At 71.7% G+C, this 113,527-nt stretch carries 107 protein-coding genes, 1 tRNA gene and 1 riboswitch (2 of these 109 cut by a window edge); of the genes, 80 read left to right on the forward strand and 28 right to left on the reverse strand.

Translation table 11 applies throughout. The annotated features are described in order from the left end of the window. The 9 genes from NIE79_RS07895 to NIE79_RS07935 form a co-directional block, all read left to right on the forward strand. Nucleotides 1-4,558 carry the final stretch of a LamG-like jellyroll fold domain-containing protein gene (locus NIE79_RS07895; RefSeq protein ID WP_238677914.1) on the forward strand. The gene continues 5,360 nt to the left of window position 1, outside the view, so only the last 4,558 of its 9,918 coding nucleotides appear in the window; the start codon falls outside the window, past its left edge; the stop codon is at nt 4,556-4,558. Nucleotides 4,559-4,586: 28 nt separating this feature from the next. Next, nucleotides 4,587-4,979, forward strand: coding sequence for a hypothetical protein (locus NIE79_RS07900; protein ID WP_238677915.1), 393 nt, complete (start codon nt 4,587-4,589; stop codon nt 4,977-4,979). Nucleotides 4,980-5,067: 88 nt separating this feature from the next. Continuing rightward, nucleotides 5,068-7,413 (forward strand): DUF8189 domain-containing protein, encoded by a 2,346-nt coding sequence (locus NIE79_RS07905; protein WP_238677916.1) that lies wholly within the window; start codon nt 5,068-5,070, stop codon nt 7,411-7,413. A 96-nt stretch (nt 7,414-7,509) separates the two neighbouring features. Continuing rightward, nucleotides 7,510-8,253, forward strand: coding sequence for an ArsR/SmtB family transcription factor (locus NIE79_RS07910; protein WP_238677917.1), 744 nt, complete (start codon nt 7,510-7,512; stop codon nt 8,251-8,253). A gap of 61 nt (nt 8,254-8,314) precedes the next feature. Continuing rightward, nucleotides 8,315-8,962, forward strand: a complete 648-nt coding sequence (locus NIE79_RS33965; RefSeq protein ID WP_238677918.1) for a cytochrome P450 — start codon at nt 8,315-8,317, stop codon at nt 8,960-8,962. Then, nucleotides 8,959-9,756: an isocitrate lyase/PEP mutase family protein gene (locus NIE79_RS07920; RefSeq protein ID WP_238677919.1), complete on the forward strand. Its 798-nt coding sequence runs from the start codon at nt 8,959-8,961 to the stop codon at nt 9,754-9,756. Before NIE79_RS33965 ends, NIE79_RS07920 begins: the two co-directional genes overlap by 4 nt. 424 nt (nt 9,757-10,180) lie before the next feature. Next, nucleotides 10,181-11,149 carry a DUF5715 family protein gene (locus NIE79_RS07925; RefSeq protein ID WP_238677920.1) on the forward strand — a complete coding sequence of 323 codons (969 nt, stop codon included), beginning with the start codon at nt 10,181-10,183 and terminating at the stop codon, nt 11,147-11,149. A gap of 4 nt (nt 11,150-11,153) precedes the next feature. Beyond that, nucleotides 11,154-12,743 (forward strand): asparagine synthetase B family protein, encoded by a 1,590-nt coding sequence (locus NIE79_RS07930; RefSeq protein ID WP_238677921.1) that lies wholly within the window; start codon nt 11,154-11,156, stop codon nt 12,741-12,743. Nucleotides 12,744-12,804: 61 nt separating this feature from the next. Then, complete coding sequence (locus tag NIE79_RS07935; protein ID WP_238677922.1) at nt 12,805-13,632, forward strand: MerR family transcriptional regulator; 828 nt, start codon at nt 12,805-12,807, stop codon at nt 13,630-13,632. A gap of 4 nt (nt 13,633-13,636) precedes the next feature. Here NIE79_RS07935 and NIE79_RS07940 read toward each other — a convergent pair whose 3' ends face one another. Continuing rightward, nucleotides 13,637-14,848 (reverse strand): ArsB/NhaD family transporter, encoded by a 1,212-nt coding sequence (locus NIE79_RS07940; protein WP_238677923.1) that lies wholly within the window; start codon nt 14,846-14,848, stop codon nt 13,637-13,639. Nucleotides 14,849-15,099: 251 nt separating this feature from the next. Here NIE79_RS07940 and NIE79_RS07945 point away from each other — a divergent pair, with 251 nt between their 5' ends. Next, nucleotides 15,100-16,110 carry a linear amide C-N hydrolase gene (locus NIE79_RS07945; protein ID WP_238677924.1) on the forward strand — a complete coding sequence of 337 codons (1,011 nt, stop codon included), beginning with the start codon at nt 15,100-15,102 and terminating at the stop codon, nt 16,108-16,110. Nucleotides 16,111-16,185: 75 nt separating this feature from the next. On the opposite strand, the gene NIE79_RS07950 is transcribed toward NIE79_RS07945, so the two are convergent. Continuing rightward, nucleotides 16,186-17,631: an LVIVD repeat-containing protein gene (locus NIE79_RS07950; protein ID WP_238677925.1), complete on the reverse strand. Its 1,446-nt coding sequence runs from the start codon at nt 17,629-17,631 to the stop codon at nt 16,186-16,188. Between the two features lie 138 nt (nt 17,632-17,769). Between NIE79_RS07950 and NIE79_RS07955 the strand changes: the two genes are divergently transcribed. The 4 genes from NIE79_RS07955 (at nt 17,770) to NIE79_RS07970 (ending at nt 23,029) form a co-directional block, all read left to right on the forward strand. Next, nucleotides 17,770-18,477, forward strand: a complete 708-nt coding sequence (locus tag NIE79_RS07955) for a DUF305 domain-containing protein (protein ID WP_238677926.1) — start codon at nt 17,770-17,772, stop codon at nt 18,475-18,477. 47 nt (nt 18,478-18,524) lie between these two features. Further along, a complete protein-coding gene (locus tag NIE79_RS07960) occupies nt 18,525-19,745 on the forward strand; it encodes a sensor histidine kinase (protein WP_238677927.1) in 1,221 nt (406 codons plus the stop codon). Next, a complete protein-coding gene (locus NIE79_RS07965; protein ID WP_112587120.1) occupies nt 19,742-20,407 on the forward strand; it encodes a response regulator in 666 nt (221 codons plus the stop codon). Before NIE79_RS07960 ends, NIE79_RS07965 begins: the two co-directional genes overlap by 4 nt. Nucleotides 20,408-20,554: 147 nt before the next feature. Continuing rightward, on the forward strand, nt 20,555-23,029 hold the full coding sequence (locus NIE79_RS07970; RefSeq protein WP_238677928.1) for an ABC transporter permease: 2,475 nt from the start codon (nt 20,555-20,557) through the stop codon (nt 23,027-23,029). Nucleotides 23,030-23,121: 92 nt separating this feature from the next. Here the strand turns inward: NIE79_RS07970 and NIE79_RS07975 are convergent, their stop codons facing one another. Both NIE79_RS07975 and NIE79_RS07980 read right to left on the reverse strand, forming a co-directional pair. Next, nucleotides 23,122-24,384: a nucleotide sugar dehydrogenase gene (locus tag NIE79_RS07975; protein WP_238677929.1), complete on the reverse strand. Its 1,263-nt coding sequence runs from the start codon at nt 24,382-24,384 to the stop codon at nt 23,122-23,124. 125 nt (nt 24,385-24,509) lie between these two features. Continuing rightward, nucleotides 24,510-25,880 (reverse strand): serine/threonine-protein kinase, encoded by a 1,371-nt coding sequence (locus tag NIE79_RS07980; RefSeq protein WP_238677930.1) that lies wholly within the window; start codon nt 25,878-25,880, stop codon nt 24,510-24,512. A 537-nt stretch (nt 25,881-26,417) separates the two neighbouring features. Between NIE79_RS07980 and NIE79_RS07985 the strand changes: the two genes are divergently transcribed. The 10 genes from NIE79_RS07985 (at nt 26,418) to NIE79_RS08030 (ending at nt 34,214) form a co-directional block, all read left to right on the forward strand. Continuing rightward, complete coding sequence (locus NIE79_RS07985) at nt 26,418-27,050, forward strand: RNA polymerase sigma factor (RefSeq protein ID WP_238677931.1); 633 nt, start codon at nt 26,418-26,420, stop codon at nt 27,048-27,050. 16 nt (nt 27,051-27,066) lie between these two features. After that, complete coding sequence (locus NIE79_RS07990) at nt 27,067-27,867, forward strand: hypothetical protein (RefSeq protein WP_238677932.1); 801 nt, start codon at nt 27,067-27,069, stop codon at nt 27,865-27,867. A gap of 157 nt (nt 27,868-28,024) precedes the next feature. After that, on the forward strand, nt 28,025-29,260 hold the full coding sequence (gene egtA, locus NIE79_RS07995) for an ergothioneine biosynthesis glutamate--cysteine ligase EgtA (RefSeq protein ID WP_238677933.1): 1,236 nt from the start codon (nt 28,025-28,027) through the stop codon (nt 29,258-29,260). 80 nt (nt 29,261-29,340) lie between these two features. Then, entirely contained in the window at nt 29,341-30,678 is a 1,338-nt protein-coding gene (gene egtB / locus NIE79_RS08000) for an ergothioneine biosynthesis protein EgtB (RefSeq protein ID WP_238678060.1), read from the forward strand. 43 nt (nt 30,679-30,721) lie between these two features. Further along, complete coding sequence (gene egtC / locus NIE79_RS08005; protein WP_238677934.1) at nt 30,722-31,498, forward strand: ergothioneine biosynthesis protein EgtC; 777 nt, start codon at nt 30,722-30,724, stop codon at nt 31,496-31,498. 21 nt (nt 31,499-31,519) lie between these two features. Further along, nucleotides 31,520-32,485, forward strand: a complete 966-nt coding sequence (gene egtD, locus NIE79_RS08010; RefSeq protein WP_238677935.1) for an L-histidine N(alpha)-methyltransferase — start codon at nt 31,520-31,522, stop codon at nt 32,483-32,485. Between the two features lie 217 nt (nt 32,486-32,702). Beyond that, nucleotides 32,703-33,290, forward strand: a complete 588-nt coding sequence (locus tag NIE79_RS08015; RefSeq protein ID WP_124816196.1) for a TMEM165/GDT1 family protein — start codon at nt 32,703-32,705, stop codon at nt 33,288-33,290. A 39-nt stretch (nt 33,291-33,329) separates the two neighbouring features. Next, a complete protein-coding gene (locus NIE79_RS08020) occupies nt 33,330-33,692 on the forward strand; it encodes a DUF1622 domain-containing protein (RefSeq protein WP_238677936.1) in 363 nt (120 codons plus the stop codon). Continuing rightward, complete coding sequence (locus NIE79_RS08025; RefSeq protein ID WP_238677937.1) at nt 33,692-34,012, forward strand: hypothetical protein; 321 nt, start codon at nt 33,692-33,694, stop codon at nt 34,010-34,012. Before NIE79_RS08020 ends, NIE79_RS08025 begins: the two co-directional genes overlap by 1 nt. Before the next feature lie 4 nt (nt 34,013-34,016). Next, on the forward strand, nt 34,017-34,214 hold the full coding sequence (locus tag NIE79_RS08030) for a hypothetical protein (protein WP_238677938.1): 198 nt from the start codon (nt 34,017-34,019) through the stop codon (nt 34,212-34,214). Nucleotides 34,215-34,308: 94 nt separating this feature from the next. On the opposite strand, the gene nhaA is transcribed toward NIE79_RS08030, so the two are convergent. Next, a complete protein-coding gene (gene nhaA / locus NIE79_RS08035; protein WP_274523792.1) occupies nt 34,309-35,667 on the reverse strand; it encodes a Na+/H+ antiporter NhaA in 1,359 nt (452 codons plus the stop codon). A 339-nt stretch (nt 35,668-36,006) separates the two neighbouring features. Between nhaA and NIE79_RS08040 the strand changes: the two genes are divergently transcribed. Continuing rightward, nucleotides 36,007-37,470 (forward strand): tyrosine-protein kinase domain-containing protein, encoded by a 1,464-nt coding sequence (locus NIE79_RS08040; RefSeq protein WP_238677940.1) that lies wholly within the window; start codon nt 36,007-36,009, stop codon nt 37,468-37,470. Here NIE79_RS08040 and NIE79_RS08045 read toward each other — a convergent pair. After that, nucleotides 37,451-38,005 carry an arsenate reductase/protein-tyrosine-phosphatase family protein gene (locus NIE79_RS08045; protein WP_238677941.1) on the reverse strand — a complete coding sequence of 185 codons (555 nt, stop codon included), beginning with the start codon at nt 38,003-38,005 and terminating at the stop codon, nt 37,451-37,453. The genes NIE79_RS08040 and NIE79_RS08045 overlap by 20 nt on opposite strands. Before the next feature lie 168 nt (nt 38,006-38,173). Here NIE79_RS08045 and NIE79_RS08050 point away from each other — a divergent pair, with 168 nt between their 5' ends. The 4 genes from NIE79_RS08050 (at nt 38,174) to NIE79_RS08065 (ending at nt 43,202) form a co-directional block, all read left to right on the forward strand. Next, a complete protein-coding gene (locus NIE79_RS08050) occupies nt 38,174-39,421 on the forward strand; it encodes a glycosyltransferase family 4 protein (RefSeq protein WP_238677942.1) in 1,248 nt (415 codons plus the stop codon). Between the two features lie 103 nt (nt 39,422-39,524). Beyond that, nucleotides 39,525-41,303 carry a DUF4012 domain-containing protein gene (locus NIE79_RS08055; RefSeq protein WP_238677943.1) on the forward strand — a complete coding sequence of 593 codons (1,779 nt, stop codon included), beginning with the start codon at nt 39,525-39,527 and terminating at the stop codon, nt 41,301-41,303. Between the two features lie 13 nt (nt 41,304-41,316). After that, the gene (locus tag NIE79_RS08060; protein WP_238677944.1) at nt 41,317-41,946 is read left to right on the forward strand and encodes a hypothetical protein; all 630 of its coding nucleotides are present in this window, start codon (nt 41,317-41,319) and stop codon (nt 41,944-41,946) included. 692 nt (nt 41,947-42,638) lie between these two features. Next, nucleotides 42,639-43,202, forward strand: coding sequence for a hypothetical protein (locus tag NIE79_RS08065; RefSeq protein ID WP_238677945.1), 564 nt, complete (start codon nt 42,639-42,641; stop codon nt 43,200-43,202). Nucleotides 43,203-43,570: 368 nt separating this feature from the next. Here NIE79_RS08065 and NIE79_RS08070 read toward each other — a convergent pair whose 3' ends face one another. Both NIE79_RS08070 and NIE79_RS08075 read right to left on the reverse strand, forming a co-directional pair. Further along, complete coding sequence (locus tag NIE79_RS08070) at nt 43,571-45,010, reverse strand: MFS transporter (protein WP_372471424.1); 1,440 nt, start codon at nt 45,008-45,010, stop codon at nt 43,571-43,573. 85 nt (nt 45,011-45,095) lie between these two features. Continuing rightward, nucleotides 45,096-45,332: a hypothetical protein gene (locus NIE79_RS08075; RefSeq protein ID WP_112587077.1), complete on the reverse strand. Its 237-nt coding sequence runs from the start codon at nt 45,330-45,332 to the stop codon at nt 45,096-45,098. A gap of 148 nt (nt 45,333-45,480) precedes the next feature. Between NIE79_RS08075 and NIE79_RS08080 the strand changes: the two genes are divergently transcribed. Further along, entirely contained in the window at nt 45,481-46,641 is a 1,161-nt protein-coding gene (locus NIE79_RS08080) for a geranylgeranyl reductase family protein (protein ID WP_238677947.1), read from the forward strand. 85 nt (nt 46,642-46,726) lie between these two features. After that, complete coding sequence (locus tag NIE79_RS08085; protein ID WP_238677948.1) at nt 46,727-46,900, forward strand: hypothetical protein; 174 nt, start codon at nt 46,727-46,729, stop codon at nt 46,898-46,900. 57 nt (nt 46,901-46,957) lie between these two features. On the opposite strand, the gene NIE79_RS08090 is transcribed toward NIE79_RS08085, so the two are convergent. After that, nucleotides 46,958-48,748, reverse strand: a complete 1,791-nt coding sequence (locus NIE79_RS08090; protein ID WP_238677949.1) for a bifunctional metallophosphatase/5'-nucleotidase — start codon at nt 48,746-48,748, stop codon at nt 46,958-46,960. 187 nt (nt 48,749-48,935) lie between these two features. Here NIE79_RS08090 and NIE79_RS08095 point away from each other — a divergent pair, with 187 nt between their 5' ends. After that, complete coding sequence (locus tag NIE79_RS08095) at nt 48,936-49,838, forward strand: SDR family oxidoreductase (protein WP_238677950.1); 903 nt, start codon at nt 48,936-48,938, stop codon at nt 49,836-49,838. Between the two features lie 40 nt (nt 49,839-49,878). Here the strand turns inward: NIE79_RS08095 and NIE79_RS08100 are convergent, their stop codons facing one another. Then, nucleotides 49,879-50,538, reverse strand: coding sequence for a nucleotidyl transferase AbiEii/AbiGii toxin family protein (locus NIE79_RS08100; RefSeq protein ID WP_238677951.1), 660 nt, complete (start codon nt 50,536-50,538; stop codon nt 49,879-49,881). Further along, on the reverse strand, nt 50,535-50,876 hold the full coding sequence (locus NIE79_RS08105; RefSeq protein WP_238677952.1) for a hypothetical protein: 342 nt from the start codon (nt 50,874-50,876) through the stop codon (nt 50,535-50,537). Before NIE79_RS08105 ends, NIE79_RS08100 begins: the two co-directional genes overlap by 4 nt. Before the next feature lie 692 nt (nt 50,877-51,568). On the opposite strand from NIE79_RS08105, the gene NIE79_RS08110 reads away from it, so the two are divergent. The 11 genes from NIE79_RS08110 (at nt 51,569) to NIE79_RS08160 (ending at nt 64,096) form a co-directional block, all read left to right on the forward strand. Continuing rightward, complete coding sequence (locus tag NIE79_RS08110) at nt 51,569-52,132, forward strand: hypothetical protein (RefSeq protein ID WP_238677953.1); 564 nt, start codon at nt 51,569-51,571, stop codon at nt 52,130-52,132. Nucleotides 52,133-52,749: 617 nt separating this feature from the next. Beyond that, nucleotides 52,750-56,022 (forward strand): formate dehydrogenase, encoded by a 3,273-nt coding sequence (gene fdh / locus NIE79_RS08115; protein WP_274523768.1) that lies wholly within the window; start codon nt 52,750-52,752, stop codon nt 56,020-56,022. After that, nucleotides 55,994-56,980 carry a 4Fe-4S dicluster domain-containing protein gene (locus NIE79_RS08120; protein ID WP_238677954.1) on the forward strand — a complete coding sequence of 329 codons (987 nt, stop codon included), beginning with the start codon at nt 55,994-55,996 and terminating at the stop codon, nt 56,978-56,980. Before fdh ends, NIE79_RS08120 begins: the two co-directional genes overlap by 29 nt. After that, the gene (gene nrfD / locus NIE79_RS08125) at nt 56,977-58,206 is read left to right on the forward strand and encodes an NrfD/PsrC family molybdoenzyme membrane anchor subunit (RefSeq protein WP_238677955.1); all 1,230 of its coding nucleotides are present in this window, start codon (nt 56,977-56,979) and stop codon (nt 58,204-58,206) included. The genes NIE79_RS08120 and nrfD overlap by 4 nt, the downstream gene beginning before the upstream one ends. Before the next feature lie 13 nt (nt 58,207-58,219). Then, a tRNA-Sec gene (locus NIE79_RS08130) sits at nt 58,220-58,315 on the forward strand. 23 nt (nt 58,316-58,338) lie between these two features. Then, on the forward strand, nt 58,339-59,643 hold the full coding sequence (gene selA / locus NIE79_RS08135; RefSeq protein ID WP_238677956.1) for an L-seryl-tRNA(Sec) selenium transferase: 1,305 nt from the start codon (nt 58,339-58,341) through the stop codon (nt 59,641-59,643). A gap of 2 nt (nt 59,644-59,645) precedes the next feature. Next, nucleotides 59,646-61,430, forward strand: a complete 1,785-nt coding sequence (gene selB / locus NIE79_RS08140; protein ID WP_238677957.1) for a selenocysteine-specific translation elongation factor — start codon at nt 59,646-59,648, stop codon at nt 61,428-61,430. Nucleotides 61,431-61,482: 52 nt separating this feature from the next. After that, nucleotides 61,483-62,223 carry a hypothetical protein gene (locus tag NIE79_RS08145; RefSeq protein WP_238677958.1) on the forward strand — a complete coding sequence of 247 codons (741 nt, stop codon included), beginning with the start codon at nt 61,483-61,485 and terminating at the stop codon, nt 62,221-62,223. A gap of 58 nt (nt 62,224-62,281) precedes the next feature. Next, nucleotides 62,282-62,479 (forward strand): hypothetical protein, encoded by a 198-nt coding sequence (locus tag NIE79_RS08150; RefSeq protein WP_030327722.1) that lies wholly within the window; start codon nt 62,282-62,284, stop codon nt 62,477-62,479. Between the two features lie 80 nt (nt 62,480-62,559). Next, entirely contained in the window at nt 62,560-63,837 is a 1,278-nt protein-coding gene (locus NIE79_RS08155) for a hemolysin family protein (protein ID WP_238677959.1), read from the forward strand. Nucleotides 63,838-63,910: 73 nt separating this feature from the next. Beyond that, nucleotides 63,911-64,096 (forward strand): hypothetical protein, encoded by a 186-nt coding sequence (locus NIE79_RS08160; RefSeq protein WP_036410487.1) that lies wholly within the window; start codon nt 63,911-63,913, stop codon nt 64,094-64,096. Between the two features lie 5 nt (nt 64,097-64,101). On the opposite strand, the gene NIE79_RS08165 is transcribed toward NIE79_RS08160, so the two are convergent. Further along, nucleotides 64,102-64,752 (reverse strand): hypothetical protein, encoded by a 651-nt coding sequence (locus tag NIE79_RS08165; RefSeq protein ID WP_091397931.1) that lies wholly within the window; start codon nt 64,750-64,752, stop codon nt 64,102-64,104. A 133-nt stretch (nt 64,753-64,885) separates the two neighbouring features. Here NIE79_RS08165 and NIE79_RS08170 point away from each other — a divergent pair, with 133 nt between their 5' ends. Further along, nucleotides 64,886-65,089, forward strand: a complete 204-nt coding sequence (locus NIE79_RS08170; RefSeq protein ID WP_196923073.1) for a hypothetical protein — start codon at nt 64,886-64,888, stop codon at nt 65,087-65,089. Nucleotides 65,090-65,097: 8 nt separating this feature from the next. Here NIE79_RS08170 and NIE79_RS08175 read toward each other — a convergent pair whose 3' ends face one another. The 3 genes from NIE79_RS08175 to NIE79_RS08185 all read right to left on the reverse strand — a co-directional run bounded on the left by NIE79_RS08175 (nt 65,098) and on the right by NIE79_RS08185 (nt 66,765). Next, nucleotides 65,098-65,574 carry a hypothetical protein gene (locus NIE79_RS08175; RefSeq protein WP_238677960.1) on the reverse strand — a complete coding sequence of 159 codons (477 nt, stop codon included), beginning with the start codon at nt 65,572-65,574 and terminating at the stop codon, nt 65,098-65,100. Further along, nucleotides 65,571-65,783: a phosphatidylethanolamine-binding protein gene (locus NIE79_RS08180; RefSeq protein ID WP_088948250.1), complete on the reverse strand. Its 213-nt coding sequence runs from the start codon at nt 65,781-65,783 to the stop codon at nt 65,571-65,573. Before NIE79_RS08180 ends, NIE79_RS08175 begins: the two co-directional genes overlap by 4 nt. A gap of 100 nt (nt 65,784-65,883) precedes the next feature. Continuing rightward, complete coding sequence (locus NIE79_RS08185; RefSeq protein WP_238677961.1) at nt 65,884-66,765, reverse strand: universal stress protein; 882 nt, start codon at nt 66,763-66,765, stop codon at nt 65,884-65,886. A gap of 112 nt (nt 66,766-66,877) precedes the next feature. Between NIE79_RS08185 and NIE79_RS08190 the strand changes: the two genes are divergently transcribed. From NIE79_RS08190 to NIE79_RS33615, 16 genes are all read left to right on the forward strand, one after another. Next, nucleotides 66,878-67,624, forward strand: a complete 747-nt coding sequence (locus tag NIE79_RS08190; protein ID WP_238677962.1) for an SAM-dependent methyltransferase — start codon at nt 66,878-66,880, stop codon at nt 67,622-67,624. Between the two features lie 71 nt (nt 67,625-67,695). Next, nucleotides 67,696-68,868 carry a PP2C family protein-serine/threonine phosphatase gene (locus NIE79_RS08195; RefSeq protein ID WP_238677963.1) on the forward strand — a complete coding sequence of 391 codons (1,173 nt, stop codon included), beginning with the start codon at nt 67,696-67,698 and terminating at the stop codon, nt 68,866-68,868. Between the two features lie 56 nt (nt 68,869-68,924). After that, a complete protein-coding gene (locus tag NIE79_RS08200; RefSeq protein WP_238678061.1) occupies nt 68,925-69,386 on the forward strand; it encodes a MarR family winged helix-turn-helix transcriptional regulator in 462 nt (153 codons plus the stop codon). A gap of 296 nt (nt 69,387-69,682) precedes the next feature. Next, the gene (gene clsA / locus NIE79_RS08205; protein WP_238677964.1) at nt 69,683-70,315 is read left to right on the forward strand and encodes a cardiolipin synthase ClsA; all 633 of its coding nucleotides are present in this window, start codon (nt 69,683-69,685) and stop codon (nt 70,313-70,315) included. After that, the gene (locus tag NIE79_RS08210; RefSeq protein ID WP_238677965.1) at nt 70,312-71,256 is read left to right on the forward strand and encodes a DUF881 domain-containing protein; all 945 of its coding nucleotides are present in this window, start codon (nt 70,312-70,314) and stop codon (nt 71,254-71,256) included. Before clsA ends, NIE79_RS08210 begins: the two co-directional genes overlap by 4 nt. Further along, a complete protein-coding gene (locus NIE79_RS08215; protein ID WP_030327710.1) occupies nt 71,253-71,585 on the forward strand; it encodes a small basic family protein in 333 nt (110 codons plus the stop codon). Before NIE79_RS08210 ends, NIE79_RS08215 begins: the two co-directional genes overlap by 4 nt. Before the next feature lie 11 nt (nt 71,586-71,596). Next, nucleotides 71,597-72,604: a DUF881 domain-containing protein gene (locus NIE79_RS08220; protein ID WP_238677966.1), complete on the forward strand. Its 1,008-nt coding sequence runs from the start codon at nt 71,597-71,599 to the stop codon at nt 72,602-72,604. Nucleotides 72,605-72,664: 60 nt separating this feature from the next. Further along, the gene (gene gcvH, locus NIE79_RS08225; RefSeq protein WP_091397961.1) at nt 72,665-73,045 is read left to right on the forward strand and encodes a glycine cleavage system protein GcvH; all 381 of its coding nucleotides are present in this window, start codon (nt 72,665-72,667) and stop codon (nt 73,043-73,045) included. Nucleotides 73,046-73,259: 214 nt separating this feature from the next. Beyond that, nucleotides 73,260-73,712: an oxoglutarate dehydrogenase inhibitor Odhl gene (gene odhI, locus NIE79_RS08230; RefSeq protein WP_007071101.1), complete on the forward strand. Its 453-nt coding sequence runs from the start codon at nt 73,260-73,262 to the stop codon at nt 73,710-73,712. Between the two features lie 50 nt (nt 73,713-73,762). Continuing rightward, nucleotides 73,763-74,464 (forward strand): transcriptional regulator FtsR, encoded by a 702-nt coding sequence (gene ftsR / locus NIE79_RS08235; RefSeq protein ID WP_203121165.1) that lies wholly within the window; start codon nt 73,763-73,765, stop codon nt 74,462-74,464. 185 nt (nt 74,465-74,649) lie between these two features. Beyond that, nucleotides 74,650-75,114, forward strand: a complete 465-nt coding sequence (locus NIE79_RS08240) for a bifunctional nuclease family protein (protein ID WP_030327706.1) — start codon at nt 74,650-74,652, stop codon at nt 75,112-75,114. A 159-nt stretch (nt 75,115-75,273) separates the two neighbouring features. Beyond that, nucleotides 75,274-75,870, forward strand: a complete 597-nt coding sequence (locus NIE79_RS08245; protein ID WP_238677967.1) for a MerR family transcriptional regulator — start codon at nt 75,274-75,276, stop codon at nt 75,868-75,870. 258 nt (nt 75,871-76,128) lie between these two features. Beyond that, complete coding sequence (locus tag NIE79_RS08250; protein WP_238677968.1) at nt 76,129-76,527, forward strand: group I truncated hemoglobin; 399 nt, start codon at nt 76,129-76,131, stop codon at nt 76,525-76,527. Nucleotides 76,528-76,529: 2 nt separating this feature from the next. Then, nucleotides 76,530-77,711: a globin domain-containing protein gene (locus tag NIE79_RS08255; protein WP_238677969.1), complete on the forward strand. Its 1,182-nt coding sequence runs from the start codon at nt 76,530-76,532 to the stop codon at nt 77,709-77,711. A 52-nt stretch (nt 77,712-77,763) separates the two neighbouring features. Further along, on the forward strand, nt 77,764-78,459 hold the full coding sequence (locus tag NIE79_RS33610) for a DivIVA domain-containing protein (RefSeq protein ID WP_112587029.1): 696 nt from the start codon (nt 77,764-77,766) through the stop codon (nt 78,457-78,459). 118 nt (nt 78,460-78,577) lie between these two features. Beyond that, nucleotides 78,578-79,537, forward strand: coding sequence for an SAM-dependent methyltransferase (locus NIE79_RS33615; RefSeq protein WP_308193153.1), 960 nt, complete (start codon nt 78,578-78,580; stop codon nt 79,535-79,537). 15 nt (nt 79,538-79,552) lie between these two features. On the opposite strand, the gene NIE79_RS08270 is transcribed toward NIE79_RS33615, so the two are convergent. Further along, a complete protein-coding gene (locus NIE79_RS08270; protein WP_238677970.1) occupies nt 79,553-79,831 on the reverse strand; it encodes a DUF1905 domain-containing protein in 279 nt (92 codons plus the stop codon). Between the two features lie 28 nt (nt 79,832-79,859). After that, nucleotides 79,860-80,516, reverse strand: coding sequence for an SDR family oxidoreductase (locus NIE79_RS08275; RefSeq protein ID WP_238677971.1), 657 nt, complete (start codon nt 80,514-80,516; stop codon nt 79,860-79,862). 118 nt (nt 80,517-80,634) lie between these two features. On the opposite strand from NIE79_RS08275, the gene NIE79_RS08280 reads away from it, so the two are divergent. The 3 genes from NIE79_RS08280 to gcvP all read left to right on the forward strand — a co-directional run bounded on the left by NIE79_RS08280 (nt 80,635) and on the right by gcvP (nt 85,705). Then, nucleotides 80,635-81,702, forward strand: coding sequence for a MerR family transcriptional regulator (locus tag NIE79_RS08280; RefSeq protein WP_238677972.1), 1,068 nt, complete (start codon nt 80,635-80,637; stop codon nt 81,700-81,702). 90 nt (nt 81,703-81,792) lie between these two features. After that, nucleotides 81,793-82,635, forward strand: coding sequence for an NAD-dependent protein deacetylase (locus NIE79_RS08285; protein ID WP_238677973.1), 843 nt, complete (start codon nt 81,793-81,795; stop codon nt 82,633-82,635). A 75-nt stretch (nt 82,636-82,710) separates the two neighbouring features. Further along, a riboswitch (glycine riboswitch) is annotated at nt 82,711-82,809 on the forward strand. Between the two features lie 73 nt (nt 82,810-82,882). Further along, on the forward strand, nt 82,883-85,705 hold the full coding sequence (gene gcvP, locus NIE79_RS08290; RefSeq protein WP_238677974.1) for an aminomethyl-transferring glycine dehydrogenase: 2,823 nt from the start codon (nt 82,883-82,885) through the stop codon (nt 85,703-85,705). Between the two features lie 149 nt (nt 85,706-85,854). Here the strand turns inward: gcvP and NIE79_RS08295 are convergent, their stop codons facing one another. Continuing rightward, nucleotides 85,855-86,055: a DUF5999 family protein gene (locus tag NIE79_RS08295; protein ID WP_007460326.1), complete on the reverse strand. Its 201-nt coding sequence runs from the start codon at nt 86,053-86,055 to the stop codon at nt 85,855-85,857. A 123-nt stretch (nt 86,056-86,178) separates the two neighbouring features. Here NIE79_RS08295 and NIE79_RS08300 point away from each other — a divergent pair, with 123 nt between their 5' ends. Further along, the gene (locus tag NIE79_RS08300) at nt 86,179-87,426 is read left to right on the forward strand and encodes a chorismate-binding protein (protein WP_372471425.1); all 1,248 of its coding nucleotides are present in this window, start codon (nt 86,179-86,181) and stop codon (nt 87,424-87,426) included. A 32-nt stretch (nt 87,427-87,458) separates the two neighbouring features. Then, complete coding sequence (locus NIE79_RS08305; protein WP_091398002.1) at nt 87,459-87,968, forward strand: peptide deformylase; 510 nt, start codon at nt 87,459-87,461, stop codon at nt 87,966-87,968. Here NIE79_RS08305 and NIE79_RS08310 read toward each other — a convergent pair. After that, nucleotides 87,965-88,735 carry a sulfite exporter TauE/SafE family protein gene (locus tag NIE79_RS08310; RefSeq protein ID WP_308193154.1) on the reverse strand — a complete coding sequence of 257 codons (771 nt, stop codon included), beginning with the start codon at nt 88,733-88,735 and terminating at the stop codon, nt 87,965-87,967. The two genes, NIE79_RS08305 and NIE79_RS08310, sit on opposite strands and share 4 nt — an antisense overlap. Before the next feature lie 183 nt (nt 88,736-88,918). Here NIE79_RS08310 and NIE79_RS08315 point away from each other — a divergent pair, with 183 nt between their 5' ends. From NIE79_RS08315 to NIE79_RS33970, 4 genes are all read left to right on the forward strand, one after another. Continuing rightward, entirely contained in the window at nt 88,919-89,698 is a 780-nt protein-coding gene (locus tag NIE79_RS08315; protein WP_238677975.1) for an endonuclease/exonuclease/phosphatase family protein, read from the forward strand. A 107-nt stretch (nt 89,699-89,805) separates the two neighbouring features. Continuing rightward, complete coding sequence (locus NIE79_RS08320; RefSeq protein WP_238677976.1) at nt 89,806-90,606, forward strand: alpha/beta hydrolase; 801 nt, start codon at nt 89,806-89,808, stop codon at nt 90,604-90,606. Nucleotides 90,607-90,858: 252 nt separating this feature from the next. Continuing rightward, entirely contained in the window at nt 90,859-92,961 is a 2,103-nt protein-coding gene (locus NIE79_RS08330) for a M14 family zinc carboxypeptidase (protein WP_274523769.1), read from the forward strand. A gap of 80 nt (nt 92,962-93,041) precedes the next feature. Then, nucleotides 93,042-93,734 carry a fasciclin domain-containing protein gene (locus NIE79_RS33970; protein ID WP_238677977.1) on the forward strand — a complete coding sequence of 231 codons (693 nt, stop codon included), beginning with the start codon at nt 93,042-93,044 and terminating at the stop codon, nt 93,732-93,734. A gap of 6 nt (nt 93,735-93,740) precedes the next feature. Here the strand turns inward: NIE79_RS33970 and NIE79_RS08340 are convergent, their stop codons facing one another. Continuing rightward, the gene (locus tag NIE79_RS08340) at nt 93,741-94,736 is read right to left on the reverse strand and encodes a tyrosine-type recombinase/integrase (RefSeq protein WP_238677978.1); all 996 of its coding nucleotides are present in this window, start codon (nt 94,734-94,736) and stop codon (nt 93,741-93,743) included. A 138-nt stretch (nt 94,737-94,874) separates the two neighbouring features. Between NIE79_RS08340 and NIE79_RS08345 the strand changes: the two genes are divergently transcribed. Further along, nucleotides 94,875-95,624: a hypothetical protein gene (locus NIE79_RS08345; RefSeq protein WP_238677979.1), complete on the forward strand. Its 750-nt coding sequence runs from the start codon at nt 94,875-94,877 to the stop codon at nt 95,622-95,624. Nucleotides 95,625-95,840: 216 nt separating this feature from the next. Continuing rightward, a complete protein-coding gene (locus NIE79_RS33975) occupies nt 95,841-96,482 on the forward strand; it encodes a DUF6193 family natural product biosynthesis protein (protein ID WP_238677980.1) in 642 nt (213 codons plus the stop codon). 33 nt (nt 96,483-96,515) lie between these two features. On the opposite strand, the gene NIE79_RS08355 is transcribed toward NIE79_RS33975, so the two are convergent. Continuing rightward, nucleotides 96,516-97,310, reverse strand: a complete 795-nt coding sequence (locus NIE79_RS08355) for an alpha/beta fold hydrolase (protein WP_238677981.1) — start codon at nt 97,308-97,310, stop codon at nt 96,516-96,518. A gap of 121 nt (nt 97,311-97,431) precedes the next feature. After that, entirely contained in the window at nt 97,432-99,030 is a 1,599-nt protein-coding gene (locus tag NIE79_RS08360; protein ID WP_238677982.1) for a beta-N-acetylhexosaminidase, read from the reverse strand. Nucleotides 99,031-99,243: 213 nt separating this feature from the next. Between NIE79_RS08360 and zwf the strand changes: the two genes are divergently transcribed. Further along, on the forward strand, nt 99,244-100,623 hold the full coding sequence (gene zwf / locus NIE79_RS08365; protein WP_238677983.1) for a glucose-6-phosphate dehydrogenase: 1,380 nt from the start codon (nt 99,244-99,246) through the stop codon (nt 100,621-100,623). Between the two features lie 84 nt (nt 100,624-100,707). Here the strand turns inward: zwf and NIE79_RS08370 are convergent, their stop codons facing one another. Beyond that, a complete protein-coding gene (locus tag NIE79_RS08370; protein WP_238678066.1) occupies nt 100,708-101,385 on the reverse strand; it encodes a TetR/AcrR family transcriptional regulator in 678 nt (225 codons plus the stop codon). A gap of 101 nt (nt 101,386-101,486) precedes the next feature. Between NIE79_RS08370 and NIE79_RS08375 the strand changes: the two genes are divergently transcribed. The 3 genes from NIE79_RS08375 to NIE79_RS33630 all read left to right on the forward strand — a co-directional run bounded on the left by NIE79_RS08375 (nt 101,487) and on the right by NIE79_RS33630 (nt 104,650). Continuing rightward, on the forward strand, nt 101,487-102,914 hold the full coding sequence (locus tag NIE79_RS08375) for a DHA2 family efflux MFS transporter permease subunit (RefSeq protein WP_238677984.1): 1,428 nt from the start codon (nt 101,487-101,489) through the stop codon (nt 102,912-102,914). A 183-nt stretch (nt 102,915-103,097) separates the two neighbouring features. Continuing rightward, a complete protein-coding gene (locus NIE79_RS08380; protein WP_238677985.1) occupies nt 103,098-104,528 on the forward strand; it encodes an OFA family MFS transporter in 1,431 nt (476 codons plus the stop codon). Beyond that, nucleotides 104,525-104,650, forward strand: a complete 126-nt coding sequence (locus NIE79_RS33630; RefSeq protein ID WP_274523770.1) for an MFS transporter small subunit — start codon at nt 104,525-104,527, stop codon at nt 104,648-104,650. The genes NIE79_RS08380 and NIE79_RS33630 overlap by 4 nt, the downstream gene beginning before the upstream one ends. 32 nt (nt 104,651-104,682) lie before the next feature. Here NIE79_RS33630 and NIE79_RS08385 read toward each other — a convergent pair whose 3' ends face one another. Continuing rightward, nucleotides 104,683-105,411, reverse strand: coding sequence for an SDR family oxidoreductase (locus NIE79_RS08385; RefSeq protein WP_238677986.1), 729 nt, complete (start codon nt 105,409-105,411; stop codon nt 104,683-104,685). Between the two features lie 88 nt (nt 105,412-105,499). On the opposite strand from NIE79_RS08385, the gene NIE79_RS08390 reads away from it, so the two are divergent. The 3 genes from NIE79_RS08390 to NIE79_RS08400 all read left to right on the forward strand — a co-directional run bounded on the left by NIE79_RS08390 (nt 105,500) and on the right by NIE79_RS08400 (nt 107,622). Beyond that, the gene (locus tag NIE79_RS08390; RefSeq protein ID WP_238677987.1) at nt 105,500-106,333 is read left to right on the forward strand and encodes a patatin-like phospholipase family protein; all 834 of its coding nucleotides are present in this window, start codon (nt 105,500-105,502) and stop codon (nt 106,331-106,333) included. Nucleotides 106,334-106,393: 60 nt separating this feature from the next. Beyond that, nucleotides 106,394-106,855 carry a peroxiredoxin gene (locus NIE79_RS08395; protein WP_308193156.1) on the forward strand — a complete coding sequence of 154 codons (462 nt, stop codon included), beginning with the start codon at nt 106,394-106,396 and terminating at the stop codon, nt 106,853-106,855. Between the two features lie 83 nt (nt 106,856-106,938). Then, nucleotides 106,939-107,622 carry a hypothetical protein gene (locus tag NIE79_RS08400; RefSeq protein WP_238677988.1) on the forward strand — a complete coding sequence of 228 codons (684 nt, stop codon included), beginning with the start codon at nt 106,939-106,941 and terminating at the stop codon, nt 107,620-107,622. Between the two features lie 6 nt (nt 107,623-107,628). Here NIE79_RS08400 and NIE79_RS08405 read toward each other — a convergent pair whose 3' ends face one another. Then, nucleotides 107,629-108,081 (reverse strand): MarR family winged helix-turn-helix transcriptional regulator, encoded by a 453-nt coding sequence (locus NIE79_RS08405; RefSeq protein WP_238677989.1) that lies wholly within the window; start codon nt 108,079-108,081, stop codon nt 107,629-107,631. Between the two features lie 97 nt (nt 108,082-108,178). Between NIE79_RS08405 and NIE79_RS08410 the strand changes: the two genes are divergently transcribed. Then, nucleotides 108,179-108,625 (forward strand): winged helix DNA-binding protein, encoded by a 447-nt coding sequence (locus NIE79_RS08410; RefSeq protein ID WP_238677990.1) that lies wholly within the window; start codon nt 108,179-108,181, stop codon nt 108,623-108,625. Nucleotides 108,626-108,718: 93 nt separating this feature from the next. Here NIE79_RS08410 and NIE79_RS08415 read toward each other — a convergent pair whose 3' ends face one another. The 3 genes from NIE79_RS08415 to NIE79_RS08425 all read right to left on the reverse strand — a co-directional run bounded on the left by NIE79_RS08415 (nt 108,719) and on the right by NIE79_RS08425 (nt 112,651). After that, complete coding sequence (locus NIE79_RS08415) at nt 108,719-109,906, reverse strand: GNAT family N-acetyltransferase (RefSeq protein ID WP_238677991.1); 1,188 nt, start codon at nt 109,904-109,906, stop codon at nt 108,719-108,721. A gap of 319 nt (nt 109,907-110,225) precedes the next feature. Next, complete coding sequence (gene cydB, locus NIE79_RS08420) at nt 110,226-111,224, reverse strand: cytochrome d ubiquinol oxidase subunit II (RefSeq protein WP_238677992.1); 999 nt, start codon at nt 111,222-111,224, stop codon at nt 110,226-110,228. Nucleotides 111,225-111,238: 14 nt separating this feature from the next. Beyond that, complete coding sequence (locus tag NIE79_RS08425) at nt 111,239-112,651, reverse strand: cytochrome ubiquinol oxidase subunit I (RefSeq protein WP_238677993.1); 1,413 nt, start codon at nt 112,649-112,651, stop codon at nt 111,239-111,241. Nucleotides 112,652-112,803: 152 nt separating this feature from the next. Here NIE79_RS08425 and NIE79_RS08430 point away from each other — a divergent pair, with 152 nt between their 5' ends. Next, nucleotides 112,804-113,527: the 5' portion of a lysophospholipid acyltransferase family protein gene (locus NIE79_RS08430; protein ID WP_238678068.1), read on the forward strand. It continues 47 nt past the right edge of the window; only the first 724 of its 771 coding nucleotides appear in the window; the start codon lies at nt 112,804-112,806; its stop codon lies off the right edge, out of view.

Genomic DNA, 113,527 nt, shown 5'->3' on the forward strand with positions numbered 1-113,527 from the left:
CGGCGCCAACGGCACCCAGATCACCGACCACAAGCCGGACAAGTCCGGCAAGGTGGAGAGCGCCGTGCTCGACCCGAGCGGGGTGCGGCGCACCAACAGCTTCACCTACGACTACAACGGCAACGTCAAGCAGGTCGTCCGCACCGGTAACCCGTCGAACCTGAACTGGGAGGTGCTGGCCACCTCCGAGGTCGTCGACTACACCTACGATGACGCGGGCAACGTGCTCACTGAGAAGGTCACCGCCGGCAGCAGCACCCGGGTGACCAGTTACACGTACGACAGGCGCGGCCTGCGCACCTCGGTCACCGACCCGCGTGGCAACGTCTCCGGCGCGGACAAGGCGAAGTACACCAGCACTTTCCGCTACGACGAACTCGGCCGCCAGATCGGGCAGAGCGGCCCGACCGTGCTGGCCGAGAGCGACGGCACCGCGGCCGTACCCACCAACCCGAGCAGCTCGGTCGGCTACAACACCTTCAATGAGCAGATCGCGGTCAAGGACCCGCTCGGGCGGGTCTCCACCTCCGAGTACGACAAGCTCGGGCGGGTGGTGCGTAGCCTCGCGCCGACCTACCAGGCTCCCGGGGTGTCCCAGACGGTCACCCCGGAGCACAAGCGCCGCTACGACGCAGTGGGCAACGTGCTGGAGGAGACCGATCCGGCGGGCACCACCAGCTACACGTACGACCAGCTCAACCGGCTGAGCGTCCGGGACGAACCGTCGAAGACCAACGCCGACCGTGCGCTCACCCGCTACACCTACACCCGCACCGGTGAGGTCCTCTCGGTCACCGGCCCGACCGGCGCCCGGGTCGAGTCGACCTACGACGACCTCGACCGGCAGGTCACCCAGACCGTCGTCGAGCGCCGGCCGACCACCCGCAACCTGGTCAGCAAGCTCGCCTACGACGACGCGGGCAACCTGACCTCGTCGTCGTCCCCGACCGGGGCGACCACTGTCAACACCTTCAACGGGGCCGGCGATATCACCCGCAGCACCGCCCCGACCGGCGAGGCCACGATCTTCGGGTACGACTTCGCCGGCCGCCAGGTCCGGGTCTCCGACGGCCTCGGCCGCACCACCCGGATCGGGTACGACCAGTTCGGCAACCGGGTCAGCACCATGAACCTGGAGGCCGACGGCACGGTCCTGCGTACCCAGAGCTACGGCTACGACGTGGCCGGCAACATGACCTCGTCGAAGGACCCCTACAACACCGTCACCACCTACGAGTACGACGCGGCGGACCAGCTCGTCAAGCAGGTCGAGCCAACCAACGCCGACCCGATCACCACCACCTTCGGGTACGACGCGGCCGGTAACCGGACCCGCTACACCGACGGCCGCAACAACTCCACCATCTACACCTACAACACGCTGGGTCTGCCGGAGTCGGCGATCGAGCCGTCCACGGCGAGCCACCCGGCCGCCGCGGACCGCACCTGGACCGCCGCGTACGACGCCGACGGCAACGCGGTGCGACTCAGCGCCCCGGGTGGGGTGAGCCGCACGCGGACGTTCGACGCGGCCGGCCGACTGACAGTGGAGACCGGTTCCGGGGGTGACACCCCGACCGCGACCCGAACCCTGGACTACGACCAGGGCGGACGGTTGACAAGCGTCAACGCCCCCGGCGGCAGTAACACGTACAACTGGAACGACAGGGGTGGGCTGCTGTCCACCGCAGGCCCGTCCGGCACGGCGAGCTTTGACTACAACGACGACGGCCAGGTGACCAGCCGCACCGACCTGACCGGCACGGCCACCTTCGGCTACCTCAAGGGTCGCCTCGACACGCTCACCGACAGCGTCACCGGCCAGCAGCAGAAGCTGGGCTACGACGCCGCCGGAGACGTCAAGACCGTCGACTACGGCGCCGGCCGCGTCCGCACCTTCGGGTACGACGACTACGGCCGGATCGCCAGCGATGTGCTGCGCAACGCGGGTGGTCAGACGGTTGCCTCGGTCGCCTACGGCTTCGACCTCAACGGCCACCTCACCAGCAAGAACACCACCGGCACCGCCGGGGCCGGCAACAACACCTACGACTACGACAAGGCCGGCAGGCTGATCTCCTGGACCAGCCCGGCCGGGACCGTCACGTACGCCTGGGACGCCAGCGGCAACCGGATCCGCGCCGGCTCCAAGAGCGCGACCTTCGACGAGCGCAACCGGTTGCTCTCCGACGGCGACTACACCTACGCGTACACCGCGCGGGGCACGTTGCGGACCCGCACCAGCTCGGGCCTGGCCGAGCAGTTCTCGTTCGACGCCTTCGACCGGCTCACCGGGGCGCAGGACCAGACCTACACCTACGACGGCCTGGACCGGGTGGCGTCGCGCACCGGGAACTCCTTCGTCTACGCCGGTCTGGGCGACGAGGTGGTGCACGACGGGTACGAGTACTACGGCCGCGGCCCGAGCGACGAGCTGCTCGCCACCGTCCAGGGCGCCGACAAGCGGCTGTCGCTGACCGACGCTCACGGCGACGTGGTGGCGGCCATCAACCCGGCCGACACGCAACTGTCCACCCTGAACGACTCCACCGCGTACGACCCGTTCGGCAAGAAGGCGACCAGCACCGGCAGCACCGGGCGGTTGGGCTTCCAGGGGGACTGGACCGACCCGGCCACCGGGCAGGTCGACATGGGCGCCCGCTGGTACCAGCCCGGCACTGGCACGTTCACCTCACGGGACAGCCTCGACTACACCACCGGCGACTCGATCCTGGCCAACCGCTACACCTACGGTGCTGGCGCCCCGCTGGACTTCGACGACCCGGACGGGCACCTGCCGCGCTGGATGAAGCGCGCCGGGAACTTCGTGAAGAATGTCGCCTCCAGTGCCGTCAGCACCGTCTCCGGCTGGGGCGTGGCGGCGTGGAACACGACCAAGAGTTGGGCCGCCGCTACCTGGGACTTCGCCAAATCCGCCGTCAGGGTGGTGGGAAATCTCATCTCCAGCGCCGCGAACCTGGTCATCAACAAGGCGAAGGGCGCCATCAAGTACATCGGCAACGCGCTCAAATACGCCGGTGACCAGATTGGCCGCGCCAAGGACTGGGCGAAGCAACAGGCGAGGGTGGTAGCCCAACAGATATATCGGGCCAAGGTCGCGGTTACCGCCGCCGCGAAGAGCGCCATCAAGAAGGCCGTCCAGTTCACCAAGCTGCCGGTGGTCCAGGCCCTCGCCAAGCCATTGCTGAAACTGAAGGAGGTGGTGTCGACCGGGTTCAAGGCACCGGCAGGCGTCGTTGCGCTCGTCACAACGGCCATCAAGGACCCGAAGAAGTTCCAAGAAAACCTGCTCTTGGCGGCGACGCAGCGGCTGGCGCCGTTGGTCGAGACTGCCGACAAGATCTGGGACAAGACGACCCAGTTCGTTGACGAGCACTCCGCGGAGATCGTCGGCTTCGCTGTCGGTGCGGTCGTCGGCCTGGGCTGCGGTGCGGCCATCGGCTGGACCGGTGTTGGGGCGGTGGCCTGCGGGGCGCTCGCCGGGGCGGTCGGCTCGGCGGTCACCGGCTACATGGACGGCAAGCGCGGCTGGGACCTCGCCGGCACCACCGCCATGGGTGGCCTGTTCGGTGCCGGTGGAGGTGCGGTCGGCTCCATGGGCGGCCAGGCGCTGGGCGCGGGCATTCGTGGGCTGGGCGGCGGGCTCCGGTCGGCCGGCAGCAAGGCGCTCAACGCGGGCATGGGCGAGGCCCGCAGCATCGGTCGAGGCCTGCTCGGCAAGTGCGCCAGTAACAGCTTCGCCGGCGAGACCCGGGTGCTGATGGCGGACGGTAGCCACAAGCGCATCGACCAGGTGCGGGTCGGCGACAGGGTGCTCGCGACCGACCCCACGACCGGGCGTACCGAGCAACGGGCGGTGACGGCGCTGATCGTGGGTGCCGGCAACAAGAAGTTGGTTGAGATCACCGTCGGAACCGGTGGGACGAAGGACGGCGCGACGGGGAAGGTTACCGCCACCGAGGGTCACCCGTTCTGGGTTGCGTCGATGGGCCGCTGGGTGACGGCAGGCGAATTGGAGGTCGGCTACGTATTTGAGACCGCTGACCATCGTCCCGCCTCCGTAGTTGCCGTCCGGAAGTGGATTGAGCGCCAGGTAGTTCACAACCTGACGATCGACGAGATTCACACATATCATGTGGCCGCCGAGGGTGCCGACCTTCTCGTTCACAATTGCGGTGACTTTATCGGCCCTCTCGACCACGTGGCTCTCGGCATGCGTGGCCGGCTTACCGACTTCACCGATCAACTGGGCGCGCGCAATCTGTTGGGTGCGACAGACGCCAACTGGCGCAACGAGGTGATTGGCGCGATTGGTCGAACCTCGCGCGGGGAGGGGCAAATCTCCTTTATGCTCGACCGCCTGCCAGGAGCCAACGGAGGCGCCGCCAAGGCGCTAGCGAGGGCGCGGGCCACTCCAGAATCCCAACGACTGCACACGCAGTGGGAGTTGCTTCAGGTCGACGCCGCGGGGATTATGGACAAGGTTGACTTCTTCCGATTCAACCGGCGATTTGATGAGTGGAGGAAAGTTGGCTAGGCAGCGGATTGTTCGAGGGGATCTGCCCTTGCAGATTGAGGGGACAGTGCAGCCGTGGGCCATTTCGGTCAGCCACAGCCGGCTGCACCTACGAGGCCTCATAGGCGATCCCGAGGGTGACGACAATCTTCAGGTCCTAGACGTGGTGTTCCATGATGTTTCGCGGATCTGCGTTTCGGACTCATATCGACAATTCGAGCTGAGGTTGGCAACTCCTGAGCAGAAGGCGGCCGAAGAAGAGCGCCTGGGCATGCAGTGGCCACGCGCGTTAATGTATTTGCTCTCTAGCGAACGGACCGCCGATTACGTCGTGGCCGGTCGAGTCTATTGGGCTGAGTTTGATGTCTCGCCGACTGAACCTTCACCGTTGCTGCAGGAGCGAGAGGGTGTAAGGGTTCCTGATCAGATTTTTTATGCCTGACAAATCGCGCAGTACAGGGCCGCGCGGCCGAAGCTGTCGTCATATTCAATCCGAGATGAGGATGAAAGCTTTGATCCATCGAATCCGAGTGTTGCTGCTACCTCAGAAGACGCTCGCGGCGTTACTCGTTGCGGTGCTGTCTGTCGGACTGATCGCTGGTGCGCCGACAGTAGCCAGCGCCGACGCTGCCGGCAGGGGTGGTGACTACGTACCGATTGACAGCATCGCCCTCCTGGACACCCGGGACGGCACCGGCGGCACCACCGGTGTTCGGGGTGCCAAGTCCGTCACCACGTTCAACGCTGTCGGCATCGGCGGTATCCCGGCCAGCGGGGTCAGCGCGTTGATGGTCGACGTGACAGCGATCTACCCGACCGCCAACACGTTCCTGACCATCTACCCGGACTTGACGGACCCGAAGGCCTCGGCCATGAACGCCTCGGTCGGTGAGGTCATGAGCAACTCGGCGGTGGTCAAGCCGGGCACCAACGGCAAGCTCGCGGTACGCAACGCGGGCGGCAACGTCCACATCAGAGTGGACGTGGTGGGCTACTTCACCACCGCCACCGGCAGCACCGGCTCCGGCTTCGTACCGGTGGACCACACCCGGGTGGTGGACAGCCGGACCGGACAGGGGATCACCGCAGGCACCATGCCCACCCGTGGAACGCGTACCGCCAACATCTCCGGCGGTGGGCTGGTGCCCAGTTCCGCGACGGCGGTCATGCTGGACGTCGTGGTGATCGGCGCGACCGGCAACGGCTGGATGACCATCGGGTCGAGCGCGACAGCGGAGACCGGCATCGACTACGCCAAGGGCGCCACCTCGCTGGGGATGGTCGTCAAACTGAACCCCGGTGCCAGCTCCGTGACGTTGGAAAATCGCGGTTCGGCCGTGCATGTCGCCATCACCGTCCAGGGTTACTGGACCGGCAGCCCGACCACCGGCGCCGGCCTGCGCCCGGTTCCGGCGACCACCCTGTACGACAGCCGTTTCCCCAGTGGCGCCCATCCGGTGCCCTCCGGCGGCACCGTCGACGTCGCGGTCGCGGGCACCAACGGCCTGCCGACCCGTGGCATCGCCGCAGCCGTCCTCAATGTGCACGCGGTCGGCTCGACGGTCGACGGGTTCTTCAACGTCACGCCCCTGGGCGGCGTCGAGAACACCGCGTCGACGACGAACTTCCCCGCCGCGCACGTCGCCCGGTCCAGCCTCGTGGTGACCAAGCTGGGCACCGAGGGCAAGGTCCGGATCAAGAACAGCAGCGGCGGTGCGGTGCACATCGTCGTCGACCTGCAGGGCTGGTACGCCGACCCGCTTCCGTTCCTGCCGACCGAGTCCTTCTCCCGCTCGACGGCGTTGCAGGGGGAGCCGAGCGACGGCAGTTCGCTCGGGGTCATCGTCTACGCGCACACCGACAACACCGGTCAGGTGCGGGTCGTCCACCAGCAGAATCCGGACGATTTCAGCAGCGTCCAGCACATCCCCCAGTTCGGCGCGGAGGCGTTCACCGGGCAGCCCTCTCTCACCGTGCAGAACGGCACCAAGCAGGTGCAGATCAGCGCCCTGAACACCACCGGCACCGTGTGGACCGGTGCGCAGACTGCGGCGAACGCGCCGACCTGGGCAACGACCGGGAACCTGGGCGGCACCATGGTGGGCCGGCCCGCCACTGTCACCCTCGCCGACGGCACCAGCGTGGTCTTCGCCGTGGATGTCGACGGTCGCCTCTGGCACTACCGCCAGACCGGGACGGGTGCGTCGTGGAAGAGCCTCGGTGACGTCGACCTCACCGGCGGCGTCACTCTGGTAAAGGTTGACGCCGGTGTCCGGCTGATTGCCACCACCATGACCGGCACCATCAAGACCGCCCTCTACTCCACCGACGGCACCCTCAGCGCGTGGGTCGACCTGGGCGGGAACGTGACCGGTGTGCCTGCCGCCTTCCTCAACCAGGGCTACCGCACCGCCGTGGTGGCGCGTGCGGCCGATGGTTCGTTGGTCATGAAGAAGCAGGAGCTGGGTGGGGCCTGGCCGGCCACCTGGCAGACGGTGGGCACGTTTAGCGCTGCGGGTTCCCCGGCCGCGATCCTCGACCCGGCGTTGGGCCGGATCGCTGTTGTCGCCCGCGGGTCCGACAACGAGATGTACCGGGTGTACGAGACTGAGCAGGGCTCGGGCACCTGGGGTGAGTGGTTGCGCCTGTACGAGAACCCTGGCGACCCGACCGCTGCCACCGCCGCCACCGATCCCACCATCGCGCCGATTCAGAACTCCGGCGGGACCGGCTTCGTGGTGGTTTACCGCAACCGGAACAACACCACCATCGCGCTGGACCGGCGGTTCGCCGCTCCGGGCGGGATGGCGGCAGCGAAGGTGAGCCCGTCGGCGGTCAGCTTCGCCGCGCACCTCATCCCGACGCCGCCGGCCTGATCCTCGGCACCACCAGCCCGGGGGTCTTCGTCCACGTGACGGAGGCCCCCGGGTCGCTGTTTCTCGGTGCGCCACCTGCCTTCCTAGACTGGGGCGATGAGCGTTGGCACCGACGGTCGGGGGATGGCCGAGCTGGCGGCCCTGCTGGCCGACGGCACCCGCGCCGGAATGTGCCTGGCGCTGCTCGACGGGCGGGCGTGGACCGCCGGTGAGCTGGCCCGGCGCGCCGGTGTCGCCCCGTCGACGGCCAGCGACCACCTCACCCGACTCGTCCGCGGTGGCCTGCTCGTCGAGGAACGGCAGGGCCGGCACCGCTACCTGCGGCTGGCCGGGCCGTCCGTGGCCCAGCTCATCGAGGACCTGGCCGGGCACGCCCCGGCCACACCCACCCCGACCGGGTCGCTGCGCGCGACGACCGCCACCGCCTCCCTGGCGTACGCCCGAACCTGCTACGACCACCTCGCCGGGCGGCTGGGCGTGCTGATGTACGACGCGCTGCTGGCCGAGCGGCGGCTCGACCGGTCCAGCGGGTTGGCCCTCACACCCGACGGGTGGGCCTGGGCGGCCGGGTTGGGCGTACCCGTGGACGTGCTGCGCGCCGCCCGCCGCCCGGTGGTCCGCGACTGCCTGGACTGGACCGAACGCCGCCCGCACCTGGCCGGCGCGCTCGGCGCGGCGCTCTGCCGCCGCTTCACCGACCTGGGCTGGATCAGCCAGGGCACCGGCCGCGCCGTCCGTCTCACTCCCACCGGCCGACCTGGCCTGGCCGCAGCCCTGGCCATCCCCGAACACGCCCTCGACCCGCCGGCAGCCCCGCCGCCCACGAGCGGCCGCGCCTGACGGGTGACCGCGCCGGGATCGTTCGGTGTGGGGCGAACGGTTCGCGCCCTACGGTCGGGCGGTGACTGACAACTGGCCACACATTGCGCCCGCCCCGGGAACACCGGCGTGTGGGCCGCCCTCGTTCGAACCGGAACGCGGTTGGTGGGTGACCCGGCACGCCGACGTGCGGGCGGCGCTGCTGGCGCTCGCGCCGCAGGGCCCGCCGGAGGTACTGGCGAACCTGATCGGTCTGCTGGTCCAGGCGTGCGACGCGACCGCCGGCCTGATCGGCGCCGCCGCCCATCACCTGCTGGCCCCGGCCGCCCCGCGAACGGCGGCCACGGCACGGACCGCCGACCTGCTGGCCGAGGTGCTGCGCCTCGACCCGCCGGTCCGGGCCACCCGACGGGTCACGGTCGAGGCGGTACGGCTGGGCGGGCGGGAACTGCCGGCGGGCAGCCCGGTGCTGCTGCGCTTCGACGCGGCCAACCGTGACCCGCAGGCGTTCACCGAACCCGCGACGCTCCAGCCCGGTCGGCCCGGTGCCGGGCTGTTGACCTTCGGGACGGGGGAGCGGGGTTGCCCCGGCGACCGGCACGCCCTGGCCCTGGCCACCGGGGTGCTCGACGTGCTGCGGGAACGCTGCCGGCGCGGCCCGACCCCGGTGCGCCACGAGCCGCACCCGACCCTGCGAGTGCCGACAACTCTGGAGGTGACCGTCCGATGATCGACCGTCGTGCCGCGTTCCACGCCCTGCACCGCGCCGGGCGTCCCCTGCTGTTGCCCAACGCGTGGGACCACGCGTCGGCGGCGGCGCTCGCCGCCCGTGGACATCCGGCCATCGGTACCACCAGCCTCGGGGTCGCCGCGACCGCCGGCCTTCCCGACGGCGCTGCGGCCACCGCGACGGAGACCCTCGCCCTGGCCCGCCGGCTGGCCCGGCTGCCGGTGCTGCTCACAGTGGACGTGGAGGCCGGGTTCAGCGACGACCCGGCGGAGGTCGCCGAGTACGTGGCGGAGTTGGCCGGACTCGGCGTGGTCGGGATCAACCTGGAGGACGGGCGCGCCGACGGCACCCTCGCCGACACCGAGGTCGCCGCTGCCAAGGTCGCGGCCGTGAAGGCGGCGGTGCCGGAGCTGTTCATCAACGCCCGCACCGACACCTGGTGGCTCGGGGTGGACGACCCGCTGCCGCGGACCCTCGCTCGCGCTCGTGCCTACCGGGTGGCCGGTGCCGACGGGATCTTCGTGCCCGGGACTGTCGACCTGGCCACCCTGCGCGTGCTCACCGAGGGGATCGACGCTCCGGTGAACGCGCTGTACCAGCCGGGCGGTCCAGGGCTGGTCGAGTTGGGCGGGGCCGGGGTGGCCCGGGTCAGCACCGGCTCGCTGCTGTTCCGGGCCGCGCTGGGCGCCGCGCTCGCCGCCGCCGACGCCGTCGCCCACGGCGGGTCCGGCACACCGGCGGGACTGCCGTCGTACGCCGAGGTGCAGGCCCTGGTGCCGGCGGACGGTGACTGACGGTGCGGCCGGGCGCTCGGCGGTGAGTGGCGGGCTGGGCTTGGCTCATGCTCTGTGGCCCGTCGGCGAGGCCGTGCTCGGGCTCGCGCGGGACCACCCGGTGGGTGGTGGGTGGTGTGTTGGTCGGTGCCTTTGGAGCTGAATCGTTTGTGACATCACGGGTCCGCTTGCTTAGGGCTCCGGGCTCGCGCTCGGGTGGTTCTCCCCGGGCGGTCCGCCCCGGGAAGGGGAGCCGGCGGCGTTGATTCGTTGACGACATCAGCTCCAAAGGCGCCACACCCAAGGGGCACCCTCCGGGCGGGGGCGCCGTCGACGCTCCGTTCGGGGGGAGATAGGAGGAATGTTCGGTCCGTTCCGGTCCCGATGATTACGGTGTGTTTCAGGGCGAACCACCCAGTGCCGTGACCGGAGAAAGGGACCCGTCATGCGAGTGCCCAGCCGTAGCCCGGGACAGCAGCCCGGTTCGCCTCCGTCGCCCACCGCCCCGGCCCGCCGTCGACCCTCCGGAGCGATCCCCCGCCGCGTCCCCGCCCCCGCTCCCGACCTGCCCGCCTACCGGGCCGCCGTCGCCGAACTGCTGGTCGAGGTCGGCGCACTGGCCGACGCGGCGAGCACCCGGGCCCGGCAGGTGCTCATCGACGAGCGGCTGCGGGAGCCGGCCCTCGCCGCCGTCCTCGACGCCACCCCGCAGGGCCTGATCGGCGCGCGCGAGACGCTGTTGCTGGAGATGGCCCGCTACCAACCGAACGACCGCACCTCGGCGGTTGACCTCAGCGCACTGGTCCGGATCTACCTGCTCTCCCGCATCGACGTGCTGTGGTGGCAGGACGCGCCGACCTTCGTCACCGACGATCAGGTCAACGGCAGCGCCGAGCTGGTCGACCTGGAGTGGCTGCGCCGCCGCGACCTGCTGCGCTTCCGCTACCAGGAGCAGCCCGCCACCATGCTGGGCCGGGCCGCCCGCGGGCTGCGTCGCCGGCTGCGACCCGACGCCACCCCGCGCACGGCGGGGTTGCTGTTCCGCCGCGCCCGACGCGAGGTGGTGGCGCTGCTCAACGACATCGGCCGGGAGTTCACCGCCGTCGCGCCTCCGGCCACCCCGCCGCTCTGGGTGACCAGCCTGGTCCGCAGCGCCGAGCACCAGTACCGGCTGCGCCGCCTGGGCTACGCGGCGATGCTGCCCAGCGGGCACTGCCTCGGCTACTCGGCCGACGTCGAGCTGGCCTGGTTCGCGCGTTTCGGCGCCCGGGACGCCCTGGCGGAGCTGCTGCTGAACCGGCAGGAGGCCGGTGAGCTGAACGTGATCGACGAGGGGCAGGCCTGGCACCTGTGTCTCGCGCCCACCGCGCGGCGTCGCCTACGCCGGGCGTACGAGGCCGAGATGGGGGTCTGAGCCGGTGTGCGGCATCGCGTTGAGCATCGGCTCCGAGGCCGACCCGGCGACCTTCCGGCGGATGCTCGCCGCCCTGGCCCCACGCGGTGAGGTGACCGAGACCCGGTCCGAGAGCGGGCTGCTCGCCGGCACCCGCCGGCTGCGGGTCGTCGACCGGGACCGGGCGGTGCAACCGTGGACGTCGACCGACGAGCGTTGGCTGCTCTGCTTCAACGGCGAGATCTTCAACTACCGGGAGTTGCGGGCGCAACTGACCCGCCTGGGGCAGGCCTTCCGCACCGAGAGCGACACCGAGGTGCTGCTCGCCGCGTTCCAGCAGTGGGGCGAGGCCGCGGTGACCCGGCTGCGCGGTGAGTACGCCTTCGCGGTCGTCGAACAGGCCACCGGCCGGGCATATCTGGCCCGCGACCCGCTCGGCGTCAAGCCGCTGTACTGGTCCCGTCGGCCCGGCTGCCTGCACCTCGCCTCCGAGGTCAAGGCGCTCGTCGGGCACGGCGCCCCGATTGCCGAGGTGCCGCCCGGGCACCACGGCTGGGCGGAGGCGAACGGGCACGTGCGACTGAGCCCGTACGTCGACCTGCTCACCATCGGCGACGGCCTGCCGGTCATCGACGACCCGGACGAGGCCGCGCTGCTGGTCCGCGCCGCGCTCAGCGATGCGATCCGGATGCGGGTGGAGACCGACCTGACCGTCGGGGTGGTGCTCTCCGGTGGGTTGGACAGCTCGTTGACCCTGCGGCAGGTGCGCGACATCCACCCGGACTGCGTCGCGGTGACCGTCGGCGTGGCGGACAGCCCCGACGTGGCGTACGCGCGTCGGCTCGCCGCCGACCTCGACGTGCCGCACGTGGTGGTCGAGCTGCGACCGCGTGACATCCGGCTCGCCGACGTCCGCGAGGCCATCCGGATCTCCGAGCTGACCGAGTACGGCGACATCATCAACGCTGTCGTCTCGGTGCCGATCTTCCGGCGGCTCCGCGACCTCGGCATCAAGGTGGTGCTGACCGGCGACGGCTCCGACGAGCTGTTCGGCGGGTACCCGATGTACCGCCGGGTCGCCCCGGCGGCAGCCCGCCGACTGTTCCTGCACCGGATCCGCAACCTGTGCCGCACCGAGTTGCAGCGGGTCGACCGGGCCGCCATGGCACACGGCGTGGAGGCCCGGGTGCCGTTCCTCGACCTCAGCGTGGTGGAGCTGGCGATGCGGTTGCCGGTGGATCTGAAGCTGCGCCACGGGCAGGAGAAGTGGATCGTCCGGCGGGCGTTCGCCGACGTGCTGCCCGACTACATCCTCCGCCGTCCGAAGAACCCGATGTCGTACTCGACGGGGTTGCACGAGCGGGTCCGGCTCTACAAGCCGCTCTTCGCCCGGCTGCACCGCTCGTTCGGCTACGACCTTCAGGAGCCGGTCCGTCGGGACTTCGACACCGTGCTGAGCCGCTGCGGCAACGACCTGGACCGGGCCATCGCCGACGGGCTGAGCCGACCCGACTACACGGTCCTGGAGCACGCCCGCGACCTGGTGGGCGCGGCCAAGTGGAACGCCGCTCCGATGGTCCGCCGGCTGGTCGGCCCGCGCCCGGCCCGCCACTGACGGCCGCCCCGCACGCCACGCTTGACTCTGACACGGTGTCAGGGACGAGTGTGAGGGGACCATGTTCACCATCGGAGACTTCGCCAGACTCGGCCGGGTGTCGGTGCGGATGCTGCGCCACTACGACAGCATCGGCCTGCTGCCGCCCGCCAGCGTCGACCCGCACACCGGTTACCGCTTCTACCGCGCCGACCAGCTGCGCCGGCTCAACCGGGTGATCGCCCTCAAGGAGTTGGGCCTCACCCTCGAACAGGTGCGCGCGATCGTCGACGACGCCGTCGACGTGGCCGAGCTGCGCGGCATGCTGCGGCTGCGCCGGAGCCAACTGGCGGAACAGTTGGCCGCCGACACGGCCCGGCTCACGGCTGTCGAGGCGAGGCTCCGAATGATCGAGTCGGAGGGTCGGATGACCACCCAGGACGTCGTCCTCAAGGAGATCGCGCCGGTCCGCGTCGCGGAGCTGACCGCCGTCGCGGCCAGCTACCAGGGCGAGGACATCGGCCCGGTGATCCAGCCGCTCTACCCGGAGTTGTTCCGTCGGCTGGACGCCGCCGGGATCACGCCGACGGGGCCGGGCATCGCCTGGTACGAGCCGGCCGACTCGGGCGGCGACGCTGTCGTCGTGCACGCCGGTGTGCTCGTCGACGCCGAGCCGTCCGCGGCGCCCGACGTCGTGGTGCGCGACCTGCCGGAGCTGCGTAACGCCGCGACGATCATCCATCACGGTGCCATGGACGACGTCGAGCCGAGCATGCAGGCGCTCGCCCGGTGGATCGAGGACAACGGCTACCGCACCGACGGCTTCGCCCGGGAGGTCTACCTGGACTACTGCCCGGACGCCCCGGAGAAGGGCGTCACCGAACTTCAGGTCGCCGTGTACCGCGACTGAGCGTTCAGCTCACCAGCAGCAGCGCGCCGACCGCGGCCAGCGTGGCGGTGACCGCGAGCAGGGTGCTGGTCAGCACGAACCGGGTCAGCGGCACCGCCACCCCGGCCGCCCGGCACCGCTCGAACCACAGCAGGGTGGCCAGTGACGCCCAGGGGGCGGCCAGCGGGCCGACGTTGGTGCCGATCAGCAGGGCCAGCAGGCGGGTGTGGTCACCGGTCGGCAGCACCGACTCGCCGGCCAGGTAGGCGGGAAGGTTGTTCACCGCGTTGGCGAGCAGCGCTCCGGTGCCACCGGCGCGCAGGGCGCCCAGCGCGCCACCGTCGGCGCCGACCAGGGTGCCGACCAGGTCGTCCAGCCCGTGCCGGCCGAGGGTCTGTACCACCAGGAACAGGCCGGTGACGAAGAACAGCAGGCGCACCGGGACCAGCCCCGGGCGCAGCGTGGCGGGGGAGCGGACCACGAACCCGACCAGTACCAGCGCGAGCCCGACGGTGGAGGCGATCTCGATCTCCACGCCGGCGAGGATGCCGGCGACGAAGATCAGGCAACCGGCGAGCGCCGTACGGTGCAGCACCGGGTCGGCCGGCACGTGCCGGGTCGGCGGGACGAAACGCCCACCGAGGGGCCGCTCCCTCCGCCACCACCCGAACCAGAGCAGGGCCATGGTGACCGTCACGGCGGCGAACTGCGGCAACGCCATCCGAGCCGCGTACGCCAGGGGTGCCAGCCCGACCCGGTCGGCGGCGAGCAGGTTGGTCAGGTTGGACACCGGCAGCAGCAGGCTCGCGGTGTTCGCCAGCCAGACCGTGGTGACGGCGAGCGGGGCGGCGGGGATCCGCAGGTTCCGGGCCAGCGCGAGCAGCACCGGGGTGAGCAGCACTGCTGTGGTGTCGAGGTTGAGCACGAGGGTGGTCAGCGTGGCGAGACCACCGCAGAGCAGGAACAGCACTGCCCAACTGCCCCGGGAGGCGATGGCCAGTCGGCTGGCCAGCACGTCGAAGACGCCGGCCACGGCGGTCAGCTCGGCGAGCACGATCACGGTGCCGAGAAAGAGCAGCAGCGGCAGGATCCGGTGCAGGGTGGCGCTGGTCTCCGCGCGGGGGAGTAGCCCGCTCAGTGCGCAGGCCGCGCCGACCACGGCGAGGACGGCCGCCACCAGGTCCAGCGGGTGGGGTCGCCAGCGCGTGGTCGGTTCGGGCGGGGCGGCGACTGTCACGTCTGTTCACGTTGGCACAGGGCCTGGCCAGCCGTTTCGCAACCCCCGCCCTCGTGACGGACCCCACGGTTTCGCCCGAGAACCCGGTGCCACACCCGGTCCGGGCCCGTCACGTCCAATCCCATCGGCGGCGGGCCAGGCTGGTCCGATGCTTCATGTTCGCCGTGGAGCGGGCCGACAGGTGACGCCACCAGCCGCACCGGGCGGCGCAGGCGAGCAACCGTCGATGGGTCCCATCGCGTCCTATGGATATGCGCAAGACCCTGCCGGCCGCCGCGACGGCCCTCCTGCTTGCCCTGACCTCCTGTGCCCCGTCCGAGCCGCCGGGGCCGCCGGAGCCGTCGCGCGTCGGCCCGCCGCCGGCCACCCCGACCGCCTCCCGCCAGGACCCGGGGCAGGCCGAGCGGACCATGGCCAGCCTGCGCCGGGTGGACGACCTGCCGCTGTACGAGATGACCTACGTCGGGGCGTACGACCCGACGGTGGGCACCGACGCGCCGCCACCCAGCCCGTTCGGGTGCTCGCTGTTCGTCGCCGCGGGCGACCCCGACCGGCCGGTGTTCGCCCGCAACTTCGACTGGGACGCCAACCCGGCGCTGGTGCTGCGGACCGACCCGCCGGACGGGTACGCGTCCCTCTCGCTTGTCGACATCTCCTACCTCGGGGTCGGTGCGGACCCGGCCGGTGACCGTCGGCTGCTCAACGCGCCGCTGCTGCCCTTCGACGGGATGAACGAGCGGGGCCTCGCGGTGGGGCTGGCCGCCGACGACGCGGCCACGGCCCGCCCCGTGCCGGGCAGGCCCACCGTCGGCTCGGTCCGGATCCTGCGGCTGGTGCTGGACCGGGCCGCCACCGTCGACGAGGCGATCGCCGTCTTCACCGGGCACAACCTCGACTTCGACGGCGGGCCGCCACTGCACTACCTGCTGGCCGACGCGACCGGAGCGTCAGCGGTGATCGAGTTCGTCGATGGTGAGCTGCGGGTGGAACGGGGCGCGGGCGGCTGGCAGGCGCTGACGAACGTGCCGGTCGTCGGGGTGCCCGAGCAGCGGCGGCGTGCGGACCGCCGGTACGGGCAGATCGCCGCCGCGCTGACCGACGCCGGCGGGGTGCTGGACGTCGCCGCGGCGCACCGGCTGCTCGCCGCCGTCCGTCAGGGGCACACCCGCTGGTCCGTCACGTACGGCCTGCGCAGCGGCGAGGTCCGGCTGGTCACCGCGACCGGTGCGGGCGAGCGGCGCTACCGACTGCCGATGAGCTGACGGGTCGGCTCTCCCGGACGTGGCCGGGCCCGGCCCCCTCGGATCGGGGACCGGGCCCGGTGTGGTGCGCGGTGCCTACCAGCCCAGGTAGCTGGGCTGGGTCTGCACGTTGAGCTCCTGGTAGCGGGTCAGCTTGGCCGACCAGGTACGCCAGTCGTTCAGCTCCAGGACGTCCAGGCCCTTCACCATGTCGTTCGAGTAGATGTGGCCGTTGTAGTAGTACGCGGACCAGGTGCCGCCGCCGACGAACGTGTCGGCCGAGAGCGGGCCGCGCTCCCAGAAGGCGATCTCCTTCGGGTTGGCCGAGTCGGTGAAGTCGAACACCGAGATGCCACCCTGGTACCACGCCTGGACCATGATGTCCTTGCCGAGCACCGGGATCAGCGAGCCGTTGTGCGCCACGCAGTTCTCGGTGTCGGCGTTCGCCCGGGGGATCTTGTAGTAGCTGCGGAAGGTCATCGTCCGGGAGTTGCCGCGGCCGGCGATGTCGTAGATGGCGTCCGCACCGCGGTTCGGGCCGACGGTCTCGTTGCAGGTCGCCGCCCCGCCGCCACCCAGCTCGTCGGTGAAGATCACCTTGGTGCCGGCGTTGTTGAAGGTGGCCGAGTGCCAGAACGCGAAGTTGACCTCGTCCCGGACCTGGTTGATGACCCGGGGGGCCTCGCGGTTCTTGATGTCGAGCAGGATGCCGTCACCCATGCAGGCGCCGGCGGCCAGGTCCTTCGACGGGTAGGCGGTGATGTCGTGGCAACCGGTGGTCGCCGAGCCGGTCTGGCTGCCGGGGAAGCCGCCGTCCGGGAAGAGGTTCGGCGTCGCGACCACTGCCGCGTCGGTCGGCTTCTTCACCGGCACCTTGATGATGGAGATGGAGTCGTGCGGCGGCTGGCAGTCCGGGAATTCGGCCCGCGGGCTGTACGACGAGACGTACAGGTAGATGGCCTTGCGGTCCTTGCCCGGCACCAGGGTGTGGGTGTGCGAGCCGCAGGCCGTCTCGACGGACTTGATGTAGCGCGGGTTGGCCTTGTCCTTGATGTCGAAGACCTTGATGCCCTCCCACGAGCCCTTCACGTCCGCTCCCTGCGTGGTGCTGTTGCAGGAGTCGTCGCTGCGGGACGAGTCGGTGGAGAGGAAGAGCAGGTCACCGTGGACGGAGATGTCGTTCTGCGACCCCGGGCAGAGCACCCGGGCCTTGACCGTCGGGGCGCTGGGCCGCGAGATGTCGTAGATGACGAAGCCGTTGTAGTTGCCGGCGAACGCGTACTTGCCCTGGAAGGCGATATCGCTGTTCGTCGCGTCCAGTGGGGCGACCTTGGGCACGTTGGCGATCTGGCGCAGGTTGGGGCTGCTCACGATCTGGTCGACGCCGGGGATCGTGTTGGTGAGCGCGGGGGCCGGGGCCGCCTGCGACACCGTCTGGGCGTTGCTCGCCGGTGCGACGAGGGCGCTGGCGGCGAGGAGGCCGGTCGTGGCGAGCGCCACGACACGCAGTTGTCGTAACCGTGGCTTGTGGAATCTGATCATCGGCGGGGCCCTTCGCAAGGGGGAGACGATGGTTGACACGTTACCGTCCGACGAAGAACGTCGATGTGAGCTGGATCACATGAAAGCGGGTTCTTCAATGGATAGCATCGCGGTGACCTCGACTGCAGGGAGTGGCCCATGACCAACCGGCGCGCACGCATCCTGGCGGTCGTCACACTGGCGCTCGTGTTGCCGCTGGTGGTGTTCATGGTGGTCCGCCTCGACGGCGACACCGGTGCGAGCGCACCGCGGCCGGTCTCCGCGCCCGCCACCTCCGCCGCGTCGCCGACGGCCAGCCCCGTCCCCACCGACCTGACCGTCATCGCGCCCGGCCGTCCGGGCGAGACGGCGGCCACCCGCCCGGCGCACGAGGTCCGCGACGCCGGTCCCGCCCCGCACAACTCGCTGGACGTCTGGTTCGTCCGGATGATGATCCCGCACCACGCGCAGGCCCTGGCGATGGCGGAGCTCGCCCCCGACCGGGCCGCCGACCCCGACGTCCGGGCCCTCGCCGAGCGCATCCGGGCCAGCCAGGGGCCGGAGATGGGCATGATGCGCGGCTGGCTGCAGACCCGTGGCCTCCCGGCGGAGGTGCAGGGGCACGACCACGGCACCATGCGCGGCATGCAGACGCCGGAGGCGATGCGGCAACTCGCCGCGACCCGCGGCGCGGACTTCGACCGGCTCTTCGTCCGCATGATGACCGAGCACCACCAGGGCGCCATCGAGATGGCCACCAACCTGCTCACCGTCGGCTCCGACCTGACGCTCAACGAGTTCGCCAACTCCGTCGCCACCGAGCAGACCGTCGAGATCGACCGCATGCGCCAGGTCCTCGGCGGCTGACCCCGGGCGCGGGGCGCGAGGGCCGAGCGTCCCGACACGTACGCTGGGTGACCGTGAGACGCACAGTGTTCGGTCGCCCGCTGCGCGGCGTCGCCTTCGACGTTGCCGTCGCCGCGCTGGTGGTCCTCGTCTCCCTGGCCGCGGCGGTGAGCCAGCCGGGCGGTTGGGCGGCCACGGCGGTCGGCCTGGGGATGGCTGTGGCGTTGCTGTTCCGCCGCACCCACCCGAGCGCGGTGACGGTGGCCGTCGCGGCGCTCGCCCTGATCCAGGTGATCGCCCGCTGGGGTCCGCTCGTCTATGACGTGGCCGTCCTGATCGCGCTCTACAGCGTGGTGAAGTACGGCCGGCGGCTGCGCGACGGCGTACTGGCTGGCGCGGTCGCGGCCGTCGGCGTGCTGCTGGCTGCCGCGCAGACCCCCAACGTCATCCAGTGGTGGGTGACCGCGCTGTGGTACGCGCTGGTCACCGGCGCGGTGTGGTTGGTCGCGCTGAACGTGCGGACCCGCCGGCTCTACGTGCTCAGCCTGGAGGAGCGGGCCACCACCCTGGAACGCGAGCGGGAGGCCGAGTCCCGGGCGGCGGTCGCCGAGGAGCGCACCCGGATCGCTCGTGAGCTGCACGATGTCGTGGCCCACAGCATGGCCGTGATGATCGTCCAGGCGGACGGCGCCCGGTTCATGCTCGACCGTGACCCCGCCCAGGCACGCACCGCCGTGAAGGTGGTCGCGGACACCGGCCGGCAGGCCCTCGAAGAGATGCGCCGCCTGGTCGGCGTACTGCGCGACGCCGGCCCGGCCGGCTCGGACGGGGCCGACGGGCTGGCGGTGGCGGCCGACCCCGAGCATCGACGCCTCGCGCTGGCCGAGCTGCCCGACCTGCTGGCCCGGTTCGACGACGCCGGTCTGCACGTTCGCAGCACCGTCACCGGTGCGCCACCGGCCCTGCCGCCGGGCCTGGAGCTGACCGTCTACCGGGTGGTGCAGGAGGCGCTGACCAACGCGCTCAAGCACGCCGGCGTCGGCGCCGGCGTCGAGGTCGTCCTGTCGTACACCGCTGAGGCCGTCGTGGTCCGGGTGGTCGACGACGGTCGCGGCCGCCCGCTGGTCAGCCCGGCGCCGTCCGGCGGTCACGGCCTGCTCGGCATGCGGGAGCGGGTGACCGTGTACGACGGCAGCCTCACCGCCGGCCCCCGGCTGACCGGGGGCTGGCAGGTCGAGGTTCGGCTGCCGCTACCGTCAGAGCCGGCAACGGAGGTGATCGCGGCATGACGGTCCGAGTAGTGATCGTGGACGACCAGGCGCTGGTCCGCGCCGGGTTCCGGATGGTGCTGGAATCCCAGCCCGACCTGGAGGTCGTCGGGGAGGCGATCGACGGCGCGGACGCCCTGCGGGTGCTCGCCCGCACCGAGGCCGACGTGGTCGTGATGGACATCCGGATGCCCACCATGGACGGGGTGGAGGCGACCCGTCGACTCTGCGCCGAGCGACCCGAGGGCGGGCCCCGGGTGCTGGTGCTGACCACCTTCGACACCGAGGCGGACGCGTTCGCGGCGCTCCAGGCCGGGGCGAGTGGCTTCCTGCTCAAGAACGTCCCGCCGGAGGAACTGCTGGCCGCGATCCGGGTGGTGGCCCAGGGCGACTCGGTGGTGGCTCCGTCGATCACCCGGCGCCTGCTGGACCGGTTCGCCGGTCAACTCGGCGCCGCCCCGAGCGCCGACCCTCGACTCGCGCAGCTCACCGAACGGGAACGGGAGGTGCTGCTGCTGGTCGCCCAAGGGCTGTCCAACGCGGAGATCGCCGCCCGGGTGCACGTGGCCGAGGCGACGGTGAAGACCCACGTCGGGCGGATCCTGGCGAAGCTCCAGCTGCGCGACCGGGTTCAGGCGGTGGTCCTGGCGTACGAGAGCGGGCTGGTCACGCCCGGCGGATGACACCGCGTACGACCTGGGTCGTAGCGGCCGGCGGGCGTACCGCGACCCGGGGCGCACGCAGGTCGAGCGCGCAGGTGGAGATCGACAGACCGGTGCCGGCCATAGCGTCGGAGGGGTCCGATCCGCCACCTGCACCGGGAGCCCCGCATGATCCGCCTGACCCTGCGTTCGCTGCGCGCCGAGGCGCTGCGCATGCTGCTCTCGGCGCTCGCCGTCGTGCTCGGCGTCGCGTTCGTCGCCGGCACGATGATCTTCGTCGACGGGATGCGTTCCGGGGCGTACGAGCGGGCCGGCGCCTTCGACCGCCACACCGACCTGGGGGTCTACTCGGCCGGCCGCCAGGTGTTGCCCCCGGCACTGGTCGACCGGGTGCGGGCGGTCGACGGGGTGGCCGCCGCCGCCGGTGAGCTGACGAACACCGCCGGGATCGTCGGCGCCGACGGTCGGCCGGTGCTCGGCTTCACCATGCTCGTCGCCATCCCCACCGAGGACGCGCTGCGCTCGTACGAGGTGGTGTCCGGCCGGTTGCCCGACCGGGCCGGGGAGGTGGTGCTCGACGCGCCGACAGCGGCGGAGCAGGGCTTTGGGCTCGGCGCGGCGGTCCGGATCGGCGCCACCGGCGGGGCGGCCCGCCCGTACACACTGGTCGGCACCGTCGACGTGGCCGGCACCGCCCGCGACGTCGGCGGTCCGTTCGTCGGCCTGGTCGGGCCGGACGCGTTGGCCCTCACCGGCGAGCGGGGCTACGGCCGGATCATGGTTGCGGCCCGACCGGGCGTCGACGTCACGGCGCTGACCGAGCAGGTACGCGCCGTGTCCGGCGCCGAAGCCACACTGAAGAGTCGCCAGCAGATCCTCGACGAGGCCGTGGAGGACGCGGTCCGCAACGTGGACCAGTTCCGCATGCTGTTGTTGATCTTCGTGGGGGTCGCGATCGTGGTGGCCGGCTTCGTCATCGCCAACACCTTCGCGATCGTGCTGGCCCAGCGCACCCGACGGACCGCGCTGCTGCGCCTGATCGGCGCCACCCGGGGGCAGGTCTTCCGGTCCACAGTGCTGGAGTCGGCAGTGCTGGGGCTGGTCGCTTCCGCGCTCGGGGTGCTGTTCGGCGTGGCCCTCGCCGCCGGGTTGCGCCTGCTGCTGCCCCGACTGGACGTGCCGGTCACCGGTGGGCTGACCGTTACCGGTTCGACGGTGCTGACCGGCCTGCTGCTGGGCACCGGGCTCACCGTGTGCGCCGCCCTGCTGCCGGCCTGGCGGGGGACGCGGATCGCCCCGGTGGCCGCGCTCACCGACGCCGCGGTGCAGCCCAGCCGGGGTGCTGGCCGGGTTCGGCTGAGCGTCGGCGCGGTGGTCCTCGCGGTCGGTGTGGCCGCGCTGGGCGGTGCCGCCAGCGCCGGTCAGTTGCTACTGGTGGCGGTCGGAGGGGTGCTCACCTTCTTCGGGATCGTGCTGTTCGGGCCGGTGCTCGTCCCGGCGCTGGCCCGGGTGTTCGGCTGGCCGGTACGGCGCGTGCTCGGCACCATCGGTGAGCTGGCGGTCAACAACACGGTGCGCAACCCACGGCGGGTCGCCGCGACGGCCACCGCGCTGGTGATCGGTATCGGCCTGGTTTCGGCGTTCATGGTCGGCGCGCGCAGCACCAAGGACGGCATCGAACGCAGCGTGGACGCCCAGATCGGAACCGACTTCGTGGTCAGCGGAATCGGTCAGGATCTGCCGGCCGCGCTCGTCGGTGAGCTCGCCTCCCGCCCCGAGCTGGGTGTGGTGCACGAGCAGCGCAGCACTGTCGTCGACGACGTCGAGATCCGCGCGGCCCACCCGGCGCTGGTCGGCCGGACGCTGAGCGGGGTGCTGGCCGGCGACGCCGAGCGGGTCGGGCCGGGGCAGGTGCTGGTACACAGCGAGTTGGCTCGGGCCCGCGGCTGGCAGGTCGGCTCGCCGGTGACCGTCGGGGGGCGGCCGTTCCGGGTGGCCGCAGTGGTCACCGACGACACCCGCGGCCGCGACGCGCCCACGGGTCACGTCATCGACCTGTCCGACCAGGACTTCGCCGCGCTCTTTCCCGCCCAGCGCGGCTACCTGGCCGAGATCGACCCCGCCGCCGGGGTGAGCCCCGAGCGCGCCAGCGACGCGATCACCACGGTGCTGGGCCGCTACCCGACGGTGAACCTGATGGACCAGGGCGCGTACAAGAAGATGCTCACCGGCACTGTGGACATGCTGCTCGCCTTCGTCACCGCGCTGCTCGGCCTGGCCGTGATGATCGCCCTGGTCGGCGTGGCGAACACCCTGAGCCTGTCGGTGGTCGAACGGACCAGGGAGAACGCCGTGCTGCGGGCGGTCGGGCTCACCCGAGGACGGATGCGGGCGGTGCTCGCCGTCGAGGCGGTGCTGATGGCGCTGGTCGGCGCGGTGCTCGGAGTCGGGCTCGGCACCGGAGTCAGCGCGTCGGCGATGGCCCTGCTGGACCGTCTCGGCGGTGACTTCCACGTGGTGCTGCCGCTCGGCCAGCTCGGGCTGATCCTCGGCGTCGCGGTGCTGGCCGCCCTGCTCGCCTCGGTGCTGCCGGCCCGCCGGGCGCTGTCCCGCCCGGTCGTCGAGGCGCTCGCCGACCAGTGACCCTGCCGGGTCACGTCAGTGCTGGCAGACGGACATCCGCCGGCCGGTCCCGCCATCTTCCCCGGCGGCGGGACCGGCCAGCGGTGCCGGGTCTACAGGCGCTCGACCATCGGGCCGACGCACCGGTTGCGGGTGTCGAACACGTAGCGGGCGTGCTTGACCACGAGGTCGTAGTCGAAGGTGTCGTGGTCGGTGACCACCACCACCGCGTCGGCCGCGCGCACCTCCAGCTCGGTGAGCCCGACCACTGTGACCCCGGCGGGGATCTGGTGTGCCTCGGCGTACGGCTCGACGGCGTGCACCTCGGCGCCGAGGGCCTGCAACCGGCGGGCCACGTCCACGGCGGGGGAGTCGCGCATGTCGCCGGTGTTCTTCTTGTACGCCAGACCGAGTAGCAGCAGTCGGGCGCCGCTGACGGCCCGGCCGTCCCGGTTCAGGCCGCCCATGATCCGCTGGGTGACGTGTTCGGGCATCTCGTGGTTGACGTCGTTGGCCAGCTCGATGAAGCGGAACTGCCGACCGAGACGGCGCTTGACCTGCCAGGACAGGTAGCACGGGTCGATCGGCAGGCAGTGCCCGCCGACGCCGGGGCCGGGCCGGAACGGCAGGAAGCCGAACGGCTTGGTCGAGGCGGCGTCGATCGCCTGCCAGACGTCGATGTCGAGGTGGTGCGAGAGCATGGTCAGCTCGTTGATCAGCGCGATGTTGACCTGGCGGAAGGTGTTCTCGATCAGCTTGGTCAACTCGGCGACGCGGGTGGAGTCCACCGGTACGGTGCGCTCCACGAGGCGCTGGTAGAACTCGTCCACCCGGACCAGCGACGCCGCGTCCACACCGGAGACCACCTTCGGGGTGTTCTCCAGTCGCCAGGTCGGGTTGCCCGGGTCGATCCGCTCCGGGCTGTAGCCGAGGTGGAAGTCGCCGGGGCTGGTCAGCCCGCTGGCCGACTCCAACAGCGGGCGCAGGAGCTCCTCGGTGGTGCCCGGGTAGGTGGTCGATTCCAGGATCACCGTGCAGCCCGGGCGCACGTACGGGCCGATACCGATGCCGGCCTGCTCGACGAAGCTCAGGTCCGGGGTCCCGTCGCGCAGCGGGGTCGGCACCGTGATGACGCAGATGTCGAACCCGTCAGCGTCGGTGTACTCCGTGCTGGGGTGGTAGCGGCCGCTGCCCAACGCTCGGCCGAGCCGGTCGGCCGGGATGTCCTCGACGAACGACTCGCCGGAGGCGAGACGCTTCACCCGGTCGGCGTCGACGTCGAGACCGACCACGTCGAGCCCCGCCTCGACGGCCCGCATGGCCAGCGGCAGTCCGACGTACCCCTGACCGATCACGACCAGCTTTTCAGCGCTCACCCAGGCTCCCGCAGCAGATGGTGTAAATGGCCTGCTGAGAGCCTAGAGGCGTCTTCGGCGTCGTAAGTCCGTTTTGGGGATATCGGTGCTGGTGGGACTGCCGGGGGTCGGCGCCAGCGGTCGGCTCAACCGCCCGCCGGCACCTCCGGATCGACCGGCGCGGTGGAGGTGGGGGGTGGATCAGACGGCGGGGGCGCGCCGGTCGTCGGCGGCGCGCCCGTCGTGGGCGCCGCGCTGGTCGGCGGTGCCGTGGTGCCGCCCACCGTTGGCGTCGGCGGGCCGACCGTCTGGCTGGGTTCCAGGCTCGGCGTGGCGGAGATCGAGGCCGACGGGGAGTTGCCGGGGGCGTTCGGCCGGTTCGGCCGGCCCGGCTCGACACTGGTGATCTGCTCGTTCGCCGCTGGCGGGTCGACCGGGCCGCTCGGCGCCACCGTCGGCGAGGTGGTCGGCAGATTGACCGCCGGGTCCTCGCTGGCGTTGCGCGTCGCGGCCAGTGCCGCGCCGAGCCCGACCAGCGCGACCAGCACGGCCGCCGCCGCGCCGACCAGCGGACCCCGCCGTCGCTGGCGCCCGGTCGCCACAGCGGCGCCGGCCGGCACGTCCGTGCGGGTGCCCGGCCCAGCGTCACGCAGCGCGACCGGCCCGGCCATCGCCGTCGGCGGCTCGCCGCCGGTGACCGCCGTCCGAGCGGCCTCGGCCATCGCCGCTCCGCTGCTGAAGCGCTCCAGCGGATCCTTGGCCAGGGCCCGCGACACCAGGGCGCGGACCGCCTCCGGAATGTCGTGCGGCAGCTCCGGCGGCTCGTCGTCCAGGTGCCGCACGGCGACCTGGAGAGGATTGTCGCCGGTGAACGGCGGACTGCCGGTCAGGCAGCAGTAGGTGACCGCGCCCAGCGCGTAGATGTCGGTGGCACCGCTGACCGGGCGACCTGCGGCCTGCTCGGGAGCCATGTAGAGGGCGGTGCCCGGCACCGCGTTGGTGCTGGTGATGCTGGTGATGTCGGTGGAGCGGGCCACGCCGAAGTCCACCAGGACGACAGTGCCGTCCTCCTGCACCAGCAGGTTGCTGGGCTTCACGTCGCGGTGCACGATGCCGCCGCGATGCGCCGCGTTGAGCGCTGCGGCCGCCTGGGCCACGATCGACATCGTCTCGGCGACGTCGAGCCGCCCGGCCGCCTCGATCCGCTTGGACAACGGCTCGCCGGCGACGAACTCCATGACGAGGTAGTCCGCCCGCCCGCCGTCGGGGAGGTCGTCCGCGCCGCAGTCGAAGACCTGCACGATGCCGGGGTGCCGCAGCGCCGCCATGATCCGGGCCTCGGCGCGGAACCGGGCGATGAAGTCGGGATCGGAGACCAGCGCCGGCAGCAGAACCTTGACCGCGACCTGCCGGCCGAGGATCAGGTCGGAGGCACGCCAAACGTCGCCCATGCCGCCCGTGGCGACACGTTCGTCCAAGCGGTAGCGACCGCTGAGCACGACCTCCGATGACAACACCGCGTTACCGTACCTAGAGTGGCGACGGGCGGCGCGCCGTGGCAGGGCCACCGGGCGGCCGGTAAAGACTGGCTGATCCGGCGTGACCTGTGTGGACGCTCAACTTCTGTGACGCTGCGAATCTGTGGTGTCACAAAAAGCGACTATTTCCGTCGTCCGGGTCGCCGATGGTCGCAAGAAACCGCCGTCAGGCGTGGTTGGCGTCTGTCGCGCACCGACCGTTACGACGACGCGCCGCCGGGCCGGTTTGATAATTGTCACTCTTCCGTGACACGACGCCGACTTGTCGCGTCGTGAGCCCCCTCTTAGCGTTAGCCCGGCTCGCCCCCTTCCGGCTACCTCGGCGGGCAGCGCGCCGATCGACCACCCTGGCGTTGGCCCCGGACCCGCCGCCCCGACAATCGTGGTCACGGGCACAATCAGAGCGGTGGAGGGCGGTGCGGTGCGGGTGCTGATCGGGCGGACGACCCGTGCCGCGTGGCGTACGCCAGCCCGGTTGGCCGGGCCGACACGCCCCGAACGACGCGTGGGCCGCGCATGACCGCCGACCTGTCGAAGGTGGTGAGCGACGCGCAGGCCGGAGACGAGGAGGCGTTCCGCTTCCTCTACCGCAGTCTCCAGCCCGGGCTGCTGCGGTACCTGACCGCGCTCGTCGGGGCCGACGCCGAGGACGTCGCCTCCGAGGCCTGGCTCCAGATCTCCCGTGACCTGCCCGGCTTCAGCGGTGGCGAGTTCCGCGCCTGGGCTGTCACCATCGCCCGTAACCGCGCGATGGACCACCTGCGTCGGATGCGCCGCCGCCCTTCGCTCCCGGTCCCGGTCCAGGCGCTCGCCGAGCTCGCCAGCGACGCGGACACCGCCGAGCGAGCCAGCGAGACGATCGGTACCGAGACCGCCCTCGCGCTGATCGCCACCCTGCCGCCCCGGGAGGCCGAAGCCGTCCTGCTGCGGGCCGTGATCGGGCTGGACGCGGGATCCGCCGGCCGGGTGCTGGGCCGCCGGGCCGGCGCCGTGCGGACCGCCGCTCACCGCGGCCTACGCCGGCTCGCGGTCCTGCTGGAGCGGCAGACCCTGACCGAGGCTTCGGTCGGGGTCGAGGGGGTGCCACCGCCGCGTGCGGGAGGCGGCCCCGCACTGCGGGCATCGCACGTCGAACCGGCGGACGGCTGACGTGAGGGGACTCCCGATGAACCCGTTCCGGCGGGCCGACCATGCCGACACCGAGCGGCTGCTCGACTCGGCCCACGCCCGGGCGGACGCCACGCTGGATCAGGGCCACCCCGTCACGCCCACGGAAACGGACGCGACCTCGCCCGAGGTGCACCTGAGCGCTCCGAACGTACCCCCGGTCGAGCCGGTGGCCGCGTTGCTCGCCGCAGCGGCCGCCCCCGTCCGCCCAGGCGAGTTGGCCGGGGAGGAGGCCGCTGTGGCGGCGTTCCGGGCCGCCCGCGCCAACCCGGCGGCGGCCGTGCCGCAGCGGCCACACCGTCGCCGGGTGACCACCGGCGCGGTTGCCTGGATCGGCGCGGTGGCAGCTACCGCCACCGCGGGGGCCGCCTTCGCCGCGGTCACCCGGGACCGAGCGCCAGACCCGGTCGCACCGGCACCGTCGCGCCCGTCACCCTCGCCGCACCACAGCACATCCCGGTCGGCCGAGCCCGGTCGGTCGGTGGCCCCGGTGGCCCCGTCGCCGGGCGCGCCGTCGCCCGTCACCACAACGCCGCCGGCCAGCCCCGCTCCCGTCGGCCAGGTGCACGGGCTGTGCCGCGCGTGGCGGGCGAAGAAGCCCGAGCAGCGGGAGAAGGCGCTACGTACGCCGGCCTTCCAGAAGCTCGTGACAGCCGCTGGCGGCCCCGCCGAGGTCGAGGCGTACTGCCAGCGGCTGGTGCCTGAGACGAAGCCGTCCGAGCCGGCGAAGGGCAAGCCGTCGCCATCGGCGAAGGCACCACAGTCACCGCCGCGACCGGGCCACCCCGCTGGCGGCTGACCGGTCGGCCCTCGAGCGGTGTGGTTCCGCCCTGCTCCGGAAATTCGTCTGTTAGACAGAATTTGGTGGCGCCGTGCACGCCCCCGCCGGTGTCGGTGGGTGGGCTTACGGTGGCACAGTGTGCCGGACCCGGCGCACGGGAGAGGGGGCCCGACCCTTGGTAACGTCATCTGACCTGGACCGCAGCGCCATCCTGCGCGAGTCCGCAGCCGTAGTTCGACACCTCGCCCGGATCTGCTTCAAGACCGGCCCACCCACCCACACAGGCGTCGAACTGGAATGGACCGTGCACGACGCCGCCGATCCCGCCCGCCCCGTCGACGCGACGCGGCTGCGGGCGGCGCTGGGGCGGCACAGCCCCGTCACGCTGGATGCGACCAGCCCAGCCGAGCCGCTGCGACACGGCGGCATGGTCACCCTTGAGCCGGGTGGCCAGTTGGAGATCTCCTCCCTGCCCCGCCCCTCGGTCGCCGCGTTGATCCGCGCCACCGAAGCCGACATCGCCCAGGTCACCGACCTGCTGGCCGCCGCCGGGCTGATCCTCGGCCGCAGCGGCATCGACCCCCACCGACGGCCCCGCCCGGTGGTGGAAACCCCCCGTTACCGCGCGATGCGCGGAGCCTTCGACCGCCGCGGCCCGGCCGGCCGCACGATGATGTACAGCACCGCCGGCCTGCAGATCTGCCTCGACGCCGGTGAGTCGGACCAGATCGCCGACCGCTGGGCCGCGGCCCACGCGGTCGGGCCCCCACTGCTCGCGGCGTTCGCCTCCGCCGCTCGGCACGCCGGGCGGCGCACCGGTTGGGCCTCCGCCCGGATGGCCGCCTGGCTGGCCATCGAACCGGCTCGGACCCGCCCGGTCTGGTCGCCCGCGCGGGCCGGAGACGATCCGACCGACGCCTGGGTCAGCTACGTGCTCGCCGCACCGCTGCTCTGTCTGCGCCGGCACGGCGGCGACTGGGCCGCGCCGCCCGGGGTGACCTTCGCCGACTGGCTCAATGGCGCGCTCCCACAACCGCCTACCACCGATGACCTCGACTACCACGTCAGCACCCTCTTCCCGCCGGTGCGGCCACGCGGCTACCTGGAGCTGCGCTACCTGGACGCCCAACCCGACCGCGACTGGCGGCTGCCACTGGCGGTGCTGACCGCCCTGTTCGGCGACGCGGGCACCGTGCGCGAGGCGTACACGATCGCCACGCCGGTGGCGCACCGCTGGTCGGCCGCGGCCCGGCGCGGCCTGTCCGACCCGCCCCTGGCCGCCGCCGCCGCGGCCCTGCTCGACCTGGCCCTGACCACGCTGCCCCGACTGGAGCTGCCGGCCAGCACCCACGACGAGATCCAACGGGGGGTACGCCAGCGGCTGGCGAGCGCAGGAAGGGGAGACCAGTGAGCGCGAGGAGTGAGCCGGGGTTGCGAGCCTCGCAGTCGCGAACGGAAGGCGGTTCGGTGAGCGCGAGGAGTGAGCCGGGGTTGCGAGCCTCGCAGGCGGGGCGGGTCGACGGGGAGCAGTTGCGTGACCGCATCGCTGTGGAGTTGGCGCGGGCCCGGTCCCGGACCGCATTGCTGACCGAGGTGGTCGACGACGCCGACCTGACGCGCCAGCACTCACCGCTGATGTCGCCGCTGGTCTGGGACCTCGCCCATGTCGGTAACCAGGAGGAGCTCTGGTTGGTCCGGGACGTCGGGGGCCGGGAGCCGGTCCGGTGTGACATCGACGAGTTGTACGACGCGTTCAAGCAGCCGCGCCGGGACCGCCCGGCGCTGCCCCTGTTGCCGCCGGCGGAGGCGCGCGCCTATCTGGCGACAGTTCGGGACAAGGTGCACGACCTGCTCGACGCGGTGGCCTTCACCGAGCGGCCGCTGGTCGCCGACGGGTTCGCCTTCGGCATGATCGTGCAGCACGAGCAGCAGCACGACGAGACGATGCTCGCCACCCACCAGCTGCGTTCGGGGCCGGCGGTGCTGCACGCCCCGGCGCCGCCTGAGCCGTCGGTCCGGTTCGGCGCGGAGGTGCTGGTGCCGGCAGGCGAGTTCACCATGGGCACCGACACCGATCCGTGGGCGTTGGACAACGAACGTCCGGCGCACCGGGTCGACCTCCCGGCGTACGTCATCGACGCCGCTCCGGTGACCAACGGCCAGTTCGCGGCCTTCATCGCCGACGGCGGGTACACCGATGAGCGCTGGTGGAGCCCGGCGGGCTGGGAGCACCGGGTTCGGGAGCAGCTCAGCGCGCCGATGCACTGGCGTCCGGACGGCGACTGGTGGTCGTACCGGCGCTTCGGTCAGTGGGCGCGGGTGCGTGCCGACGAACCGGTGGTGCACGTGTGCTGGTACGAGGCGCAGGCGTACGCGGCGTGGGCCGGCAAGCGGCTGCCGACCGAGGCGGAGTGGGAGAAGGCGGCCCGGTGGGACCCGACGACCGGGCGGTCGCGTCGGTACCCGTGGGGGGACGAGGACCCGAGCGAGGAGCACGCCAACCTCGATCAGCGCCATCTGCGGCCGGCGCCGGTGGGCGCGTACCCGGCGGGTGCCTCGCCGTTGGGTGTGCACCAGCTCATCGGTGACGTCTGGGAGTGGACCTCGACCGCGTTCGATGGGCATCCGGGGTTCGCCGCGTTCCCCTATCGCGAATACTCGGAGGTCTTCTTCGGCGGCGACCACCGGGTGCTGCGCGGTGGCTCCTTCGGCACCGACCGTTCTGCCTGCCGGGGCACCTTCCGTAACTGGGACTATCCGATCCGCCGGCAGATCTTCAGCGGTTTCCGCTGCGCCCGGGACGCGCGACCGGACGAGTCGTACCGGTGAGTCGCCGTTCGACCGGCGGCCCGGCGGCGGGCCGGGGGCGCTGATGTGTCGCCACCTGGCCTACCTGGGGCCGCCGGTCACCCTGGCCGAGCTGTTGTTCGACCCTCCGCACTCGCTGGTGCGGCAGTCCTGGGCGCCCCGCGACATGCGCGGCGGCGGCACGATCAACGCCGACGGGTTCGGCGTCGGTTGGTACCCGGGCGAGGGTGAGCCGGTGCGGTACCGGCGGGCACAGCCGATCTGGAGTGACCCGACCATCGCCCAACTGGCGGCGGTGACCCGCAGCGCGGCGGTGGTGGCGGCGGTGCGTTCGGCCACGGTCGGGATGGCGGTGCTCGACGGCGCGGCGGCGCCCTTCGCGGAGGGGCGGTGGCTGTTCAGCCACAACGGTCTGGTTCGCGGCTGGCCGGACGCCGTGGTGCCGCTCGCCGCCGGTCTGCCGGTGCGTGACCTGCTCACCCTGGACGCCACCACCGACTCGGCGCTGCTCTGGGCGCTGGTGCGGCATCGGTTGCGTGCTGGCGCCGACCCGGTCGAGGCGGTCGGGCGGACGGTGACCGACGTCGCCGCCGCCGCCCCCGGGTCGCGGCTCAACCTGCTGCTTTCCGACGGGCACCGGGTGGTGGCCAGCGTGGCGGGGCACGCGTTGTCGGTCCGCGAGACGCCGGGTTCGGTGCTGCTCGCCTCTGAGCCACACGACGACGATCCAGGGTGGCGGTCGGTGCCGGAGGGGCACCTCGTCGTCGCCACCGCGGGCGAGGTGCTGGTACGTCCACTGCCGACCCCGGTGAGCAGCGCCGGGCAGGCACGCAACGGCTGATCGAACGAAAGGAGCGAACCGATGACCGCGGAACCCCTGGAGATCTACCTCGAAGAGGGTGACCTGGAGCGTGGCCTGCGCGACGACGTCCGGGCGGGGCTGAGCGCCGAGCGGAAGTGGCTGCCGCCGAAGTGGTTCTACGACGCCCGGGGCAGCGAACTCTTCGAGGAGATCACCCGACTGCCCGAGTACTACCCGACCCGGGCCGAGCGGGCCGTGCTGGCCGCGCACGCTCCCGACATCGCGGCGCTGACCGGGGCCAAGACGCTCATCGAGTTGGGCTCCGGTTCGTCGGAGAAGACCCGGCTGCTGTTGGACGCCTTCACCCGCCGGGGTGGGCTGGGCACGTTCGTCCCGCTCGACGTGTCGGTCAGTGCGCTGCGCGGTTCCACCGCCCAGATCGCGGCCGACTATCCCCGCCTGCGGGTGCGGGGCATCGTGGGGGACTTCACCCGGCAACTGGACCGGCTGCCCACCGGCGGCCGGCGGTTGGTGGTGTTCCTCGGCGGCACCATCGGCAACCTGTTGCCCACCGAGCGGGCCGAGTTCCTGACGGCGATGCGCGCCGCGTTGGAGGTCGGCGACTGGTTGTTGCTCGGTACGGACCTGGTGAAGGACCCGTCGGTGATCGTGCCGGCCTACGACGACGCCGCCGGGGTCACCGCCGAGTTCAACCGCAACGTGCTGCACGTGATCAATCGGGAGTTGGGCGCCGATTTCGACCCGGCGGCGTTCGAGCACGTCGCCGTCTGGGATTCCGACCACGAGTGGATCGAGATGCGGTTGCGGGCGACCCGGCCGATGAGCGTGCGGGTGCTGGGGCTGACTGTCGATTTCGCGGCGGGGGAGGAGCTGCGTACGGAGGTGTCGGCGAAGTTCCACCGGGAGGGGATCGCCGCGGAGCTGGCCACGGCCGGCTTCGCCACCGCGGAGTTCTGGACCGACCCGGACGCGCTCTTCGGCGTCACGCTGGCGCGGGCGCGGTGAGCCTGTTCACCCGGCTCGGCCGGGCGGGGCGGTGATCCGATAGGCTGATCACGCGAAGGGGAGTAGCCCCCAATGTCGTGGTCGACATACTGGTGCGTTCCGCATCCGGCCACGCGGCCCCGGTTCTCCCGGGGCGGGCGAGACCTTCGACTCAGGCTGTTGCAGCCGGGTCGAGGGCGCCCCTGTACCTCCTCCCGGCCTGAACGGGAAGGACGTCATGGAGGGATTTTTCGCCGCGCTGGTCATCAGCTTCGGCGTCATCTTCGTCGCCGAGCTGGGGGACAAGTCCCAGCTGATGGCGCTGACCTTCGCCACGCGGTTCAAACCGATCCCGGTGCTGATCGGCATCACTGTCGCCACAGCGGTGGTGCACCTGGCGTCGGTCGCCATCGGCGTGGGTCTCGGGGCGGTGCTGCCGACCGAGTGGATCTCCCTGGTGGCCGGTGTGGCGTTCCTCGGGTTCGGCGCGTGGACGCTCCGCGGGGACAAGCTCACCGAGGAGGAGAAGCGCAAGGCGGAGAAGACCAGCAAGACCGCGATCGTGGCGGTGTCGGTGGCGTTCTTCCTCGCCGAGCTGGGCGACAAGACGATGCTCGCCACTATCACGCTCGCCACCAAGTACGGCTGGTTCGGCACCTGGCTCGGCTCGACCATCGGCATGGTGGCCGCGGACGCGCTGGCCATCCTGGTCGGCCGGATGCTCGGTCGGCGGCTGCCGGAGAAGACCATCAAGTACGGCGCCGCGATCCTCTTCGCCATCTCCGGTCTCTGGCTGATCCTGGAGGCGGTGAACGAGCTGACCTGAGCGCCGACTAGCCGCCCCGTGGGCGGGTAACGGCCCGGGGTGGAGCCGGCCGAGTTGTTGCGCCAGGGCGACCAGGTGCTGGTTGCCGTGGTGGAGGTGGCCGGCGCGCTGGTGATCTTCGTTGGCGCGGTGTGGGCGGCGGTGCGGTTCGTGGTCGAGGGGCTGCGACACCGCTCCGCCGCCCGCTTCACGCCGATCCGGCTCTCGCTGGGTCGCTTCCTGACCCTGGGCCTGGAATTCCAGCTGGCGGCCGACGTGCTCCGCACTGCGGTGTCCCCGTCGTTCACGCAGATCGGCCAACTGGCGGCCATCGCGACGATCCGAACGGCGTTGAACTACTTCCTGGGCCGCGAGATCCGTCAGGAGCAGAGTCAGGTGGCCGAGGGGGAGCGCCGACCGTGATGGGTGCCCTGGTCACGGCGGTCACCGCCCTGGCGCTGGTCGCCGGGGTGCTCACCACGCTCAGCACCGGGGCGTTGCGCAGCGGCGTCCGGGTGCTGCTGGACCTGCTCACCGCGGCCGGGCTGCTCCGGCTCGCCGGCGAGCCGGGTTGGAACGGCCTGGCCGGCGCGGTGGCGATCATCGCCCTGCGTCAGCTGCTCGGGGCGGCGCTCAGCCGCCCACCACCATGGTCCGGCCGACAATCCCCGGCGCGCTGCGCCGAGGACGATCACCACCTACCGTTGGCCTCGACAGGTGAAACGGGAAAAGCGGGAGGATGACCACATGAGCCGGCACGACGAACCGAACGAGTACGGCTACGCCGGCGGCGCCACCGCCCCGGAGCCGCCGCCCGGCGGGAAGCCCGATGAGCAGGATCGCGTCGAGGCGGTGGCGGTGCCGGGCGACGACCTCACCGGGCCGACGGCGGAGGCGCTGGTCGAGGAGACCGAGGACCTGCCGCCCGCCGACCGTCGGCACTGAGCGCGAGCCCGCGCGGTTGGTGCGGGGGCGCGGCACGACCGCGCACGACGCGCGCCGGCGCGCCCTTCGCGGTCGCCGGGCCGCGCCGGCGCGGTCAGCGGGCGTCGGGGTGCTGGTAGACGTCGGGTACGCCGTCCCCGTCGGCGTCCAGCCGCTCCCGCTCCGCCACCCTCCGGTACGCCGCGTTTCGGCGGCTGAGCACCGTGGCGGCCAGCCCGGCGGAGATCACCGAGCCGAGCAGCACTGCCGCCTTGACCCGGTCGTCGGCGGTGCTGCCCGCACCGAACGCCAGGTCGCCGATGAGCAGCGAGACGGTGAACCCGACACCGGCCAGCAGGGCGATGCCGAGCAGGTCGGCCCAGGTGATGTCGTCGTCCAGTTCGGCGCGGGTGAACCGGGCCAGCAGGTACGTCGAGCCGAAGATGCCGATGCTCTTGCCGAACACCAGGGCGGCGACGATGGCGATCACGATCGGGTCGCTCAGCAGGGCGCCCAGGTCGGTGCCGCGCAGCGTGACCCCGGCGGCGAAGAGAGCGAAGATCGGCACGGCGAAGCCGGCCGACACCGGCCGCCAGAGATGCTCCAGGCGGGCGGCGAGCCCACCCTCGCCCGCCTCCGCGTTGGCGGTGGCCGGCTGGTCGCCGCTCCTCGGTCGGCGGGCGAGCACCGGGACCGTGAAGCCGAGCAGGACACCGGCCACCGTGGCGTGCACGCCCGAGGCGTGCATCAGTGTCCAGGCGGCGATCGCGAGGGGGATCAGCGCCCACCACCAGGTACGCCCCCGCTGCACCAGCACCGCGAAGAGCGCGATCGGCGCCAACGCGGCCAGCAGCGGAACGGGATGGAAGTCGGCGGTGTAGAAGATCGCGATGATGGTGATCGCGAAAAGGTCGTCGACCACCGCGAGGGTGAGCAGGAATGCGCGTAGGCCCTGGGGCAGATGTGAGCTGACCACCGCGAGCACGGCGAGCGCGAAAGCGATGTCGGTGGCGGTCGGAACGGCCCACCCGCGCAGGCCCTCCCCGCCCCCGCTCAGCACCACCGCCACATAGATCAGCGCCGGCAGCAGCATCCCACCGAGCGCGGCCACCACCGGCACTACGGCCCGCCGCGGATCGCGGAGGTCACCGGCGACGAACTCCCGTTTGAGCTCCAGGCCCACCACGAAGAAGAAGATGGCCAGGAGGCCGTCCGCCGCCCAGGTGGCCAGATCCAGGTCGAGGTGCCAGGGCGCGCCGGGCCAGGGCACCACGTCGCCGAGCCGGGCGTACGAGTCGGACCACGGCGAGTTGGCCCAGATCAGCGCGATCAGAGCGCCGGACAGCAGCAGCGCGCCACCGACGGTTTCGGTACGCAGCACGTCGGCCAGGTGCCGGGCCTGCGGCCAGGACGATCGGGAGAACAGCCGGATCTTCGGCGGACGCGGGCCGGTTGGTGGGGTGGCGGAGGTCAACTTCGGGCTCACCTACAGGAGTCGGGACGGCAGGAATCCACTCGCCGACCAGACTTCCCGGCACACCGCTGTCGACCCTATCCCGCGACGCGGTCGGCGGCGACCGCTGGGCCGATCGGCCGCTGTCCGATCGGCCTTCGACTTTTTTCCCCGTTGTCGCCGCTGCCGAATGGGCGTTTGTCGGGTTGGTCATGCGGGCGCACATCTCGCCGCCGGAATATAGGTAACTCCGGACATAAGCCGTATGAACCGCTTTAATGGTTTCACGAGTTTAGAGACGACCTTGGGGGTTTTCGTGAAGTTCTTTGCCGTAACCGGACCGGCACGGGGGCGCTCCTGATGGACCTGCTCCGCCAATTGCGCCACGTGCGTCGGCACTGGTGGGTCGCGCTGGTCACGGTCATGGTGGCTCTCGGCGTCTCGGCGTTCCTGACCGTACGGGCCCAACCTCGGTACGTCGCCTCGGTGACCTTTTTCGTCACCACCCCCAGCACCGGCGTCACCGACGCCTACCAGGGCGGGCTCTTCCTCCAGCAGCGCGTCAAGTCCTACGCCGACCTGCTCAGCAGCGACCGGCTCGCGCAGAGCGTGGTGGCCGAAACTCCGGTAGGCCTCACCGCCGACGAGGTGCAGCGCCGGGTGAGCACCTCCACCGAGACCGGCACCGTGCTGCTGCGGGCCACTGTCACCGACACCGACCAGACCCGCGCGTTGCGGGTGACGGAGACCCTCGCCAAAAAGTTCGTCGAACTCGTCGAGAAGGTCGAGACGACGCCGGAGGGCAAGACACCCATCAAGATCGAGATGGTAAGTGGTCCGCGGGTCAGCGCCAACCCCGTCTCGCCGCAGCCGGTCCGCAACCTCACCCTCGGTGGCCTGGTCGGCCTGATCCTCGGCATCGGTCTGGCGATCCTGCGCGGCGTCGCCGACGTCCGACTGCGCGACGCCGCCGGCCTGCAACGCGCCACCGGCAGCCCGCTGCTCGGCGAGATTCCGTTCGAGGCCAACGCCCGCAGCGCCCCGCTGATCGTGGGCGACGCCGCGACCTCGGCGCGCGCCGAGGCGGTCCGCAAGCTGCGGACCAACCTGCGCTTCGTGGACGTCCACGAGCCGGCCCGGGTCATCGCGGTGACCAGCGCCCTCCAGGGCGAGGGCAAGACCACCCTCTCCTGCAACCTGGCCATCGCGTTGGCCGAGGCGGGCTGGCGGGTGCTGCTTGTCGACGCCGATCTGCGCCGCCCGAAGGTCGACGACTACCTGGGCCTGGACGCCGGCGTCGGCCTCACCGACGTGCTGGTCGGCGACGTGAAGGTGGGCGACGTCGTGCAGCGCTGGGGCGACAAGTCGCTGCTGGTGCTGCCCAGCGGGTCGGCCCCGCCGAACCCGAGCGAGCTGCTCGGCTCCAAGGCCATGTCGGACCTGCTGCTGGCGCTGCGTGAGTCGGCGGACATCGTGATCATCGATACCGCGCCGCTGCTCGCGGTGACCGACGGCGTGGTGGTGGCCGTGCAGGCCGACGGCGCGCTGCTGGTGACCCAGCAGGGCCGTACCTCGCGGACCCAGGTCGCCGCGGCGGCCCGGTCCCTGCACTCGGTCTCGGTCCGGCTGCTCGGCTGTGTGCTGAACATGGCCAAGGTGGCCAAGGCCGAGGCGTACCAGTACGAGGCCTACCGCGTGGTCGCCTCGACGGCCGACGCGTCGGTGCCGGCCGACCGGGCCGCGGCCGGCCGGCACAGCGCTACCGCCGACGGGGTCAACGGCGTCCCCGACCACACCCAGGAACTCACCCGGCTGCCCCGATGAGCGCGGCGAGGGGTCGCAGCGACCGTTCGATCTCCTCGGCGCACCGTCGGAAGTCGGCCGCGGTACCGCCGATCGGGTCCCGAAGGTCGTCCTCGTCCGGTGCGGCGGGTTGCAGCCGTCCCCGGGCCTGGGCGGCGGCGGCGATCGCCGCCCGCAACGGGTCGTCGGCCGAGTCGGCGGGCGGCTCGGCCGCCGCGGCCAGCCGGCCGAACTGGCGCAGCGTGAACGTCCGGTGCAGCGCTCCCGGCGCCAACGACGTGCAGACCGAGCGTTGGCGTCGGGTCGCGGTCAGCACGAGCGTCGCGTCGACCAGATACTCGGGGCGCAGCCCCCGGGTCCGGAACGCCGCCGGGTCCGCGCCGCTCTCGGTCGCGATCTCCAGGGCGTACGGGTGCATGGCCAGCCCGTCGATCGCGTCGGTGCCGGCGCTGGCCACCTCGACGGGTCGGTCGGCCAGCAGCCGGCGGGCGAGGTACTCGGCCATCGGCGACCGGCACAGGTTGGCGTGGCAGACGAACAACACGCGATCAGCCATCGGTGCCTCTCTCATCGGTACGGACACGGGCGCTCGCACCGCGAGGGCGGTGCGTCGACGCCGGTGGCCGTGCGGGGAGGGGTTGTCGGCATCGTACGCGCGCCGCACGCCGGCCGGTCGTGGTGCCGCGCCGACCGCCGGCGATCCCTGCGGGACGGGGGCGTACCGGTGAAGATCGGCATCCTGTCGTACCACTTTCCGCCCGAGCCGGCGTTCATCCCGGGGAGCCTCGCCGAGGAGTTGGCCGCGCGTGGGCACGAGGTACGGGTCCTCACCGGCTTTCCGGACTACCCCGGCGGGCACGTCTATCCCGGCTGGCGCCAGCGGTGGCACCACGAGACGCACAGCCAACGGCTGAGCGTCCGACGGGTGCCCCGGTACCCCGGCGGCGCCGCCTCCGTCGGCGGCCGGATGGCCAGCTACCTCTCCTTCGCCGGCAGCGCGGGGCTGGTCGCACGCCGGTTCCTCGGCGATGTGGATGCGCTCTACGTCTTCCAACTACCGGCGACGACGTTCGCCGCCGCCGGGGTGCTCCGGTTGCTCGGGCGGGTGCCGGCGGTGCTGCATGTGCAGGACGTCTGGGCCCGCGACGGCGCGGACGAGGGGGGCGAGGGGCGCTGGGCGGCGCGGATGGGCAGCACCATGACCCGGATCTACCGGACCGCGGCGCGAATCGCTGTCGCCGCGCCGTCGATGCGGGACCTGGTGATCGCCGCCGGCGCCGACCCGGCCCGGGTCCGGCTGGTGCTGAACTGGACCGACGAGCGGATCTTCTACCCGGCGACGCCCGGCGCGGCGGCCCGCCAGCTGGTCCGTCGCGACGGCCGGTGCGTGGTGATGCACGCCGGGACCATCGGGGCGCGGCAGGGGCTGGAGACAGCGGTCCGGGCGGCCGCGGCGCTGGACCGGACGATGGATCTGGTCCTGGTCGGTTCGGGCGCGGCGGAGCGGCGGGTGCGGGGGCTCGCCGCCGAGCTGGGCGCGGAGAACGTCCGCTTCCTGGAGCGGCGGTCGCCGGTCGACATGCCCGAGCTGTACGCCGCCGCCGACTACCAGCTGGTCATGTCGCGCGACCTTCCGGAGCTGCGCGGCACGGTGCCCGGCAAGCTCCAGGCCGCGCTCTCCTGCGCCGCGCCGGTGATCGCCTCGGCCGGTGGGGACACTGCCGAACTGGTCGAACGGGTTCGGGCCGGGCTGTCCTGCCCGCCCGAGGACTGGGCGGCGTTGGCCGACCGGTTCTGGTTGGCCGCCACCATTCCACCGCCCACCCGCGTCGAGATGGGTCGTCGGGGCCGGGCCGCGTACCTGCGCGAGATGTCGCTGCACGCCGGCGTGGACCAGATCGAACGGCTGTTGCACGAGGCGGCCGGACGGGTCGCAGAGCCCGCCACCCAACCACGAAGAAGACTCGCATAAAGGACGACAAACGCAATAACGGTACGAAGCTCCCTGAGACGTGCTAAGAACGTCAGGGAATCGACCTTCTGTCGGGTTCCGCGAACGGGAGTGTGGTGTGACGGTGAGCGAACGACCGATCCGGCGGCGGAGCCGGTCCCGGCGTCGTCGGCGAGCCCGACTGCGACGGGCCCTCCTTGGCGCCCTGGTGGTCGGCTCGCTGCTGTTGGCGACCGCCGGGTGGATCGGCTTCCGCGGCTGGCAGGCGCGCACTCACCTGCTCAACGCCGCTGGCCTGGCCCGAGAGCTGAGCGCCCAGATCGTCGGGGGGGACACCGACCGAGCCCTGCGGACGCTCGCCGCACTCCAGGAGCAGGCCGGCGCGGCACGGGCGGCAACTGCCGATCCGAGTTGGCAGCTCGGACGGCGTACGCCGATCGCCGGCGACGACCTCGACGCCGTCGCGCAGATCGCCGTCGCGATCGACGAACTGGCCCGACACGCGTTCCCGACCCTGCTTCGCACGGACCTGACCAGCCTCGTGCCGACCGGCGGAAGGGTGGACCTCGCCCGACTCGCCGCCGTCTCCACGCAGCTGGCCGAGGTCCACGAGTCGGTGCAACGTACCCGCCAGAACCTGGCGGCGGTGCCAGCCGACAGCCTGGTCAGCCAGATTCGACAGGCGCTGAGCGACCTGCGCGACGAGATCGACCGGCTGGCCAGCCTCACCACTGCCGCCGACCAGGGGGCCCGCCTCCTCCCGCCGCTGCTCGGCGCGAACGGCCCACGCCGCTACCTGCTCGTCTCGCAGAACCTCGCGGAGCTGCGCGCCACCGGCGGCATGTTCGGCGCGTACGCGATGATCGAGGCGGAGAACGGCAAGGTGAAGATGGGCAAGCAGGGCAGCAGTGCCTCGCTCGGCCGCTTCACACCGGCGGTGAAGGTGCCCGCGGAGACCCGGGCCCTCTGGACGGACCTTCCCGGCATCTATCCCGCCGACGTCAACCTGTCGCCGCACTTCCCGACCGCCGCGACGCTGTACCGCGAGATGTTCCGGCGCAAGACCGGCACCACCGTCGACGGCGTGCTCGCCGTTGATCCGGTGGTGCTGTCCTACCTGCTCAAGGCGACCGGTCCGGTGCTGGTGCCCGGCGGTGTCCCGCTCGCCAGCGAAAAGGTCGTGCAGACCCTGCTCAACGACAGCTACCAGCGCCTCGACGTCAAACAGCAGGACGACTTCTTCGCGGCCTCGGCTGCCTCGGTGTTCGACGCCTTCTTCAAGAAGAATGTCAACCCGCGGGTGTTGTTGTCCGCATTTGACCGTGCTATCACCGAACGACGGATATTGTTCTGGAGTGCCCGACCTGAGGAACAGCGGACATTCGGCGAGAGCCGCATGGCCGGGACGCTTCCGGAACAGGACACCGTGCCGACCGTCGGCGTGTTCCTCAACGACGGCAGCGGCGCGAAGCTCGGCTACTACCTGCGGCCGACGGCGAACCTCACGGTCGGCGAATGCCGGTCGGACGGCCGCCGTGAGCTCCGGCTGCGGGTGACCCTGCGCTCAACGGCGCCGAAGTCCGGACTTAGCGAATCCGTGCTCGGCCTGGGCCTGGCTGGCGATCCGTACACCGCCCGCACGTTGGTGTCGATCTTCAGCCCGGCTGGTGGAGCGGTGCTGGAGGCCCGGCTGGATGGGGCCGAGACGGCGCTTGGCAGCGGCACCGAACGCCGCCGTCAGGTGGCGACGGCCAGTGTCGATGTCGGCCCCGGCGTCGAGCGGGCGCTGGAGGTCACCGTGCTGACGGCCAAGACCGGCGTCGGACAGGCCGAGCTGTGGCTGACCCCCACCGCCAGCCCCTGGACCACCCAAGTTCATTCCGCACCAAGCTGTGATCAGTAGGAGGGAACCAATCATGCGGCTATCCCGCATCATCATGGCGCTCACGGTCGGCCTGGCCGTGGTGGCCGTGCCGACGGCAGCGGGGGCGGCACAGCCGCAGCCGACGCCCAGCGCGACCACCGACCCGCCGCAACCGCCGCCGTACCCGCCGACCGCCGCGTCGTTGACCGTCAACCGGCCGACGATCTACCTCGGCGAGACGGTGGTGCTGACCGGCACCAACTTCGGCCCGAACGAGACCGTCGACATCAACGTGACTGTCACTCCGCAGGCCGCTCCGGCCGGCGGTGCGGCTCCGGCTCGCCGCAGCGACGGCAGCACCGTGGCCATGGCTCCGGTGGCCTACCAGGCGAGCGCGCCCCTGAACTTCACGGCGTACACCAACGGTCAGGGCCGCTTCACCAAGAACTACAAGCCGTCGGTGACGGGTCTGCTGACCTTCACCGCCACGGGCCGGGAGTCCGGCCGTACCGCCACCACCGAGCTGCGCGTGCTGCACAAGAAGCAGCCGCTGCCCGTCACGGGTGACAGCCTCGGCACACCCATGAAGCTCGGCGGCGGCCTGGTCGGCGCCGGAGCGGTGATGCTGCTGCTGACACTGGCCTGGCGTCGCCGCCAGCGCTTCGGTGGTGCCGCGCACTAGTCCACACCACCGGGCTGCGCCCGGATCGCACTGAAGCTGGCGCCCGTCGGAACACTCCGACGGGCGCCAGCCTGTTCAGCCTGCGTGCGTGCCGACCCGGCGTCCGTCTTAGGGGGTTTGTACGGTCCCCGCCTTGGTGATCGACTCGGGTTCCTTGACGTCGGGGTGTCCCGGCGTCGGGGATGCCCCGACTTCCGTGAGCCCGAGTGGATCATGCCTGTGCGGGCGGTTTCGACGCCGTGGACGCCGCATCGCCTGGGTGGTTTGTTCGGCTGTGGGTGGTTGTGGGTGGTGACTGGGCGCACCCTCAGGGTGGAATCCTGGCGGGGTCGGGGTCGTTACATACCCTGACGATCGCAGGACCACCGACCCGCCGCCCGAGCGCTGGGGGCTGGTCGCGCAGGTGGGAATGCCAACCCGGACCCGGTCGTTACAGTCCCCACGAACGACCGACGGGCACCGCCTCGATGAGGGTGCCGGCGGGTGGGCCACCCCGGAATGACCCCGGCCCTCCGGTCGTTACATCTGGACCCGGCGCCACGAGCCCCCGCTCGCCAGGCCGCCGACCCCGACGCCCGACAGGGTGTCACCCCCAAGACTTTGTGCAGCGCCGGACGAGGTGCTCACACCCGTGACTGCCGTTCCCCCGATCGGTGTGTGCGGGTGTCCTACCCCCGAAGGAGCTACCCCTCATGAACACGATCTTGCGTAAGAGCATGCTGTCTGTTGCTGGTCTCGCGTTCGCCGGTGGCGTCTTCGCCGGCCCGATCGCCGCCCACGCCGCCACCCCGGCCGATGGCAAGCCCGTCGCCGCCGCCGTGCAGTCGGCAGCGCCGAAGCCGCAGGGCGACCAGTCCCACATCACCCTCACCGACGAGCAGACCGCCAACGTGAAGGCGATCATCGCCGCCACGAAGAAGGCCGGCCTGCCCGAGCGGGCCGCGGTCATCTCGATCGCGACCAGCCTGCAGGAGTCCAAGCTGGAAAACCTGGGTCACCTCGGCGACGCCAACGACCACGACTCGCTGGGCCTGTTCCAACAGCGCCCGACCAGTGGTTGGGGCACCCCCGAGCAGATCACCAACCCCGAGTACTCCACCACCGCGTTCCTCAAGGGCCTCAAGCAGGTCGACGGCTGGCAGGACATGCCCCTGACCGACGCCGCGCAGACCGTGCAGGTCTCGGCCTACCCGGACGCCTACGCCCAGTGGGAGCAGCAGGCCACCGACCTGGTCGCCCAGCACTGGAACAGCTGACCCACACGATAAGCACGCGGCACGACACCGACCGCTGGCCGGCACCCGCAACCCCGGGGTGCCGGCCAGCGGCATTTCTGTTGTAGCCGGTCGCCGGTCATCAGCCGTTGCCGCTGGAGTAGAGGTCCCGCGCGCGGCGCTGGGCCCTCGGCGGATGTGGATCACGTCGTCCAACCCGTATCCGTCCGCAGATCTTGGACAGTTTCCGTTCGCGTGGAACGGAAACTGTCCAAGATCTGCATGGACGGGACGAGGGATCACCGGTCAGTCAGTTGGCCCCGCCCTGCAGTCGCAGGTCGCACGCCGGCACGACACCGACCGCTGGCCGGCACCCCCAACCCGGGGTGCCGGCCAACTCCGTACCTCGGTCAGTTCTTGTGGTTGTGGGTGCGCCAGATGTCGATCAGCGCGGCGATCAGCGCGAGCGCGATGATGCCGGTGGCGAGCATGAGGGACTGTTCGAAGGCGTTGGTCCAGTCGCCGCGGCTGTCGGCCAGCGTGGAGAAGAACAGCGAGCCGACGGCGGCGATGCCGGCGGCGGCGCCGATCCGCTGGCCGGTCTGGAGCATGCCCGCGCCGCTGCCCGCCTGATCGACCGGCACCTCGGAGAGGGTGATCGTCTGGTTGGGGGCGATCACCAGCCCGCTGCCGATGCCGGCGACGAGCAGCGGGCCGGTGGTGACCCAGGGCGCCGGGGCGTCCGGGAAGAGGTGCAGTGCGATCACTGTGGCGGCCAGTCCGACGACCACTGTCAGCAGTCCGATGGCGACCAGTGGTCGGCCGAAGCGGTTGACGATGCGGCCACCGAGCACGGCGGCGGCCGCTGAGCCCAGGGCGAAGGGGGTGATGGCCAGGCCGGCGACGAGGGCGCTGTAGCCGAGTCCCATCTGCAGGAACAGGGTGAAGATGAAGAAGATCGCGGTGAAGCCGCCGAAGTAGACGAGCGCCAGGATCGAGCCCAGCGTGTACGACTGGAAGCTGAACAGTCGAAGGTCGAACAGGGGTTGGTGGTGGCGGCCGTACCGGCGTTCCCAGAGCCCGAAGGCGACCAGCACCGCCAGGCCGGCCGGGATGAGCGCCCACTTCCACGGGGTCTTCCACTGCTGCTCCTGCACCAGTGGCAGCAGGAGCAGGACCACACCGATGCCGAGCAGCAGGACGCCGACGGGGTCGAGTCGATGCCAGCCGCGTTGGCCGGTGGCGCGGCCGGGCAGCAGCCGCCAGCCGAGGATCACCGCGAGGATACCGACCGGCACGTTGACGAAGAAGACCCAGCGCCAGCCGTGTTCCTCGCCGCCGATGGCGATGAGCAGTCCGCCGAGCAGCGGCCCGACGGCGGTGGAGATGCCGATGGTGGCGCCGAGCAGCCCGAATGGGCGGGCGCGTTCGGGCCCGCGGAACAGTTGCTGGATCAGCCCGATGACCTGAGGGTTGACGATGCCGGCGGCGGCGCCTTGCAGCAGTCGGGCGATGACCAGCCAGGTCGGGGACGTGGCGAGGCCGGCGAGCGCGCTGGTGACTGTGAACAGCGCGATGCCGAAGACGAACGCGTTGCGTCGACCGCGGGCGTCGCCGAAGCGGCCGGCGGGCACCAGCGCCAGGCCGAAGGTGAGCGCGTACCCGGACAGGATCCACTGCAGGTCGCTCGACGATGCGTGCAGCGCCCTGTCGATGGACGGCACCGCCACGTTGACGATGCTCACGTCGAGCAGCGTCATGAAGGCGGCGACGAGTCCTACGCCGACCGCCTGCCAGCGTCGTCGGTTCTCGGCAGCGGAAACCGGCTGCGGCGTCTGTGCCGCGCTCATCGTGCCCCCCGTCGACCCTCGGTCATGCATGGTTGACCGCTACCCGGGTCGTCGGGGGGCGAACCGTGCCGGTTGGTTCCGCCGGTCACGCCATCTGGCGGGCGCAGAACCGGGGACCGAAGTCGAGGCCGGCCATCGGTGAGTCCTCGCGGTGCAGCAGGCCCTTCTCGGTGAGCAGGTGCAGGGGGCTGCCCACCTGCTCCTGGGTGAGCCCGGATTCCTCGGCGATCAGGTCCGGGTAGGGCACCTGCCCGCGTGCCTCAAGGGTCGTGACCGCCTGGTACACCCGTTGCTCGGCCTCCGACAGTTGCACCTGCTGCATGGTTCCTCCTTGTGCTCGTCCGCCACTGCTGTGGCGGTTGCCGTGCGCCGGTTACCCCCTCGGTGCCCGAAGATGCACACCCGATCAGGCGGTCGCGACGGCGGGCGGGTCCGGCGGTCGGGCCGGGTCGGTGCCCTAGGCTGCTTCCGTGATCATTTGGGATCTCGTCGTCGTCGGCGCCGGCCCCGCGGGGCTGTCCGCGGCACACGCCGCTGCCCGTGCGGGCGTCTCCACCCTTGTCGTCGAGCGAGCCGTGCACCCGCGGTACAAGACCTGCGGTGGTGGCCTGATCGGCACCTCGCTGGCGGCCGTTCAGGATCGGATCGAGGTGCCCGCGCACGACCGGGTGGACCGGGTGACGTTCACCCGCGACGGCCGTCGGGAGTTCACCCGCCGCAACGGCAGTCCGGTGGTGACCATGGTGCGCCGCGAGGAGTTCGACGACCGGCTGCGCGCGGCGGCGGTCGCCGTCGGCGCGCAGCTGCGGGAGCGGGTCGCGGTCCGCGCGATCGAGCAGGACCCCGAGGGGGTACGCCTGCGGCTGGCCGACGGTACGACGATCGCGGCTCGTGCCGTGATCGGGGCGGACGGCTCGTCGGGGGTGACCGGCCGGCACGTCGGGGTTCGGTACCGGCAGGTGGATCTGGGTCTGGAGCTGGAAATTCCGGTGCCGCCCGCCGAGCAGGAGCGGTGGCGGGGTCGGCTGCTGCTGGACTGGGGAGACATGCCGGGCTCGTACGCCTGGGTCTTTCCCAAGGGTGACCGGCTGACCGTCGGCGTGATCGCCGCGCGGGGTGCGGGGGAGGGGACCCGCGACTATCTGCGGCGGTTCGTCGACCGGTTGGGTCTGAGCGGGTTGCCGGCGGAGCACGACTCCGGTCACCTCACCCGTTGTCGGGCGCAGGATTCACCGTTGCGCAACGGCCGGGTGCTGGTCGTCGGGGATGCGGCGGGGCTGCTGGAGCCGTGGAGCCGGGAGGGCATCAGTTTCGCGTTGCGCTCCGGAGAGCTGGCCGGGGCTGCGGTCGCGGGGGGTGACCTGGCCGGGTACGAGCGGGCGGTGGCGGAGCGGCTGCTGCCGGAGATGCGGGCGGGGTTCCGGCTGCTCGACGTGTTCACCCGCCGCCCGGACGTGTTCCACGCCCTGTTGGCGACCCCGCCGGGCTGGCGGATGTTCGTGCAGTTCTGCCAGGGCCGGGCGAGCTTCGACGAGATGATGCGCCGTCGCCCGATCCGGGCCGCCCTCGCGGTGCTCGACCGGTTGTCCCACACGCCGCGCCAGGCCACCACCGCTCACCCAGGATCCTAGGACGCCTTACGGGGTGTGTGCGCGGCTACTGGCGCCGACCGGCCCGGCCACCGGAGAATCGACAGCGGAGCAGGAGGAGGCGCTGATGACCGAGCAGCCGTTCACCGACGACGAGTACGCGTTTCTGCGCCACGCGCGGTTCGGAGAGTTGCCGCCCGCCGTCCGTCCCGACGAGCGGATGGCCCTGACCGAGATCGATCCCGGGCGCGACCGGCCGGAGGAGTCCGAGGACCCGATCCGCTGGAACGTGCAGGGCTGAGAACGCGCGCCGGGCCGCGGGTGTCGCCACCCGCGGCCCGTTCGTGATGCGTTTCGGTCAGAAGACCGGCACGCCCTCGCGTACCAGACGCCAGTTGGGCTGGAAGAAGTCGGCCGGGTCGATGGTCCCCTTGGCCTGCGCCCAGTCGATGAGCAACTGACGGATCTCCTGCTGCGCGTTGTAGACCTGGGTCTTCACGATGCCGGGGAAGTTGCCACCGCCGCTGCGCCGGTAGTTGTTCACCGCCACCACGAACTGGGCGTTGTCGGCCACCGGAGTGTCGGTGCCGGCCAGCACCAGGCGGGTGATCCGCTGCCCGACCGGCTTGGAGATGTCGATGTCGTAGTCCAGGCCGGAGAAGACGTCGTAGTTGTAGTCCGGCACGGCCGGGTCACTGATCTGCTCCGGGTCGACCGGGGCGCCCGGCGCGAGGGTGCGGAAGAACTTCGCCGAGTACTCCAGGTACGCGCGCACCTCGGCCCCGCTGAGCACTACCGCCTCGAGGGTGTTGTCGTACACGTACAGGCCGGCCACGTCACGGATCTTCACGTCGCCGGCGGGGAAGACAGCGGTCCGGCTGAACGGCGCCGCGATCGACAGCACCGGCAGGTCCGCGTACGCGGTGCCGGCCAGCGCCGCGCCGACCACCTCGCTCTGCACGTGGTTGATGAAGTCCAGGATCGGCGTGTCCTTGTACCGCGACTCCGCCGCCGACAACTCCACGGTGGACGTGGCGACGACCTGGTTGACGTACGCCACGGTCTTCTGGTGTTGGGCCCGCACGGCGGCGAGCACCTTCGGGTCCTCGACCACAGTGTTGGTGTTCAGCATGGTGGCGGCCTTCTTGGTGATCGTCCACCGGCCACGCTCACGGGCGAGGGTGAAGTCCATCCGGGTGAGCCGCTGGCCCCACTTCGACGGCTCGGAGAGCAGCACCTGCGTGCCGGTGCGCTCGTTGGTGACGAACCGCTCGACCACCTCGTTGTGCGCGTGACCGAAGAGGATCGCGTCGATCCCCGGCACCTGCTGGGCGATCAGCGCCACCGGGTTCTCGTTCGGCAGCTCGGGGCCGTAGCTGGAGGTCCCGCTGTCCCCGCCGTGCGCCGAGATCAGCACGAGGTCCGCGCCGCGGGCCCGCATGATCGGCACCCACTTCGCGGCGGTCGCGATCATGTCGTCGAAGCGCAGCTTGCCCTCGACGTTGCCCTTGTCCCAGATGGCCACACCGGGGTTGGTCAACCCGAGGATGCCGACCCGCAGGGTCGGCGCGGCGAAACCGAGGGAGACCTTCTTGATGACGTACGGCAGGAAGGCCGGCTTGCCGGTCTTCGCGTTGACGGCGTTCGCGGCGAGCGCCGGGAAGCCGAGCTGACGGATCCACAGGTCCAGCAACGGCAGACCATAGTTGAACTCGTGGTTGCCCAGGGTCACCGCGTCGTAGTCGATGACGTTCATGGCCCGTGCCATCGGGTGCTTCTCACCGGTGGCGGTGATGGGCTCCTGCTTGGCGTAGTACGTGGCCAGCGGCGTGCCCTGGATCGTGTCGCCGGCGTCGAGCACCAGCGTCGCCTTGCCGCGCCGCTCCCGACGGATCTGGTTGATCAGGGTCGCCAGCTTCGCGACGCCGATGTCGTTCTGCTTGCTGTCGTCGTACTCGGCGTCGCGGTAGTAGTCCCAGTTGTAGACGTTGCCGTGCGTGTCCGACGTGCCCAGGAGGGTGAGGTCCCAGGTGCGCGGCCGGGCCGGGCCGGCCGCCTGCGCGGGCGCGGCGGCGATCAGCGGGGTGGTCGCCGCGGCCGCCGCGGCGACGAGCACCTGGCGGCGCGACGGGCCGGAGGGAGAGGTCATGACGTGCCTTTCCATGGGGGTGGACGCGCCTCGTGAGCGCCTTGCGCACCATAACCAGCACCCGGCACTCCCGCCACGGCAGCCCCGATCGTTGCGGCGGTTTCCGCAGGCCGACGCAGGGTAGGGCGGACAGGGACGACATTCGCGGGAGAGCCCCGCCTTCCGCGCGCAGCGAGGAGAGTTTTCAGTGAGCGAGGACCAGCACACCCAGCAGGACCCGACCAGCCAGTACGGCCAGCAGTCCGGTCAGCCCGCACAGCAGCAGTCGGCGCCCGGCTCGACCAGGGAGATGACCCCGAAGCCGGACCACGGGGAAGAGTCGTACCGGGGCAGCGGCAAGCTCGACGGCAAGCGGGCGCTGATCACCGGCGGTGACTCGGGGATCGGCCGGGCGGTCGCGATCGCCTTCGCCCGGGAGGGCGCGGACGTGCTCATCTCCTACCTCGGCGAGGAGGAGGACGCCGACGCCCGCGAGACCATCCGGCTGGTCGAGGCCGCAGGCCGGCGGGGCGTCGCCGTGCGCGGCGACATCACCGACGAGGCGCACTGCCAGGAACTGGTCGACCGGGCGGTGCGCGACCTGGGCGGCCTCGACATCCTGGTCAACAACGCGGCGTACCAGATGTCGCAGGACAAGGGGATCCTCGGCATCAGCACCGAGCAGTTCGACCGGGTGTTCAAGACCAACCTGTACGCGATGTTCTGGCTCTGCAAGGCCGCCATCCCGCACCTGGCCGAGGGGTCGGCGATCATCAACACGTCGTCGATCCAGGCGTTCGACCCGTCGCCACAGCTGATGGACTACGCGACCACCAAGGCGGGGATCGCCAACTTCACCAAGGCCCTCGCCGCCGACCTGGCCGAGCAGGGCATCCGGGTCAACGCTGTCGCACCGGGCCCGGTGTGGACGCCGCTGATCCCGTCCACCATGCCGGAGGAGAAGGTGAAGCAGTTCGGCACCGACACCCCCGAGGGGCGTCCCGGGCAACCGGCCGAGCTGGCGCCCGCGTACGTCTTCTTCGCCTCGCAGGAGTCCAGCTACGTGACGGGCGAGATCCTGGGGGTCACTGGCGGTCGACCGACCAAGTGACAGGCCGTCGGGTGGGCGTCCGCTCGGGGCGCCCACCCGGTCAGCGGGGCCAGGCGGCGAAGCGTTGCCGGATCTCCACGACGTCGGTGGCCCCCAGGCCGTACCTGCCGAAACGCTGGTCGGAGAGCCGGTCCAGGTAGCGGCCGGCGGCGCGCACGTCGTCCGGGTCCAGCGCGGGGTCGACCTGCCGTGCCAGCACCAACAGCTCGGTCACGTCGTAGTGGTCGAGGGCCGCGGCCACGTCGATGAAGTCGCGAACCTCCCGCCGGTTGACCAACGCCGCGATCTTGTTCGCCACCAGGTCACGGACGTCCATCACCGGGCCGAGGTCCATCACCACCGGGCTCTGCTGGCGATCCAACCGGGCGAGGCTGAGCCGGATCTGCCGCCCGTCGCGGCTCACCACGAAATCCTTCATGTCCTGCTCGTACCCGTCGAACAGCTCGGCCAGCTCACTGTCCGGGTCGGCGTCGCTGACGATGAACCCGGCCCGCTCCAGTGCCACCCGCACCCCGGCCGACGCCGCCGCCGCGGCACCCTCCACGTCCGCGAAGAGGTCGACGTCCTCCGTCGGTCGGGCGACCAACCCGTGCGCCGCCCACGCCACCCCACCACCCAGAACGAACCGGTACGGCCCGGCGGCGGCCAGCGCCACCCGGGCCACCTCCCGGTAGAACTCGTGCAGATGAGGTTCGGTCACGCCGCGCGCAGGCCGCGGTGCCGGCTCTCCCACGCCTGGCGTACGCCCCGAGGCAGGTTGAGCAGTCGCCACACCCGCCGCAGCGTCCGCCCGTTGATCAGAGCCCGCAGATCCTCGGCCCGGGTGGTCTCGCGCAGCACGTTCTCGTACATCCAGAGCAGCTGGTCGGGGTCGCCGAGGTCGAAGGTGCGCTCGGCGTTCCACATCAGCCGTACCGGCAGCTCCACCACACCTCGGGTGGGGCCGCCCAGCTCGGCGAGTGTCCGCGCCACCACAGCGGGGCGACCCGGGCGGGCCAGAAAGGCCACGCCGGTCGCGGTGGGGGAGACGGCCTGCATGGTGTCAGGGTAACGCCCACCAGCGCCGGTGTCGCTCAGGTCGATCCCAGAGCGCTGCTCCAGGCGCGCCGACACGTCCCCGACCGGCGGCGAAGTCTGTCCGGTTTGTGCGGGGCTGGTGCGTTCGGTTGGTCGTGATCGACTCGGGTTCCTTGATGTCGGGGCGTCCGGGCGTCGGGGATGCCCCGACTTCCGTGAGCCCGAGTGGATCACGTGGGTGCGGGCGGTTTCGACGCCGTGGACGGCGTGCCGCCTGGGTGGTTTGTCCGGTGGTGGGCGGTTGTGGGTGGTGACTGGGCGCACCCTCAGGGTGGAATCCTGGCGGGGTCGGGGTCGTTACATACCCTGACGATCGCAGCACCACCGACCCGCCGCCCACCCCCTGGGGGCTGGTCGCGCAGGTGGGAATGCCAGCCCACACCCGTTCGTTACAGTCCCCACGAACGACCGACAGGCACTACGACGCGGTGCCGGCGGGTGGGCCACCCCGGAATGACCCCGGCCCCCCGGTCGTTACATCTGGACCCGGCGCCACGAGCCCCCGCTCGCAGGCCGCCGACCCCGGACGCCCGACGGCGTCACCTCCCAAGACTTTTCCCCTTGTATGTGCAGCGCCGGACGAGGTGCTCACACCCGTGACTGCCGCCCCCCTTGGCGGTTCGGGTGTCCTACCCCCGAAGGAGCTACCCCTCATGAACACGATCTTCCGTAAGAGCATGCTGTCTGTTGCTGGTCTCGCGTTCGCCGGTGGCGTGTTCGCCGGCCCGATCGCCGCCCACGCCGCCACCCCGGCCGATGGCAAGCCCGTCGCCGCCGCCGTGCAGCAGTCGGCGCCGAAGCCGCAGGGCGACCAGTCCCACATCACCCTCACCGACGAGCAGACCGCCAACGTGAAGGCGATCATCGCCGCCACGAAGAAGGCCGGCCTGCCCGAGCGGGCCGCGGTCATCTCGATCGCGACCAGCCTGCAGGAGTCGAAGCTGGAGAACCTCGGCCACCTGGGCGACGCCAACGACCACGACTCGCTGGGCCTGTTCCAACAGCGCCCGACCAGTGGTTGGGGCACCCCGGAGCAGATCACCAACCCCGAGTACTCCACCACCGCGTTCCTCAAGGGCCTCAAGCAGGTCGACGGCTGGCAGGACATGCCCCTGACCGACGCCGCGCAGACCGTGCAGGTCTCGGCGTACCCGGACGCCTACGCCCAGTGGGAGCAGCAGGCCACCGACCTGGTCGCCCAGCACTGGAACAGCTGACCCGCACCACCCGCACGGACAAGACCACAGCACGACACCGACCGCTGGCCGGCACCCCCAACCCGGGGTGCCGGCCAGCGGCCTTTCCGTCTGCGTGCGGCAGGTGCTGGCCACTGGTTGCGGATGCCGCGCCGCTGGGTGTCCGCCGGAAGCGAATGCCGCGCAGCCGGCAGCGGATGCCGCGGTCGGGTCGGTGGCTGCCAGCAGATCTTGGACAGTTTCCGTTCCGCGCTAACGGAAACTGTCCAAGATCTCGCGGGGCATGGCTGATTCGCGGCGCGATGGCGGGTGTCCTGGCCGTGAGGCGACCGGCGGTGTGGCGATGGGCCTGACGGCACCCGGCCCGGCGGGGGCGGGGGAACAACGTGGGGTGCGGGCTGGTTGTGGAGGGTGTCGGTGTGACTCAGTGTCCCCGGGCCTCACCTAATATCGCCTTCGCGGAATACCGTTCGGCTGGAGCCGCGTCGTGCCACTCGCCGAGAGGCGACCTGCACACCGACACCAGCGCCGCCCCCGGCCCACCGGCCGGGGGCGGCGCTGTCTGCATCCCCGGTTCGCGAACGTGCCTCACTTGACCTATGTTCAGGGGGTCGCTCGCGTGGGAGGGGGTGTCGGGGTTGGGTCTACGGACCTTTATCGAGGGTTGGCCGGTCTACCGCCAGCTCACCGGCACGGACCCGCTGGGCCGGGGCGCCGCGGCGAAGTCCGACGGGTCCCGCGCGCTCACTGCCCGTACCGAGGACGCCGACAGCGTCGCCCGTTCGGTCTGCCCGTACTGCGCTGTGGGTTGTGGTCAGCGGGTGTTCGTTAAGGACGGGCAGGTCAGTCAGATCGAGGGTGATCCGGACAGCCCGATCTCGCGGGGTCGGCTCTGCCCGAAGGGTTCGGCCAGCAAGAGTCTGGTGACCAGTCCGCTGCGGCAGACCACTGTCCGCTATCGCCGGCCGTACTCGACGCAGTGGGAGGATCTGGAGCTCGACACCGCGCTCGACATGATCGCCGACCGGATCCTCGCCGCCCGCGAGCAGACCTGGGAGGACGTCGACACGCAGGGCCGGCCGCTCAACCGGACGCTGGGCATCTCCAGCCTGGGCGGGGCGACGCTGGACAACGAGGAGAACTACCTCATCAAGAAGTTGTTCACGGCGATGGGGGCGCTCCAGATCGAGAACCAGGCCCGTATTTGACACTCCGCCACCGTCCCCGGTCTGGGGGCCAGCTTCGGTCGTGGCGGTGCGACGGATTTCCAGCAGGACATCGCCAACGCTGACGTGATCGTCATCCAGGGTTCGAACATGGCTGAGGCGCACCCGGTGGGTTTCCAGTGGGTGATGGAGGCCAAGCGTCGGGGGGCGAAGGTCTTCCACGTCGACCCGCGGTTCACGCGGACGAGTGCTGTCGCGGACGAGTACCTGCCGATCCGGGCGGGCACGGACATCGCGTTGCTCGGTGGCGTGGTGCGCTACATCCTGGACAACGAGTTGGACTTCCGGGAGTACGTGCTCTCGTACACCAACGCGGCGACGATCGTCAGCGAGGAGTTCAGCGACACCGAGGACGGCGACGGTTTCTTCTCCGGCTTCGACCCGGAGACCGGCACCTACGTGCAGGACAGCTGGCAGTACGAGGGGCACGAGGATTCTTCGGGCAGTGGTCACACCGCCCAGGAGCGGGACAGCGCCGCGGGGTTGACCCACGAGTCGCACGGCGCGCCGGTGGGCGGGCAGACCCGGCGCGACGAGACGTTGCAGCATCCGCGCTGCGTCTACCAGATCCTCAAGCGACACTTCGCCCGCTACACCCCGGAGATGGTGGAGCGGGTCTGCGGGATTTCGCAGGCGCAGTTCCTGGAGTTGGCGCGGGCGTGGACGGCGAACTCCGGTCGGGACCGCACCGGCATGCTGATCTACTCCGTCGGGTGGACGCAGCACAGCGTGGGTGTGCAGTACATCCGTACCGGCGCGATCATTCAGCTGTTGCTGGGCAACATGGGTCGCCCGGGTGGTGGGGTGATGGCGCTTCGCGGCCACGCCAGCATCCAGGGCTCGACCGACATCCCGACGCTGTTCAACCTGTTGCCCGGCTATCTGCCGATGCCGCACCACGCCGAGCACCCGAGCTTCGACGAGTGGGTGGACAGCATCCGCCACCCGGGGCAGAAGGGGTTCTGGGGTAACGCGCGGTCGTTCGCCGCCAGCCTGCTCAAGGCGTACTGGGGTGACGCGGCGACGCCGGAGAACGACTTCTGCTACGGCTATCTGCCCCGGCTGACCGGTGATCACGGCACGTACCAGCAGGTGCTCAACATGATCGACGGGAAGATCAAGGGGTACTTCCTGCTCGGGCAGAACCCGGCGGTCGGCTCCGCGCACGGTCGCGCGCAGCGTCTGGGGATGGCCAACCTCGACTGGTTGGTGGTCCGGGACCTGTTCATGATCGAGAGCGCGACGTTCTGGCAGAACGGCCCGGAGGTCGCCACCGGGGAGATCGTGCCGGAGGAGTGCCGCACGGAGGTGTTCTTCCTGCCCGCCGCGTCACACGTGGAGAAGGAGGGCACGTTCACCCAGACGCAGCGGCTGTTGCAGTGGCGGGAGAAGGCCGTCGAGCCGCCGGGCGACGCCCGCTCCGAGCTGTGGTTCTTCTATCACCTGGGCCGCAAACTGCGGGAGAAGCTGGCCGACTCGACGCTGCCGCGCGACCGGGCGCTGCTCGACCTCACCTGGGACTACCCCACACACGGTCCGCACGCGGAGCCGAGCGCCGAGGCGGTGCTGCGCGAGATCAACGGGTACGACGTGGCGACCGGCCGCCCGCTGTCCGGTTTCGCCGAGGCCCGCGCGGACGGCTCCACGGCGATCGGTTGTTGGATCTACAGCGGCGTGTACGCGGACGGGGTGAACCAGGCGGCCCGGCGCAAGTCCCGGCACGAGCAGGACTGGGTGGCCGCCGAGTGGGGTTGGGCGTGGCCGGCGAACCGGCGCATCCTCTACAACCGTGCGTCCGCCGACCCGGACGGCAACCCGTGGAGTGAGCGCAAACGCTACGTCTGGTGGGACGCTGAGAAGGCCGAGTGGACCGGCTACGACGTGCCGGACTTCGAGAAGACCAAGCCTCCGTCGTACCGGCCGCCAGTCGGCGCGTCCGGGCCGGAGGGCATCGCGGGCGACGACCCGTTCGTCATGCAGGGCGACGGCAAGGGCTGGCTGTACGCGCCCAGCGGTGTCCTGGACGGGCCGCTGCCGACGCACTACGAGCCGGTGGAGTCGCCGGTGCGTAACCCGCTCTACGGTCAGCAGGCCAACCCGACCCGCAAGATGTACGCACACCCGGTGAACTCGGTAAACCCGAGCCCGCCGCAGGAGCACGCCCAGGTGTTCCCGTACGTGTTCACTGTCAGCCGGCTCACCGAGCACCACACCGCCGGCGCGATGAGCCGGACCGTGTCACCGCTGGCGGAGTTGCAACCGGAGATGTTCGTCGAGGTGTCCCCGGCCCTGGCCGGCGAGGTCGGGCTGACGCATCTGGGCTGGGCGCACCTGGTCAGCGGCCGGGCGGTGATCGAGGCGAAGGTGCTGGTGACCGACCGGCTCACCCCGCTGCGGGTGGACGGTCGGATCATCCACCAGGTGTGGTTGCCGTACCACTTCGGTTTCGAGGGGCTGGTCACCGGTGACTCGGCCAACGATCTGTTCGGCATCAGCCTGGACCCGAACGTGCTGATCCAGGAGAGCAAGGTCGGCACCTGTGACGTGCGGCCGGGCCGCCGTCCCACCGGCCCGGCGTTGCTCGACCTGGTGGCCGACTACCAGCGGCGCGCAGGAATCGTTCCGGGCCAGCACGCCCCGGCCGTCACCACCGACAATGAGGGGAAGGAACACGGTGCTTCCTGACCCGAACAGCCTGTACGGTCCGCTGGACCCGGCACCCGACGCCGGCTACGAGAACGCGCCGCCGAGGATGGGGTTCTTCACCGACACCAGCGTCTGCATCGGCTGCAAGGCCTGTGAGGTCGCCTGCAAGGAGTGGAACGGCGTTCCGGAGAGCGGCCTGGACCTGCTCGGCATGTCGTACGACAACACCGGCGCGTTGACCGCGAACTCGTGGCGGCACGTCGCGTTCATCGAGCAGCCCCGCCCGGCCGGGCATGGCGCCGTACCGGCGGACGTCCTCGGCGCGCCGGTCGACGCCGGCCCGGCCCGGCCGGTCGACGCCGGACCGCAGTTCCTCGGGATGCCGGGGGGCCAACCGCCGGGCCGGGGCACGGGCGTCGAGGAGCGTACGGATTTCCGCTGGCTGATGATGTCGGACGTCTGCAAGCACTGCACCCATGCGGCCTGCCTGGACGTCTGCCCGACGGGTTCGTTGTTCCGCACCGAGTTCGGCACAGTTGTCGTGCAGGAGGACATCTGCAACGGGTGCGGGTACTGCATCTCGGCGTGTCCGTACGGGGTGATCGATCAGCGTAAGGACGACGGTCGGGCGTGGAAGTGCACGCTGTGCTACGACCGGTTGGGCGCGGGGATGACTCCGGCGTGTGCGCAGGCGTGCCCGACCGAGTCGATCCAGTACGGGCCCCTCGACGAGCTGCGCGAGCGCGCCGCCGCCCGGGTGGCGACGCTGCACGACCGGGGGGTCCCCGAGGCCCGCCTGTACGGGCACGACCCGAACGACGGCGTCGGCGGCGACGGGGCGTTCTTCCTGCTCCTGGACGAGCCGGAGGTGTACGGGCTGCCACCGGACCCGATCGTGACCACTCGCGACCTGCCGAAGATGTGGAAGCGCGCCGGCCTCGCCGCTCTCGCCATGGCGGCGGCGACCGTCGCCGCGTTCGTCGGAGGTTCCTCATGACCCCACCGGGCCCCGTGGGCGACCGGTTCCGCCGTTTCCGGGAGCGGCTCGCCGCCGAGGGCGGCGACCAGCCCCAGGTGAGCGACGAGCGGCCCGACACCGCGACCGGCGCGGCGCTTGCGAGCAGGGCAGAGGCCACGAGCGGTGGCGACCACCCGAACGACAGGGGCAGGGCCGGCGGCAACGGGGTCGCCAGCAGCCGCCGGAGCGCCGGCCGCAGGGGCAGGCGGCGCGGTGGCGGCGAGGAACTGCGCGTGCCGGAGGCCGAGTTCACGTCCTACTACGGCCGACCCGTTCTGAAGGGGCCGGTCTGGAAGTGGGACATCGCCGCGTACCTGTTCACCGGAGGGTTGGCCGCCGGATCGTCGCTGCTCGCCGCGGGCGGGCAGCTCACCGGGCGGCCCGCGCTGCGGCGCGCCGGTCGGGTCACCGCGTTGGCCGCCGTCAGCGCCAGCGCCGTCTTCCTGGTCAAGGACCTGGGCCGGCCGGCGCGGTTCCACCACATGCTGCGGGTGGCGAAGCTGACCTCGCCGATGTCGGTGGGTACCTGGATCCTCACCGCGTACGGGCCGGCGGCGGGCGTCGCCGCGATCGCCGAGGCGGCCGGTGTGCTGCCCCGGCACGGTCTGCTCGGGCTGGCCGGCCGGGCGTTGCCGCCGATCGGGCACGCCGCTGGGCTGCTCGCCGCCGGCACCGCGCCGGCGCTGGCCACGTACACCGGGGTGTTGCTGGCCGACACGGCGGTGCCGTCCTGGCATGAGGCGTACCCCGAGCTGCCGGTGATCTTCGCGGGCAGCGCGCTGGCCAGCGGCGCCGGTGTGGGTCTGCTCGCCGCGCCGCCGGCCCAGGCCGGGCCGGCCCGCCGGATGGCGGTGGCCGGCGCGGCGCTGGAGCTGTACGGCGCGCATCGGGTGGAGACCCGCCTCGGCCTGCTCAGTGAGCCCTACCGGTTGGGTCGGCCGGGTCGGATGCTGCGCGCCGGGCGGCTGCTGACCGTCGGCGGGGTGGCGGGTGCGCTGCTGGGCCGGCGCAGCCGGGTGGTCGGGGCGCTCTCGGGGACCGCGCTGCTGGCCGCGTCGGTGCTGACCCGGTTCGGCATCTTCTACGGCGGCGTCGCCTCGGCCCGCGACCCCCGCTACACGGTGGTGCCGCAGCGCGAACGGGTCGATGCGCGGCGAATCGGCATGGATCTTCCATCTGATCGGGCGGTCCCGCCCGCGGTGTGATCGAATGTCCGGTGGAGGCGTTCAGGCGGCTGGTGCCCCTCCCGGTCTTCAAAACCGGAGTGGTCCGGGACCCGGGCCAGGCGGGTTCGATTCCCGTCCGTCTCCGCCACACCGCTTGCAGGAGATGACGTGATGGGCGACGGCCCGGTGGACCCGCGACGTCGGGTGCCCCGTACGGACACGCTGCTCGCCGACCCGGTGCTGGCCGCCGCCACCGCGACCCTCGGCCGGGAGCAGGTCAAGGCGATCGTCTCCCACGCCCAGGGCCGCGCCCGCCGCGGTGAGCTCAACCCCGACGAGGTACGCGACGCGGCGGTCGCCGCGTTGCCCACCCCCGGCCCCCGGGTGGTGCTCAACGCCACCGGTGTCGTGCTGCACACCAACCTGGGTCGGGCGCCGCTGTCGCCAGCCGCTGTCGCCGCTGTGGTGGCCGCCGCCGGGCACACCGACGTCGAGTTGGACCTGGCCACCGGCCGGCGGGCCCGACGCGGCCGGGGCGCGCTCGACGCGCTGAGGGCCGCCGTGCCCGACGCAGGCGCCGTGCACGTCGTCAACAACGGGGCCGCCGCGCTGGTGCTGGCCGCCACCGCGTTGGCCGCCGGCCGGGAGATCGTGGTCAGCCGGGGCGAACTCGTCGAGATCGGCGACGGTTTCCGCCTGCCCGACCTGCTGGAGAGCACCGGCGCGCGGCTGCGCGAGGTGGGCACCACCAACCGCACCACCCTCGCGGACTACGCCGCCGCTCTCGGCCCGCAGACCGGCTTCGTGCTCAAGGTGCACCCGTCGAACTTCCGGGTCACCGGCTTCACCTCCGCCGTCGGCGTACGGCAACTGGCCACGCTCGGGGTGCCGGTCGTCGCGGACATCGGCTCCGGGCTGCTCGGCGCGGACCCGCTGCTGCCCGACGAACCGGACGCCGCCAGCACCCTGCGCGCCGGCGCCGCGCTGGTCACCGCCAGCGGCGACAAGCTGCTCGGTGGGCCGCAGGCGGGGCTGCTGCTCGGTGACGTCGAGGTGATCGACCGGTTGCGTCGCCACCCACTGGCCCGGGCGCTGCGGGTGGACAAGCTCACCCTGGCCGCGCTGGGCGCCACCCTGCACCAACCGGACACCCCGACCCGGGTGGCGCTGCACGCCGACCCGGGTGCCCTGCGAGAACGGGTGGAGCGGCTGCGCGACCGGCTCGGCGTGGACGGCCGCAAGGCGGAGGTGGTGCCGGCCGTCGCGGTGGTCGGCGGGGGCGGCGCCCCCGGGGTGGAGCTGGGCTCGTGGGCGTTGAGCCTGCCCGAGCGGTACGCGGCGCCGCTGCGCGTCGGAGACCCGCCGGTCCTGGGTCGGGTGGTGCGCGGACGGCTCCTGCTCGACCTGCGCTGTGTGCCCGCCGCCGCCGACGAGGCCATCCGCGCGGCCGTGCTGCGCGTACCCGGGGACGACTGAGCGTGTTCGTCGTCGCGACCGCCGGGCACGTCGACCACGGTAAGTCGACACTGGTCCGGGCGTTGACCGGGATGGAACCCGACCGGTGGGCCGAGGAACGCCGCCGGGGAATGACAATCGACCTGGGTTTCGCGTGGACGACGCTGCCGTCCGGCGGCACCGTCGCCTTCGTCGACGTACCCGGGCACGAGCGGTTCGTGCCGAACATGCTCGCCGGGGTCGGCCCGGTTCCGGCGGCGCTGATCGTGGTGGCCGCCGACGAGGGCTGGATGCCGCAGTCCGCCGAGCACCTGGCCGCGCTCGACGCGCTCGGTGTCGCGTACGGCCTGCTGGCGGTGACCCGCGCGGACCTGGCCGATCCGGGGCCGGCGACGGCCCGTGCCCGCGCGGAGATCGCCGCGACCAGCCTCGGCGCGGTGCCGGCGGTGGCGGTCAGTGGCCTGACCGGCGCCGGCCTGCCCCAGTTGCGGGCGGCCCTGGACCGGCTCGCCGCCCAACTGCCCGCGCCGGTGCTGGACGACCCGGTCCGGCTGTGGGTGGACCGCAGCTTCACGGTGCGGGGCAGTGGCACCGTCGTCACCGGCACTCTCGGGGCCGGGCGGCTGCGGGTGGGCGACGAACTGGAGCTGGCCGGCGCCGACGAACCGGTTCGGGTCCGTGGCCTGCACTCCCTGGGCGAGGCCCGCCCGGAGGCGGCGGCGGTCGCCCGGGTGGCGGTCAACCTGCGCGGTACGCCCCGCGACCGGCTCGGCCGGGGCGACGCGTTGCTCACCCCGGGCCGGTTTCACCACACCGACCTGGTCGACGTCCGGCTCGCCGGCGACCCGGCCGGCGACCTGCCGGCCACCCTCACCCTGCACGTCGGGTCGGCGGCGGTGCCGGTACGGGTGCGCCCGCTCGGCCCGGACACCGTCCGGCTGCGGCTGGCCCGCCCGCTGCCGTTGCTGGTGGGCGACCGGGCGCTGCTGCGGGACCCGGGCCGTCACCACGTCAGCGGCGGGGTGCGGGTGTTGGACGTGGCACCCCCACCGCTGGGCCGACGGGGTGCGGCCGCCGCCCGCGCCCAGGTCCTCACCGAGTTGGACGGACGACCGGACCTGGCGGGGGAGCTGCGCCGTCGCCGGCTCATCCGGGCCGGCGCGTTGATCCGGATGGGTGTGCCGGTGCACGCCGAGCCGGTGCAGGACGGGCCGGCATACGCCGAGCCGGTGGCCGGTGACTGGCTGGCCGACCCCGCGCACTGGCGGTCGCTCGGTGAGCGGCTGACCGAGGAGGTCGCCCGGCACGCGCGGGAGCACCCGTTGGAACCCGGCATGCCGGTGGACGCGCTGCGTCAGCGCCTCGCCCTGCCCGACCGGGTGCTGGTCGAGGCGCTGGTCCGGCCGCCGCTGCGCATCCACGCCGGTCGGGTCGGGGCGGCGAGCGCCAACGCGCTGCCCGAACCGGTGGCCCGGGCCGTGCAACGGGTCCGCGCCGAGTACGGCGACCGGCCGTTCCGGGCCCCCGAGGCGGACCGCCTCGTCGACCTCGGCCTGGGTCCCCGGGAGATCGGCGCCGCGGTGCGGGCCGGCGCGCTGCTGCGGCTGGCCGACAACGTGGTGTTGCTGCCCGACGCGCTCGACGACGCGGTCCGCGTGTTGGCCGGGCTGCCGCAGCCGTTCACCCTCTCCGCCGCCCGGCAGGCGTTGGACACCACCCGCCGGGTGGCGGTGCCCCTGCTGGAGCTGCTGGACCGTCGGGGCGCGACCCGTCGGCTGCCCGACGACGCCCGCATCGTCGTCACCTGAGCGCACGCCATCCGGGGCTGACAGGGTTGCGCTGAGGTGCGACCGTGGCGGGATGCTCGAGGTGTCCCCGTCCCGGTCGCGTCGTGTCGGTGGCGGGTGGCGTGCCGTCGTCCCGGTGGTGCTGCGCTGGGGGCTGCCGGTGCTGTGGGTGCTGTGGGCGCCTCTGGCCTGGTGGGTCGAACCGCGTGAGTCGACGGAGGCCCAGCTCGACCGGGATCTCGCGGCCGGCCGGGTGGTGACCTTCCAACGGGCGCAGGGTTGGGCCGACGACGGCGCCTACTGGGGCAGTCGACCGGATCTGCGGTACGCGGCAGACGGCGCGATCCTGGCGTGGACGGTGCCGAACGGTCAGACCCGGTACGCCTTCGTCGGCCCGCCCGCCTCGGCCTCGTACCCGGGTGAGCCGGATCTGTCGACGAACGCCGGGCTGGACGCGCGGCTCGCTGCCGTGGCCGATCCGTGGCAGGCCGGCGGCGCCCTCGCGCAGCGGATCGCGGGCGTCGCCGGTCTGCTCGCCGGTGTGCTGACCGTGCTCTGGCTGGGCCGCTTGATCGGTGGTGCGCCGCCGTTGGTCGGCACCCGGTGGTTCTGGTTCTGGGTCGGGCTCCTGCCGTTCGGGGTGGGTGTGCTGGCCTGGACCTACCGGGAGCTGTGGAGACCGCCGCCGGTGCCGGTGCCCGGCCGGGGCTCGGGGTGGCGTGGGCTCGGTTGGTTGATCCTCGCCGCAGTCGGCATCAGCCTCCTGGTGTCCGTTGCCCGCATCGTGTTCGGGACGACTGTGGTGCCGGGCTGAGCCGGTGGTGCCCGGCCAACCGGCCCCGAGGTCGGCGACGGTCACCTACGGTGACGCCATGGACCCTTCGGCGGTCTGGCGGGACCGGCAGCACCGGTGGCGGATCGAGGCGTACCGCGCGCCGGATCTGCGCTTCGCCATCTACGCCACGAACGGCCCCACCGAGTCGGTGCCGCTGTGGCTGTTCGGGATGTCGGCGCTGGCCCGGTGGCTGATGACCCACGCCATCTCGCTGGACGACCTGGAGGTCGACTGAGCGGGGGCGCGGTCGCAAAGCGGGCCCGCGATGCCCCCCGCTGCGGTTGAGTGACCTCAGGCGGCGGACGGGGGTGCGCGATGGGCGGTCAGCTCGGGCAGTTGGCGTTGGTGGCCGTGCTGGTGCTGGTCAACGCCGCGCTCTCCGGCAGCGAGATGGCGCTGGTGACCCTGCGGGAGGGGCAGTTGCGGCGGCTGGGTCGGCGCAGCAGTGCCGGTGACCGGTTGGTGCAGCTGTCCCGTGACCCGAACCGCTACCTGGCCACGATCCAGCTCGGCATCACCCTGGCGGGGTTCCTGGCCTCGGCGGCGGCCGCGGTGTCGTTGGCCTCTCCGTTGGTCGGGCCGTTGGGTTTCCTCGGCGGGGCGGCGCGTCCCGCTGCGGTGCTGCTGGTGACCGTGCTGTTGACGTTCGTCACGCTGGTGTTCGGGGAGTTGGCCCCGAAGCGGCTGGCCATGCAGCGGGCCGAGCGTTGGGCGCTGCTGAGCGCCGGCCCGTTGGATCTGCTGGCCCGGGTGTCGAGACCGGCGGTGTGGCTGCTCAGCCGGGCCACCGACGGGGTCGTGCGGCTCGCCGGTGGTGATCCGCGGGCCAACCGGGAGGAGATGACCGAGGAGGAGCTGCGGGAGATGCTGGCGAGCCAGCGCGGCCTGTCGGCTCAGCAGCGGGAGATCCTGACCGGCGCGTTCGACATCGCCGGCCGGACGCTGCGGGAGATCCTGGTGGCCCGGCGGGAGGTGACGACGCTGCCGGCCGGTCTGGCCGCCGACGAGGGGGTCCGACAGCTCGCCGCCGCCGGGCGGTCCCGCGCTCCCGTCACCGGCCCCGGCGGCCTGGACGAGGTGCTCGGGGTGGTGCACATCCGTGACCTTGTGCGGGCCGGCACCGCGCCGGTGGGTGAGCGGGTCCGGGCGCCGCTGCTGCTGCCGGTGACCCTGCCGGTCGCCGACGCGATGCGTCAGCTGCGCCAGGAGCATCAGCAACTGGCGCTGGTGGTCGACGAGCACGGGGGCATCGACGGCATGGTCACCATGGAGGATCTGCTGGCCGAGGTGGTCGGCGAGTTGTACGACGAGACCGACCGCGACGTGCGCGGGGTCGTCCGGGAATCGGACGGGTCGCTGCTGGTGCCCGGTGACTTCCCGCTGCACGACCTGCCCGACCTGGGAGTGCGGCTGAGCTTCCCGCTGTCCCGGGACTACACGACGGTGGCTGGTCTGGTGCTGGCCCGACTGCGGCACCTGCCGGACTCCCCGGGTGAGACGGTGCGGCTGCCCGGGCTGACACTGGAGGTGGTGGAGGTCGCCGACCGGGCGGTGCGCCGGGTGCGGCTGTGCGGGTTCGTCACCGAGCGCTGACCGTTCACCCAGAAGGTTGACAAAAGGTCCAAATCGTCACAGCGGGGAAAGTGGCCCGCCTACCGTGCCAGACGTGAAGGACCGAGGGTTGCGTACGTTCGTCACGGTGCTGGCCGGCCTCGCGGTGATCTACTTCGGCAGCGCCGGCCGCAGCCCCGAGGAGGGCCGTGGCATCTCCGGCGGGGTGGTGGTCCTGGCGTTGCTCGCCGCGCTGCTGGTGTGGCACCTGACCCGCCCCGGGGACAAGACGGTCAAGTGAGCGCCTCAGCGGGCGGCGACGCGGGTGACCTCACCGGCGGACTCCTCACCCAGCGCCACCCGCACCAGCGCTGACGCGAGCCGGCCGAAGTCCGGTTCGTCGACGAGACCGGCGAGCCGGTCCGGGGACCCCGGCAGGCCCAACCGCTTCGCCCCGGCCAGGGCCCGACGGTCGGCGTACGGGCGCACGTCCGACCAGACCGTCTGCGCCTCACGCAGGTAGATGTCCGCGCCGGTGGGGCCTATGCCGGGGAACTCGGTGAGCCGCCGCCGCAGCCCGGCCGGGTCGCCCTGGGCCTCCCGGTGCAGGCGTCGCAGGTCACCGTGCCAGCGGTCCAGGCACAGCCGGGCGCCGGTGCCGAGCATGGTGGCGGTCCGCTCGTCGTAGCGGCGGTAGTGGCCCCGGCCCAGCGCGTCGACGCGCTCCTGCCAGCTGGCCGCCTCCATGGCCTGTGGGGTGCGGTAGCCGGCGGCGAACAGCTCCCGCGCGGCGTCCACCGCCACACACGCGCGGATCCGGGTGCTCAGCAGCGTGGTCAGCACCAGCAGCTGATACAGCGGCCCCGGCCGGTCGGAGAGCCGGATGCCGGCCTCCTCCGCGTACGTGCGGCCACGCCGGTCGAGCAGCACCCGCACCACACTTCGGTCATTGCCCACCCCGTCCGGTTACCCACTTGAGACACCGCTAGCCGTCGCACCGCCGACCGTCGCCGGAATGCCACCGGGGCGGGCGGGTATGCCAAGCGTGGAGGCGGTCGATGCCGCCCCCGTACCCGGAAGGGAGACACCGGTGGTCAATCCGCAGCAGGAAGAGTTCCGGCGCAACGCCAAGGGCGCCACCAGTCAGGACAGCAAGGGGCCCCAGCCGACCGGGCACCCGCTCAACAGTGGATCGTCGCGCGGGGACGCCGGTCGACCGGTGCCCAAGGGGCAGGTGTCGCCGTACGGCCCGGCCGGTGAGCCGGTGGCCGAGGACGACAGCGACACCCGCTGACCGGTGAGCTAACGACCGCGGGCTGGCGGCCGCCGCAACCTGTTCCAGGTGGCGGCGGCCGCCAGTCCGTACGCGAGGTGCGGGATGATGTCGGAGATCCAGTCGGAGCGCCGCCACGTACGCGGGTCGCTGATCCCCAGCACGGTGATCGACCCGTCGGTCATGGTCATCACGCCCGCGCCGAGCAGGCCGGTGGCGACCGGCAACGGCTGACGTCGACCACCGGCGTAGAGCGCGAACCCGACGCCCGCGGCGACGCCGAGCCCGTAACCGATGAGCGGCCCGAGGCCCGAGCGGCGGTTGGCCGCCCGGGCCCCGTTCCCCAGGTCCACGTGCGCGATCCCGGCCAGCCGGTCGACGGTCTCCTGGGGGACGTCGCTCTCCGGCCGTCCCCGTAGCGCCATGTCGAGGTAGCTGACCACGTTCAGGGCGGTGCTGCCGACGGCGCCCGCGATCGCGCCGTCGGCAACGTCGACACTTCTCACTTCGGGTCGCCCGGTTCGCGCTCGCTCTTCGGGCCGTACGTCCGCTCACCGCGCACCACGCCCCGTTGACCGCGATCCTCCTGGAGGATCCGGTTCGCGACCTGGTTGGCCTTGCCGTCGGGTACTCGGCGCCCGGAGTCGTCGATCGCGTTGCGCAACCGCGCCCGCTGCTTGTCGTACGCGTTACTGCCCGGCCGTGGTCCTGGCATCTGTGCCTCCTTCGTCGGTCTGGGCACCTGGTGCTGCCCACCGTCCGCTGGGCGTACCGCGGCCGTCTACCCGTCTGGCGGCGGGCCAACCCCGGGGGCGCTACTGGGGAGCACGGACCACGACGACCGGGCACTGCGCGTGGTGCAGCATCGACTGACTCACCGACCCCAGCAGCAACCCGGTCACCTCGCCGCGCCCGCGCCCGCCGACGACCGCCAGTTGGGCGGAGCGGGACGCCTCGGCGAGCACGCTGCCGGGTCGGCCGTGCACCACCTGGCAGGTCAACCGCAGACCCCGGTGGTCCTCGGTGAGCCCGGTCAGCCACCCGGCGAGCATCCGCTCCTGCTCGCCGCGCAGCTTCGCCTCGTCGTACACCAGGGGTTGCATGTCGCCGGGGCCGCTGCTGCCGGGGTGTCGGTAGGCGTGCAGCGCCACCAGCGGCACGCCGAGCGACACGGCGGTCTCGGCGGCGAAGTCCGCCGCCCGCCGGGAGGCGTCCGAGCCGTCCACGGCGACCAGCACCGGCTCGTCGGGTCGTTGCGTGCCGCGCGCGACCAGCACCGGGCAGTCGGCGTACGCGGCGACCTGCACCGCGACCGAGCCGACCAGCAGCGCGGAGAACCCACCCAGCCCGCGGTCGCCGAGCACGATGAGCGCGGCGGTGGGGGACTCGCCCACCAGCACCGCGGCGGCCTCACCGTCGATGATCTCGCCGGAGATCGACAAGCCGGGCACTGTCGCCTCCGCCTCGCGCACGGCGGCCTCGACGAGTTCCTCGGCGCGGTGGCGCAGCCCACCGCCGGGCGGCGCGTCCGGGGCGGGGGAGACCGGTACGTGCAGCAGCGGCCAGATGAAGCCGTGCACGACCCGCAGGGGTCGGTGCCGGCGCGCCGCCTCGGTCGCGGCGAGACGCACGGCGCGCAGCGCCGACTCCGAGCCGTCGACGCCGACCACCACCGCCGCGTTGTTCGCCGAGTTCACCGCCCACCTCCGCTCGCGGCCAGTATCGCGGGCGCGGACGCCCTCGCGCCGCGATACCGCTGAGCACGTCGGTGTCGGTACGCTGGCGACGACCGGGGAGGGAGCGCCGCCGATGGGTGAACCGGACCAGCCGAGCACCGCTCGCATGATCGATTTCTGGCTCGGCGGGCAGCACCACTTTCCCGTGGACGTGGCCGCCGCCACCGCGTTCGAGCAGGCGTACGGGCCGTGCGCGCCGGTGTTCCGGGAGCTGCGGGCGTTCCTGGGCCGGGCGGTGCGGGCGATGGCCGCCCAGGGCGTGGACGGGTTCCTGGTGTTCGGCGCCGGAGTGCCAACGATGGGCAACGTGCACGAGGTCGCCACCGACGCGACAGTGCTCTACACCGACGTCGACCCGGTCACCATCCGACTGGGACAGAGCATCCTCGCCGGCAGTGACCGGGCCGGCTACGGCTTCGGCGACGCGACCGACATCGGCACCGTCGACCCGGCGCAGCTGCACCGTTTCGTGCCGGGCTGGGGTCGGCGGCCGGTCGGGGTGGTCTTCCTCGGTCTGGCCGCGTTCCTCGACGACGCCACGCTGACCCGCACCCTCGACGAGCTGTACGCTGCCGCGGCGCCGGGCAGCCTGCTCGCCGTGGACTTCGACACCGAGGAACTGGCCGGCCACCCGCAGGCGCTGGCCATGATGGGACCGCAGTTCCGGATGCGTCCACCGGCGGCGTTCGCGCCCCTGCTCGGTCGGTGGGCGCCGACGGCGGACGGGATCGTCCCGGTGGCCGAGTGGCGGCCGGAAGGCGCGCCGGCACGGGTGCCCGACGCGTTCCACGGTGTGCTCGCGACCCGCGCGGAAGACTGACCGCGCCGATCGTCGGTCCGGGAGCGTCCGTATGATGCTTGCCCTATAGCAAGCTTCTGGGGAGGACGACGATGGTGGACGCGCCGGACGTGGTGTCGCGCGCGTTGCGCGAGGCCCCGCCCGACCAGTTGGCGGAGGCGGCGGACCGGGCGATCCGGTCGTCGATGGGCGCGCTGCGCACCGACGTCTTCGTCGCCGACTACCGGATCAGCGGCCTCTGGCCGGTGCTGGACCCGGACCTGCCGGCGGGCGGGTTCCTGGCCTGCCACACCATGGCGCAGCGTTGCTTCAGCAGCCAGCAGCCGGTACGCGACGGTGAGGGCCCCTGCCGGCTCTACCTGCCGTTGACGGTGTGGGGGGAGCGGCTGGGCGTGCTGCTGATCGAGCTTCCGTCAGTGCCGAACGCGGCGGTCACCGGTCGGGCGACGGACATCGCCGGCACCCTGGCGGTGGCGATGCGCGCGGCGGACCGGGAGACCGACCGTTACCGACGGGCCCGCCGTCGGGAGCGACTGACGATGGCCGCTGAGATGCAGTGGGACCTGCTGCCCGGTCGCGGGGTGTCCCACCACGCGTTCGATCTGGCCGGTCAGCTCGAACCGGCGTACACGGTGGGCGGTGACCACTTCGACTGGTCGTTGGACGGCGACCGTCTCACCGTGACGGTGCTCAACGGCGAGGGCAGTGGGTTGGCGGCGTCCCTGTTGACCGCCGTCACCGTCAACGCGATGCGCAACGCCCGGCGCTCCGGTGGCGGCCTCGTGGAACAGGCCGAGCTGGCGTCGGACACGGTCTTCTACCAACACCGGGGCGCCCGGTACGTGGCCACCCTGCTGCTGGAGCTGGACACTCGCCTCGGCCGGGTGCGGGCGGTCGACGCGGGCTCCCCCCATCTGTTGCGGATGCGCGGGTCCACTGTCGAGCCGATGAAACTGGACCAGCAGCTGCCGCTGGGCATGTTCGCCGAGACCCGCTACGAGCTTCAGGAGATGCAACTCGCTCCCGGTGACCGGCTCTTCGTGGTCAGCGACGGGGTGTGGGCCGCCGAGCCGCCAGGTCAGGAGCCGTACGGGCAGCGGGTGATGGCTCGTTCCCTGCGCGCCACGCGGCTGCAGCCACCGGCCGAGGCGGTTGGTACGGTGATGCGCGAACTGCACGCCTATCACGCGGATTCCGATCTGCGCGACGACGCCGTCGTGGTCTGTCTGGACTGGCACGGTCCGCGCGAACGGGGCACGGGGTGAGAATCGCCGCCGCGTTGCCGGGCGGGCACCAGCGCGACGACGGCAGGGGACATCAGGTGGAGCGACCTGCGGATCTCGCCGCGGCGATCGACGCGGCCGCCGGGACGTTGATTGCCGTACTGGACTCGGCCGCGTCGCGACACCAGGTGCCGCCCACCCAGCTGAGGGTGCTCACGCTGATCAGCGGTCGACCGGAGACCAACGTCAACGGGTTGGCGGAGTTGCTGGACGTGGTGCCCTCGTCGGCGAGCCGCCTGTGTGACCGACTGGAGGCGACCGGGCTGTTGCGTCGGGTGGCCGATCCGCGGGACCGGCGGGAGGTGCGGTTGGTGCCGACCGCCGCGGCGCTGACCCTGTTGGGGGAGCTGGCCGCGCGGCGGCAGCGCGCGGTGCAGGCGGTGCTGGACCGGATGCCGGCGCGGATGCAGCACGAGCTGCTGTTGGCGCTGGCGGGGTTCGCTCGGGCGGCGACCTCGGTGCCCGAGCAGCAGACCGATCCCGCCGTGCAGACGGCCTGAGCGTCGTCCCCGTCTTCCACTAGTATCCTAGGACGCTCTACGCGTGGTGATCCACGCCACAGTGCGGCACAGCCGCACCGACAGCCCGGCGGCGGCGCCCGGCCAGCGAGAGGAAGCCCGATATAGTGGCAGCGCACCTACCCGGCCCGCGATCATCGAGATCGCGGGCCGCATCAGGGGAAGGGGCCCCGCCCGGGGCCGCAGGGGAGAGCCGGCACTGGTCGGCCCGACAGCGCGCACGACCCTCAGCCGCGCCCGGCGTCGGCCGGGGGCCCGCGTGCCGTACAGGAGGATCGGTGTCGCGTCGGCCAGCTCGGGCAGAGCAACCGCGGGACACCGGTGACGAGACCCCCGGCAACCAGGTGCTCACCCTGCCCAACCTGATCAGCTTCGGGCGGCTGCTGGGCGTGCCGCTCTTCCTCTACCTGTTCCTGGTGGCGCGGGCCGACGTGGCGGCGGTCGTGGTGCTGGCCATCGGCGGCACCACCGACTGGGTCGACGGCTGGATCGCCCGCCGCCTGCACCAGGTGAGCCGCCTCGGCGAGCTGCTCGACCCGCTCGCCGACCGGCTCTACATCCTCGCCACCCTGGTCGCCTTCACGGTGCGGGAGGTGGTGCCGTGGCAGTTCACCGCGGCGCTGCTGGCCCGTGAGGTGCTTCTGCTCGCCTCGCTGGCGGTGTTGCGTCGCTACGGGTACGGGCCGCCGCCGGTGCACTACGTGGGCAAGACCGCCACGTTCCTGCTGCTCGCGGCGTTCCCGGTGCTTCTGCTGGCCAGCGCGGCGACCGACGTGGCGACGGCGGCGAGCGCCATCGGGTGGGCGTTGGCCTGGTGGGGTCTGGTGCTCTACTGGGTGGCCGGCGGGATGTACGTCGTGCAGGCGGCCCGGCTGGTGCGCGCGGCGCGCGGCCCGGGAGCGGCGGCGTGAGCGCGCCGCGGCTGGGAAAACCCGGCCAGGACCGGGTGTACGCGCCGGACTTCCTCACCGAACTGTTCCGCAACCCGCTGGATCCGGGGTACGCGGACGCGGCTGCCGCCCGTCGGCGCTCGGCGGAGTCCGCTCCGGCGCGCGGGTGGCGGGCCCTGCCGGCGCGGTCGGTGAGCCTGGTCGTGGTGGTGATGCTCGGGTTCCTGTTCGCTGTCGCGTACCGGCAGACGATGGCGGACGAGCCGGGCCGGAGCCAGGCGCGCTCGGGTCTGGTGGCGCAGATCAAGGAGCGGGAGAGCCAGACCGACCGGTTGTCCACGCGGGCGGATCAGCTGCGCGAGGAGGTCAGTCGGCAGCGGGACGCGGCGTTGAGCGGGTCGGCCGCCGCCCGGTTGCGCAACCTGGAGGCGAGCACCGGGCTGGGTCGGGTGCGCGGTGACGGTGTGGTGGTGCGGTTGGCGGACGCGCCGGACAAGGCGGACGCTGTCACCGGCGCCGGCGCTGGGCCGCCGAGGGTGCTCTACAGCGACCTGCAGGGGGTGGCGAACGCGTTGTGGAGTGCCGGCGCGGAGGCGATCGCCATCAACGGGCAGCGGTTGACGTCGACGTCGACGATCCGGTCGGCGGGTGAGGCGATGCTCGTGGATTTCCGGCCGGTGACCGGGCCGTACGAGGTGTCGGCGATCGGGCCGGGTTCGATGAAGCGCAAGTTCGAGGACAGCCGGAACGCGGCGCTGATGCGGAAGGTCGCGCAGGGGACGGGGTTGTCGTTCGGTGTGCGGGAGGCTGATGACCTCACCCTGCCGGCCGCGCCGGAGCCGCAGCTACGCTACGCCAAGCCGTCGGTCAGTCCGAGCCCTTCCGCGTCGGGTGTCCGGTCCGGCAGTCCCGGGTCGTCCGGTCCGACGACCACTGTTAGCCCCTCCGGAGGTGGCCGATGATCGCGGTGTTGGCGTTGCTCGCCGGTGTGGTGCTGGGCGTGTGGCTTGATCCCACGGTGCCGGCGGCGTTGCAGCCGTACCTGCCGATCGCGGTGGTGGCCGCGTTGGACGCGGTGTTCGGTGGGGTGCGGGCCCGGTTGGACCGCATCTTCGACGACAAGCAGTTCGTGGTGTCGTTCATTTCGAACGTGCTGGTCGCTGGTCTGATCGTGTATCTGGGTGACCAGTTGGGGGTGGGTGGGCAGTTGTCCACCGGTGTGGTCGTTGTGCTGGGTGTGCGTATCTTCGGCAACGTGGCGGCGATCCGTCGGCACCTTTTCCGGGCGTAGGTTGGGTTGCGATGAGTGACGAGCAGACCGACACGGGGACGGGGTGGCCGCAGCCGGCGGGTCCGGTGCGGCCGGGTGGGCCGGCGGGTGAGCCGGATCCCCGCCCGGATGCGCCGGATCCGGACGAGTTGAGTCCGTTGGCGCCGCAGGGGCCGGCGCAGCCGTCGGAGGACGAGCCTGCGGCGGAGCCGGGTGTGGAGCCTGTCGACGATGGTGCGACGGTGGACCTGAGCGCGGTGTCGCGGTCTCCGGAGCCGGTCGCGGGTTCCGACGGGTTGGCGGAGCCGGTGGGGGAGTCGGCGGCGCCGGTGGTGGCTGGTCGGTCCCGGTGGAGTGCGGCCGGGGTGATGATCGCCGCGTTGTTGGCGTTGCTGGGGTTCACGTTGGTCGTGCAGTTGAAGACGACGTCGACGGACCCGACGCTGGGGGCCACCCGGCAGGAGGACCTGGTCCGGATCCTGTCGGACCTGGATGCGCGGGAGAATCGTCTCCAGCAGGACATCCGGGCTCTGGAGGACAGTCAGCGGCAGTTGCGCTCGGGTGAGCAGGGTCGTCAGGCGGCGTTGGACGAGGCGACGCGGCGGGCGGACGAGTTGGGCATCCTGGCGGGGACGTTGCCGGCGGTGGGCCCGGGGTTGACTGTGCAGTTCGATGCCGGGGTGAGGCCGATCTCGGCGAACCGGGTGTTGGACGCGGTGCAGGAGCTGCGTGGTGCGGGCGCCGAGGCGATGCAGATCTCGGGTGGGGATCGGGCGACGGTGCGGATCATCGCGTCGACGTATTTCCTCGATGGGGACAACGGGTCGTTGATGGTGGAGGGGCGTCGGTTGTCGGGGCCGTACACGATCACGGTGATCGGTGATCCGGCGACGATGCGTACGGCGTTGAACATTCCTGGTGGGGTGGTGGCGTCGGTCCGGGGTGACGGCGGTAACGTGACGTTTGGGGAGCGTGAGGTTGCCGAGGTTTCGGCGCTGCACGTGCCGATCAAGTTGGAACACGCCCGTCCGGTCTCCTGACCGGCGCGGCCGCGCCGGACCCGGGTGGTCCGGGGCACCGATGGATGAAGGACGCGTCTGGTGATTCCCGAGGATCTGCGATACACCGCCGAGCATGAGTGGGTGGCGGGTGACGGCACGGCTTCGGTCCGGGTCGGCATCACCCACTTCGCGCAGGACGCGCTCGGCGACATCGTGTACGTGCAGTTGCCCGAGGCGGGTGCGGTGGTCGCGGCCGGTGACTCGTTGGGTGAGATCGAGTCGACCAAGAGCGTGTCGGAGATCTACGCGCCGGTGGCCGGTACGGTGGCGGCGCGCAACGACGCGTTGGCTGACACGCCTGAGCTGATCAACACTGATCCGTACGGTGAGGGTTGGTTGGTGGAGATCACGCCGAATGATCCGACTGCGACGGATGGGTTGCTGACGGCGGCCGCGTATCAGAAGATCACCGAAGGCTGAGTGTGCTTGATCCGGTGCGTGGGATGTCTGCGCGCGTCCGGTTGCCCTGCATTTCGGCGCTGGCTAGGCTCGCCCAGTCGACCGAGAACCCAATAGTTGAGCGTTGCGGAATTGCCTTCCCGGGCACGGGGAGCCAGCCGCCGGGTGTTCAAGTGCCCGGCGGCCAGACCCGCCATTACCCGACGCCGACCGAACAGATCCGTGAGGTGGTCCCATGACGCGGCCAGACGACGAGTTCCCCCCACTCGACGTCACTTCGACGCTCAATCTCGGTTCGCTCGACGAAGTGCTGGAGGGGCCGGATACCGATGTGGTGCCGAGCCGGATGTCCGGTTCGTTGCCGCCGGGTATGGCGCTGCTGGTGGTTCGTCGAGGCCCGAATGCGGGTGCCCGGTTCCTGTTGGACCACGATGTGACGACCAGTGGCCGGCACCCGGACAGTGACATCTTCCTGGATGACGTGACGGTGTCGCGTCGGCACGCGGAGTTCCACCGTGATGGTGGGACGTTCACGGTGCGGGACGTGGGCAGCCTCAATGGCACGTACGTCAATCGTGAGCGGGTTGAGGCGGCCACGTTGAGCAATGGTGACGAGGTCCAGATCGGTAAGTTCCGGGTGGTGTTCATCGCCGGTCCGCGCCCGGAGGAGGAGGCCGGCCGGGGGTGAACGAGCCTGCGGCCTCCATGTCACCCGGAGCGGCTCGGTCTGAGCCGCTGATGAGCATCGGTGAGGTGCTTGGGCAGTTGCGGGTGGATTTTCCGGATACCACGATTTCGAAGCTGCGGTTTCTTGAGGCCGAGGGTTTGGTCGAGCCGCAGCGGACGGCGGCGGGTTACCGGAAGTACAGCTGGGACGATGTGGCGCGGTTGCGGTTCGTGTTGACCGCGCAGCGGGACAAGTACCTGCCGTTGCGGGTGATCCGGGAGCAGTTGGCCCAGTGGGATTCGTCCGGTGAGCAGCCGGGGCGGTCGCGGCCGGCGTTGGTGGCGGTTGGTCCCGATGGTGCGGTGCCGGGTCGTGAGTTGGCGGAGCCGGCCGAGTCGTCGCAGGTGCGGCTCGGCCGGGCCGATCTGGTGGCGCGCAGTGGCGTTGACGAGTCGACGTTGGTGGAGTTGGAGCGGCTCGGTGTGCTGGTCTCGGATCCGCCGGGGTGGTATGACGCGGATGCGTTGATCATCGCGTCGGCGGTGGCGGGGTTGGCGGCGTACGGGTTGGAGCCGCGGCACCTGCGGGGTTATCGGACGGCGGCGGACCGGGAGGTCGGTTTGTTCGCGCAGTTGGTGGCGCCGTTGGCGCGGCAGAGTGATCCGGCGGCGCGGGCGCGTGCGGCGGAGACGGCGCGGGAGTTGGTGGCGTTGTCGGAGCAGTTGCACGCGGCGTTGGTGCGGGTGGGTCTGCGGTCGACGTTGGGTCGGTGAGGGTGCCCGGTGGGTGGCGGCTGAGCGGAAAGATCTCTTCCGGGAAGCGTGCCGTAGGCTTGCCGGGGTAACCCCTTTTCGGCGCGGGCGTGGTGCTGTAGCGCATGGGACGGCCGTGTTGCGGTCCGTGTACCGTGCAGGGAAGGGCGCGGTGCGGCGTAGGTGACAACGACACGGAGGCGGCGGTGCGCGAGCTGAGCGTGGTCGGAGTTCGGGTGGAGCTGCCCAGCAACCAGCCGATCGTCCTGCTCAGGGAGGTCGAGGGGGACCGCTATCTGCCGATCTGGATCGGCGCGGTCGAGGCCACGGCTATCGCTTATGAGCAGCAGGGGGTCAAGCCGGCCCGGCCGTTGACGCATGATCTTCTGCGGGACGTGTTGGCGGCGTTGAAGGCGCCCTTGCAGGCGGTGGAGATCACCGAGCTGAAGGAGAACGTCTTCTACGCGGATCTGTTGATCGGTGACGGGGTGCGGGTGTCGGCGCGGCCGAGCGACTCGATCGCGTTGGCGTTGCGGGTCGGTGCGCCGATTCGTTGTGCGGAGCAGGTCCTCAGCGAGGCGGGGATCGTTATCCCTGATGAGCAGGAGGACGAGGTGGAGAAGTTCCGCGAGTTCCTGGAGCAGGTGCGTCCGGAGGATTTCGCGGGCTGAGGTGTGCCTGGGCTCGGTTGGTGATCTTTCTCGGTGGCTGCGCGGCGTGTCGCGTCGGTTCCTCCGTGGTAACCCCTGACGGTGGCGATAGGGTTTCCATGTCGAGGGGTGCGCGTCCCGGAAACGATGCGTCGCCACACTGACGGGGAGGTTGTCCGGATGCACGAGCCGCGGGATTCCGATCCGGGTGCAGGGTTCGACGAGTCGGGTGCCTCGTCGCCAGGTGTGGCGACTGAGGGTGACGGTTCGGTTGGCTACCGGGGTGTGACGGCCTGCCACGCGGTGGGCATCAGTTACCGGCAGTTGGATTATTGGGCGCGGACGACGCTGGTGGTGCCGAGCGTTCGGGACGCCTCGGGTTCGGGGACGCAGCGGTTGTACTCGTTCCGGGACCTGGTGGTGTTGAAGGTCGTGAAGCGGTTGTTGGACGCGGGGGTGTCCCTGCAGAACATCCGTAAGGCGATCGAGGCGTTGCGGTCGCGTGGTGTGGAGGATCTGGCGGGGATCACGCTGATCTCTGATGGGACGACGGTGTATGAGTGCCGGTCTCCGGAGGAGGTGGTCGACCTGTTGCAGGGTGGCCAGGGGGTCTTCGGCATCGCGATCGGTGGGGCTTTCAAGGAGATCCAGGGGTCGTTGTCGCATCTGCCGGCGGAGCCGGCGATGAGCGGCCCGGCGGAGCCGGCTGTCACGTCGGGGCCAGACCCGGTGGGTGACGAGTTGGCGGCGCGGCGGGCGCGGCGGCGCGCCGGCTGACCGTTCGGTCTTTCGGATTTTTTCCGGTTGTTTTCTCGCGACCGTCGGTGACGGTTGTGGGGCTCTTTCGGCCGCGTCGGTCCACTGTGGATACTGTGGGTGTCGTGTCGGTGGCCCATTGTGGAGATACCCGTTGGTAGTGGTGACGCACCGTGGCGGCGTGTTGTCGGGAATCCGATAAGGGGGCGCTGACCGGGGGCGGTTGACACGCTATGGTCCCTCACGGTTCTGGACCCTTCACCCCCGGAAGGAACGACCGTGACGGTTACGGAAGAGACTGCTCCCGCCTCGCACTACGACCGCATTGGCGGTGCCAGCTCGATCAAGGCGGCGGTTGAGCTGTTCTACGACAAGGTGCTCGCGGACCCGGAGTTGGCGGGCTATTTCGCTGACGTGGACATGGCCGGTCAGCGGCGGCACCTGGCGTTGATGTTGACCGTGGTGCTGGGTGGCCCGAACGAGTACACGGGTCGCGGGTTGGCCGAGGCGCACCAGCCGTTGAACATCACGGCGGGGCACTACGCGAAGGTGGGCGAGCACCTGACGGTGACGCTGACCGAGTTGGGTGTGCCGGCGGACATCATCGCCGATGTGCAGACAGTGCTGGGGCAGGTGCAGGGCCAGGTGGTGTCTGCCGGAAACAGGTCGGGCGCCTGAGCGTGGACGCGGCTCGCCTCAAGCAGAGCTGGTCGGTGGTCGCCGGTCACGGCGACCAGGTGCCGCTCTACTTCTACTCGACGTTGTTCCTCGCTCATCCCGAGACGCGGCAGATGTTCCCCACGAACATGGCCGGTCAGCGGGACCGCCTCGTGACCGCGTTGGGTCACATCGTGTCCAACGTGGACCAGGTGGATGGGCTGGTGGGTTTCCTGCAGGATCTCGGCGCGGATCACCGCAAGTTCGCGGTACGCGCGGAGCACTACCCGGCGGTCGGTGAGGCGCTGGTGGCGACGTTGCAGCATTTCCTCGCCGAACAGTGGACCGACGAGTTGGCTGCGGACTGGACGGCCGCGTACGGGTTGGTCGCCCAGGTGATGATGGAGGCCGCGCAGGCTGCTGAGGCGGTCAATCCGCCGTGGTGGGTGGCGGAGATCGTGGCGCATGAGCGGCGGGCGTTCGACGTGGCGGTGTTGACGGTGCGTCCGCAGTATCTGTTGCCGTTCACGCCGGGTCAGTCGATCGGGGTGTCGCACCCGTCGGTGCGGTCGTGGCGGTACTACTCGCCGGCGAACGCGCCGCGCGCGGACGGCACGTTGGAGTTGCATGTGCGGGCCGCGCCGGGTGGCGCGGTGTCGTCGCGGCTGGTGTACGGGTCGGCGGTGGGGGATCGGATCCACCTGGCCGCACCGGTGGGGGACCGGCTGGGGTTGTGGTCGGCGGGCTCCAGTGACCTGTTGCTGTTGGTAGCGGGTACCGGTTGGGCGCCGGTGAAGGCGTTGGTGGAGCAGGTGGCCGCGGAGGGTTCCCGCCGGCGGGTGGACCTGTACGTGGGTGCCCGGTCCCGTAGCGAGTTCTACGACAGCGACGCGATCGACAAGTTGGCGTCGTCGCATCCGTGGTTGACGGTGACGTACGTGGTGGGTGCCGACGTGCACCGGCCGGGTGAGTTCGTGCAGGCGGTGGACCGGGCGTTGGCCGACGGTGACTGGCGGTCCCGGCACGTGTTCGTGTGTGGGTCGGACGAGATGGTGTCGCACGCGGTGCGGACGTTGGTCCAGGCGGGTTACCACGCGGGTCAGGTGCATCACGAGGGCCTGGGTACGCAGTGGTACGGCCCGGCGTGGCGGACGGCGGTGCAGCAGCCGGCTGCGGGTGACACTTCGGGAGGTGGGCACAGGTGAGCGCGACGAGTGAGCTTGCGAGCCCGGCAGTCGCGAACGGAGGTCTGCGCAGGTGAGTGCGACGCCGATCAGTCGGTATGACGGGGTGCAGGTTTCCGGCGGTGTGCAGGTGCGGATGACCGCCGATCGGGTTCGGCGGTGGGAGTTCGGTGCGGCGTCGTTCGCTCGGCGGGGTTACGACAACGCTGACGTGGACCGGTTCCGGGTGCAGGTCGCTGACGAGTTGGACCTGTTGGCGACGCAGATCGCGACGTTGCGGGCGGAGAACGAGCGGCTGACCGACCGGGTGGAGTTGCACCGGCACGGGGTGATTCCGAGTACGGGGGCGGCGGCGAAGGTCCCGGCGGCGCGGGAGGTGAATCTGCTGTCGGCGGCGCAGCGGGAGGCCGAGCAGATCATCGCGCAGGCGCATGACTACGCGCGTCGGGTCGCCGAGTACGCCCGGGTGCAGTACGAGAGTTACCTGCACGCCGCGGAGGCCGAGGCGAAGCAGGAGGCGGAGCGGGCGGTGGCGGAGTACCGCAGCGCGGCGGGGTCGAGCTTCGACGACACGGTGGCGACCCGGGAGGCGTTGCGGATCTTCGGCGAGATGATGGTGTCGCACATGCAGGCGGCGGCGCGGCACCTCGACGACGGCAGTGAGCAGTTGGCGCGCACGATGGATCGGATCGCGGCGGAGACGCCGGGGGCGCCGTTCGTGGGTGGTGTGGTGGGCCAGTCGGCGTTGCCGCGGCACCAGCAGCGCTGAGTGGTCGCCGGGGTGGGGTTCGCTGAGGTGGACCCCACCCGGCGCGCTGGTGGCGGTGGCATAGTCGGAGGGGTCAGGCGGGGCTGACCGGTGGCCCGCCGTTGGGAGAGGCGCCGTCGTGTCGGTATCACCGTCCCCGTCCGGCGGGTCCGCGGACCCGCTGGCCGCGTTGGAGGCGTCGGCGTGGGCGCTGGCGGCCGCGGTCGGCACCATGAGTGACGCCCTGTCGGCCCCGCTGGCCGAGGTCCTCGCGGCGTCGCCGCACCGCAGCGCGGTGTTGGAGGCCGCTGGTCTGCTGTCCTGGGTGGGTGGGGCGCCGGTCGCGCACCCGTCTCTGGTTCCTGCCGACGGGCCGACTGGGCGCAGCGCGGTGCAGGCGCGGTTGAGTTCGCTGCGGCAGGCGGTCGCCGCGGCGGCGCAGGAGCCTTCCGGCGGGGGTGGGGCCGGCTGGGCGCAGGTGGACGACGAGGTGTTGCTGCATCAGGGTCGGGCGTCGGCGGCGACGGGTCGGGCGTTGGCGGCGCGGGTGGTTGCGGAGTTGCCGGGGCTGGCGCAGCGTTTGGACTCGGCGGACGCCCGGGTGTTGGACGTGGGCACCGGTGTGGCGGCGTTGGCTGTCGCCCTGGCCCGCGCGTTGCCCAGGGTGTCGGTGGTGGGTATCGACGTGCTGCAACGGGCGTTGGACCTGGCCCGCGGAGAGTTGGCCGAGGCCGGCGATGTCGCGGACCGGATCAGTGTGCGCCGTCAGGACGTCGCGGAGGTGGACGAGCCGGGCGGGTACGACCTGGTCTGGGTGCCGGCGCCGTTTCTTCCCCAGCAGACGTTGGCGCTCGCGCTGCCCCGGCTGGTGCAGGCGCTGCGACCCGGTGGCTGGCTGGTGGCGGGCACCAATCCGCCGGCGGGGGACCCGCTGCGGGCGGCCGTCGACAGGTGGAACGCCGTGCGCAACGGCGGCAACGCCTTCGACGCGGACCGGATGGCGCAGGTGCTGGCGGGGGCGGGGTTGGGTGATGTCCGGCGTTTTCCGACAGTCCCCGGCGGGCCGGTGCTGGTCGCCGCGCACCTCCCGGGCGGCTGAGGGCGGGGCGGGTGGTCAGCTGAGCCGTTGTTCGAGGTGGAAGGCGACCTCGGTGCCGGCGGTGCTCTTACCGATGGCCTTGCACAGGGCGGCGCGGATGGGCAGCCAGTGGGGGCCGGCGCCGGAGGGCATGAGGGTGGCGTTGAACGGGTGCCCGTCGATGGTGCCGGTGACCTTGACGGCGCGTCGGGTGCCGAGCAGGTTCGCGGAGTCGGGCACCGTCACGTAGGTGGCGAACGCGCCGTCCTTCTCGATGGGCGCGGTGAAGCGGTAGTCCAGTGGTTGCGGGTCCATCAGGTTCTCCTCGGCGCGGCGGGGTCGGTCAGCTGGCGGCGGCGCGGATGGCCTCGGCGATCGGGGTGGGCCCGTCGACGAGTTCCAGTGTCGCGCCGGTGGTGCGCGGCTCGTCGAGCAGGGCGGCGAGGACGTGGGCGACGTCGGTGCGGCTGATCGCGCCATTGCCGGCGTGTGGGGTGAGGGTGACCCGCCCGGTGGGTGGGTCGTCGGTGAGCCGGCCGGGTCGCAGCACGGTCCAGGCCAGGTCGCGGCCGCGCAGGTCGTCCTCGGCGGCGCGTTTGGCGCGCAGGTACGCCGCCCACACGTCGTCGGTGCCGGGGGCGGGTGGTGTGTCCACACCCATGGAGGAGACGAGCAGGTAGCGGTGGACGCCGGCGCGGGTGGCGGCGTCGGCGAGCAGCGCGGCGGCGGCCCGGTCGACGGTGTCCTTGCGGGCTGCGCCGCTGCCGGGGCCGGCGCCCGCGGCGAACACCACCGCGTCGGCGCCGTCGAGGTGATCGGCCAGCTGCGCGAGCGTGGTGTTTTCCAGGTCGCAGACGACGGGGGTGGCGCCGGCGGCGCGTAGCGTCGCGGCCTGGTCGGGGTTGCGGATCAGGCCGACGGCGGTGTCGCCGCGCCCGACGAGGTGGCGTTGCAACAGTAGGGCGATCTTGCCGTGGCCTCCGGCGATGACGACGCGCATGCGCCCAACCTACCGGCGCCGCGGGTGTGGGCGGGACCACCGGCTTGACCTTGACCTTCGGGTAACCCTGAGCCTGGTGGGTGCCGGTCGCCGTGACCGGCGCGAGGAGGATGGCGACGTGGGGCTGATGACCATCGGGGCGTTCGCCCGGGCGGTGAGGCTGACGCCGAAGGCGCTGCGCCTGTACGACCGGGTGGGGCTGCTGGTGCCGGCCGCTGTCGATCCGGAGTCCGGTTACCGGCTCTACGACCCGGCTCAGGTGCCGGTGGCGCGGCTGGTCGCCCAGTTGCGGCGGCTCGGCATGCCGCTGGCGACGATCCGGGTGGTGTGTGGCCTGGAGCCCGCGGCGGCGGCTGAGGCGGTCACCGCGTACTGGCGGCAGGTCAGCGCCGACACCGCGGTGCGCGCCCGGCTCGCCACCCTCCTCGTGGACCACCTGTCTGAGGGAGGCGCCACCATGTCCGACCCGAATCCCCCAGTTGCCGTCCGCTGCGCCGCCGGTTGTGACACCGGGCTGGTGCGTGACAGCAACGAGGACACCGCGTACGCCAGCGAGCGGTTGCTGGCCGTGGCCGACGGTATGCGGGGGCCCGGCGGTGCGGCCGCCAGCGCCGCCGCCGTCGAGGCCCTGAAGCCGTTGGCGCTCACCGACGTGCCGGCCGCCGACCTGCTGACGATGCTGGCCGGCGCGGTGAGTGACGCCGACCGCGCCGTGCACGGGTTGGCCACCGACACCGCCCAGCCGGTCACCACGCTGACCGCGCTGCTGCTCAGCGGTTCCCGGCTGGCGCTGGTGCACGTCGGTGACACCCGGGCCTACCTGCTGCGCGGCGGTGAGCTGTCGCTGCTCACGCAGGATCACACCTGGGTGCAGGCCCAGGTCGATCAGGGCCGGCTCGACCGGGACCAGGCCGCGACGCATCCGCAGCGGGCGGTGCTGGTGCGTGCCCTCGGTGGGGGCCGGCAGGTCGAGGCGGATCTGGCGTTGCGGACCGCGTTGCCCGGTGACCGGTACCTGTTGTGCTCCGACGGGCTGTCGGCGGTCGTCGACCGGGCCGAGGTGGGGGTGGCGTTGGCGGCGATGGACGATCCGGAGGACACGGTGCGGGCGCTGATCGACCTGGCGCGGGCCGAGGGGGCGCCGGACAACATCGCCTGCGTCGTCGCTGACGTCGTCGCGGTGTAGCCGTCGTCTGGCCACCCGCGTCGGGTGGGGCCGCCCACCCGACGCGGGGGCTCGGCGTTGGCGGACCGGTTGAGGCAGCATGGAGAGGTGATGGAGAGCTTCGACGCGTTGACCTCGCTGGTGGCCGGTGGTGGGGTGGTGGTGCTCAGCGGCGCCGGCCTGTCCACCGAGTCGGGAATTCCGGACTACCGGGGGCCCAGCGGGGTGGCGCGGCGGCACACGCCGATGACCTATCAGGCGTTCACCCGCGATCCCCTGGCCCGGCGACGGTACTGGGCGCGCAGTCACCTGGGCTGGCGGTTGATCGCGGGCGCGGCGCCCAACGCCGGGCACCGGGCGGTGGCCGGGCTGCAACACGCCGGGCTGGTCGACACGGTGATCACTCAGAACGTCGACGGTCTGCACGGTGCGGCCGGCAGCCCGTCGGTGATCGAGCTGCACGGGCGCCTCGACGAGGTGACCTGCCTGGACTGCGGCAACCTGACCTCCCGGGAGGAGCTTCACCGGCGGCTGCGCGAGGCCAACCCGGAGTTCGTGGCCCGCGTCGCCGCTGTCAACCCGGACGGTGATGTTGATCTCCCTGACGAGCAGGTGGCGGCGTTCCGGCCGGTGGACTGCGGGATCTGCGGCACCGGGATGCTGAAACCGGACGTGGTGTTCTTCGGTGAGACGGTGCCGCCGCAGCGGGTGACGCGGTGTTTCGCGGCAGTGGAGCAGGCCCGGTCGTTGCTGGTGCTCGGGTCGTCGTTGACGGTGATGTCGGGGCGCCGGTTCGTGATTCGGGCCGCGAAACGGGGCATCCCGGTCGCGATCGTCAACCAGGGGCCGACCCGGGGTGACGGCCACGCCACCGTCTGCGTCGACGCGCCGTTGGGCGCGGTGTTGCCCCAGCTGGCCGCGCGCGTCGGCGCCGGAGCCCCGCTCAAGGTGTGACAGCAGGGCCCTGGAGGCCCGGGGGGTAGGACATCTGCTGGAAACACCAACGCTGGTAGCGTTGAGCGCGCCGGTAACACCCACGTGGGAGAGACCGCCCGACAGCACGCAGGGCGGCGCCGAAGGGGCAAATCCTCCCCGGAACCTCTCAGGCAAAAGGACCTCGTGGGCAGGCACTGTGGAGTGCCCCTGTGGGTGCGACAGAGGGGGAGGCCGACACGTCGACCTCGCCCCGGGAGTGCCCCCTATGACCGTAGAGCAGTTCGCCACCCGTCACATCGGTCCCGGCCCCGACGACGAGCGTCGGATGCTGGAGGTCGTCGGGCACGACTCGATCGACGAGCTGATGGACGCCGCGATCCCCGAGGTGATCCGCTGGCACGGCACCCTCGACCTGCCCGACCCGGCCACCGAGGCCGAGACGATCGCCGAGCTGCGGGCCCTCGCGGCGCGTAACACCGTCGCCGTCTCCATGATCGGGTTGGGGTACCACGGCACGCACACCCCGGCGGTGATCCGCCGCAACGTGCTGGAGGACCCGGCGTGGTACACGGCGTACACCCCGTACCAGCCGGAGATCAGCCAGGGCCGGCTGGAGGCGCTGCTGAACTTCCAGACCATGGTCACCGACCTGACCGGCCTGGCCACCGCGAACGCCTCCATGCTCGACGAGGGCACCGCGGCGGCGGAGGCGATGACCCTGGCGCGGCGGGCTTCCAAGAGCAAGAGCGGCGTGTACGTCGTCGACGCCGACGCCCTGCCGCAGACCATCGCGGTGATCACCAGCCGGGCCGAGCCGCTCGGTATCGACGTGCGGGTCCTCGACGTGCAGCGCGACGAGTTGCCGTCGGAGTTCTTCGGTCTGCACCTGCAGTACCCGGGGGCGTCCGGGGCGGTGCGTGACCACGCCGCCCTCGTGGAGGCGGCGCACGCCGTCGGCGCCCTCGTGACCGTCGCGGCGGACCTGCTGGCGTTGACGCTGCTGCGGGCGCCGGGGGAGATCGGCGCGGACATCGCCGCCGGCACCACCCAGCGTTTCGGCGTACCGATGGGCTTCGGTGGGCCGCACGCCGGTTACCTGGCGGTGCGCTCTGGCCTGGAGCGGATGCTGCCCGGGCGCCTGGTCGGGGTGTCGCGCGACGCGGACGGCAACCCGGCCTACCGGTTGGCGTTGCAGACCCGTGAGCAGCACATCCGGCGGGAGAAGGCGACCAGCAACATCTGCACCGCGCAGGTGCTGCTCGCGGTGATGGCCGGCATGTACGCCGTCTACCACGGCCCGGACGGGCTGCGTGACATCGCGACGCGTACCCATGCGATGGCGGCGCGGCTCGCGGCCGGGTTGCGCGCCGGTGGCGTGGACGTCGCGGACGTCGCGTTCTTCGACACCGTCACCGCGACCGTGCCGGGCGGTGCGGCGCGGGTCGTCGCGGCGGCCGCGCAGCGTGGTGTCAACCTGCGGCTGGTCGACGCCGACCGGGTGGGGATGTCCTGCGACGAGACCACCACCGACGCGCACCTGGCGCGGGTGTGGGAGGCGTTCGGGGTGCCCGCGTTCGACGGCGACGCGGACCCGGCCCTGCCGGTCGACCTGGCGCGCGGCAGCGACTTCCTCACCCACCCGGTGTTCCGCAGCCACCACTCGGAGACGGCGATGCTGCGCTACCTGCGGCGGCTGTCGGACTTCGACTACGCCCTGGACCGGGGCATGATCCCGCTCGGGTCGTGCACGATGAAGCTGAACGCGACCACCGAGATGGAGCCGGTCAGCTGGGCGGAGTTCGCGAACATCCACCCGTTCGCGCCGGACGCGCAGACCGTCGGGTACCGGGAATTGATCGGTCAGCTGGAGTCGTGGCTGGCCGAGGTGACCGGCTACGACGCGGTGAGCGTGCAGCCCAACGCCGGTTCGCAGGGCGAGCTGGCCGGGTTGCTGGCCATCCGCTCGTACCACGCCTCGCGTGGTGAGACGCACCGCGACGTGTGCCTGATCCCGTCGTCGGCGCACGGCACGAACGCGGCGTCGGCGGTGATGGCCGGCATGCGGGTCGTGGTGGTGGCCTGTGACGACGACGGCAACGTCGACCTCGTCGACCTGGACGCGAAGATCGACAAGCACCGTGACGCGCTCGCCGCGATCATGGTGACGTACCCGTCGACGCACGGCGTGTACGAGACGGGCATCGCGTCGCTGTGCGCGAAGGTCCACGACGCCGGCGGGCAGGTGTACGTCGACGGGGCGAACCTCAACGCCCTGGTCGGGTTCGCCAAGCCCGGCAAGTTCGGCGCGGACGTGTCGCACCTGAACCTGCACAAGACGTTCTGCATCCCGCACGGCGGCGGTGGCCCCGGGGTGGGCCCGGTGGCGGTCCGCGCGCACCTGGCGCCGTTCCTGCCCGGTGACCCGCTGGGCGCGCACGTGGACGCCACGCCGGCGATCTCGGCGGCGAAGTACGGGTCGGCGGGGATCCTGCCCATCCCGTGGGCGTACCTGCGGATGATGGGCGCGGAGGGGCTGACCCGGGCCACCGGTGTGGCGGTGCTCGCGGCGAACTACGTGGCGGCGCGGCTGCGGGGGCACTTCCCGGTGCTGTACGCCGGCAACAAGGGCCTGGTGGCGCACGAGTGCATCCTCGACCTGCGGCCGTTGACGAAGGCGACCGGGGTGAGCGTCGACGACGTGGCGAAGCGGCTGATCGACTACGGCTTCCACGCGCCCACGATGTCGTTCCCGGTGGCGGGGACGCTGATGGTGGAGCCGACCGAGAGCGAGGACCTGGCCGAGCTGGACCGGTTCTGCGACGCGATGATCGCGATCCGCGCGGAGATCGAGCAGGTCGCGTCGGGGCAGTGGCCGGCGGGGGACAACCCTCTGGCCAACGCGCCGCACACCGCGGCGATGGTCAGCGGCGACGAGTGGTCGCACGCCTACCCGCGTTCGGTGGGCGCGTACCCGGCCGGGGTGGACCGGGCCGGCAAGTACTGGCCGCCGGTGCGGCGCATCGACGGCGCGTACGGCGACCGGAACCTGGTCTGCTCGTGCCCGTCACCGGAGGCGTTCGAGGACTGACAACGCCGCAGCCGGTCGAGACTGACGACGGCGCGCCGGGGCGGGCGGTACGGCCTGCCCCGGCAGCCGCTGCGACCTGGGCGGGGACGTCCCTTACCGGGGGACTAGCCTGGGTCGACGGCGGCTAAACGGTGACGCTGAGTGGTCGGTCAGGCCACGAGGGCGTGGCGGGCGGGGCCGCGGTGCGGTGCGATGCTGCTGCCGTCGGGAAGCAGCTCGCCGGTGTCCTCGAAGACGATGACGCCGTTGCAGAGCAGGCTCCAGCCCTGCTCACGGAAGCAGGCGAGGACCCGCGCGGCTTCCCGGTCGGTGGCTTCAGCGGAGGGGCAGGTCGGTTGGTGCTGGCACATCGGGTTCTCCGGACTGTGGGGGCACTGTGTCATGGTTCACATGACCAGTGACGCACAGTACCAAGCGAAAGTGTCCAGCATCGAGCAGGCACCCGCCTGGTGCACGGGAAATCCACTGAACGGATGAGGAAGGTTGGACCGTACGGCGTGGAAACGCTCCCAAGGGTGTGCGCTGCGGACAGCGGCCCGGCTGGGTTGGCCGCGGACAGCGGCCCGGCCGCACTGGTCGATGTGCCCGGCGCGCCGGCCGCGTGCCGGGGTGCGCTGACCGAACGCGCCCGCCTGCACTGGTCTCGCGGCGACGGCGGTGACCCCGCGGCCCTCGCCGAGGAGTTCCTCGCCGCGCACGGCCTGCCCCTGCACGACCTGACCCGGCCCGCCACCGCCGGGCACGGCACCGGGGTCTGCGGCGCGGCGCTGTACCTGTCCGCCGGCGCCGGGGCGCTGCTGGCCGGCGCCCCCACCGGGGCGCCCGAACCCGCACCGGTCCTGCCCGACCTCGCCGTCGTCGTCTACCAGCACGCCCCCAGCCGGGTCACCCGGCCCGGCGCAGGGCCGCCGTGGTGGCTCGGCGAGTGGGTCGAGAGCTGGACCCCCGGCCAGCACGCCGCCGCCGTCGACGCGGTCCGCGCCGCCATCGGCCGCGGCGACGTCTACCAGAGCAACCTCGTCGGTCACGCCGCCGCCCCCTACACCGGCGACCCGCTGCCCGCCCTGAGCCGCCTCGGCGCGCTCCCCGGCGCCCGCTACGGCGGCGTCCTCACCGGCGACGGCTGGGCCATCGGCTGCGCCTCCCCGGAAACCCTCGTCGAGGTCACCGACGGTCAGGTGATCACCCGACCGATCAAGGGCACCCGCCCGGCCACCGCCACCGGCCGCGCCGAACTGCTCGCCAGCGCGAAGGAACGCGCCGAACACATCATGATCGTCGACCTGGAACGCAACGACCTCGCCCGCATCGCCCGCACCGGCACCGTCACCGTCGACGAGTTGTTCGCCGTGCGCCGCTGGTGCGACCTGTGGCAGGCCGAGTCGACAGTCCGCGCCGCCGCGGCCGACGGCCTCGGCCTCGCCGACCTGCTGCGCGCCACCTGCCCCGGCGGGTCCGTCACCGGCGCCCCGAAACTCGCCGCCCTGACCCAGATCAGCGCCCTCGAACCGGTCGGGCGGGGCGCCAGCATGGGCGCACTGGGCTGGGTCGCCCCCGGCCACGTCGACCTGGGCCTGACCATCCGCACCGCCGCCGCCGACGGCCAACGGCTGCACACCTGGGCCGGCGGCGGCATCACCTGGGACAGCGACGCGCGCGCCGAGGTCGCCGAGGCCGCCGCGAAGACCACCCCGGTCCGCGCCACCCTGGCCGGGCGCTGACCGCGGCACCGGACGGCGATACGCTGCACCTCATGACCATGCGGCCCATCCGGATCATCGGCGACCCTGTCCTGCGCACCGGATGCGAACCGGTCACCACCTTCGACGCCGAGCTGCGCGCCCTCGTCACCGACCTGATGGACACCCTGCTCGGCGCCCCCGGCCGCGCCGGCGTCGCCGCACCGCAGATCGGCGTCAGCGCCCAGGTGTTCGTCTACGACGCCGACGGGCACCGCGGCCACCTCATCAACCCCACCCTGGAGCTGTCCGACGAGCTCCAGGACGACGAGGAGGGCTGCCTGTCCATCCCCGGGCTGTACTTCCCGACCGTGCGGGCCCTGCACGCCACCGCCCACGGCGTCGACCAGCACGGCGAGCCGCTGACCATCGCCGGCAGCGGGTTCCTGGCCCGCGCCCTGCAACACGAGACCGACCACCTGGGCGGGAAGCTCTACGTCGACACCCTGCGCGGCGACACCCGCCGCCGGGCGCTGCGCGAGATCCGCGCCGGGCGCTTCGACTCACCCAGCCGCCGCGGCTAGCTCACCCACTGGTCGTGGCCCAGCTTCGCGACCAACGCCACCACCACCACCAGCAACACCACCCGGACGAACCCGGAGCCGCGGCGCAACGCCATCCGCGCTCCCAGCACCGCGCCGGCGATGTTGCACACCGCCATACCGGCGCCCAGCAGCCACCACACGTGCCCGGTCACCCCGAACACCACCAGCGCGCCCAGGTTCGTCCCCGCGTTGACGACCTTCGCCATCGCCGAGCCGTGCACGAAGTCCGCGCCCACGAGGGCGGTGAACGCCAACACCAGGAACGTGCCGGTGCCCGGGCCGATCAACCCGTCGTACAGGGCGATCCCCACCCCGGCCACCGCGATCACCGCCGCCACCCGCACCCGGGTGCGCTTCGCCGGCGCCGCCACCACCCCCATCCGGGGACGCAGCAGCACGAACACCGCCACGGACACCAGCACCACCAGCACGACCGGCCGGTACGCCGACGCCGGCACCGCCCCGGCCAGCGCCGCGCCGACGCCCGCACTGAGCACCGCGAACCCCGCCGCCGGGCCCGCCACCCGCCAGTCGACAGTCGTCCTGCGGGCGTACGTCGCCGCCGCCGTGGCCGTACCGAAGATCGCGGCCAACTTGTTCGTACCCAACGCGGTGGCCACCGGCAACCCCGGGGCGGCCACCAGCAACGCCGGCAGCAGCAACAACCCACCACCACCGACCACGGCATCGACCCACCCGGCCATCGCGGCGGCGGCCAGCAGGGTACTCAGCGTCACGGCGTCCACGGGCGGCAATTCTGCCCACCCGACGCGTCTCACCGGCACCCGAGTGGCCAGCCTCACCCGGTCACCGACCCCGCGTACGCCGCAACCACACCCCCAACGCGCCGATTGCCACGAACACCAGCACCGAACACAGCAAGACCTTCACCACCCGGCAACCATGCCACGGGCACGTAAGGTGCAGGAGTGCGCCTGGCCACCTTCAACATGCTGCACGGACGGTCCCTCACCGACGGGCTCGTCGACTCCGACCGACTCGCCGCCGCCATCGGCGCCCTCGACGCCGACGTGCTCGCCCTGCAGGAGGTCGACCGCGACCAACGCCGCAGCGGCAACCTGGACCTCACCGCCATCGCCGCCCGCGCCCTCGACGCACCGCACCACCGCTTCGCCGCCGCCGTCGTCGGCACGCCCGGCGAACAGTTCCGCCCTCTGCGCCACGACGACGACGGCCACGGCGAACCCTGCTACGGCATCGGGCTGATCAGCCGATACCCCGTACGCAGCTGGCAGGTCACCCGACTCAAGCCGGCTCCGGTGCGCTCACCGGTCTACGTGCCCGGCCCCCGCGGCGGTCTCATCCTGCTGCACGACGAACCCCGCGTGGTCCTCGCCGCCGTCCTGGACACCCCGCACGGCCCGCTCACCGTCGCCGCGACCCACCTGTCCTTCGTGCCCGGCTGGAACGCCCGCCAACTCCGTCAGACCGTCCGCGCCCTGCGCGCGCTACCGGGCCCCCGCGTCCTGCTCGGCGATCTCAACCTGCCCGCCGGCGCGGCCCGGCTCGTCTCCGGGTGGCACCCCCTGGGCCGACGCCCCACCTACCCGTCCGGGCAGCCCCGCGTCCAACTCGACCACATCCTCGCCGACCGGCACGCCCTCGACCAGCTCCCACCCGTACGCGCGGTCACCGCGCCGGCGTCCACCATCTCCGACCACCGCCCCCTGCTGGTCGACCTCGGCTGAGCGTCATCGCCCAACCGGCCGCATCGCGGCTCACGAATGTCTAGGGTGGGCTCGCCGGCACCACGTTGTCGCGCCATCGCCACCCCCGACACCACAGGGAGCTGACCATGAGCGACACGCCGGACACGATCGTGCTCATCCACGGATTCTGGGTCACCCCCCGCAGCTGGGAACACTGGGTCACCCACTACCAGGACCGGGGCTTTCGGGTGCTCACGCCCACGTACCCGGGGCTGGAAGGCGAGGTCGAGGCGATCAACGCCGACCCCAGCCCGTTGGAGACGCTGACCGCGCCGCAGATCATCGCGCACCTGTCCACGGTGGTCGAGCAACTGCCCACGCCACCCATCCTCATGGGCCACTCCGCCGGCGGGGCGTTCACCCAGGTGCTGCTCGACCGCGGCTACGGCGCCTCGGCGGTCGTGCTCAACTCGGCACCCACCGAAGGCGTCACGGTGACCCCCTTCTCGCAGCTGCGCTCCACCTTCCCGGTGCTGCGCAACCCCGCCAACCGCCATCGGGCCGTCGGGTTCACCTTCGAGCAGTGGAACTACGCCTTCACCAACACCTTCGACGAGCAGACCGCCCGCGCCCTGTACGAGCGCTACGCCATCCCCGCCGCCGGCGGCATCCTCTGGGACGGCGTCCTGGCCAACCTGCTGCCCGGCCCCCAGGACATCGCCGTCGACTACCACAACGACCAACGCGCGCCGCTGCTGTTCATCTCCGGCTCGGAAGACCACATCATGCCGCCCAGCGTGCAACGCGCCAACGCTGCGCACTACAAGGGCGACACCATCACCGAGGTCGAGCTCTTCGAGGGGTACGCGCACCTGCTGCCCGCCCAGCAGGGCTGGGAGCGCATCGCCGACGTCGCCCTCGACTGGGCCCTGCGGCACGCCCGCTGACCGCGCCGCCTGAGGCCGCCCTCGGCGCCGCCTCGGCGCCGCCGCCTGACGCCGCCTCCAAGGTCGACTCGGCTTCCTGAATACCGGGGCATCCCCGTGCCCCGGACACCGCGCCTTCCTGGAACCGAGTCGATCACGGGTCGGCGGGGGAGCGGACCACCGAGCCGCAAGATTCCCTCAAGATCATTGCATCGACGGACTTCGACGATCATGCTGGTCGACACGCGCCACGATCAACTCGTCGGAGACCACATGAGACGCCAGCGACCCACCCTCATCGCCGTGTCCACCCTCATCGCCATCACCCTCACCACCGCAGCACCCACCCCCGCCAACGCCGCACCACCGGAACAGGTCAACGCCCTCACCGCCCACCAGGCCGACGGATACACCACCCTCGCCTGGCAACCCGTCGACGGCGCCACCGACTACCAGATCGAACGCACCCCCGTCGACGCCGACAACACCCCCACCGGCGCACCCACCATCGTCGGCATCTGGCGACCCAACCGCCAGATCAACCAACACGCACCCACCTTCGCCGACTCCGGCTACAACCCCGGCGACACCTTCCAATGGCGCGTACGCGCCCGCACCGGCACCACCGAACAGCCCTACTCCGACCCCGTCACCGCCACCACCACCGCACCCTGGGGCAACCCCACCACCCCCGGCGAACAACTACGCACCGGCTGGGAGACCACCCACGCCGCGCAGTACACCAGCGACACCGACGAGTACGCCTACACCGCCGCCATCGACGCCCTCAGCGACCGCGTCCGCGTCGTCGAACTCGGCCGCACCGTCCAGAACCGACCCATCAACATGATGGTCATCGGTCACCCCACCCCGGCGGCCACCCCGGAAGCCGTCGCCGCCACCTCACCCGTGGCCATCAACTGCAACGTGCACGGCAACGAGCCGGGCGACCGCGAGGCATGCCTCATCATGGCCCGCCAACTCGCCTTCAGCACCGACCCCCGCATCACCGACCTGCTCAGCCACACCACCGTCCTGATCGTCCCCACCATCAACGGAGACGGCCGCGCCAACAACACCCGCGGCAACTCCACCGGCCAGGACCTCAACCGCGACTACTCCCTGATCCGCCAGCCGGAGACCACCGCGTACATCACAATGGTCCGCGACTACCGACCCGTCGCCGGCTACGACGGCCACGAGTTCGGCAACTCCCGCGCCGGCGACCTACCGATGCTGCCCCCACGGCACCAGAACGTCGCCCAACCCATCTTCGACCAGTCCCAGGACATGATCGAAGGCCACATGTACGCCAAGGGCGCCGAAGCCGGCTGGTGGGCCTGCCCCTACGGCTGCGAAGGCGGCGGCAACGTCGGCCTCAGCGAAGAAACCATCCTGCGCAACACCCTCGGACTCAAGAACGTCACCAACTCCCTGCTGGAACTGCGCAGCTCCGGCGGCCAGACCCGCCCCGACGAGGGCAACACCGCCAACAACCGACGCCGCAAGACCTACTCCGCCCTGTGGACGTTCCACCAGTTCCTCGACTACCACCGCGCCGACCGCGCCGACATCCTGAAGGCCCGCAGCGAAGCCATCGAAACCCAGGCCGCCAACACCGGCCGGCTGGTCTTCCGCGGCTCCCGCCCCATCCCCGCCCACCCGGCACCGCACCCCGGCGACAGCCCACCACCACTCGACGCACCCCCCGCCGACCTGATCCTCGACAACGCGCCCTGCGCCTACAAACTCACCGACGCGCAGTACAACGGTGCCCGCACCGACGGACCCGGTGGCGTCGGCACCACCGTCGCCCAGCGCATCGCCGCCCACGGCTGGAACGTCATCACGATCGGCGACGAGCACTACGTCCCCCTCAACCAACCCGAACGCGGCCTCATCCCCCTGCTCCTCGACGCCAAGGGCGTGGAGAAGCTGACCGACGGCGAACGCGTCTATCCCACCCTCACCGGCCGCCGCAACGGACCCCTGACCGTCACCGGCTTCACCTGCGCCGACGACGCCACCATCAACGGCCCGGTCACCGTCCGGGCCGGCGCGGCACTCGTCACGACCGCGACGACCATCAGCGGCCCGCTCACCGCCACCGGCGCCGCCGGCATCCTCCTCGCCGACAGCACCGTCAACGGCCCGGTCCGCATTGCCACCACCACCGACGCGATCTCCATCATCGACGCCACCATCGCCGGCCCCGTCGACCTGTCCGGCAACACCACCGGCACCGACGCACCCGTGCTGGCCGGCACCACCATCCGCGGCCCCCTCAGGTGCACCGGCAACAACCCCGCCCCGCACAACCTCGGCATCGCCAACACCGTCCACGGCCCCCGCACCACCCAGTGCGCGGCCCTGTGACCGACAACTAGCGAGCCGCCACGCCGGCGGCGCGGGCCCGACACCCGCGCCGCCGGCACCTCACCAGTTACCCCGCACCCGTGGAGGACGCCGTGTCGCACCCCGCCACCCGACCGCGACACCCCCGACGATCCCGCGGACCGCACGGCGCCCGACGGGCGCTCGGCCTGCTCCTGCCGACCCTGCTGCTGGCCGCCTGCACCGGCACCCCCGCAGCTCCCCGCACGGACGCCGCAGCGGCGGCCACCGCACCCCAGCTCACCGGGCCCCTCTGCGCCGCCCTGCCCACCGGCACCGACCCCGGCAACCCGAGCTTCCTCGCCGGCCAACCCGTCGACCAGGCGCTGCGCTGGATCCCCACCCTCACCACGTTCGAAGCGGCACTGCGCACCAGCGGCGTGCTCACCGACCTGCCCGCCGGCACCGGCGTCACCGTCCTGGCGCCCTCCGACGACGCCTTCGCCGCCACGTTCTCCGAGGACAACTGGGACGACCTCATGACCCACCACACCGACCAGCTCCGCACCCTGCTGAAAGCCCACCTCATCAGCGGAACCCACCCGATCGCCGACCTCACCACCGCCGGCACCGCCACCACCCTCGACGGCGTCACCGTCACCGTCACCCGCACCGGGCCCACCGCCCGCCTCGGCGACCGCGCCGACACGGTCTGCGCCGACTACCAGGCCACCAACGCCCGCATCCACATCATCAACGCCGTCCTCGGCCCCCTTCCCGTCACCGCGGACGGCACCGGCCACCGCGCACACTGACCACGCTCACCCGGGCGGCACCAGACCCGCCAACGCGCGGTTGGTCCGGTTCGCGCGGACCGCGTCGCGCTGCTGCCCGGCCGTCACCTCGATGTACGTCTGCGACGACGCCAACGACGCGTGCCCCAACAACCGCATGATCTCCGCCGCGCTCGCGCCGTCCTCCGCCAGCCGGGTCGCGAAGGTGTGCCGCAGCGCGTGCAGCCGCGCACCACGCGGCACCCGGTCGCCGATGCCGGCCCGCCGGTAACACGACTCGACGAGATACTGGAGGCCACCACGGCGCAACGGCTCACCGCGCCGATCCACCAGAAACGGCGAGTCGGGGCGTACCGACCGCGAACCGAAGCGCCGCACCCGACTGTCCAGGTAGTCCCGCAGCACCCGGTCCAGATCCGCCTCGATCGGCACCGCCCGGGGCCGCCCACCCTTGCCCGCCACCTCGACCCGCCGCTCACCGGGCCGGCCGCCGAGCGAGTCGACGCGCAACGCCAGCAGCTCCGACAGTCGCAGCCCGGCGCAGAGCGCCACCGCCAACACCGCCACGTCCCGCTCCGGCCACGGGTCGCGTTGCCGCCCGTCGTCCCGGGCGGCGGACGCGAGCAGCACCTCGGGGGTGTCCGCGCCGCGCAGCGGCTTCGGCTGGGGGAGTAGCGCCCGAGGCCGCCCGACCGCCGGCATCGGGTTGCCCGCCACGAACCCGTCAGCGACCAGGAACGTGAAGAAGCTGTTCCAGGTGGACCAGGCCCGATGCACCGACGCGGGCGCCCGGGGGGCGGCGAACCGGGCGAAGGCCGCGCGCATCACCCGGGGGGAGAGGTCGGTGATCGACAGCGCGTCCAGGGCTAGGGGAGGGGTGGCATCGTCCCCGACCAGGGTGGCCACCGTGTGCAGATCTCTGCGGTACGCAGCCAGGGTGTGCGGGGAGGGCTTGCGGGTGGCCCGTGCGGTCAGGAACTCCTCGATCAGCACCGCGAGCGATTCGTCCTGTTTGTCATGCATAAGGGATATTATGCAGCATTTTCGCGTATTCGGGAAGCGGTGAGCGGGGGGAGAGGACCTCATCGCCGCCGCCACGAGTACGGCTGGGCCGCCACGAGTACGGCTGGAGCTGACCGAGAAGCACGTAACGTGCGCGGCATGACGTCGCTCGCCGCCACCTGTCCCACCTGTGGTCGACCCGGCACGCCCATCGTGTACCGAGACCTCGACGGTCCGATAGATCTGGTCTGCTCCGAGGGGCACCAGTGGCGGGCCGCTGGCCGAGCCGGTTGGGCGCCGTATGCGTCACCCACCGCCGTCGAGCACGACGAAACGACCCCGACCGAGGCCATGGACGTCAGCAAGGACGGACGGACCTGGCGGATCGGCACGGCCAGCGACGTCGCCTGGCTCGCCGGGCGCACCACGCAGGGTCTCTCGGTCACCACGGCGATCCCGCCGGTGTTCGAGGCGTACGGCACCTTCCACCGGCCAGAGGGTGTCGAGTACCACGCCCACGAACGTGCGGTGATCGACGAGCTGGTGTCGTGCACGCCGGATCAGCCCTGGTGGCTCGGCTTTCTCGACACCGGTGCCCACGACGTCGTCTTTCCGTGCGCCGCGAGGGTGTCCCTCTACGGGGACTGGTCCTACGTGTTGGTCCAGGCCGGACCGGAACAGGCTCTCACCTGGCGCGTCGGTCACATGCGCGGCGGCGACGGGGCGCTGCCCGACCTGTTCTTTCCGGCGGATCGCTCGTGGCTCGTCTCGGCGCTCTGGGACGACACCTGGACCGACATCGGCGCCAGCGGTGCCGTTCTGACGGCCCTGCGGCGCAACCCGCTGGTCAACGCGCGCCTCGTCGGGCCGGACGAGGACGCGTGTCCGCCGGGCCTGACGCGCGACTGACCCCTGTCGGGAGGCGGTGAGGGGACTCCCAGAACCCGCTACTTTACATAATGTGCATTATCGAATCCTGCTTTGATGAGTCGAAGTCGTCGAGAAGCGGTGACACCGTCCCGGCCTGCGCTCGGTCGACGAGAAATTCGCGAGGCATCATGGGACGTGTCCGAGCACCGTGGTCCCACAAGACCAGATCCCGTTCTCTACCCGGACGTCGCTCGCGTGGGCAGCCTCAGCGCCATCCTGCAAACCGGGTTCGCTGGCGTCGCCCCGCTCCGGCGGGCCCTTCCCGAATCAGCGCCCGGTTGGCGTTTCGTGGGTGCGCGGGTGCAGGACGGCGAGCGCACCGCCACTGCCCTGATGGGCGGTGGCGAGCGAGTCTTCCTGATGCAGTTCTGGGCGCGTGGGGTCTGCCTGGCGCGGGGCGACACCGACGATCTGCACGCCGTGGCCGGCGCGATGCGGGCCTGGCAGTCCGGGTCGCGACTTCGGGAGCTGGGTCACGAGTGGCCATTCGTCGCCTTCAGTCCGCTCGCCTCGGCGCACGAACGCGGCGAAGGCGCCGAGTACACCTGGCGGCAGTACCACAGGAATACCTGGAGGGCTTCGCACCTGCTCCGGCTGCACTCCTTCATCACCGTGGCCATCCACGAGCCCCGGCTGCGCCGGCTGATGCCCTTCACCAGCCACGGGACCCTCGGCTTCAGCCGAACCGTTGGCTATCCCTACAGCGGCGACTGCCCCTGGGTCGAACCACTGGACGGCGATCGGTATCGGGTGACGGCAGCAGACCGTCGGCACGAGTGGGGTACGGCTGACGCTGCTCGCTGCGTGGCCCTGGTCCTGGCCGGGTTGACGGATTGACCACAGACGATGCACTCCCCTGCCGGCGCGTCGTCAGTCCGGTGAGTTGCTACGCGTACGGCGCAGCCAGTCCTGGGTGAGTGATCGCAGCAGGGTGGGTTGTTCGTACGGCAGGTAGTGCCCGGCTGCGTCGATCACAGTGTAGGTGCCGCGCGGGTAGTGGCGCATGGCGCGGAACTGGTCGGCGTACCCGACGATTCGGTCCTGTCGGCCGGTGATCACGCTGACCGGGCCGTCGAAGACGACCTCGGCGGTTTCGTCGGGTAGCTCGTAGCCGGGGCCGCTCTGCAACTCCTGTTGGAAGGTCGGGTCGCCGGGTCCGCCGGAGTTCAGTGCCGCGAGCACCGTCGCGACGACGGCTGGGGTGCGGTGGCCCAGGGCGGCGTCGAGGTGTGCGTGCAGGTCGGTGGGAGCGGCGTCGAGCCAGCCAGTGGGTGCGTCGAGCGGTGGTTCGTCGGGGAGGTCCCGGCTGTGGCGGGCGATGGTGACGCCGGGACAGACCAGGAGCAGGCCGCGGACGAGGTCGGGTCGTTGGCGTGCGATGCCGGCGGCAAGGTACGCGCCGTAGGAGCCGCCGGCGAGCAGGACTGGCGCGTCGAGGTGGTGGTCGAGCCATGCGCAGACGGTGTCCAGCACCGACTGGGAGGTGGGTGGGCAGTTCGCGGGGGTGTCTCCGTGGCCGGGCAGGTCCAGGTAGATCTCTCGCAGGCCGGTGCCCGCGAGTGCGGGGCTGAGGGCGGCGGCGGTGGCGGCGCGGGTCATGCTGAACATGGGTAGGCACACCACCGCCGCTCCGGTTTCCGCTGAGTGGTCGTACGCCAGGTTCATGGAGGTGGTCCTTGCTGAAGATGGTTTGGGTGTGCTCCAACGTCTCATGACCGGCGATGGTGAGCAGGGGCACCGGCCGGGTCGGCCGGTGCCCACGAACAGCGGACGATGGGGGTACGGGTCAGATCCAGGGCACCTGCGGGGACGGGTAGAAGTTGACCTGTTGCAGTCGCCAGCGGGGTGCCTGCTCCCCCAGTCGGGTTCGGAAGGATTCCCAGTCGTGGCTGGCGGTGGTGGACCAGCCGAGTTCGGCGATCGCGGGTAGGCGGGGGAAGGCCATGTATTCGATGTCGTCGAGGGTGCGCAGCGTTTCGGACCACAGTGGGGCCTCGACGCCGAGGATGGCGTTTTCGCCGACGCCGGTGACCCGGGTGGCGGGGTCCCAGCCGTAGGCGTCGGACACCTCGATCAGGCCGGCCCAGCGCAGGCCGAGGCGGGTGTTGGCGTCGTACTTCATGTCGAGGTAGGCCTTGTTCGCCGGCGACATGATGATCTTGTTGCCGCGGGCGGCGGCCGCGGCGAGGCTGGCGTTTGTGGTGCCGGTGCCCCAGAACTGGGCGACGGCGTCGGTGGGCAGGTCGGCCTGGGTGATCTCGTTCCATCCGGAGGCGCGCTTGCCGTACTTCGCGACCAGGGGCAGGACGCGGTTCATGAAGGTGCGGTAGTCCTCGTCGGTGGTGGCGTGGGCTTCGTCGCCGCCGATGTGCAGGAATGGTCCGGGTGTGATGGCGGCGAGTTCGCGGATGACGTCCTCGACGAAGCGGTAGGTGAGTTCGTCGTTGATGCAGAGGGAGCTGTAGCCGACGGCGATGTCGGTGCGTGGGGGCGGTGCGACGCCGTCGCAGTTGAGTTCGGGGTACGTCGACTGGGCGGCGTTGGTGTGACCGGGCATGTCGATCTCGGGGATGATCGTGATGTGTCGTGCGGCGGCGTAGGCGACGACGGCCTTGTAGTCGGCCTTGGTGAGGTATCCGGGGCCGACGCCGTCGGCACCGGTGCCGGGTCCGCCGCCGACGGTGGTGAGGCGGGGCCAGGAGTCGATCTGGATGCGCCAGCCCTGGTCGTCGGTCAGGTGCAGGTGCAGGTAGTTGATTTTGTACTGGCTGAGCAGGTCCACGTAGGCGGTGATGTCGTCGACGGTGTGGAAGTGGCGTGCCAGGTCGAGCATCGCACCCCGGTAGGCGAAGCGTGGGTAGTCGATGATTCGTCCGCCGGGGACTGTCCAGGTGGTCCGCTGCCGGTCGGGTGCCTCGATGTCGGCGGGGAGCAGTTGGCGCAGGGTCTGGGTGCCGGCGAACAGCCCGGCGGGAGTGTTGGCGCGGATGGTGACGCCGCGGCGGGTGACGTCGAGTTGGTAGCCCTGTTGGCCGATGCGGTCGTCGGCGCCCCCGATGAGCAGGGCGATCTCGGGTAGCGGGGTGGAGCGTACGGGCAGGACGGGCAGGGCGTGGCCGGTGGCGGGTCGCAGTGTGGTGGCGAGTTGGTGGCCGATGCGCCGCGCGGCGGCTGAGCCGGGGGTGGTGCGGATGACGGTCAGGGGGGTGATCCGGAAGGTGTTGTGTGCGTCGGGGCGGGTTTCGACCGGTGCGGGGATGACGTCGCTGAGGTGTCGGGCTGGTGCGGTGGGTGCCGCGGCGGTGGCGGGCGTGGCGGGCAGGATGATGGGTAGCGCGAGTGCGGCTATGGCCAGCAGCCGTGTGGTGGTGTTTCGGCGGCGCACGGTACCTCCAGGCCTCGTTATGATCGACCTTCGTCGATTAGAGTCGCAGGCTACCGGCGTTCCGCCTGCACTGTAAACCTTCCTTAACATAAGGACTCGTCGCGACAGTGTTGTCACCGACCTCACGTACGCCGCACGCTGGGGAATTCCTGGAGTGGGTCGTGCGGTTGTCCGTTCGGAAGATCAGGTTCGGATGATCGAATGGGAAGTGCCATGCACGTGCGCTCAGACGCGGTAGTGCTGTTCGGCGTCACCGGAGACCTCGTCTCGAAGAAGCTGTTTCCGGCGCTGTACGAGTTGACCCGACGCGAGCGCCTCGACGTTCCGGTGATCGGCGTGGCCCGCTCCCCCTGGGATGATCAGCAGCTGGTCACCATGGCCCGCAAGTCGGTCAACGAGGCCAATGACGAGATCGACGACGAGACCTTCGATCGGCTTGCGGACAACCTTTCGATGATCTCCGGCAACTACGCGGACCCGACGACGTACCAGCGGCTGGCTGAGCGGCTGCGCGACGCCGAGCGGCCGGTCTTCTACCTGGCGATCCCTCCGGCGGTGTTCGGAGCCGTCGTCGAGGGCCTGGCGGCCGTGGGTCTGGCCGACCGGGGTCGGGTGATCGTGGAGAAGCCGTTCGGGCGTGACCTGGAGTCCTCCCGCGAGCTGGATCGCACACTGGGCGCGGCCTTCGCGCCGGAGCGGGTGTTCCGCATCGACCACTACCTCGGCAAGGAAGCCGTCGAGGGTCTCTACGCCTTCCGGTTCGCCAATCGGCTGTTCGAGCCGCTGTGGAACAACGAGCACATCGACAACATCCAGGTGACGCTGGCCGAGGGTTTCGGCACGCAGGGCCGGGCCGGCTTCTACGACACCGTGGGCGCGACCCGGGACGTGCTGCAGAACCACATCCTTCAGGTCGTCGCGCTCATCGCGATGGAGGCGCCCGCCAGCGATGACACCGCGGCGTTCCGGGAGGCGGAGGCCGCCGTGCTGCGGCAGATCGCGCCGCTGTCGCCGGAGTCCACCGTCCGGGGGCAGTACGCCGGCTACCGCGACGAGCCGGGCGTGGCGGCGGCCTCGAACACGGAGACGTTCGTGGCGACCCGGTTGACTGTCGACTCCCCCCGCTGGGCGGGCGTGCCGTTCTACCTGCGCACCGGCAAGTCGCTGCCGGGAACGGCGACGGAGGTCGTGGTCGAGTTCAAGCAGCCGCAGCGCTCGCTGATCCCCGCCGAACGGGGCACGGCGAGGGCCGCGAACCTGCTGCGTTTCCGCCTCGGTCGCGGTGACGGCATCACGATGTCGATCCAGGCGAAGAGCCCGGGTGCCGAGGTGGCGAGCCGTCCGGTGGACCTGTCCGTCGACTTCGGCTCGGCTCTCGGTCGCCGGCAGGAGGCGTACGAGCGGCTGCTCGACGACGCGATGGACGGGCAGCACCTGCGCTTCGCGCGTGCCGAGACGATCGAGCAGGAGTGGCGCATCGTCGCGCCGATCCTGGATCTGCCGACGGCGGTGCAGTCGTACGAGAAGGGCAGTTGGGGTCCGGCGGACGCCGACACCCTGGCCGGCGGCTGGCACCTGCCGGAGCTGCGGTAGCGGCGGGCCAGGGCCGGGCCGGAACAGGGCTCTCATCCGGCGGGTCGGTCCCACCCGCACCGCCCGCGAGCGGTGCGGGTGGGATCACCCGGTGGTGCGGGTCGCCGGGCGGATGCCACGGATGCCGGCGACGGCGAACTCGATGCCCAGGTCGTAGTAACCCTCCCGGTCGCCGCAGAGCGTGAGCGCGTCGGCGGCGGCGAGGACGTGCGGAAAACGCTGCGGTGCCAACGCCTGCAGCGCCGCTCGCTTGGCGCGGATGGCGTCGTCGCGGGTGTCCGGGTCGGTGCTCCCCATGGCGCCAGGCTCGGTGGCGACGAGGGTGACGAGGGAGCAGAGCGCCTGGCTGCCGATCTCGGTGGCCTGCTCCGGCGGGTAGCCCGCCCCGTGGAGCAGGGCGAGGATGCGCTCCACCAGGATCAGGCCCGGCTCGGACAGAAGGATGCGGGTGGGGACGAGCCCGGCGACGGTGGGGTGTGGGCGTAGCGCGGCGAGGCAGGCGGCCAGGATGGCGCGGACCTGCTCGTCCCAGGGCTCGGTGGTCGGCTCGGGCAGGCGGATGTCGGCGAGTAGGCGCGCGGCGAGCGCGTCGAGCAGGTCGCCCTTGTCCCGGAAGTGCCGGTAGAGCGCCATCGGGGTGACGCCGTGTTCCTGGGCCAGCCGGCGGATGGTGATCGCGGACAGGCCCTCGGCGCCGGCGATGCGCAGTGCGCTCGCGACGATCGCGGTGGGGTCGAGACGCTGCGGGGTGTCCTTGCTCATACTGACCACCAGGCCAGTGTACTACGTACACACGTCGGTATACGTTGTAGATGTACGGCGTATACCGCGTCGTGCGACGTCCTCTCTCCGATGGGATAGGCATGCGACGTAGTCCCTGGGCAACTCTGGCGGTGCTGTCGGTGGCGCAGTTCATCGTCATCCTCGACGTGACGATCGTGAACGTGGCGCTGCCCAACATCCAGACTGACCTGAGCTTCACCGCTGACGACCTGCAATGGGTGATCAGCGCGTACACCCTGCTCTTCGGTGGTTTCCTGCTGCTCGGCGGTCGCGCCGCCGACCTGCTCGGCGCCCGCCGGATCTTCATCGTCGGTCTGGTGCTGTTCGGGGCGATGTCCCTGCTCGCCGGACTCGCGACCTCACCCGGCCTGCTGATCGCCGCGCGCGCCGTGCAGGGCCTGGGCGGCGCGTTGCTCTCCCCCGCGGCGTTGGCCATCCTCACGGTCACGTTCGCGCACGGACGGGAACGCAACATCGCCATGGGCATCTGGGGTGCCCTCGCCGGGCTCGGCGGCACCCTGGGCGTGGTGGCCGGCGGCCTGCTCGTCGACGCGCTGAGTTGGCGGTGGGTCTTCTTCGTCAACGTACCCATCGTCATCGCGCTCGTGGCGATCGTGCCGACCTTCGTGGCGGCCGCGCGGCACTCCCAGCCCGGCCCCCGGACCTTCGACGCGCTCGGCGCGGTCCTCGGCACCACCGGTCTGCTCGCCGTCGTGTTCGGCGTGGTCCGGGCCGAGTCCGCCGGCTGGGGCTCGGCGCAGGTGCTCGCCACCCTCATCGGTGGAGTCGCGCTGCTCGCTGTCTTCGTCGGCGTCGAGGCGCGCTCGGCCGCGCCACTGGTGCCGCTGCGGCTGTTCCGCTCCCGGGCGCTGAGCGTCTCCAGCGGGGCGTTGGCGCTCAACGGCGCCGCGTTCCTGTCGATGTTCTTCCTCACCGCGATCTACCTGCAGCAGGTACGCGGCGCCTCGCCGCTGACCGCCGGCCTGCAGTTCCTGCCGATGGGCGCGACGGCCATCGCCGGCGCCGCCCTCGCCACCCAACTGGTGCACCGACTCGGCACCCGCACCCTGCAGATCATCGGCGCGCTGCTCAGCGTGATCGGCCTGCTGCTGCTCAGCGGGGCGAGCGCCACCGGCTCCTACACCAGCGAGCTGCTGCCCGGCCTGCTGCTGTTCGGTCTGGGCATCACCACGCTGGGCGTACCCGCCCAGATCTCCGCGATCTCCGACGTCGAGCACCATGAGGCCGGCGCCGCGTCCGGTGTGGTCACCGCCGTGTACCAGGTCGGCGGCGCGCTGGGGTTGGCCATCGTCACCACGCTGTCGGTCACCCACGTCACCGACGCGCTCAGTCGCGGCGCCGGTCAGCAGCAGGCGCTGGTCGACGGGTTCCACCGTGGCCTGTTGATCGCCGCGGTCTTCGCGATCGTCAACCTGGCCATCTCGCTCGCCACCCCGCAACTGCGCCCCGACGCCGAGCGGGTCGCCGAGGCTGCGGTCGCGGCCTGAGCCGGCGCGCCGTTGGAGGCCTGTCGCGCGGCCGGCCTCCAACGGGGCGTACGCCGCGTGGACGCTGACTGACCGCTCAGCTCAGCGGAACGACCGTCCGGCGACGGTGAGGTTTGCCGCATACGAGTGGTGTGGGCACGTTGGGTGCGACGTTTCTCGTCCTCGTCGGAGAGGAAGCAGCGCATGCTTTCCGCACTCGATCGTCGGCACACCGTCGCGCCGCCCGGCTACAGCCGGTGGCTCATCCCCCCGGCGGCGTTGGCCATCCACCTCTGCATCGGTCAGGTCTACGCGACCAGCGTCTACAAGAACTCCCTGATCGCCCACTTCGACACCAGCCAGACGGCGATCGGGGTGATCTTCAGCATCGCGATCGTGATGCTCGGATTGTCCGCAGCGGTCGCCGGGACCTGGGTGGAGGCGAACGGACCACGAAAGGCCATGTTCGTCTCGGCCTGTTTCTGGGCGGCGGGTTTCCTGGTGGGCTCGCTGGGTATCGCCACGAAGCAGCTGTGGCTGCTGTATCTGGGCTACGGGCTGCTCGGCGGCATCGGGCTGGGCATCGGCTACATCTCCCCCGTCTCCACCCTGATCAAATGGTTCCCGGACCGGCCGGGACTGGCCACCGGATTGGCGATCATGGGTTTCGGTGGTGGGGCGATGGTCGCCTCTCCCCTGTCGCGGCAACTGTTGTCGTTCTACGACGCCGGCTACGACCCGGCCAACGCGGGGTCGACGGCGTCGGGCAGCGCCCTGGTGTGGCTGTTCGTGACGCTCGGCCTGGGCTACTTCGTCATCATGATGTTCGGGGTGGCGAACGTGCGGGTGCCGGCGCAGGACTGGCGGCCGGCCGGCTTCGATCCGGCAAGCGTGGCGGCGAAGCCGCTGGTCACCACGGCGAACGTGTCGGCGGCGAACGCGGTGAAGACCCGCTCGTTCTGGCTGCTGTGGGTGGTGCTGTTTTGCAACGTGACCGCCGGCATCGGCATCCTGGAGCAGGCCAGCCCGATGATCCAGGACTTCTTCCGCGACAACGGCACCTCGGCGGTGACCGTCGCGGCGGCCGGCGGGTTCGTGGGTCTGCTGTCGCTGTTCAACATGGCCGGCCGGTTCGCGTGGTCGTCCACCTCGGACCTCATCGGCCGTAAACCGATCTACCTGGTGTACCTGGGTGTCGGCATGGTGCTCTACGCGCTGCTGGCGCTCGTCGGGCAGACCTCGACGGCCCTGTTCGTGCTGTTGGCCTGCGTGATCCTGTCGTTCTACGGCGGTGGCTTCGCGACAGTGCCGGCGTACCTGCGGGACCTGTTCGGCACCTTCCAGGTCGGTGCGATCCACGGTCGGCTGCTGACCGCCTGGTCGGCGGCGGGCATCGCCGGTCCGCTGATCGTCAACGGGTTCCTCGACGCGCAGGGCGAGCCGGGTTCGCTGACCGCCGCGGCGTACCGCCCGGCGCTGTTCACGATGGTCGCTGTGCTGGCCGTGGGCTTCCTGGCGAACCTGCTGGTGCGGCCGGTGCCGCAGCGCTACCACGAACCGTCGACGGAACGGAACGCGCAACAGGACCAGGACGTGGACGAGGACACGACGGCGCAGAGGAGTGGTACGCGATGAATGAGGACAGCAGGCCCGGGCAGCAGGCCCGGTTGTGGATCTCCTGGTTGGTGGTGGCGGCGCTGCTCGGCTACGGGGTCGCCCAGACCGTGATCACCGCGGCGAAGCTGTTCACCCACTGAGCCGGATCCGGCGGTCTCCGACCAGCGCGTGGTCAGAGACCGCCGGAGACGCGCAGCACGGTCCCGGTGGTGTACGAGGCGTCCGGGCCCAGCAGCCAGGCGATGGCGGCGGCGATCTCGTCGGGTTCGCCGGCGCGGCCCAGCGGTATGCGACCGACGGCGGAGTCGGCGCGGTCGGGCACCCCGGAGTCGGCGTGGATGTCGGTGCGCACGATGCCGGGGGCCACGGCGTTGACCCGGATGCCCTTCGGGGCGAGTTCCTTGGCCAGGCCGACGGTGAGGGTGTCGGTGGCGGCCTTCACGGCGGCGTAGTGCACGTACTCCCCCGGGCTGCCGAGGGTCGCGGCCGCCGACGAGACGTTGACGATCGCCCCGCCGTCGGTGAGCCGCCGGGCGGCCTGCTGGGCGCAGAGGACGTAGCCGACGAGGTTGACGTCGACGACCCGGCGCAGGTCGTCGACGCGCAGCTCGGTGAACGGCCCGATCAGGCTGGTGACGCCGGCGTTGTTGACCAGGCCGGTGAGCGGGCCGAGGTGAGCGGCAGCGTCGAACAGGGCGTGCACCTGCTCGGGGTCGGTGGTGTCGGCGCGTACCGCGATGGCCTGGGCGCCGGCGGCCCGCAGGTCGGCCAGGACGGCGGTGGCGGCGGCCTCGTCGCGGCGGTAGCAGAGGGCGACGTGGTGACCGGCGGCGGCGAGCCGACGGGCGGTTGCCGCGCCGATGCCCCGGCCGCCGCCGGTGATGACGGTGACGGGTGCCACGGTGCCTCCCGGCGGGTCTGACGGCTGCGCGATGAACGTGCCGACGCTACCGTGACCGGCGCGGGTCGGTCGTCGAGAGGAGGGTCACATGCAGCGGGCGTTGGTGCTCGGTGGTGGCGGGGTGACCGGGGTGGCCTGGGAGTTGGGGCTGCTGGCCGGGTTGGTCGAGCGGGGCGTGCCGGTCACCGAGGCGGATCTGGTGGTGGGCACGTCGGCGGGTTCGATGGTCGGCGCGCAGGTGTGCTCCGGGTTGCCCGTCGAGCGTCTCTACACCGAGCAGTTGTTGCCGCCGTCGAGTGAGCTGGCGGCACGGTTGGGCTTCGCGGCGCTGGCGCGGCTCATTTGGGCCGGTGGGCGGACCCGCGACGCGGTGCGCTCGCGGGCCCGGATCGGGGCGATGGCGGTGGCGGCGCGTACCCAGTCGGAGGCGTCGCGACGAGTGGTGATCGAGGCCCGCCTGCCGGACCGGGAGTGGCCGCAGCGGCGGCTGCTGATCACGGCGGTGGACGCGTCGTCCGGTGAGTTCGTGGTGTTCGACAGCGACAGCGGTGTGTCCCTGGTGGACGCCGTGGGCGCGAGTTGCGCGGTGCCCGGGGTGTGGCCGCCGGTGACGATCGGCGCGCGTCGCTTCGTCGACGGTGGGATGCGCTCGACGGTGAACGCGGACCTGGCGGCGGGGGCGCGCAGGGTGCTGGTGCTCGCGCCGACGTCGGCGGCGTTCGGGCCGATGCCACGGCTGTCGGCGCAGGTGGACGGGTTGCGGGCGGCCGGGTCGCGGGTGGTGGTGCTGACGCCGGACGCGGCGGCGCGCACGGCGATCGGCCGCAACGTGCTGGACCCGGCGCGCCGGGCGGGCGCGGCGCGGGCCGGGCGGACCCAGGCCGATGTGGTGGCCGACGAGGTGGCAGCGCTCTGGGCGTGATCGCTTACGCTCACCGCGCGGTCGATCCGACAACGGTCGATCGGACAATGGAGGTGCGCGGTGGCGGGTGTGGGTGTCGGCGACGTGGTGCAGGATTTCGAGCTGCCGGATGAGACGGGCACGCCGCGGCGGCTGTCGGAGTTCCTGGCGGCCGGGCCGGTGGTGCTGTTCTTCTACCCGGCGGCGATGACCCGGGGGTGCACGGCGGAGAGCTGCCACTTCCGCGACCTCGCGGCGGAGTTCACGGCGCTGGGCGCGACGCGGGTGGGCATCAGCCGCGACCCGGTGGCGAAGCAGGCCGAGTTCTCGAAGCTGCACGGCTTCGACTATCCGCTGCTGTCGGACGCCGACGGCGCGGTGGCGCAGCAGCTCGGGGTCAAGCGGCGGGTGCCGTTGGGGCCGTTGAGCATGAAGCGGATGACCTTCGTCATCGGCACTGACCAGCGGGTCATCGAGGTGATCCACAGCGAGGTCAGCATGAACGAGCATGCGGACCGGGCGCTGCGGGCACTGGGCGGCTGAGCGGGCGCGAGCCCCGTGCGGCGGGTGTCGCAGTCGGCTGGTATCAAGACAGCAATCAAACAGGTGTACGGAAGAGGGTTGTGATGGATGCCGGCCAGGGTTTGTCCACTAGCGAGGTGCAGAGCATCCGGGAGGCGTTGGCGGCCGGGCGTAAACCGCGGGTGGTGTTCACCGCGGCGGCGGGGCAGATCGCCGGTCAGGTCGGTCAGGTGATCGAGCTGACCGACCCGGAGGTGTCCGACGAGTTCGTGGTGGTGCGCTTCGGTCGCGACGAGTTGCCGTTCTCCCCCGCCGATCTGGCCGTGGCGCCCAAGGGCGTGACCCGTCGGGTGGCGGAGCCGAAGCCGGAGCCCGAGCCCGAGGCGCCAGCGGTGGCCGCGCCGGAGTTCGTGTTGGACACGCCGCGGGTGCCCGCGCAGCGACAGGAGGAGCCGAAGGTGGAGCAGACGGAGAAGCCGCCGGCGCGGCGGGCGGTCAAGGCCGTCAAGCCGAAGGGCCTCGCGGGTCTCACCGTGACCCTGGCGTACGCCGACGGTGAGTGGACCGTCGCCGCGCAGCAGGGCAGCAAGGCCCTGGCGAAGCCGTACGTGGTGAAGCCGGCGGAGGCGCTGAAGATGGTGGCCCTCGTCGACGTGCCGGGGGTGCAGGAGGCGGTGGAGCAGATCCTCGGCACCGAGCGGGCCGAGGCGGAGCAGCAGGCCGAGAAGCTGCGCGCCGAGCTGGCCGAGATCGAGGCCCGGCTGGCGGAGCTGCGCGAGGCCCGCTGAGGCGGGTCAGTGCCGGCTGTGGTGGTGCAGCAGTCGGGTGAGCAGTCGCGTCAGTTGCTCGCGCTCGGTGGCGGACAGCGGGGCGAGCAGGTCGGCCTGGACGTGCTCGAGGGTCGCACCCATCCGGCGGGCCTCGTCGGTGCCGGCGTCGGTGGCGCTGATGACGTTGCGGCGGCGATCGGCCGGGTCGGGGGCACGCACCACGAGCCCTCGGCCGGCCAGGTCGTTGATGGCGGCCACCACGTCGCTGCGGTCGATGCCGCAGCGCCGGCCGAGGTCGGCCTGGCTCGCGGGCCCGTCCTCGGCCAGGGCGGTGAGCAGCCGGTAGTGGTAGCCGCGCAGGTCGTGCGCGGCAAAACCCTCGTTGAGCAGGCGGGCGGCGTGACTGGCGCTCTGGTTGAGCAGCCAGGTCGCTGTGGTGCTGAGCCCGGCGGGTGACTGCGGGGCCGCGTTGTCCATGCGGAGCAGCCTACCAGTAATCGTTGGCGCGACCCACGATCGGGTGTTACGTTGGTTCGACCAACGTTGGTTCAGCCAACGTATCGAAGGAGGAGTCATGTCCACCGTCCCCAGCCTCAACGGCCAGGTCATCGGCCACGCCCACTACGCCACCCGGGCCCTGCTCGAACGGGCCATCGCTCCCCTCGGGGTCGAGTTCAACCAGTTGCTCGCCCTCAACGTCCTCGCCAACGGCCCTGCCGAACGCGCCCACCTCGCGCACCGCATCACCAGCACGCTCAAGGTCGACGAGCAGGAGGTGCGACGGGTGCTCGCCACCCTCGTCGACGCGGACCTCGCCCAGGCCGACCACGACGCCGACGCGCCACGGCTGCGGCTCAGCGACGCCGGTCACGCCGTGCAGGCCCGCATCGCCGCCGCCGTCGCGGACATCAGCGCCCGCCTCTACGCGGACATCCCCACCGACGAGGCGGGCGCCGCCGCCCGGGCGCTCACAGTGGTCACCCAGCGCGCCAACGCCGAACTGGCCGCGACGCCGACCTGACGGACAGGAGCCCGACGGTGGGCGGGCCCGGTCCTGCCGGCCCGCACCGGGTCCGGTCGACCTGTCGGCGGCCCACGTGCCGGGCCCGGTCGGTCAGAAGTAGTCGAGCAACTGCGTCGGGCCTCCGACGCCCAGCAGGTCCAGGGCGGCCGGGTCGGTGTCACCGGCACAGTGCAGCAGGCCGGCCTGCGCGACCGACCGGGCCCGCGCCGCCCCGGCGTACAGCAACGCGAAACCGCGGACGTCCAACCGCAGTTCCGCCTCGCCGCCGATGCGGGTCAGCTCGGCGGCGCCGTCGGCGACCGCCAACCTCCAGGTGCCCGTGTTCCAGTCGGCGAGCGGGTCGCTGAGGTGGAAGTCGACGGCGCCCCGGGCGTGGGCGGGCCACCCCCGTGCGCTCACCGCCCGTGCCACGTCCACCGGCCGGTGCATCCACAGGTCCCGCTCGTGCTCGCGGGCCGACTCCAACGGCAGGTGGACGCTGACCGCGTCCCCGTCGAGCGGGCACAGTCGCAGGGTCGGCGCGACGCTGGCCCAACTGCCGAGCACCCCGACGAGTTCCCGGGCGGCCTCGGCGGTGACCGCCAGGACCTCGTCGACGGTGAGCACGGAATCGGCCCCGTAGCCGCGGCCCCGCTGCCAGGTGGCGTAGCCGACCAGGTCGCCGTCGGCCTCGACGAGGGTGACGCCGTCGCCGGGCAGACCGCGGTCGGCGGCGTCGAACAGCTCACCCCGGCGGGTCAGCATGCCGTTGCGGTGCCGGGTGACCCGCTCGTACAGGGCGTCGACGGCCGGTAGGTCGGCCGGTGTACCGGCCCGGACGGTGAGGTGCGACGTGGGCCGGTGCCGGGGCAGCGCGGCGGTGACCAGGTCGACGGTGCGCAGCACCCCGGCGGCCTCCCACCCGCAGGCCCGGTAGGGGGCCGCGACGGTCGGGTAGAGCGCGCTGATCGCCGCCCCACGGTCACGGCCACCGCGCAGCAGCGCGGTGAGCAGGGCACGGGCCACGCCACGACCACGGGCCTCCGGGGCGACCGCCACTCCGGCCACGTCGGCGGCCGGCACCGCCCGCCCGGACCACCACTGGTCGTGGTGCAGGTCGACGGCCTTGCCGACCAGCCGGCCGGCGTCGTCGAACGCGCCGTACCGGGTCAGGCCGGCAGGCGTGGCGGTGGCGTGCGCCGGCCGCTGCGGGTCCGAACCGAACGCGAACCGACCCAGCTCCCAGGCCGCGTCGAGGTCCTCGGCGGTGAGTTCACGAACGTGCACGGTGGCGGGCATCGGCACACCGTAGCGGGACCACTCGAAGCTGACCGCCGATTTTCCCGCCGCCCCGCGCGCCGCGCCGCCCCGTGCCGTCCCTGCGCCGTCGATCAAGGAGTTGTGGTGGGTTACAAAACATCTCTCATTGTCATAATCCGGGCACCCCAACTCCATGATCGACGGCGTCGGCGTGGGAAGTGATCGACGGGGGCGGTGCGCCGATCTTGCAGTTCTTGCCCCGACTTAGCGGGCATTTCGTGCATCTCGACTACAGGAAGTGCAAGATCGGCGCGGCTCGCGGCATGCGGCTTGCGGCGGCGCGGCGCGCGCCCCGGCCCTAGTGCTGCGGGATGTTGGCTATGCCGATGCGCTTGCGGAACACCCAGTACGTCCACCCCTGGTAGGCCAGCACCACCGGAGTGAAGATCACCGCCACCCAGGTCATGATCTTCAGGGTGTACGGGGTGGACGCGGCGTTGGTGGCCGTCAGCGTGCCGGCCGCGTCCAGGGTGGAGGGCAGCACGTTCGGGAACAGCGCCGCGAACAGGGTCGCCACCGCCAGGCCGATCGCCACGGCGGTGCCGGTGAACGCCCAGCCCTCCCGGCGTACCCGGGCGGCGGCCAGACCACCGAGCAGGGCGAGGGCCGCGCCGACGGCGAGCACGACGGCGGCCGCGCTGGAGCGGATGGTCAACGTCCAGGTCAGGAACCCGACCGCGAGCACGGCGGCGCCCACACCCAGGCGCACGGCGAGCGCGCCGGCGCGCTCGCGGATGTCGCCGGTGGTCTTCAGGGCGATGAACACCGCGCCGTGGGTGAGGAACAGCGCCAGGGTGGTCGCGCCGCCCAGCAGGGCGTACGGGTTGAGCAGGTTCAGCAGGCCGCCGACGTACTCGTGGTCGGCGTCCAGTGGCACGCCGCGCAGGATGTTGGCGAAGGCGACGCCCCACAGGATCGCCGGCAGCAGCGAGCCGACCACGATCGCCGCGTCCCACCGCCGCTTCCAGGACGCCTCGGGGCGCTTGTGCCGGTACTCGAAGGCGACCCCCCGGGCGATCAGGGCCAGCAGGATCAGCAGCAGCGGCAGGTAGAAGCCGGAGAAGAGGGTGGCGTACCACTCGGGAAACGCGGCGAACATGGCGCCACCGGCGGTGATCAGCCACACCTCGTTGCCGTCCCAGACCGGGCCGATGGTGTTGATCAGGACGCGGCGTTCCCGGTCGTCGCGGCCGAGCACGGGCAGCAGCATGCCGACGCCGAAGTCGAAGCCCTCCAGGATGAAGTACCCGGTGAACAGCACGGCGACGAGGAGAAACCAGATGGTGGTCAGTTCCACGATGGGCTCCGGGATCAGTAGGCGAAGGCGAGCGGGCGCTCGGCGTCGTCGGTGTCGTCGGTGGGGGGTTGCTCGCTGACGTCCGGCACGCCGGCCTTGGCGTAGCGCAGCAGCAGCTTGACCTCGATCACGGCGAGGGTGGCGTAGATCAGCGTGAAGGCGGTGAACGAGGTGAGCACCTCGGTCAGCGAGACGCTGCGGGACACCCCGTTGCGGGTGAGCATCTCGCCGAAGACGATCCACGGCTGGCGACCCATCTCGGTGAAGATCCAGCCGAAGGAGTTGGCCAGCACCGGCAGCACCGGCATGGCCAGCCCGGCGCGCAGCAGCCACTTGCTGCTCGGGGTGCGGCCCTTGCGCTGGCTCCAGAGCACCAGCAGGGCGATCGCGCCGGCCGCCATCCCGAAGGCGATCATGAAGCGGAAGCTCCAGTAGGTGACCGGGATGATCGGGGTGTAGCTGCCCGCGCCGTACTGGGTGGCGTACTGCGCCTGCAGGTCGTTGATGCCGTGCACCGTGCCGTTCGGGTCGCCGGTGCCCAGGTACGACAGCAGGTACGGGATCTTGAGGGCGAACACCTCGCGGCTGCCGTCCAGGCTGCCGATGGTGAGCACGGAGAACGAGGCGGGGCTCTCGGTGGTGTAGAGGCCCTCGGCGGCGGCCATCTTCATCGGCTGCACGTCCGTCATGATCTTGCCCTGGATGTCGCCGGTGAACAGCACTGCCGCGGAGGCGACCAGGACCACCCAGGAGCCGAACTTGGTGGCGAAGCGGTACGCGCCGGTGTCGGCGGAGTCGCGGTTGCGGATGACGTGCCACAGGCCGACCGCGACGATCAGCGACCCGGCGACCAGGAACGAGCCGGCCAGGGTGTGCGGGAAGGTGATCAGGGCGACCTTGTTGGTCAGCACGGCCGGGAAGTCGGTCAGCTCGGCGCGTCCGCTGTCGGGGTTGATCCGGTAGCCGACCGGGTTCTGCATGAACGAGTTCGCGGCGAGGATGAAGTACGCGCTGAGGTTGGTGCCGATCGCGGCGGCCCAGATGCTGGCCAGGTGCGCCCGCTTGGGCAGCCGGTCCCAGCCGAAGATCCACAGGCCGATGAAGGTGGATTCGAGGAAGAACGCGACGAGCGCCTCGATGGCCAGGGGCGCGCCGAAGACGTCGCCGACGAAGCGGGAGTAGTCGCTCCAGTTCATGCCGAACTGGAACTCCTGCACGATGCCGGTGACCACGCCCATGGCGAAGTTGATCAGGAACAGCTTGCCGTAGAACTTGGTGAGCTTGAGGTAACGCTCGTTGCCGGTGCGGTGCCACATCGTCTGCAGGATGGCCACCAGCACGGAGAGGCCGATGGTCAGCGGTACGAAGAGAAAGTGGTAGACGGTGGTGACACCGAACTGCCAGCGGGCAACGTCCAACGCGTCCACCTGAAACCCCCAACCATCCGTACTACGAGACGTAGTAAATACTACTGCTCGTCGTAGAAGGCTGGGCGGCCCGCACCCTCGCGGGACCAATGACCCTGATCACCCCGACCCGCCCTCGCGGCCCCGTCGACGCGTGCGACGATGGCGCGCTGATGGACACCGCACACACCGCCTGGCAGCCGCCGCTGATCTGGCGCGCAGCCCTGCTGCTGGCCCGGGGCCTGGTCGGCCTGCTCGCCCGCCTCGAGGTCACCGGCGACGTCCCGGCGCACCTGCGTCGCGGCCCGCTGGTGCTCGCCGCCAACCACATCAGCCCGTTCGACCCGGTGGTCATGGCCGCCGCCTGCCACACCCGTGGCGTCGCCCCGCGGATCATGGCGACCGCCGGACTGTTCCGGGTCCCGGTGTTCGGCGCCGCCATGCGCCACGCCGGGCACATCCGCGTCGACCGGGGCACCAGCGCCGTGCACCGGGCTCTCGACGACGCCGCCACGGCCGTCGCCCGTGGCTCGGTGATCCTCATCTACCCCGAGGGGCGCATCGGCCTGGACCCCGGCCTGTGGCCCGAACGCGGCAAGACCGGCGCCGCCCGACTGGCCCTGGCCTGCGGCGCCCCGGTCGTCCCGGTCGCCCAGTGGGGATCGCACGAGGTGCTGCCCTACCAGGCGCCCCGCGGAATGCTGCGCGGAGTAGCCCGCTCGCTGTGGCGTCGACCGGTGATCCGGGTGCACTTCGGCACGCCCGTCGACCTGGGTGAGACGGCGGCCGCCAATCCCGGCGCGGCCCGCCGCGCCACCGACCGGATCATCGACGCGGTCACCGACACCCTCGCCCCGCTGCGCCCCGACGAGCCGGACCTGCCCCGCCACGTCGACC

Source organism: Micromonospora trifolii (genome assembly GCF_022229005.1).
Taxonomy (GTDB): Bacteria; Actinomycetota; Actinomycetes; order Mycobacteriales; family Micromonosporaceae; genus Micromonospora; species Micromonospora trifolii.

Excerpts from the sequence above, each read along its gene's own strand:
- NIE79_RS08345 (WP_238677979.1), top strand. The coding sequence starts at position 94,875 with ATGACGTCGCTCGCCGCCACCTGTCCCACCTGTGGTCGACCCGGCACG.
- NIE79_RS08390 (WP_238677987.1), top strand. The coding sequence starts at position 105,500 with ATGCAGCGGGCGTTGGTGCTCGGTGGTGGCGGGGTGACCGGGGTGGCC.
- ftsR (WP_203121165.1), top strand. The coding sequence starts at position 73,763 with ATGAGCATCGGTGAGGTGCTTGGGCAGTTGCGGGTGGATTTTCCGGAT.
- NIE79_RS08245 (WP_238677967.1), top strand. The coding sequence starts at position 75,274 with ATGCACGAGCCGCGGGATTCCGATCCGGGTGCAGGGTTCGACGAGTCG.
- NIE79_RS08415 (WP_238677991.1), bottom strand. The coding sequence starts at position 109,906 with ATGCCCGCCACCGTGCACGTTCGTGAACTCACCGCCGAGGACCTCGAC.
- NIE79_RS08330 (WP_274523769.1), top strand. The coding sequence starts at position 90,859 with ATGAGACGCCAGCGACCCACCCTCATCGCCGTGTCCACCCTCATCGCC.
- NIE79_RS08030 (WP_238677938.1), top strand. The coding sequence starts at position 34,017 with ATGAGCCGGCACGACGAACCGAACGAGTACGGCTACGCCGGCGGCGCC.
- NIE79_RS08405 (WP_238677989.1), bottom strand. The coding sequence starts at position 108,081 with ATGGACAACGCGGCCCCGCAGTCACCCGCCGGGCTCAGCACCACAGCG.
- NIE79_RS08380 (WP_238677985.1), top strand. The coding sequence starts at position 103,098 with ATGCTTTCCGCACTCGATCGTCGGCACACCGTCGCGCCGCCCGGCTAC.
- NIE79_RS08410 (WP_238677990.1), top strand. The coding sequence starts at position 108,179 with ATGTCCACCGTCCCCAGCCTCAACGGCCAGGTCATCGGCCACGCCCAC.
- egtC (WP_238677934.1), top strand. The coding sequence starts at position 30,722 with ATGTGTCGCCACCTGGCCTACCTGGGGCCGCCGGTCACCCTGGCCGAG.
- NIE79_RS08355 (WP_238677981.1), bottom strand. The coding sequence starts at position 97,310 with ATGAACCTGGCGTACGACCACTCAGCGGAAACCGGAGCGGCGGTGGTG.
- NIE79_RS07990 (WP_238677932.1), top strand. The coding sequence starts at position 27,067 with ATGAACCCGTTCCGGCGGGCCGACCATGCCGACACCGAGCGGCTGCTC.
- zwf (WP_238677983.1), top strand. The coding sequence starts at position 99,244 with ATGCACGTGCGCTCAGACGCGGTAGTGCTGTTCGGCGTCACCGGAGAC.
- NIE79_RS08190 (WP_238677962.1), top strand. The coding sequence starts at position 66,878 with ATGGGTGAACCGGACCAGCCGAGCACCGCTCGCATGATCGATTTCTGG.
- NIE79_RS07935 (WP_238677922.1), top strand. The coding sequence starts at position 12,805 with ATGTTCACCATCGGAGACTTCGCCAGACTCGGCCGGGTGTCGGTGCGG.
- NIE79_RS33630 (WP_274523770.1), top strand. The coding sequence starts at position 104,525 with ATGAATGAGGACAGCAGGCCCGGGCAGCAGGCCCGGTTGTGGATCTCC.
- NIE79_RS08105 (WP_238677952.1), bottom strand. The coding sequence starts at position 50,876 with ATGCAGGCCGTCTCCCCCACCGCGACCGGCGTGGCCTTTCTGGCCCGC.
- NIE79_RS08270 (WP_238677970.1), bottom strand. The coding sequence starts at position 79,831 with ATGGACCCGCAACCACTGGACTACCGCTTCACCGCGCCCATCGAGAAG.
- NIE79_RS08145 (WP_238677958.1), top strand. The coding sequence starts at position 61,483 with ATGCTCGAGGTGTCCCCGTCCCGGTCGCGTCGTGTCGGTGGCGGGTGG.
- NIE79_RS08375 (WP_238677984.1), top strand. The coding sequence starts at position 101,487 with ATGCGACGTAGTCCCTGGGCAACTCTGGCGGTGCTGTCGGTGGCGCAG.
- NIE79_RS07965 (WP_112587120.1), top strand. The coding sequence starts at position 19,742 with ATGACGGTCCGAGTAGTGATCGTGGACGACCAGGCGCTGGTCCGCGCC.
- NIE79_RS08045 (WP_238677941.1), bottom strand. The coding sequence starts at position 38,005 with ATGGCTGATCGCGTGTTGTTCGTCTGCCACGCCAACCTGTGCCGGTCG.
- egtD (WP_238677935.1), top strand. The coding sequence starts at position 31,520 with ATGACCGCGGAACCCCTGGAGATCTACCTCGAAGAGGGTGACCTGGAG.
- nrfD (WP_238677955.1), top strand. The coding sequence starts at position 56,977 with ATGACCCCACCGGGCCCCGTGGGCGACCGGTTCCGCCGTTTCCGGGAG.
- NIE79_RS08220 (WP_238677966.1), top strand. The coding sequence starts at position 71,597 with ATGAGTGACGAGCAGACCGACACGGGGACGGGGTGGCCGCAGCCGGCG.
- NIE79_RS07910 (WP_238677917.1), top strand. The coding sequence starts at position 7,510 with ATGAGCGTTGGCACCGACGGTCGGGGGATGGCCGAGCTGGCGGCCCTG.
- NIE79_RS08340 (WP_238677978.1), bottom strand. The coding sequence starts at position 94,736 with ATGCATGACAAACAGGACGAATCGCTCGCGGTGCTGATCGAGGAGTTC.
- selA (WP_238677956.1), top strand. The coding sequence starts at position 58,339 with ATGGGCGACGGCCCGGTGGACCCGCGACGTCGGGTGCCCCGTACGGAC.
- NIE79_RS08400 (WP_238677988.1), top strand. The coding sequence starts at position 106,939 with ATGGATGCCGGCCAGGGTTTGTCCACTAGCGAGGTGCAGAGCATCCGG.
- NIE79_RS08305 (WP_091398002.1), top strand. The coding sequence starts at position 87,459 with ATGACCATGCGGCCCATCCGGATCATCGGCGACCCTGTCCTGCGCACC.
- odhI (WP_007071101.1), top strand. The coding sequence starts at position 73,260 with ATGACGCGGCCAGACGACGAGTTCCCCCCACTCGACGTCACTTCGACG.
- NIE79_RS08110 (WP_238677953.1), top strand. The coding sequence starts at position 51,569 with ATGAACACGATCTTCCGTAAGAGCATGCTGTCTGTTGCTGGTCTCGCG.
- NIE79_RS08150 (WP_030327722.1), top strand. The coding sequence starts at position 62,282 with ATGGACCCTTCGGCGGTCTGGCGGGACCGGCAGCACCGGTGGCGGATC.
- NIE79_RS07925 (WP_238677920.1), top strand. The coding sequence starts at position 10,181 with ATGCGAGTGCCCAGCCGTAGCCCGGGACAGCAGCCCGGTTCGCCTCCG.
- NIE79_RS08075 (WP_112587077.1), bottom strand. The coding sequence starts at position 45,332 with ATGCAGCAGGTGCAACTGTCGGAGGCCGAGCAACGGGTGTACCAGGCG.
- NIE79_RS08180 (WP_088948250.1), bottom strand. The coding sequence starts at position 65,783 with ATGCCAGGACCACGGCCGGGCAGTAACGCGTACGACAAGCAGCGGGCG.
- NIE79_RS08215 (WP_030327710.1), top strand. The coding sequence starts at position 71,253 with ATGATCGCGGTGTTGGCGTTGCTCGCCGGTGTGGTGCTGGGCGTGTGG.
- NIE79_RS08285 (WP_238677973.1), top strand. The coding sequence starts at position 81,793 with ATGGAGAGCTTCGACGCGTTGACCTCGCTGGTGGCCGGTGGTGGGGTG.
- NIE79_RS08025 (WP_238677937.1), top strand. The coding sequence starts at position 33,692 with ATGGGTGCCCTGGTCACGGCGGTCACCGCCCTGGCGCTGGTCGCCGGG.
- NIE79_RS08300 (WP_372471425.1), top strand. The coding sequence starts at position 86,179 with ATGAGGAAGGTTGGACCGTACGGCGTGGAAACGCTCCCAAGGGTGTGC.
- NIE79_RS07955 (WP_238677926.1), top strand. The coding sequence starts at position 17,770 with ATGACCAACCGGCGCGCACGCATCCTGGCGGTCGTCACACTGGCGCTC.
- NIE79_RS08370 (WP_238678066.1), bottom strand. The coding sequence starts at position 101,385 with ATGAGCAAGGACACCCCGCAGCGTCTCGACCCCACCGCGATCGTCGCG.
- NIE79_RS07945 (WP_238677924.1), top strand. The coding sequence starts at position 15,100 with ATGCGCAAGACCCTGCCGGCCGCCGCGACGGCCCTCCTGCTTGCCCTG.
- NIE79_RS08015 (WP_124816196.1), top strand. The coding sequence starts at position 32,703 with ATGGAGGGATTTTTCGCCGCGCTGGTCATCAGCTTCGGCGTCATCTTC.
- NIE79_RS08085 (WP_238677948.1), top strand. The coding sequence starts at position 46,727 with ATGACCGAGCAGCCGTTCACCGACGACGAGTACGCGTTTCTGCGCCAC.
- NIE79_RS07970 (WP_238677928.1), top strand. The coding sequence starts at position 20,555 with ATGATCCGCCTGACCCTGCGTTCGCTGCGCGCCGAGGCGCTGCGCATG.
- NIE79_RS08195 (WP_238677963.1), top strand. The coding sequence starts at position 67,696 with ATGGTGGACGCGCCGGACGTGGTGTCGCGCGCGTTGCGCGAGGCCCCG.
- NIE79_RS08040 (WP_238677940.1), top strand. The coding sequence starts at position 36,007 with ATGGACCTGCTCCGCCAATTGCGCCACGTGCGTCGGCACTGGTGGGTC.
- NIE79_RS08070 (WP_372471424.1), bottom strand. The coding sequence starts at position 45,010 with ATGAGCGCGGCACAGACGCCGCAGCCGGTTTCCGCTGCCGAGAACCGA.
- NIE79_RS08090 (WP_238677949.1), bottom strand. The coding sequence starts at position 48,748 with ATGACCTCTCCCTCCGGCCCGTCGCGCCGCCAGGTGCTCGTCGCCGCG.
- NIE79_RS07950 (WP_238677925.1), bottom strand. The coding sequence starts at position 17,631 with ATGATCAGATTCCACAAGCCACGGTTACGACAACTGCGTGTCGTGGCG.
- gcvP (WP_238677974.1), top strand. The coding sequence starts at position 82,883 with ATGACCGTAGAGCAGTTCGCCACCCGTCACATCGGTCCCGGCCCCGAC.
- NIE79_RS08065 (WP_238677945.1), top strand. The coding sequence starts at position 42,639 with ATGAACACGATCTTGCGTAAGAGCATGCTGTCTGTTGCTGGTCTCGCG.
- NIE79_RS08120 (WP_238677954.1), top strand. The coding sequence starts at position 55,994 with ATGAGGGGAAGGAACACGGTGCTTCCTGACCCGAACAGCCTGTACGGT.
- NIE79_RS08155 (WP_238677959.1), top strand. The coding sequence starts at position 62,560 with ATGGGCGGTCAGCTCGGGCAGTTGGCGTTGGTGGCCGTGCTGGTGCTG.
- NIE79_RS07985 (WP_238677931.1), top strand. The coding sequence starts at position 26,418 with ATGACCGCCGACCTGTCGAAGGTGGTGAGCGACGCGCAGGCCGGAGAC.
- NIE79_RS07920 (WP_238677919.1), top strand. The coding sequence starts at position 8,959 with ATGATCGACCGTCGTGCCGCGTTCCACGCCCTGCACCGCGCCGGGCGT.
- NIE79_RS08060 (WP_238677944.1), top strand. The coding sequence starts at position 41,317 with ATGCGGCTATCCCGCATCATCATGGCGCTCACGGTCGGCCTGGCCGTG.
- NIE79_RS08275 (WP_238677971.1), bottom strand. The coding sequence starts at position 80,516 with ATGCGCGTCGTCATCGCCGGAGGCCACGGCAAGATCGCCCTACTGTTG.
- NIE79_RS08295 (WP_007460326.1), bottom strand. The coding sequence starts at position 86,055 with ATGTGCCAGCACCAACCGACCTGCCCCTCCGCTGAAGCCACCGACCGG.
- NIE79_RS08320 (WP_238677976.1), top strand. The coding sequence starts at position 89,806 with ATGAGCGACACGCCGGACACGATCGTGCTCATCCACGGATTCTGGGTC.